The sequence below is a fragment of the Pseudarthrobacter sp. NPDC092419 genome (assembly GCF_044755045.1).
Taxonomy (GTDB): domain Bacteria; phylum Actinomycetota; class Actinomycetes; order Actinomycetales; family Micrococcaceae; genus Arthrobacter.
Window position 1 is genome coordinate 601472 of record NZ_JBIVQF010000001.1, and the last position, 115343, is coordinate 716814.

104 protein-coding genes, 1 tRNA gene and 2 riboswitches (2 of these 107 running past the window's edge) are annotated in these 115343 nt (G+C 66.6%); of the genes, 38 read left to right on the plus strand and 67 right to left on the minus strand.

All coding sequences use genetic code 11. The features are described 5' to 3' along the window. Positions 1-409: the 5' portion of a sugar phosphate isomerase/epimerase family protein gene (locus tag ACIQC0_RS02690; protein ID WP_400532464.1), read on the minus strand. The gene continues 389 nt to the left of window position 1, outside the view; the window shows 409 of its 798 coding nt (coding positions 1-409); its start codon is at positions 407-409; its stop codon lies off the left edge, out of view. Next, a complete protein-coding gene (locus ACIQC0_RS02695; RefSeq protein ID WP_377215060.1) occupies positions 406-1470 on the minus strand; it encodes a zinc-binding alcohol dehydrogenase in 1065 nt (354 codons plus the stop codon). Before ACIQC0_RS02695 ends, ACIQC0_RS02690 begins: the two co-directional genes overlap by 4 nt. Positions 1471-1591: 121 nt before the next feature. Between ACIQC0_RS02695 and ACIQC0_RS02700 the strand changes: the two genes are divergently transcribed. Beyond that, on the plus strand, positions 1592-2572 hold the full coding sequence (locus tag ACIQC0_RS02700; protein WP_400532465.1) for a Gfo/Idh/MocA family protein: 981 nt from the start codon (positions 1592-1594) through the stop codon (positions 2570-2572). Here ACIQC0_RS02700 and ACIQC0_RS02705 read toward each other — a convergent pair. Next, the gene (locus ACIQC0_RS02705) at positions 2569-3603 is read right to left on the minus strand and encodes a LacI family DNA-binding transcriptional regulator (protein WP_400532466.1); all 1035 of its coding nucleotides are present in this window, start codon (positions 3601-3603) and stop codon (positions 2569-2571) included. The genes ACIQC0_RS02700 and ACIQC0_RS02705 overlap by 4 nt on opposite strands. 81 nt (positions 3604-3684) lie before the next feature. Here ACIQC0_RS02705 and ACIQC0_RS02710 point away from each other — a divergent pair, with 81 nt between their 5' ends. After that, complete coding sequence (locus ACIQC0_RS02710; RefSeq protein WP_400532467.1) at positions 3685-4620, plus strand: ROK family protein; 936 nt, start codon at positions 3685-3687, stop codon at positions 4618-4620. Here the strand turns inward: ACIQC0_RS02710 and ACIQC0_RS02715 are convergent. Next, a complete protein-coding gene (locus ACIQC0_RS02715; protein WP_377215056.1) occupies positions 4587-6362 on the minus strand; it encodes a class I mannose-6-phosphate isomerase in 1776 nt (591 codons plus the stop codon). The genes ACIQC0_RS02710 and ACIQC0_RS02715 overlap by 34 nt on opposite strands. Before the next feature lie 89 nt (positions 6363-6451). Here ACIQC0_RS02715 and ACIQC0_RS02720 point away from each other — a divergent pair, with 89 nt between their 5' ends. Next, entirely contained in the window at positions 6452-7024 is a 573-nt protein-coding gene (locus tag ACIQC0_RS02720) for an SGNH/GDSL hydrolase family protein (protein WP_377215055.1), read from the plus strand. Here ACIQC0_RS02720 and ACIQC0_RS02725 read toward each other — a convergent pair. Genes ACIQC0_RS02725 through ACIQC0_RS02740 form a run of 4 tightly spaced genes read right to left on the minus strand, consistent with a single transcriptional unit; the run spans position 7005 to position 11537 of the window. Further along, positions 7005-8174 (minus strand): MGH1-like glycoside hydrolase domain-containing protein, encoded by a 1170-nt coding sequence (locus ACIQC0_RS02725; protein WP_400532468.1) that lies wholly within the window; start codon positions 8172-8174, stop codon positions 7005-7007. The two genes, ACIQC0_RS02720 and ACIQC0_RS02725, sit on opposite strands and share 20 nt — an antisense overlap. 23 nt (positions 8175-8197) lie before the next feature. After that, positions 8198-9121, minus strand: coding sequence for a carbohydrate ABC transporter permease (locus tag ACIQC0_RS02730; protein ID WP_377215053.1), 924 nt, complete (start codon positions 9119-9121; stop codon positions 8198-8200). Further along, positions 9121-10122: a carbohydrate ABC transporter permease gene (locus ACIQC0_RS02735; RefSeq protein WP_377215052.1), complete on the minus strand. Its 1002-nt coding sequence runs from the start codon at positions 10120-10122 to the stop codon at positions 9121-9123. The genes ACIQC0_RS02730 and ACIQC0_RS02735 overlap by 1 nt, the downstream gene beginning before the upstream one ends. After that, a complete protein-coding gene (locus ACIQC0_RS02740; RefSeq protein WP_400532469.1) occupies positions 10119-11537 on the minus strand; it encodes an ABC transporter substrate-binding protein in 1419 nt (472 codons plus the stop codon). Before ACIQC0_RS02740 ends, ACIQC0_RS02735 begins: the two co-directional genes overlap by 4 nt. Positions 11538-11827: 290 nt before the next feature. Here ACIQC0_RS02740 and ACIQC0_RS02745 point away from each other — a divergent pair, with 290 nt between their 5' ends. Both ACIQC0_RS02745 and ACIQC0_RS02750 read left to right on the plus strand, forming a co-directional pair. Continuing rightward, positions 11828-12976 (plus strand): ROK family protein, encoded by a 1149-nt coding sequence (locus tag ACIQC0_RS02745; protein WP_400532470.1) that lies wholly within the window; start codon positions 11828-11830, stop codon positions 12974-12976. Between the two features lie 118 nt (positions 12977-13094). Beyond that, positions 13095-13424 carry a DUF6457 domain-containing protein gene (locus ACIQC0_RS02750; RefSeq protein WP_377215049.1) on the plus strand — a complete coding sequence of 110 codons (330 nt, stop codon included), beginning with the start codon at positions 13095-13097 and terminating at the stop codon, positions 13422-13424. 126 nt (positions 13425-13550) lie between these two features. Here ACIQC0_RS02750 and ACIQC0_RS02755 read toward each other — a convergent pair whose 3' ends face one another. Beyond that, positions 13551-15848, minus strand: coding sequence for an FdhF/YdeP family oxidoreductase (locus ACIQC0_RS02755; protein WP_400532471.1), 2298 nt, complete (start codon positions 15846-15848; stop codon positions 13551-13553). A 220-nt stretch (positions 15849-16068) separates the two neighbouring features. On the opposite strand from ACIQC0_RS02755, the gene ACIQC0_RS02760 reads away from it, so the two are divergent. From ACIQC0_RS02760 to ACIQC0_RS02770, 3 genes are all read left to right on the plus strand, one after another. Then, positions 16069-17730, plus strand: coding sequence for a RecQ family ATP-dependent DNA helicase (locus ACIQC0_RS02760; RefSeq protein ID WP_400532472.1), 1662 nt, complete (start codon positions 16069-16071; stop codon positions 17728-17730). A 36-nt stretch (positions 17731-17766) separates the two neighbouring features. Beyond that, entirely contained in the window at positions 17767-18966 is a 1200-nt protein-coding gene (locus tag ACIQC0_RS02765; protein ID WP_377215046.1) for a TerC family protein, read from the plus strand. Between the two features lie 101 nt (positions 18967-19067). Next, positions 19068-22694 (plus strand): TM0106 family RecB-like putative nuclease, encoded by a 3627-nt coding sequence (locus ACIQC0_RS02770; protein ID WP_400532473.1) that lies wholly within the window; start codon positions 19068-19070, stop codon positions 22692-22694. Here the strand turns inward: ACIQC0_RS02770 and ACIQC0_RS02775 are convergent. The 3 genes from ACIQC0_RS02775 to ACIQC0_RS02785 all read right to left on the minus strand — a co-directional run bounded on the left by ACIQC0_RS02775 (position 22681) and on the right by ACIQC0_RS02785 (position 25284). Continuing rightward, positions 22681-22980: an acylphosphatase gene (locus tag ACIQC0_RS02775; RefSeq protein ID WP_400532474.1), complete on the minus strand. Its 300-nt coding sequence runs from the start codon at positions 22978-22980 to the stop codon at positions 22681-22683. The two genes, ACIQC0_RS02770 and ACIQC0_RS02775, sit on opposite strands and share 14 nt — an antisense overlap. A gap of 45 nt (positions 22981-23025) precedes the next feature. After that, positions 23026-23970 carry a glycosidase gene (locus tag ACIQC0_RS02780; protein WP_377215043.1) on the minus strand — a complete coding sequence of 315 codons (945 nt, stop codon included), beginning with the start codon at positions 23968-23970 and terminating at the stop codon, positions 23026-23028. 273 nt (positions 23971-24243) lie between these two features. Beyond that, entirely contained in the window at positions 24244-25284 is a 1041-nt protein-coding gene (locus ACIQC0_RS02785) for an adenosine deaminase (RefSeq protein WP_400532475.1), read from the minus strand. A 270-nt stretch (positions 25285-25554) separates the two neighbouring features. On the opposite strand from ACIQC0_RS02785, the gene ACIQC0_RS02790 reads away from it, so the two are divergent. Then, the gene (locus ACIQC0_RS02790) at positions 25555-26193 is read left to right on the plus strand and encodes a transglycosylase family protein (protein ID WP_400532476.1); all 639 of its coding nucleotides are present in this window, start codon (positions 25555-25557) and stop codon (positions 26191-26193) included. A gap of 195 nt (positions 26194-26388) precedes the next feature. Here the strand turns inward: ACIQC0_RS02790 and ACIQC0_RS02795 are convergent, their stop codons facing one another. Next, complete coding sequence (locus ACIQC0_RS02795) at positions 26389-26973, minus strand: hypothetical protein (protein ID WP_400532477.1); 585 nt, start codon at positions 26971-26973, stop codon at positions 26389-26391. A gap of 153 nt (positions 26974-27126) precedes the next feature. On the opposite strand from ACIQC0_RS02795, the gene ACIQC0_RS02800 reads away from it, so the two are divergent. Then, positions 27127-28029, plus strand: coding sequence for an MSMEG_6728 family protein (locus tag ACIQC0_RS02800; protein ID WP_377215039.1), 903 nt, complete (start codon positions 27127-27129; stop codon positions 28027-28029). A gap of 4 nt (positions 28030-28033) precedes the next feature. Next, positions 28034-28894: an SDR family oxidoreductase gene (locus ACIQC0_RS02805; RefSeq protein WP_400532478.1), complete on the plus strand. Its 861-nt coding sequence runs from the start codon at positions 28034-28036 to the stop codon at positions 28892-28894. Between the two features lie 150 nt (positions 28895-29044). Here the strand turns inward: ACIQC0_RS02805 and ACIQC0_RS02810 are convergent, their stop codons facing one another. Beyond that, positions 29045-29380 carry a hypothetical protein gene (locus ACIQC0_RS02810; RefSeq protein WP_400532479.1) on the minus strand — a complete coding sequence of 112 codons (336 nt, stop codon included), beginning with the start codon at positions 29378-29380 and terminating at the stop codon, positions 29045-29047. 63 nt (positions 29381-29443) lie between these two features. On the opposite strand from ACIQC0_RS02810, the gene ACIQC0_RS02815 reads away from it, so the two are divergent. Continuing rightward, positions 29444-30241, plus strand: a complete 798-nt coding sequence (locus ACIQC0_RS02815; RefSeq protein WP_377215035.1) for a ZIP family metal transporter — start codon at positions 29444-29446, stop codon at positions 30239-30241. A gap of 18 nt (positions 30242-30259) precedes the next feature. Here the strand turns inward: ACIQC0_RS02815 and ACIQC0_RS02820 are convergent, their stop codons facing one another. After that, positions 30260-32701, minus strand: a complete 2442-nt coding sequence (locus ACIQC0_RS02820) for a Tex family protein (RefSeq protein ID WP_400532480.1) — start codon at positions 32699-32701, stop codon at positions 30260-30262. Between the two features lie 100 nt (positions 32702-32801). Here ACIQC0_RS02820 and ACIQC0_RS02825 point away from each other — a divergent pair, with 100 nt between their 5' ends. Then, positions 32802-33119 (plus strand): hypothetical protein, encoded by a 318-nt coding sequence (locus ACIQC0_RS02825; RefSeq protein ID WP_400532600.1) that lies wholly within the window; start codon positions 32802-32804, stop codon positions 33117-33119. A gap of 18 nt (positions 33120-33137) precedes the next feature. On the opposite strand, the gene ACIQC0_RS02830 is transcribed toward ACIQC0_RS02825, so the two are convergent. The 3 genes from ACIQC0_RS02830 to ACIQC0_RS02840 form a co-directional block, all read right to left on the minus strand. Beyond that, entirely contained in the window at positions 33138-34208 is a 1071-nt protein-coding gene (locus ACIQC0_RS02830; RefSeq protein WP_400532481.1) for an alkene reductase, read from the minus strand. Between the two features lie 128 nt (positions 34209-34336). Continuing rightward, the gene (locus ACIQC0_RS02835; RefSeq protein ID WP_400532482.1) at positions 34337-35248 is read right to left on the minus strand and encodes a hypothetical protein; all 912 of its coding nucleotides are present in this window, start codon (positions 35246-35248) and stop codon (positions 34337-34339) included. 23 nt (positions 35249-35271) lie between these two features. Further along, complete coding sequence (locus ACIQC0_RS02840; protein WP_400532483.1) at positions 35272-35919, minus strand: DUF6318 family protein; 648 nt, start codon at positions 35917-35919, stop codon at positions 35272-35274. Positions 35920-36190: 271 nt separating this feature from the next. On the opposite strand from ACIQC0_RS02840, the gene bioB reads away from it, so the two are divergent. The 4 genes from bioB to ACIQC0_RS02860 all read left to right on the plus strand — a co-directional run bounded on the left by bioB (position 36191) and on the right by ACIQC0_RS02860 (position 39017). Continuing rightward, complete coding sequence (bioB, locus tag ACIQC0_RS02845; protein ID WP_400532484.1) at positions 36191-37210, plus strand: biotin synthase BioB; 1020 nt, start codon at positions 36191-36193, stop codon at positions 37208-37210. A 342-nt stretch (positions 37211-37552) separates the two neighbouring features. Continuing rightward, complete coding sequence (locus ACIQC0_RS02850) at positions 37553-37987, plus strand: pyridoxamine 5'-phosphate oxidase family protein (RefSeq protein ID WP_400532485.1); 435 nt, start codon at positions 37553-37555, stop codon at positions 37985-37987. Between the two features lie 19 nt (positions 37988-38006). Beyond that, positions 38007-38519, plus strand: coding sequence for a very short patch repair endonuclease (locus tag ACIQC0_RS02855; RefSeq protein WP_400532486.1), 513 nt, complete (start codon positions 38007-38009; stop codon positions 38517-38519). Positions 38520-38594: 75 nt separating this feature from the next. After that, positions 38595-39017, plus strand: a complete 423-nt coding sequence (locus ACIQC0_RS02860) for an Hpt domain-containing protein (protein ID WP_377215027.1) — start codon at positions 38595-38597, stop codon at positions 39015-39017. On the opposite strand, the gene ACIQC0_RS02865 is transcribed toward ACIQC0_RS02860, so the two are convergent. The 7 genes from ACIQC0_RS02865 to speB form a co-directional block, all read right to left on the minus strand. Further along, complete coding sequence (locus ACIQC0_RS02865; RefSeq protein ID WP_400532487.1) at positions 38978-39844, minus strand: response regulator transcription factor; 867 nt, start codon at positions 39842-39844, stop codon at positions 38978-38980. The genes ACIQC0_RS02860 and ACIQC0_RS02865 overlap by 40 nt on opposite strands. 9 nt (positions 39845-39853) lie before the next feature. Further along, positions 39854-41125 (minus strand): restriction endonuclease, encoded by a 1272-nt coding sequence (locus ACIQC0_RS02870; protein WP_400532488.1) that lies wholly within the window; start codon positions 41123-41125, stop codon positions 39854-39856. Further along, positions 41112-43343 (minus strand): McrB family protein, encoded by a 2232-nt coding sequence (locus tag ACIQC0_RS02875; RefSeq protein ID WP_377215024.1) that lies wholly within the window; start codon positions 43341-43343, stop codon positions 41112-41114. Before ACIQC0_RS02875 ends, ACIQC0_RS02870 begins: the two co-directional genes overlap by 14 nt. A gap of 66 nt (positions 43344-43409) precedes the next feature. Next, on the minus strand, positions 43410-43643 hold the full coding sequence (locus ACIQC0_RS02880) for a hypothetical protein (RefSeq protein ID WP_377215023.1): 234 nt from the start codon (positions 43641-43643) through the stop codon (positions 43410-43412). A 90-nt stretch (positions 43644-43733) separates the two neighbouring features. Continuing rightward, positions 43734-44150 (minus strand): acyl-CoA thioesterase, encoded by a 417-nt coding sequence (locus ACIQC0_RS02885; RefSeq protein ID WP_377215503.1) that lies wholly within the window; start codon positions 44148-44150, stop codon positions 43734-43736. 233 nt (positions 44151-44383) lie between these two features. Further along, positions 44384-46090 (minus strand): thiamine pyrophosphate-binding protein, encoded by a 1707-nt coding sequence (locus ACIQC0_RS02890; RefSeq protein ID WP_377215022.1) that lies wholly within the window; start codon positions 46088-46090, stop codon positions 44384-44386. 5 nt (positions 46091-46095) lie between these two features. After that, a complete protein-coding gene (speB, locus tag ACIQC0_RS02895) occupies positions 46096-47160 on the minus strand; it encodes an agmatinase (RefSeq protein WP_377215021.1) in 1065 nt (354 codons plus the stop codon). Between the two features lie 224 nt (positions 47161-47384). Here speB and ACIQC0_RS02900 point away from each other — a divergent pair, with 224 nt between their 5' ends. Then, the gene (locus ACIQC0_RS02900; protein ID WP_400532489.1) at positions 47385-48248 is read left to right on the plus strand and encodes a DUF559 domain-containing protein; all 864 of its coding nucleotides are present in this window, start codon (positions 47385-47387) and stop codon (positions 48246-48248) included. 124 nt (positions 48249-48372) lie between these two features. Here ACIQC0_RS02900 and ACIQC0_RS02905 read toward each other — a convergent pair whose 3' ends face one another. Continuing rightward, the gene (locus ACIQC0_RS02905; protein ID WP_400532490.1) at positions 48373-48948 is read right to left on the minus strand and encodes a helix-turn-helix domain-containing protein; all 576 of its coding nucleotides are present in this window, start codon (positions 48946-48948) and stop codon (positions 48373-48375) included. A gap of 185 nt (positions 48949-49133) precedes the next feature. Beyond that, complete coding sequence (locus ACIQC0_RS02910) at positions 49134-49358, minus strand: hypothetical protein (RefSeq protein ID WP_400532491.1); 225 nt, start codon at positions 49356-49358, stop codon at positions 49134-49136. A 302-nt stretch (positions 49359-49660) separates the two neighbouring features. Here ACIQC0_RS02910 and ACIQC0_RS02915 point away from each other — a divergent pair, with 302 nt between their 5' ends. Next, positions 49661-50797 carry a VIT1/CCC1 transporter family protein gene (locus ACIQC0_RS02915; RefSeq protein ID WP_400532602.1) on the plus strand — a complete coding sequence of 379 codons (1137 nt, stop codon included), beginning with the start codon at positions 49661-49663 and terminating at the stop codon, positions 50795-50797. A 132-nt stretch (positions 50798-50929) separates the two neighbouring features. Continuing rightward, entirely contained in the window at positions 50930-51829 is a 900-nt protein-coding gene (locus tag ACIQC0_RS02920) for a matrixin family metalloprotease (RefSeq protein ID WP_400532492.1), read from the plus strand. A gap of 28 nt (positions 51830-51857) precedes the next feature. Here ACIQC0_RS02920 and ACIQC0_RS02925 read toward each other — a convergent pair whose 3' ends face one another. After that, on the minus strand, positions 51858-52991 hold the full coding sequence (locus ACIQC0_RS02925; RefSeq protein WP_400532493.1) for an LOG family protein: 1134 nt from the start codon (positions 52989-52991) through the stop codon (positions 51858-51860). A 52-nt stretch (positions 52992-53043) separates the two neighbouring features. Beyond that, the gene (locus ACIQC0_RS02930) at positions 53044-54513 is read right to left on the minus strand and encodes a sugar porter family MFS transporter (RefSeq protein WP_377215015.1); all 1470 of its coding nucleotides are present in this window, start codon (positions 54511-54513) and stop codon (positions 53044-53046) included. Positions 54514-54764: 251 nt separating this feature from the next. Between ACIQC0_RS02930 and ACIQC0_RS02935 the strand changes: the two genes are divergently transcribed. The 3 genes from ACIQC0_RS02935 to ACIQC0_RS02945 are packed head-to-tail and all read left to right on the plus strand — an operon-like array spanning position 54765 to position 57473. Continuing rightward, entirely contained in the window at positions 54765-55505 is a 741-nt protein-coding gene (locus ACIQC0_RS02935) for a GntR family transcriptional regulator (protein ID WP_377215014.1), read from the plus strand. A gap of 17 nt (positions 55506-55522) precedes the next feature. Further along, the gene (iolB, locus tag ACIQC0_RS02940; RefSeq protein ID WP_377215013.1) at positions 55523-56416 is read left to right on the plus strand and encodes a 5-deoxy-glucuronate isomerase; all 894 of its coding nucleotides are present in this window, start codon (positions 55523-55525) and stop codon (positions 56414-56416) included. 37 nt (positions 56417-56453) lie between these two features. Beyond that, entirely contained in the window at positions 56454-57473 is a 1020-nt protein-coding gene (locus tag ACIQC0_RS02945) for a LacI family DNA-binding transcriptional regulator (protein ID WP_400532494.1), read from the plus strand. Here ACIQC0_RS02945 and ACIQC0_RS02950 read toward each other — a convergent pair. The 16 genes from ACIQC0_RS02950 to ACIQC0_RS03025 form a co-directional block, all read right to left on the minus strand. Then, positions 57442-58485 (minus strand): Gfo/Idh/MocA family oxidoreductase, encoded by a 1044-nt coding sequence (locus tag ACIQC0_RS02950; protein WP_400532495.1) that lies wholly within the window; start codon positions 58483-58485, stop codon positions 57442-57444. The genes ACIQC0_RS02945 and ACIQC0_RS02950 overlap by 32 nt on opposite strands. Next, complete coding sequence (locus ACIQC0_RS02955; protein ID WP_400532496.1) at positions 58482-59561, minus strand: Gfo/Idh/MocA family protein; 1080 nt, start codon at positions 59559-59561, stop codon at positions 58482-58484. Before ACIQC0_RS02955 ends, ACIQC0_RS02950 begins: the two co-directional genes overlap by 4 nt. After that, positions 59561-60556, minus strand: coding sequence for a Gfo/Idh/MocA family oxidoreductase (locus ACIQC0_RS02960; RefSeq protein WP_377215009.1), 996 nt, complete (start codon positions 60554-60556; stop codon positions 59561-59563). Before ACIQC0_RS02960 ends, ACIQC0_RS02955 begins: the two co-directional genes overlap by 1 nt. A 67-nt stretch (positions 60557-60623) precedes the next feature. Beyond that, a complete protein-coding gene (locus tag ACIQC0_RS02965) occupies positions 60624-61526 on the minus strand; it encodes an ATP-binding cassette domain-containing protein (RefSeq protein ID WP_377215008.1) in 903 nt (300 codons plus the stop codon). 12 nt (positions 61527-61538) lie between these two features. Beyond that, a complete protein-coding gene (locus ACIQC0_RS02970; RefSeq protein ID WP_377215007.1) occupies positions 61539-62588 on the minus strand; it encodes an ABC transporter permease in 1050 nt (349 codons plus the stop codon). Between the two features lie 55 nt (positions 62589-62643). Further along, positions 62644-63636, minus strand: a complete 993-nt coding sequence (locus ACIQC0_RS02975) for a substrate-binding domain-containing protein (protein WP_377215006.1) — start codon at positions 63634-63636, stop codon at positions 62644-62646. 224 nt (positions 63637-63860) lie between these two features. After that, entirely contained in the window at positions 63861-64736 is an 876-nt protein-coding gene (locus ACIQC0_RS02980) for a sugar phosphate isomerase/epimerase family protein (protein ID WP_400532497.1), read from the minus strand. A 37-nt stretch (positions 64737-64773) separates the two neighbouring features. Further along, positions 64774-65787 (minus strand): Gfo/Idh/MocA family protein, encoded by a 1014-nt coding sequence (locus ACIQC0_RS02985; protein ID WP_400532498.1) that lies wholly within the window; start codon positions 65785-65787, stop codon positions 64774-64776. A gap of 43 nt (positions 65788-65830) precedes the next feature. Continuing rightward, on the minus strand, positions 65831-66742 hold the full coding sequence (locus ACIQC0_RS02990; RefSeq protein WP_377215003.1) for a sugar phosphate isomerase/epimerase family protein: 912 nt from the start codon (positions 66740-66742) through the stop codon (positions 65831-65833). 20 nt (positions 66743-66762) lie between these two features. Then, a complete protein-coding gene (locus ACIQC0_RS02995; RefSeq protein WP_400532499.1) occupies positions 66763-68274 on the minus strand; it encodes a CoA-acylating methylmalonate-semialdehyde dehydrogenase in 1512 nt (503 codons plus the stop codon). 31 nt (positions 68275-68305) lie between these two features. Continuing rightward, positions 68306-70255, minus strand: coding sequence for a 3D-(3,5/4)-trihydroxycyclohexane-1,2-dione acylhydrolase (decyclizing) (gene iolD / locus ACIQC0_RS03000; protein WP_400532604.1), 1950 nt, complete (start codon positions 70253-70255; stop codon positions 68306-68308). A gap of 38 nt (positions 70256-70293) precedes the next feature. Next, on the minus strand, positions 70294-71217 hold the full coding sequence (locus ACIQC0_RS03005) for a deoxyribose-phosphate aldolase (protein ID WP_400532606.1): 924 nt from the start codon (positions 71215-71217) through the stop codon (positions 70294-70296). A gap of 47 nt (positions 71218-71264) precedes the next feature. Continuing rightward, a complete protein-coding gene (gene iolC, locus ACIQC0_RS03010; protein WP_377215001.1) occupies positions 71265-72266 on the minus strand; it encodes a 5-dehydro-2-deoxygluconokinase in 1002 nt (333 codons plus the stop codon). 182 nt (positions 72267-72448) lie between these two features. After that, positions 72449-72853: a tautomerase family protein gene (locus tag ACIQC0_RS03015; RefSeq protein WP_377215499.1), complete on the minus strand. Its 405-nt coding sequence runs from the start codon at positions 72851-72853 to the stop codon at positions 72449-72451. Between the two features lie 169 nt (positions 72854-73022). Continuing rightward, positions 73023-74231, minus strand: coding sequence for an alkaline phosphatase family protein (locus ACIQC0_RS03020; RefSeq protein WP_400532500.1), 1209 nt, complete (start codon positions 74229-74231; stop codon positions 73023-73025). 83 nt (positions 74232-74314) lie between these two features. Further along, entirely contained in the window at positions 74315-75964 is a 1650-nt protein-coding gene (locus ACIQC0_RS03025; protein WP_400532501.1) for an alkaline phosphatase D family protein, read from the minus strand. Positions 75965-76117: 153 nt separating this feature from the next. On the opposite strand from ACIQC0_RS03025, the gene ACIQC0_RS03030 reads away from it, so the two are divergent. Then, positions 76118-76483, plus strand: coding sequence for an ArsR/SmtB family transcription factor (locus ACIQC0_RS03030; protein WP_377214998.1), 366 nt, complete (start codon positions 76118-76120; stop codon positions 76481-76483). Beyond that, on the plus strand, positions 76483-76956 hold the full coding sequence (locus ACIQC0_RS03035; protein ID WP_377214997.1) for an SRPBCC family protein: 474 nt from the start codon (positions 76483-76485) through the stop codon (positions 76954-76956). The genes ACIQC0_RS03030 and ACIQC0_RS03035 overlap by 1 nt, the downstream gene beginning before the upstream one ends. 78 nt (positions 76957-77034) lie before the next feature. Here the strand turns inward: ACIQC0_RS03035 and sucD are convergent, their stop codons facing one another. The 4 genes from sucD to ACIQC0_RS03055 form a co-directional block, all read right to left on the minus strand. Beyond that, positions 77035-77937 carry a succinate--CoA ligase subunit alpha gene (gene sucD, locus ACIQC0_RS03040; protein WP_377214996.1) on the minus strand — a complete coding sequence of 301 codons (903 nt, stop codon included), beginning with the start codon at positions 77935-77937 and terminating at the stop codon, positions 77035-77037. 11 nt (positions 77938-77948) lie between these two features. Next, positions 77949-79118, minus strand: coding sequence for an ADP-forming succinate--CoA ligase subunit beta (gene sucC / locus ACIQC0_RS03045; RefSeq protein WP_377214995.1), 1170 nt, complete (start codon positions 79116-79118; stop codon positions 77949-77951). A 244-nt stretch (positions 79119-79362) separates the two neighbouring features. Next, a complete protein-coding gene (pcrA, locus tag ACIQC0_RS03050; protein ID WP_400532502.1) occupies positions 79363-81849 on the minus strand; it encodes a DNA helicase PcrA in 2487 nt (828 codons plus the stop codon). Between the two features lie 51 nt (positions 81850-81900). Continuing rightward, positions 81901-82731 (minus strand): inositol monophosphatase family protein, encoded by an 831-nt coding sequence (locus tag ACIQC0_RS03055; RefSeq protein WP_400532503.1) that lies wholly within the window; start codon positions 82729-82731, stop codon positions 81901-81903. A 31-nt stretch (positions 82732-82762) separates the two neighbouring features. On the opposite strand from ACIQC0_RS03055, the gene ACIQC0_RS03060 reads away from it, so the two are divergent. Next, entirely contained in the window at positions 82763-83392 is a 630-nt protein-coding gene (locus ACIQC0_RS03060) for a hypothetical protein (RefSeq protein WP_400532504.1), read from the plus strand. Positions 83393-83447: 55 nt separating this feature from the next. Here the strand turns inward: ACIQC0_RS03060 and ACIQC0_RS03065 are convergent, their stop codons facing one another. Then, on the minus strand, positions 83448-84206 hold the full coding sequence (locus ACIQC0_RS03065) for a DUF998 domain-containing protein (RefSeq protein WP_400532505.1): 759 nt from the start codon (positions 84204-84206) through the stop codon (positions 83448-83450). A gap of 83 nt (positions 84207-84289) precedes the next feature. Between ACIQC0_RS03065 and ACIQC0_RS03070 the strand changes: the two genes are divergently transcribed. From ACIQC0_RS03070 to ACIQC0_RS03080, 3 genes are all read left to right on the plus strand, one after another. Next, positions 84290-84362, plus strand: a tRNA-Arg gene (locus ACIQC0_RS03070). Position 84363: 1 nt separating this feature from the next. Next, the gene (locus ACIQC0_RS03075) at positions 84364-84834 is read left to right on the plus strand and encodes a DUF6314 family protein (protein ID WP_400532506.1); all 471 of its coding nucleotides are present in this window, start codon (positions 84364-84366) and stop codon (positions 84832-84834) included. Next, entirely contained in the window at positions 84831-85229 is a 399-nt protein-coding gene (locus tag ACIQC0_RS03080) for an NUDIX domain-containing protein (protein WP_400532507.1), read from the plus strand. The genes ACIQC0_RS03075 and ACIQC0_RS03080 overlap by 4 nt, the downstream gene beginning before the upstream one ends. Positions 85230-85241: 12 nt before the next feature. Here ACIQC0_RS03080 and ACIQC0_RS03085 read toward each other — a convergent pair whose 3' ends face one another. Together ACIQC0_RS03085 and abc-f are read right to left on the minus strand one after the other, a co-directional pair. Beyond that, positions 85242-87155 carry an ABC transporter ATP-binding protein gene (locus ACIQC0_RS03085; protein ID WP_400532508.1) on the minus strand — a complete coding sequence of 638 codons (1914 nt, stop codon included), beginning with the start codon at positions 87153-87155 and terminating at the stop codon, positions 85242-85244. Continuing rightward, positions 87152-88795 (minus strand): ribosomal protection-like ABC-F family protein, encoded by a 1644-nt coding sequence (gene abc-f / locus ACIQC0_RS03090; RefSeq protein WP_400532509.1) that lies wholly within the window; start codon positions 88793-88795, stop codon positions 87152-87154. Before abc-f ends, ACIQC0_RS03085 begins: the two co-directional genes overlap by 4 nt. Before the next feature lie 244 nt (positions 88796-89039). Between abc-f and ACIQC0_RS03095 the strand changes: the two genes are divergently transcribed. After that, complete coding sequence (locus ACIQC0_RS03095; RefSeq protein WP_377214986.1) at positions 89040-89801, plus strand: hypothetical protein; 762 nt, start codon at positions 89040-89042, stop codon at positions 89799-89801. Next, positions 89798-90532 carry a hypothetical protein gene (locus tag ACIQC0_RS03100; protein WP_400532510.1) on the plus strand — a complete coding sequence of 245 codons (735 nt, stop codon included), beginning with the start codon at positions 89798-89800 and terminating at the stop codon, positions 90530-90532. Before ACIQC0_RS03095 ends, ACIQC0_RS03100 begins: the two co-directional genes overlap by 4 nt. Positions 90533-90830: 298 nt before the next feature. Here the strand turns inward: ACIQC0_RS03100 and ACIQC0_RS03105 are convergent, their stop codons facing one another. From ACIQC0_RS03105 to ACIQC0_RS03150, 10 genes are all read right to left on the minus strand, one after another. Then, the gene (locus tag ACIQC0_RS03105) at positions 90831-93896 is read right to left on the minus strand and encodes an alpha-mannosidase (protein ID WP_400532511.1); all 3066 of its coding nucleotides are present in this window, start codon (positions 93894-93896) and stop codon (positions 90831-90833) included. Positions 93897-94040: 144 nt separating this feature from the next. Then, positions 94041-94919: a formate dehydrogenase accessory sulfurtransferase FdhD gene (gene fdhD / locus ACIQC0_RS03110; RefSeq protein ID WP_377214983.1), complete on the minus strand. Its 879-nt coding sequence runs from the start codon at positions 94917-94919 to the stop codon at positions 94041-94043. Between the two features lie 117 nt (positions 94920-95036). After that, complete coding sequence (locus tag ACIQC0_RS03115) at positions 95037-96413, minus strand: molybdopterin molybdotransferase MoeA (RefSeq protein WP_400532513.1); 1377 nt, start codon at positions 96411-96413, stop codon at positions 95037-95039. Further along, a complete protein-coding gene (locus tag ACIQC0_RS03120; RefSeq protein ID WP_400532515.1) occupies positions 96410-96703 on the minus strand; it encodes a DUF6457 domain-containing protein in 294 nt (97 codons plus the stop codon). Before ACIQC0_RS03120 ends, ACIQC0_RS03115 begins: the two co-directional genes overlap by 4 nt. Further along, a complete protein-coding gene (locus tag ACIQC0_RS03125) occupies positions 96700-97368 on the minus strand; it encodes a molybdenum cofactor guanylyltransferase (RefSeq protein WP_400532517.1) in 669 nt (222 codons plus the stop codon). Before ACIQC0_RS03125 ends, ACIQC0_RS03120 begins: the two co-directional genes overlap by 4 nt. Positions 97369-97410: 42 nt before the next feature. Continuing rightward, entirely contained in the window at positions 97411-97911 is a 501-nt protein-coding gene (locus ACIQC0_RS03130) for an HNH endonuclease (protein WP_377214979.1), read from the minus strand. A 212-nt stretch (positions 97912-98123) separates the two neighbouring features. Then, positions 98124-98882, minus strand: a complete 759-nt coding sequence (locus ACIQC0_RS03135; RefSeq protein ID WP_377214978.1) for an NlpC/P60 family protein — start codon at positions 98880-98882, stop codon at positions 98124-98126. 152 nt (positions 98883-99034) lie between these two features. After that, the gene (locus ACIQC0_RS03140; protein ID WP_377214977.1) at positions 99035-99691 is read right to left on the minus strand and encodes a C40 family peptidase; all 657 of its coding nucleotides are present in this window, start codon (positions 99689-99691) and stop codon (positions 99035-99037) included. A gap of 71 nt (positions 99692-99762) precedes the next feature. Continuing rightward, positions 99763-99961, minus strand: a riboswitch (cyclic di-AMP (ydaO/yuaA leader). Between the two features lie 114 nt (positions 99962-100075). After that, positions 100076-100897, minus strand: a complete 822-nt coding sequence (locus ACIQC0_RS03145; RefSeq protein WP_400532520.1) for a M23 family metallopeptidase — start codon at positions 100895-100897, stop codon at positions 100076-100078. Between the two features lie 12 nt (positions 100898-100909). Then, positions 100910-101147: riboswitch (cyclic di-AMP (ydaO/yuaA leader) on the minus strand. A 120-nt stretch (positions 101148-101267) separates the two neighbouring features. Then, on the minus strand, positions 101268-101978 hold the full coding sequence (locus ACIQC0_RS03150) for a metal-dependent transcriptional regulator (protein ID WP_377214976.1): 711 nt from the start codon (positions 101976-101978) through the stop codon (positions 101268-101270). 273 nt (positions 101979-102251) lie between these two features. Between ACIQC0_RS03150 and serC the strand changes: the two genes are divergently transcribed. Continuing rightward, on the plus strand, positions 102252-103382 hold the full coding sequence (gene serC / locus ACIQC0_RS03155) for a phosphoserine transaminase (protein WP_400532522.1): 1131 nt from the start codon (positions 102252-102254) through the stop codon (positions 103380-103382). A gap of 83 nt (positions 103383-103465) precedes the next feature. Here the strand turns inward: serC and ACIQC0_RS03160 are convergent, their stop codons facing one another. Both ACIQC0_RS03160 and ACIQC0_RS03165 read right to left on the minus strand, forming a co-directional pair. After that, positions 103466-103972 (minus strand): DUF3027 domain-containing protein, encoded by a 507-nt coding sequence (locus tag ACIQC0_RS03160; RefSeq protein WP_400532524.1) that lies wholly within the window; start codon positions 103970-103972, stop codon positions 103466-103468. A gap of 6 nt (positions 103973-103978) precedes the next feature. After that, positions 103979-104362, minus strand: coding sequence for a cold-shock protein (locus ACIQC0_RS03165; RefSeq protein ID WP_377214973.1), 384 nt, complete (start codon positions 104360-104362; stop codon positions 103979-103981). A gap of 207 nt (positions 104363-104569) precedes the next feature. On the opposite strand from ACIQC0_RS03165, the gene ACIQC0_RS03170 reads away from it, so the two are divergent. From ACIQC0_RS03170 to ACIQC0_RS03195, 6 genes are all read left to right on the plus strand, one after another. After that, positions 104570-104803, plus strand: coding sequence for a hypothetical protein (locus ACIQC0_RS03170; RefSeq protein ID WP_377214972.1), 234 nt, complete (start codon positions 104570-104572; stop codon positions 104801-104803). A 10-nt stretch (positions 104804-104813) separates the two neighbouring features. Continuing rightward, entirely contained in the window at positions 104814-107303 is a 2490-nt protein-coding gene (locus tag ACIQC0_RS03175) for a helicase-associated domain-containing protein (RefSeq protein WP_400532527.1), read from the plus strand. Between the two features lie 13 nt (positions 107304-107316). Beyond that, entirely contained in the window at positions 107317-108963 is a 1647-nt protein-coding gene (locus ACIQC0_RS03180; protein ID WP_400532529.1) for a DNA repair helicase XPB, read from the plus strand. Positions 108964-109016: 53 nt separating this feature from the next. Then, positions 109017-109727, plus strand: a complete 711-nt coding sequence (locus tag ACIQC0_RS03185; RefSeq protein WP_377214969.1) for a response regulator transcription factor — start codon at positions 109017-109019, stop codon at positions 109725-109727. Between the two features lie 2 nt (positions 109728-109729). Further along, entirely contained in the window at positions 109730-111172 is a 1443-nt protein-coding gene (locus tag ACIQC0_RS03190; RefSeq protein WP_377214968.1) for an ATP-binding protein, read from the plus strand. A gap of 112 nt (positions 111173-111284) precedes the next feature. Beyond that, the gene (locus ACIQC0_RS03195) at positions 111285-111572 is read left to right on the plus strand and encodes a WXG100 family type VII secretion target (protein WP_400532532.1); all 288 of its coding nucleotides are present in this window, start codon (positions 111285-111287) and stop codon (positions 111570-111572) included. Positions 111573-111614: 42 nt separating this feature from the next. On the opposite strand, the gene ACIQC0_RS03200 is transcribed toward ACIQC0_RS03195, so the two are convergent. The 3 genes from ACIQC0_RS03200 to ACIQC0_RS03210 form a co-directional block, all read right to left on the minus strand. Further along, positions 111615-112613 (minus strand): RNase H family protein, encoded by a 999-nt coding sequence (locus ACIQC0_RS03200; RefSeq protein WP_400532534.1) that lies wholly within the window; start codon positions 112611-112613, stop codon positions 111615-111617. Positions 112614-112798: 185 nt separating this feature from the next. Further along, the gene (gene groL / locus ACIQC0_RS03205) at positions 112799-114433 is read right to left on the minus strand and encodes a chaperonin GroEL (protein WP_015936112.1); all 1635 of its coding nucleotides are present in this window, start codon (positions 114431-114433) and stop codon (positions 112799-112801) included. Between the two features lie 283 nt (positions 114434-114716). Further along, positions 114717-115343, minus strand: the 3' portion of a protein-coding gene (locus tag ACIQC0_RS03210) for an ABC transporter substrate-binding protein (protein WP_400532536.1). 609 nt of this gene lie beyond the right edge of the window; the window shows 627 of its 1236 coding nt (coding positions 610-1236); the start codon falls outside the window, past its right edge; it ends in the stop codon at positions 114717-114719.

The window sequence follows — 115343 nt, forward strand, 5'->3', positions numbered from 1 at the left end:
CCCCCAGCGCGGTGAAGGCCTCCACCAGGACGGCGGTGTCCTCCTCGTCAGTGCGGGGCGGGACGAACGGCGGGAGGCGCTTGGAGAACATGCCGTAGGACGCGGGCGTCATCACGCCGCGGCCGCCGATTTCCGCCATGACGCTCAGCTGGGATTTGAGTTGGGCGACGGCGTCCTTCCGCAGCTCCGCATCGAACGCGCCGACGAAGTGGGTCATGTCCACGCAGGCGGTGGGCATGACAACCCCGACCTGGTGTGCGCGGCGCAGTTCCGGCAGGCGCGCCTGGAACTGCAGGTCTCCGGCGGAGCGGAGCTCGATCCCGTCAAAGCCCCAGGCCAGGGCCTGCTCGAATTTCTCTTCCAGGGTGCTGCCCGAAAGGTGCTGCTCCTGAACGGTGATGAGGGTCATGGGAACTCCAATACAACCTGGAGCGCGGACGCTGCGTCCGTATCCAGGAGTTCATAGGCCTTGGCTGCTTCAGCCAGGGGGAAGGTGTGGGTAACGAGCGACGGCGCGTCCACGAGGCCGCGGGCCAGGTAGTCCGCCACGGTCTGCTGCAGCCGGGGGACGGTCCAGCGGGAGCGGAGCCGGTTGGGGACGGAGCCGATCTGTGAGGCCAGGAGCTGGACCCGGTTGTGATGGAACTCTTCGCCGAAGCGAACGCCTGCAGCCTCGCCCTGGTAGAACCCGGCGGCGATGACGGTACCGTCAGCTCCCACGGCGCGGGTTGCCTCGTGCAGCGCCCTGTAGTTGCCGCTCAGCTCGATGGCCACGTCCACGCCCGCCCCTGCGGTGATCCGCCGGATTTCTCCCGCGAGCTGCGGAGTGGGTGCAAGCGCATGGCCGGCACCCCATTCCAGGGCCTTGTTGCGGCGCGCTTCGATGCCGTCCACGGCTATCACATTGGCGCCGTTGAGCACGGCAAAACGGGTGGCCAGCAGGCCAATGACGCCTTGGCCGAAGATGGCCACCGTGGACCCTGGTCCGAGGTCGGCCGCAAGCACAGCACTCAGTGCGATGGCGCCCACCCGGACGAACGCCCCGGCCATCGGGTCCACCCCGGGCGGCAGGACGTGGCCCCGCAACTGCTCTGCCGCAAGGACACCTTCATCCCGGTGGCCCCAGATGCCCCAGACCACATCGCCGGGCTGGACGGGCGGGTCCGCTTCGGCACCTTCACTTCCGGCACGCAGGGACGGGGCGACCTCCACCACTTCGCCCACTTCCGAGTAGCCCCACCCGTCCAGTGGATAACCCAGGGACTCCTGGCCAGGCTCGAACAGGCGGGACTTGGGGTCCCACACAGAGGTCAGGTACGGGTTGGTGCCGCGGTAGGCGGTCAGCTCGGTGCCGGCGGAGATGCCGGAATAGATGGTCCGCACGCGGACCTGGCCCGGCTCCAGCGGAACCGGCGGCTGATCGATGATGGCGACGCTGCGGGGCGCCGCAATGCGCAGGAATCGGGACACTGTGTGACGGTCCTTCGAGGTCGGGAAGAGTGGATGCACTCATGTGATGCAATCGACATTAGCACAAGAACTAGCCCACTTGTGTATAGAAATTATGCAAAATCTGCAGTACGTTTTTTACATGACTTCATCCCCTGCGGCAGGGCCGCCTGCAGCGAACCTTCCCCCGGTCCGGGTTGGCCTGGTCGGCGCTGGCCAGTGGGCTGCCACCATGCACGCGCCCCTCCATACGGCCGGAGCCGAAACAGAACTGGTGGGCATCTGGTCTGCCGGAGGCCGCAGCTCCGCCGCGCTCGCCGCACAGCACGGAGTGCGCGCCTTCGAGTCTTTTGACGAACTGCTGGCGTCCTGCGAGGCTGTCGACTTCGCAGCCCCGCCCACCGCCCAGGCGGAACTTGCCCCGCGCGCCGCCGATGCCGGCCTGGCGCTGCTCCTGGAAAAGCCGCTGGGCGGCTCACTGGAACAGGCATCCGCGGTGGCCGAAGCCGTCCGGCGCAACAGGACGCCGAACGCCGTCGTCCTTACCAAGCGGTACCACCCGAGGACCCGGTCCTTCCTGGCCGCCGCCGCCGAGCTCGGCGAGGAAGCGCCGGTCCTGGGCATCACCGGAACGTACCTGCACGGCGGGTTCCTGGCCGGCGGCTTCCTGAGCACGGGCCTGCCTGCGGGCCAGCGGAAGACGGGCTGGCGGGACGAATTCGGCGCGCTCTATGACCTGGGCCCGCACCTGTTGGACCTGATGGAGCTCGCGGCGGGGCCAATCGAAGCGGTCAGCGCACACGGCAGCCGGGAATACGTTGCCCTGACCACCTTTCATGCCGGCGGTGCCACCGGCCAGGCGTCATTGTCCGGGTCCGTCCAGCTGCCGTCGGTCCGGACCCGGCTCAGCGTCTACTCCCCCGCGGGCACCCTCGACTACACCACGGAGGGCATGGACCACGCGGAGTGCTGGCCCATCCTGCGCAGGGAGTTCGCCGACGCCGTCCGGCTGGGCAGCGCTGCCACCGTCGATGTCGAGCGGGCCCTGCAGATCCAGTCGATTGTTGAGGCCGCTGCCCTGTCCGCCCGGGAAGGGCGCCGGGTCACGCTAGAGAAGCCCTAGTAGTTGTGCACGGCATAGTTGTGCACAGCGACCGGAAGCTGGACCACGCGGGGCCCCGGCTCCGCCGCACCGTCCAGGCGTTCGAAGAGCATCGTGGCCGCCGCCGCGCCGAGCCGCCGCGGGTCGTGGGACATCACCGTCAGTGGAATGCCCAAAAGGTCGGCGAGCTCCACGTCGTCGAAGCTGGCCAGCGCCGGAACGCCGCGAGCGTCCATGCGGCCTTTCTCGCGCCACTCGCAAATGGCGCGCAGGGCCCCTACCGTGGTCCGGTTGTTGGCCGAAAAGAAGGCCGTTGGCGGATGGGGGCCTGCCAGTTGCCTGGACACAGCTGCTGCAGCCATCCCCGTATCCCTGACGGCGGCCAGGAGTCCTTCGTCGAAGTCCGCGCCGGCCTTTTCCAGTGCCTGCCGAAACCCCTCATAGCGCCGCTGCGCGGTGGACGTGCCCGCCAGGTCACCGAGAAACCCGATCCGCCGGTGTCCTTGCGCCAGCAGGGCGGCAGTTCCCGCCGCTGCCCCGTTGACGTCATCCACGAGGGCCGCGTCGAAGTCCGCGCCGCTGACCGTCCGCGTGGCCAGGACAATGGGCAGGGCGCCGGCGCCGGGCACGCTTTTGGACTTCTCCTCCCGGGCCGCAGGCACCAGGATGACGCCTTCCAGCTGGCGGTCCGCAAACTCTGCCATCAGCCGTTCTTCCCGGCTGGGATCACCGCCGCTGGTGCCCATGACGATCTGCCGGCCATGCGCGGCCGCAACCTCCTCGATGCCCAGGGCAAACTGTCCGTAGTACGGGTTGGCGAGATTGGTGACCGCCACCCCGATGAGGCCCGTGGGCTTCCGCAGGCGGGTGTTCCGGGCGTTCTGGTTGGGCCGGTAGCCGAGCTGTTCAACCGCTGCACGCACACGCTCCTGAACTTCGGGACGGACGTTGTGTCCACCGGCCATAGTGCGGGATACCGTCATCGGGCTGACGCCGGCCAGCGCCGCCACATCCCTGACGGTGGGGGCGGAGCTGGCCTTGGTGCCGGACATTTTTTCACCCCGAAGATTACTAGTGGACATGCGCCGCCGCGCCGGACGCTGCCCACGTTACCAAGACCCAGGAGACACCACGTGACCCATCCTCATTTGCCGACCCCCGTCCTGGAAATCGGCGGCACGCATGTCACCGCGGCCCTGGTCCACGGACCGGGCGGCACATGGCGGGTGGCGCCGGACAGCGTCGTCCGGCGCGGCCTCGATGCGCACGCGCCGGCCGCCGGGCTCCTGGATCGGATCGCGGAAGCCGCCTCGGGACTGGGCACCGGCCACAGCGGGACGTGGGGCGTGGCGCTGCCGGGGCCGTTCGATTACGCGGCCGGAGTGGCGCTGTATGAGCACGTGGGAAAGTTCGATGAGCTCAAGGGCGTGGATGTAGGTGCGGAGCTGGCCCGAAGGCTCGGCACGGCCGCCCGCAGCATCAGCTTCCTCAACGACGCCGACGCCTTCGGGATCGGCGAGGTCGCGCTGGGCGCTGCGGGCGGCAGCCACCGGGCGGCATGCATCACCCTGGGTACCGGCGTGGGTTCGTCTTTTCTGGCGGACGGCGTCCCCGTGAAGAGCGGCAGCGACGTACCGCCGGACGGCAGTTGCTACCTACTGGAGTACAACAGCCTCCCCCTCGAGGAGACCGTCTCACGGCGCGCGATCCGCCGGGCCTACGCGGACGCAGCCGGGGGAAACCACGACGACGCCGGCGCCCCGGACGTGCGCGAAATCGCCGGGGCCGCCCGGACCGGGGACCCGGTGGCGGCAGCGGTGCTGGACCATGCCTTCGGGGCGGCCGGGGCCGCGGCCGCGCCCTTCCTCAAGCGCTTCGGGGCAGAGGTGCTGGTGGTGGGCGGGTCCATGACCGGATCCTGGGACCTCGTGGAACCGGCGCTCCGGCGGGGCATCGCCTCGGTGGAGCCGGACCTGGCCCGGCTTCCCCTGCGCAAGGCCGAACGCTCGGAGGAAGCCGGGCTGGTAGGAGCCGCCTACTGGGCGATGGCCGCCGGCAGCGCCGTCTGAGTGCCCCGGACGTAGGCCTTCACGGTGCCCAGCTTCTGGCCCACGCCGCTGCCGTGCGGACGGATCGTGTAGGCACCCACCGACGCCGGGATGATGAACGTTTCGGCGTAGCTGACCACGAAGGGTTCAAACGCGCCGTCCGGGCTCTCGACAACCGCTTCGGACCCTTCCACCAGGTTCAGGACATTGACGGTGCCCTGGGTATGGTGCGGCACCGCGTCGGTGAACCAGTGCCTGCGGACCTCGATGAATTCGAGTTCGTGCAGGCCGGTTCGCTCCTCGCTCCAGCCGTCCCCCGAGCCAATCTGCTCCACCTGGTCCAACAGCTGCTCGCGGGCCCATTCGGTGTCCCGGTCCCACTGGATGTTGCGGCTGGCGTGCTCCACATGGATGGGCCTCGGGCGGCCATCGAGGCCCACCCGGTCCCAGTCCCACATCTTGAAGGTGAAGATGTAGGGCGTCGCGGAGATTTCCAGCACCATCGAATTGGCGCCCGAGCAATGGACAGTGCCGGCCGGAATGGAGAAGTGGTCGTGTTTCTTCGCCGGGAAGGCGTTGACGTATTCCTCCGCCGGGAAGTGCGTGTCGCCGTCGGACGCGTCCTTCAAAGCCTTCACCATGGCAGCCGGGTCGGTGCCCGACTTGAGTCCCAGGTACACCACCGCGTCGTCGTCACAGTCCAGGAGGTAGTAGCTCTCGTCCTGCGTGTAGTGCATGCCGAAGCGGTCCTGGATATAGTCCGTCAGCGGGTGCACCTGCAACGAGAGGTTCCCGCCTTCCATGGTGTCCAGGAAGTCGAAGCGGATGGGGAACTCGGCGCCGAACCGGGCATAGGTCTGCGGGCCGAGGAGCGCCTTGGGCTGGGTGAACACGACGTCGATGGACGGCAGTTCGATGACTGTCCCGCCGACGTCGAGCAGGATGCTGTTCTCCTCCGGCACGCAGTCGAAGCACCAGGCGTAGTTGTCCGCGTCGCTGTCCAGGCCGATGACGTGCTTCATCCACTGCCCGCCCCACACGCCGGGGTCGAAGAACGGCACCACGCGGAACGGCGCGGACGCGGCGGCGGCCATCCCGCGGTGGAACGTTTCGCCGCTGATGAGGACGGCTTCGTCGGTGCTGCGGTTGGTGTCCAAAACGTAGTCGAGCTGGCCGAACAGCTGCCGCTTGTGCCGGTCCGCCACGCGCCATTCCACGAAGAAACTCCGCTTGTACTTGCGCAGGTTGTCCTCGCCGCCGTTGTCGCAGCGCCAGTTCGGGGCACCGGCACGCTGGCGTTGCTGCAGTTCCCAGCGCGCCATGTCAGCCAGCACCAGGGTGCGTTCCGGCAGCGGCACCAGTGCCGCCCCCCAGCCCACCAGGACCACGGGAGCGTCCGACGACGACACGTCCGTCGCGAGCGCGGCAAGCCTTGGGGCGTCGTAGAAGTCGCGCAGGGTGTGGTGGCTCAGGACGCCGAAGACCCTGTCGTCGGTGAGGTTGGCCTCGATCAGGGCGTCGATCTCCTCGATGGGCCGGGCTGCCCGCTCCTCCACGTCGAGAAGGCGGTGGCCCGGGAGTGCCTCGGCGATGCACCGCTTGAGTTCCGGGAGGTCCGTGCCGGGGTAAGTGTCCACCACGATGGTCCGGGTACCCCGGGCGGCAATTTGCCGCCAGGCGTCGGCGCCCGACCAGGCGCGATGGTCTCCGGGAACGGTCACGGTGGGGAACTTGTCGTAGCGCCGGGGAGGATTGTGGCTCATAGTCTTCCGATCGGTTTGCTTGGTTTGATAACGTTACCAGAACTGTCCGGGACCTGCCGGAGGGATACAGCAGAAGGGCGGTTGCCGCGATGCGGCTGATGATTTCCTACGGGCATTCGTGGATCGACGGGGACGGGGCGTCCACAGCTGAAGCATGCCTCGCGGCACGGGCCGCCTCCGGCCTGGGGCTGGAGCTGGACAACCGCGGCGTCGGCGGCAGCAGCAGCACCGGGACGGCCGCCCTGGTCCTGGCCGACCCTCCCCCGCCGGCCACCCTCTACCTGCTGATGACGGGACTGAACGACCTGCGCCTGGCCGGGGATTCGGCGTCGGGCCTTGAAGGCTACGCCGCTTCGCTGCGTACCGTCCTTGGCGCGTTCCGGCAGGCAGCCCCGGAGGCTTTGGTGGTGGCCGTGGTCCAGCCACCCCTGCTGGACTTCAGCCTTTATGCACCGCACAACCTCGGCTCCAACGAACTGGTGGACATATACAACGAAGCACTGCGGCAGGCCATGGCCGGAGATCCCCGAGCCGTGCTGGCTGAGGCTCCCGACTGGGACGCAGCCACCATGCTTGACGAGGACACAGTGCATCCGAACGACGCGGGCCATGCCTGCCTGGCCCGCGCCGTCCTCCGCGTGGCTACTGCTGCATGGCAATGACCAGGCCCGCCCAGCTCTGGGGCACCGCGCCGAGGCCGCGCCCGTTCTCCGGGTTCCAGTATTCGGCCCAGCCGCTGGCCACGGCGCCCTTGGCGGTGAGCTCTGCCATGGCCTCGGCTTCCCGCGCCATGCCCTGGCCGAGGAAGGCCCGCTGGAACAGGTAGTTCAGTGGCGGCCAGGCCGGACCACGCCAGTAGGTGTCCGGATCGTAGGCCGGGTGCTCCCGGCCTACGTTCGCCGGTCCGAACGGAGCGCCGAACCTGGCCGGGTCCGCCAGCTGGTCCAGCGCAGCCCGGGCCTTCGCCGTGTCTGCCGTTACCAGGGCGCCCATCACGCCGTCGCTGATGGGAATGTGGACTGACGGTCCACCGCCCACCACGGCAAGGTCGGACCAAAGCTGTTCCTCCGCGTTCCACAGGTGCGCGTCCATCGCTGCCGCAATGGCGTCCGCCCGGTCCGCCAGCTCCCTGTCGCCGGTCACTGACGCCAGCTCGCGCATGTTGAACGCCGTGTAGGCGTTGAACGCCGCGGGGCACGCCACAAAGCTGGTGGACCAGTTGGCGGCACCGTCCTCGGAGAAGGTGACCTCGGTCATCCGTTCTTTGTTCCACGCGGTGCGGGCCGGGCGGCTGTAGCCCTCTTTGGTCCGGCCGGGGGCACCCCAGTCGTCCCAGCGCGGCGAGTGGTCGTTGCCCGCTTCCCAGGGATGGACCACGTAAATGAGGCCCTCGGGGGTGCGGCGGTTGTCCCACAGCCAGTCGAGCCCGGCCTTCGCCCTGGCCAGCGTTTCCGGAGCCAAGGCGATGCCGGCGTCCGCCAGCAGTTTGATCGTGTGGCCAAACATGGGCGGCTGGGTGAGGGAGGACGTCCGGGTGAGGGGGCCCAGCCAGGTGTCCGGGCCTTCTCCGCCATACCGCATGTGCGGGACCATCCCGTTGTCCAACTGCCCGGCCAGGACAGCATCGAGTTCCTTGACGGCGCGGGCATCCCCCAGCTTCGCCCAGATGATGGCGTGGAAGCAGGAGTCCCACAGCCACAGATGCGGATAGGTGCCGGGGTTCGGCACCGAGTAGCCGTGCTCCGGCCGCCAGTGCGCCTCGAGAAGGTTCCGCACCTCTTCGGTGAGCGCCGCCGTCGTGCTTTCCTGCATGTTTTCCTGTGCGTGCTTGCCCGTCACCCCTTCTCAGCTCCCGCTGTCAGGCCCTCGGTGAGAAGTCGTTCGGCGGCGAAGAAGATAATGATGATCGGCAGCGTGAGGATCACGGAACCGGCCATCAGGACCGTGGCAGGCACCTCAATACTGCCAGCCAGCTGGGACAGGCCCAGTGAGACCGTCCAGTTGGGGCGCGAGTTCACCAGGAACAGCAACGCGAACAGGAATTCGTTCCACGCGATCATGAAGACGAACAGGCCGTTGCTTACGATGGCCGGCATGGCCAGCGGCAGGCTGATCCTCCGCAGCACGCCCAGGCGGCTGCAGCCGTCCAGCGCGGCGGCTTCCTCAAGGCTGGTGGGGATGGTGTCGAAGTAGTTCCGCAGCATATAGATGGTCACCGGAATCACCTGCGCCACGTACACAATCAGCAGCGCCACCAGCTGGCCGCGGAGGCCGATTCTGGTGAAAAAGGTGAATAGGGGGATGGCCAGCAGGATGCTGGGGAACAGGTAGACCGCCAGGAACAGGCCGCTCACCTGGCGGCGGCCGAAGAAGTTCAGCCGGCTGATGGCGTAGGACCCCGGGATAGCTACCAACAGCGAGATCAGCACGGTCCCCAGCGCCACGATCGCACTGTTGCCCATGAACTTCAGGAAGCCATGACCGCCGTCCTCCTGCGTGGCCATGATGGACGTGTAGGCGCTCCAGTTCAGTTCCTGGAATGGAATCACCAGGGAGCCGGGGTCGCTCAAGAGCGATTCCAGCGGCCGGATGGACAGGATGAACATGTAATAGAACGGGAAGAGGGTCGCCAGCAGCAGGCCGACAATGACCACCCACCGCAGGACCCCGAATATCTTGGTCTCCACAACGTCGCGGGACACCCCGGAGCCCTCCGGCCTCCTGGAGGAAGTGCGCCTGGTCTCAACGGGTACCGCCATCAGGAGACCTCCTCTTTCCTGGTGAAGAACTTGATGTAGATGCCGACGAACAGGCCCAGGATCAGTGCCAGGACCAGCGCCTGCGCGGAGGCCGCACCGATGTCGCCGCGGGCCGTCAGGAAGTTGTAGACCGTCACGGCCACCACTTCCGTGCCGGCGCCGCCGCCGGTCAGCAGATAGATGTCATCGAAGCTGTTGAATGTCCAGATGAAGCGCAGCACGGACAGCATCGCAATGGTGGGCAGCAGCTGGGGAAGGATGATGTAGAAGAACCGCTGGATGGGCGTGGCGCCGTCCACGCGGGCGGCTTCCTCCAGGCTGTCCGGCACCGCGTGCAGGCGGGCGGTCAGGAAGAGGAAGGCAAAGGGGAACGAACGCCAGGCCTCGAAGAGGATGACCGCGATAAGGGCCGTCGGCACCTCGATTTGCAGGCCCAGGAAGCTTACTTCCCGGACGCGCTCGCTCAGGAAGGGAATGGACTCCTCCCAGCCGAACAGCCGTTTGCCCCAGTAGTTAACCACGCCGAACTGCGGGTCAAGCATGGTGGTCCAGGTAAACGTGACGGCCACGATGGGTGCAACATAGGGCAGCAGCATGGAGGCCCGGACCAGCGTCCTGCCCTTGAAGGGTTTGCGCAGCGCAAGCGAGGCGATCAGGCCGAGCAGGATGGCGCCGGTGGTGCCCAGGACGGAGTACGCCAGGGTAGTGCCCAGCGCCTGGAAGAAAGAGCCCGAAAAGACCTGGTCGAAGTTGGCCACCGTGTACGGGCCAAAGAGTCCCACCGAGCGGATGTTCAGGATCCGGACCTTCTGGAAGGCCAGCAGGATGGTCCAGAGAATCGGCAGGACCACCATGACCAGAACCAGGACAAGGGTGGGCGAGAGCAGCGTCAGGCCGGCCCGCTGTTCCTCCCTGGCCATGGGGGAACGCCGGGGCCGGCGCCCCGGCAGGGCGGCGGCTGATGCCGCCTGCCCTGCCGGAGCGTCCTTGTTCAGTTTCACTTCAATGAACCCTGGATGGAGCGGAGGGTCTCGGCGGCCTGCTTGGCTGCCTTCTCGGCATCGACGCCGCCGGAGGTGACGTCGCTGACGGCCTTGGCGACCGGGAGTTCACCCAGTGCCGCGCCCACCAAGTCGCCCTGGCCCTGGGTGATGCCCCAGCGCTTCAGCTCGTCCGGGCCCTTCTGGAGGATGGAGAGCACGTCCTCGGAGTAGAACTTGCCCAGCGGTTCCTTGCGGTCAACGCCGGCAGGCATGTCCTTCCACTTATCCGCGTACTCGGTGCCGTTGTCGGCGTTGCCGGCACGGACCGGGAGCCGGCCTTCAGGAGCGATGGACAGCCAGTCCGCGTAGCCCGTGCTCATGAAGTACTCCACGAACTTCTGGGCGGATTCAGTGGCTGAACCCTCCGTGATGGTCCAGGAGACTACCTCACCGAACTGGGCCGGCTGATCGCCATCCGGGCCCTGGATGCCGGTGACTACGCCGGTGTTTTTGGCCAGGAAGGCGGGGTCAGCCTTGCACTCGGGGCAGGTGGGCATGGCATCGTCGCGGAGGCCGGCCATTTCATCGAGGATGAAGGTGGACCAGATGGCCATGGCTGCCTTGCCGGAGAAGTAGGACGCACGGACGGTATCTACGTCCTGCGCACCCGGAACGGAGTAGTTCTTGAGCATGTCGCGATAGAACTCCAGGGCCTTCACGCATTCGGGGCTGTCGAAGGTAATTTCGCCCTGGTCATTGACCATTTCGCAGCCATTGCCCTGGGCGATGTGCTCGAAGGTCTGCTGGGTGAAGGCTTCACCCGGCTTGTTGGCGGCCACCAGGCCGGCCAGCTCCGGTGAATCCAGTTTCTCGGCCGCGGCCTTGATGTCGTCGTAGGTCTTCGGCGCCGTGATGCCAGCCTTGTCGAAGAGGTCCTTGCGGTAGTACAGCAGCTGCTGCCAGGACGAGTCCGGCACGCTCAGCTGCTCATCGCCGTCGCGCGTCAACTCCAGGGCACGCTTGGTGAAGGTATCCTCACCCAGGTTTTCCACCACCGTTTTGTTGGCCGCAGGGTCAACCAGGTCGTTTGCTGCGAGCGTGCGGACCTGGGCCAGCGAGATGGAACCGATAACGTCCGGAAGGTCACCGGCCGCCGCGGAGGAGGTGAGGACCTGGTTGAACTGGTCCTCCGGAACGCCGACGAGTTCGACCTCAACGCCGGTTTCCTCGGTGAACTTGGCGATAATTTCCTTGGTCTTGGCCACACGGTCCGGGAGGGTGTCCGCGGTCCACACGGTAATGGCCTCAGCGTTGCCGCCGTCGGTGGAACCGCCGTCGGAATCACCGCCCTGCGTGCAGCCTGCAAGCATTGCCACCGTCAACGACGCTGCGGCAAGCACGGCCAGTTTTGATCGGCCTCTGGTTATGGTCACTTGGATGCTCCTGTCTACGGCGGCACCGGCACCGGTGCCGCGGGATTCGCGCCTCAGCTTCCGCTCCTTCCGTCCGGACCGCGCCGGCCGGATTGGAATGACAGTTACTGGATAATTCCGGCAGTGAGCGCAGTCACAATCGGAACTTGTGCCTAAAGGCTATCCAAATGTTGCCTAGGTGTCTAGCATTAGCTGCAGAATGATTTAGCTTGTAGCCTATTGACTTCTGCGCTCCAGGGCGTCTGAACCCCTAAAATAGCAGGAATGCTTTGTGACAAAAGGAGCCACAAATGTACGTGGGACCCGGCGACGTCCTGCACCTGATCCGCTCCGGCCGAGCGCGGACCCGCGGTGACATCCAGGAAGAGACCGGCATGTCCCGCATGACGGTAGCCCAGCGGGTGGATGCGCTCCTCCGCGCCGAGCTGATCCGGGAAGCGGGCTCGGCCCGACCCTCCGGCGGCCGCCGGCCCACCGACCTCGCCTTTAACCTGCAGCACTCCTGCACTCTTTCGGCTTCCGTGGAAACGCGTTCCAGCCGGGTGGCATTGACTGACCTTGGCGGTGAGATCCTGGTGGACGAACACCTGGACATCGCCGTCCAGGAAGGCCCGGAGAAGGTGCTGAACGCCATCACGGCCGCCGGGCAGCGTCTGTTGAAACGCGCCAAGGTGCCCATGGCGAAGATTTCCGGCGTGGGTTTGTCCATCCCCGGTCCTGTGGACCCCCACACGCTTCGGCCCAGCCAGCCTCCCATCCTGCCGGGATGGGACGCCTACCCCATCGTGGAATTCATCCAGGAATCGTTCCCGGTTCCGGTCCTCGTGGAGAACGACGCCGATGCCATGGCTGTCGGTGAGTACAGCGCCGGGTTTGCCGGGGTCAGTTCGCTCTGCCTGGTCAAGGTATCCACCGGCATCGGCACCGGACTGGTCATTGACGGCCGCGTGTACCAGGGCGTGGACGGCGGCGCCGGGGACATCGGCCACGTCCGGCACCCTGCGTTTGCCGGGCTGGTGTGCCAGTGCGGTTCTCTCGGTTGCCTGGCGGCGGGAGCCAGCGGCGGGGCCGTTGCCCGCCAGATGACCGATCTTGGCATTCCCGCTGAGTCGGGCCGCGACGTGCGGAAGCACCTGCTGGCGGGAAACGTGGACACCATGCGCCTGACCCACGAGGCCGGCCAGCGGCTGGGCGAGGTCATGGCCACCGTGGTGTGCCTCCTGAATCCCGCCGTTCTGCTGATCGCCGGGGACCTCGCCTCGTCGTCGCTGATCGGCGGGATCCGCGAAACGCTCTATCCCATGTCACTGCCCCGCGCCACGCGCCACCTGGACGTGCGGCTGGCGTCCCTCGGCGAGGACGCAGCCATCCGCGGCATGTCGTCTCTGCTGGTGAACGAGGTCTTCTCGCCGGCGGCAGTCAACGCCAGGCTCGGCTGAGGTTTACGACGGATATCCTTCGGGGCGTCCGGTGACTTCTGTGCCGAAGCCTTGTAGTGTCGGCGTCAGTACGGCGGGCCCCAACACGGTCCGGACCCAGGCGTTGAAGGAGCGAAACATGGCTGTCAGTGAGCACGAAGCCCAGGTACTTGACCAGTGGAGCAACCGGCTGGCCCAGGCACTGCAGATCCTGGACCTCAAGGTGGACCAGGAACTGCTCCTCGACCTGGCCCGTGAGTCAGCGGATTCGGTGATCCACGCTGCAGCACCCGTCACCACGTTCCTGGTCGGGTATGCGGCCGGCCTCGAGGCAGGCACCGGCAGTGCAGGCTCGAAGGACGCGTCCGCGGCCTCCGTGGAAAAAGCCGCGCGCGTCGCCTTCCAACTCTGCAGCGACGGTGCCGACGGCGGCCCCGCCAGCCGCGGCTGGGCGGACACAGCTCAGTAAGTTAGTGCAAGACCGGCCCGCAACCGCACGAACGTTGGTTGCCGGGGCCGGCCATGCCGGCCATGGCCGGTTATGATGACGGGGATCCGGCTACGAGCCGGATCCCCGCACCACGCGGCGGAAGTGTCAGCCGACCGGTTCCAGTTTTACGATCACGGCCTTGGACGCCGGCGTCTGGCTTCCTTCGGCCACACTTTCCAGCGGCACCAGGACGTTGGCCTCCGGGTAGTAGGCGGCGGCACATCCGCGCGCGGACGGGTAAGAGACCACTCGGTAGTTCCGCAGGACGCGCTCCACGTTGTCCGGATAAACGCCGCGCACATCCACATGATCGCCGTCCGCGATGCCCAGTTCGGTCAGGTCCTCCGGGTTGACGAACACGACTTCGCGGCCCTTCTTGATGCCCCGGTACCGGTCGTTGTGGCCGTAGATGGTGGTGTTGAACTGGTCGTGCGAGCGCATGCTCTGCAGGATCAGCGTCCCCTCCGGCCGCTGCACGTGCTCCAGTTCGTTGACCGTCAGGATGGCCTTGCCGGTGGGGGTGTGGAACGTCCGCGAATCCCGGGGCCCGTTGGGCAGGATGAAGCCGCCGTCCTGCCGGATCTTGCGGTTGTAGTCTTCACAGCCGTTGACCACGTGGGAGATGTGCTCGCGGATGAGGTCGTAGTCCTTTTCGAAGCCCGCCCAGTCGGCGGTGGTCCGGCCGCCCACGGTGGCTTCGGCCATCCGGCAGACGATCGCGACCTCGGAGAGCAGGCCGGGGGCCACGGGTTCCACGGTGCCGTGGGAGGCGTGCACCGCGCACACGGTGTCCTCTACGGAGACGAACTGCGGGCCGGTCTCCTGCCGGTCGATCTCGGACCTGCCCAGCGTGGGCAGGATCAGGGCCTCGGCGCCCGTCACCGTGTGCGACCGGTTGAGCTTGGTGGAGATCTGGACGGACAATTCAGTTTTTTCCATGGCTGCCTCGGCCGCAGTCGTGTCCGAGATAGCCCCCACGAAGTTGCCTCCGAGGGCGATGAAGGCCTTGATGCTGCCATCAGCCATCCGGCGCACGGTTTCAACCGCGTCGTAGCCGTGGGTGCGGGGCGGTTCGAAATTGAATTCCTTGCCCAGGGCATCCATAAACGCCGGCGGCATCTGTTCCCAGATACCCATGGTGCGGTCACCCTGGACATTGCTGTGGCCGCGGATGGGCGATGCGCCGGCCCCGGGCTTGCCGATGTTGCCGCGCAGGAGCAGCAGGTTGATGATCTCCTTGATGGTGGCGACACCCTTCTTCTGCTGGGTGACGCCCATGGCCCACGTAATGATCACCTTGTCGGCGGCAAGATAGCGCGCGGCAAGTTCGTCGATCTCTTCGGCGCGGAGCCCGGTAGCCTCAAGGACCGCTGCGTCGTCCAGGTTGGCCAGATGCGCGCGCAGTTCCTCGAGGCCTTCGCAGTGTTCTTCCAGGAATGCGTGGTCCAGCACGGTGCCCGGGTTGGCGGTCTCGGCGTCCAGCACCCGCTTGGAGACGGCCTGCAGCAGCGCCATGTCCCCGCCGATCCGGATCTGCAGGAACTGGTCGGCCAGGTCCGTACCGCGCCCGATGATTCCCTTGACCTTCTGGGGGTTCTTGTAGCGCATCAGCCCGGCTTCCGGCAGCGGGTTCACGGCCACGATGCTGCAGCCGGCCTCCTTGGCTTCCTCCAGGGCGGTCAGCATCCGCGGGTGGTTGGTTCCCGGGTTCTGTCCCATGATGATGATGAGGTCGGCCTTGCCGAAGTCATCGTAGGACACGGTGGCCTTGCCGATGCCGATGGTCTGGCCCATGGCCCACCCGGAGGATTCGTGGCACATGTTGGAGCAGTCCGGCAGGTTGTTGGTCCCGTAGGCGCGGATGAAGAGCTGGTACAGGAACGCGGCCTCGTTGGACGTGCGGCCGCTGGTGTAGAAGGCGGCCTCGTCCGGGCTGGGAAGTGACTTCAGTTTGTCCGCCACGATGCGGAACGCTTCGTCCCAGCTGACGGGACGGTAGTGGTCCTCCCCTGCCTTCCGGTACACGGGTTCCGTGAGCCGGCCCTGCATGCCCAGCCAGTATTCGGACCGTTTCCGCAGTTCGCTGACGGGGTGTTCTGCCCAAAAATCGCTGCCGATAACCACCGGGGTGGCTTCCCAGGTGACGGCCTTGGCGCCGTTCTCACAGAACTCGAAGGTCTTGCGGTGCCCGGGGTCCGGCCACGCGCAGCTCATGCAGTCAAAGCCGTCCTTCTGGTTCAGCGCCAGGAGCGTCTTCCCCGCCCTGCCCACGCCCATATGCTTCAGCGCCGGCTGCATGGAGTGGTAGACACCGGGAACGCCGGCAGCCCAGGTTTTGGGATGCCCGCTGACTTCCAGCTCGGACTCGTCGGCTTCTTCGACCTTCGGGTTTTCACGCGTCACGCGACATGCTCCTTGGTTTGGGCCTGGCCCGGATACCGCGGCACTTGCCGGCGGACCAGATTCATCCAGACTTGTTCAGGGCGTCCTGTAAGTCAAGGAAGGCCCAGGGCGGGTTTGTCCACATAAAGGATTTTCATTGCGGTGCCGAGCCACGGCCCGCGTACGCTGGAGTCCGCGGCTGAAGCAAGCGGCCGCTGGAGCCACCGTGCGGAGAAACCAGATGCCGGACCACCAAAACCTCAGCGCCCTCGCGGCGTCAGCATTCAGCCTACCGTCCCTGCGCGAGGGCCAACTCGCCGGCATGGCGGCCCTGGCGGCGGGCCGCGACGTCCTCGCCGTCATGCCCACCGCCTACGGCAAGTCGGCCATCTACCAGGTGGCTGCCCTGTACCTGCACCGGGGCGGCAGCGGCGCCAAGGGCGGTCCCGCCGTCGTGGTTTCACCCCTGATCGCCCTGCAGGAGGACCAGGTGGACGGACTGCTCGAGGATCTCGGGCCGGACGCCGCTGTTGCCATCAACTCTTCCCACGGCGAGCCGGAGGTGGAAGCGGCATGGCGGGCCATGGAATCCGGAAAGGCGACGTTCCTTTTCCTGGCCCCGGAACAACTGGCCAAGGCCGCCACGGTGGATCGCATCGCCGCACTCGGCATTTCGCTGTTCGTTGTGGACGAGGCCCACTGTGTCTCGTCCTGGGGCCACGACTTCCGTCCCGACTACCTCAGCCTGGGTGAGGTGCGCAGGCAGCTGGGGAATCCTCCTGTTGCAGCCCTGACAGCCACGGCCTCACCGCCGGTGCGCGACGAAATCGTGGAACGGCTGGGCATGGCGGACCCGCTCATCTTGGTCCATGGGTTCGACCGGCCCAACATCAGCCTGGACGTGGTCCGCCACCACGAAGACAGGGCAAAGCGCCAGGCGGTCCTCAGCCAAGTGGCGGCGCTGGCAGGCGAAGGGCACGGCCTCCTGTACGCAGCAACACGTAAGGACACTGAAATTTACGCCGAGAGCCTTGCGGCTGACGGGCTGCGCGCCGAGGCCTATCACGCAGGCCGCCCGGCACGGGAGCGCGAACGGATCCACGATGACTTCCTGGCCGGCCGGCTGGACGTGGTGGTAGCAACCACCGCCTTTGGCATGGGGATCGACAAGCCGGACGTGCGCTTCGTGGTGCATGCCGACATTCCGGAATCGTTGGACGCCTATTACCAGGAGATCGGCAGGTCGGGGCGGGACGGCGAACCGGCGGCAGCAATCCTGCACTACCGCTCGGAGGATCTGGGGCTGCGCAAGTTCTTCACCACCCGTGCGCCGGACCCGGAAGCGCTGCTTGCAGTGCTGAAGGCGCTGAAGTCAGCGGGCGGGCCTGCGCCCCGAACCGCATTGGCGGAACAAACCAGCCTGTCGGCTCGGCGGATCACCGGACTGGTCAACCAGCTCGAGGAAGCCGGCGCCGTGGAAACGGATAAGCGCGGTGTCCGCCTGAGCTCAGCGGAGAAGCTGCCCGATGTGGTGCGCACCGCCGTCGAACGATCCGAAGCGAGGCAGACCATTGAGCAATCGCGCCTGGCCATGATGCGCGCCTACGCCGAAACCAATGGCTGCCGTCGGCAGTTCTTGCTCGGGTATTTTGGCGAGGACCTGCCGAAACCCTGCGGGAACTGTGACAACTGCAGGGGATCGGCAGCCGGGTTAACCGGGGCGGTGGATCTGGCAGCCGCGGAGGCGTTTCCCCTGCAGTCCTCCGTGGTGCACAAGGAATGGGGCCCGGGCCTGGTGATGCGGCATGAGGACGATGTAATCACTGTGCTCTTCGAACAGGAGGGCTACAAGACGCTTTCCAGCTCCGCTGTCATCGAGCACGAACTTCTCAAGCCTGCTTAGGTACGCTGGTGAGTACTCCAACGAAAGGTCCGCCGCGTGGAAGTACCCGCTTATGTATGGACGCTGACTGTCATCGGAATCGTGGCGCTCCTGGCGTTCGATTTCTTCTTCCACGTGCGAAAGGCCCACACGCCGTCGCTGAAGGAGGCGGCCATCTGGTCGTCCCTCTATGTGGGCATCGCGGTGCTTTTCGGTCTTGGGGTGCTGCTCTTCGGCGGCACCACGATGGGCGCTGAATACTTCGCCGGGTACATCACGGAGAAGGCCCTGTCCGTGGACAACCTTTTCGTGTTCCTCATCATCATTTCAAGCTTCCGCGTGCCCCGGGCCGACCAGCAAAAGGTGCTGCTGTTCGGCATCGTCTTTTCGCTGATCGCCCGGACGGCCTTCATCTTCCTGGGTGCTGCCCTGATCAACAGCTTCGCGTGGGTGTTCTATATCTTTGGCCTGATCTTGCTGATCACCGCCGGGAACCTCCTCCGCCCCAACGACCACGACGACGATGCCGAAGGCCTCGTGGTGCGGCTGGCGAAGAAGTTCCTGCCAGCGTCACAGCACTACGACGGCGACAAACTGTTCACCGTGGAAAACGGCAAACGCGTACTCACCCCGATGCTCCTGGTCATGGTCGCGATCGGCGGCACCGACATCCTGTTTGCGCTCGACTCGATTCCGGCCATCTTCGGCCTCACCCAAAACGTGTTCATCGTCTTCACGGCCACGGCGTTCTCGCTGATGGGGCTGCGCCAACTGTTCTTCCTGATCGACGGCCTGCTGGACCGACTCATCTTCCTCTCCTACGGCCTGGCGGCCATCCTGGGGTTCATCGGCGTCAAACTAATCCTGCATGCACTGCATGAAAACACGCTGCCGTTCATCAACGGCGGCCAGCACGTGGACGTCGTTGAGGTCAGCACCGGCGTATCCCTGACGACGATCCTCGGCGTACTGCTGGTCACCGTCTTGGCATCGATCTTTAGCCCGAAGGGCAAGGCCAAGAACGCCGTCTCCAACGCCCGCCGGCACGCCACGGATTACTTGGACCTCAACTACGAGACGGACATGGTGGAGCGGGACAAGATTTTTGCGCGCATGGTCCGGGAGGAAGAGCAGATCCGCAACCTGCCCGAAAAGTACAAGCGGCTCATCCGCAACGAGACAGAATTCATGGACCTGCTGCGCCGCGCACGGGTTGAGCACGACAAGGCCCAAGTGCGCGCCGCCAACGGCGGATAGCGGCGGCCCCCGGCGGGGACCACTTTGTCAGTGCCGGTTGCTAGGTTTGGTTCAGGGCCAGCGAAACCGTCCGCCGGCCCGGCTGTCAATGGGGAGGCCCAGTGTTTCTGCTCGAATCTGCCGGCAGCGGCAGCCCGGGGTCACCGCCGGATCTGGTGTTTTCCGCCAGCGACCTGGTGGCGGCCAGCGAATGCGAATACCGGACGCTGCGCATCCTGGATGAAAAGCTGGGCCGTGCGCCGAAGGCCGACTTCCCGGCCGACGAGATGCAGGAGCGCGCCGGCCGCCTGGGTGAGCGGCATGAACAGGAGGTCCTGGCCAGCCTGACTGCCAAATACGGTGGTTGGGACGCATCCCAGGGTACCGGCGTCTACTCGCTGGAGCGGGGGCCCAATACACGCGGGGACCTCCAGGCTAGGCACGCTGAAACGGAACTCGCGCTGCGGTCCGGGGCCGACGTGGTCTTCCAGGCAACGTTCTTCGACGGTGAGTTCCTGGGGTATGCCGACTTTCTGGTCAATGAGGCCGCGGGGTCCGGGACGCCGGGGCGTTATGAAGTCTGGGACACCAAGCTGGCGCGGCACGCCAAAGTGGGCGCGCTGCTGCAGTTGGCCGCATACGGTGACCAGCTCATCGGCATGGGTCTGGACCCCTCCCCCGTCGTCACACTGGTGCTGGGCACCCGCGTAGGCGACGACTGGCTGCGCAGCACACACTCACTTCCGGATCTGCTTCCGGTGTTCCGCGAACGACGGCGGCGCTTCCGCCAACTGACGGCCGGCCACCGGGAGAGCCCGGGGCCCGTGCAATGGCAACAGCCGGGTGTGGTCCACTGCGGCCGCTGCGACTATTGCGCGGAACAGGTCCAGGCGCACCGCGATCTGCTCATGGTGGCGGGGATGTCGGTGGTGCAGCGCCGGAAGCTGCACGCAGCAAGCATCACCACCATTGATGAACTGGCCGCGATGCCGGCTGCCGGCGTTCAGGGATCCGTCGCCCGGCTGCGGGCCCAGGCCCGCATGCAGTTGGGTTTGGATCCAGCGGCCGGATCGCGCACCTTCACCAAGGCCGGCCAGGAGCACACAGTTTCGTACACAGTGCTGCCCGGGAACAGCATCGATTCCCTGCCTGCCCCGAGCCCGGGCGACATCTTCTTCGACTTCGAAGGCGATCCGCTGTGGCAGGATCCGGCAACGGGACTGTGGGGCATCGAGTACCTGTTCGGTGTGGTCGAAGCCCCCGCGCCGTGGGCTGAGCAAGGCGCCGGCCGCGCCACTGAACCGGTCTTCCGGCCGTTCTGGGCCCACTCCCGCTCCGGTGAGCGCGGCGCGTTTCTCGCTTTCCTCGACTACGTGGAAGAGCGGCGGGCGGCCTACCCGGACATGCACGTCTACCACTACGCGCCGTATGAGAAGACAGCCCTGCGGAACCTCTCCCTGGTCCACCAGGCCGGCGAGGACACCGTGGACCAGTGGCTGCGGGACGGCCTGCTGGTGGACCTCTACGCGACGGTCCGCCATTCGCTGCGGATCTCCGAGGCTTCGTATTCCATCAAGAAGCTCGAGCCGCTCTACATGGGCGACAACCTCCGTTCGGGCGAGGTAAAGGACGCCGGTGCTTCCGTAGTGGCCTACGCGGCCTACTGCGCGGCACGGGACTCCGGGCGGCAGGAGGAGGCCGGGAGGATCCTCGCTTCCATCGCGGACTACAACCGGTACGACTGCCTGTCGACGCTGAGGCTGCGTGACTGGCTGCTGGAGGTGGGCAGGGCGGCGGCAGGCCAGGCCGGACCCGAGGTCCCGGCGGGAGCTTTCAACGGTCGAGCGGGCGGCTTCCCCAGCGAATCCAGCGGGGAATCCCGGCTGCGCCAGTACCTGTCCGGGCTCCCGGATGACCGCCCCTGGACCAACGATGAGCGTGCCATCGCCATGGTGGCCGCGGCCACGGGCTACCACCGGAGGGAGCGCAAGCAGTTCTGGTGGCAGCACTTCGACCGCGTCGAAGCGCCGCTGGAAAACTGGTCGGATCAGCGGAACGTCTTCGTTGTGTCGTCCGCGGACGTGGAGCAGGACTGGGCCTTGGCGAAACCTCGTGACCGGATGCGCACCAGGGTAGTGCGGCTCCGGGGCAGCATGACCGAGGGATCCGATTTCCGTGCCGGTTCCACGTGGTGCAGGCTGTACGACGCTCCCCCGCCCCCGGGCATGGCCGCACCGGATGCTGCCCCCGATGCCCGCGCGTATACCTTCGGCACCCGGATCAGCGGCCTGGCACCGGTGCCGGACGATCCCGCGCAGGTCATGGTCACGGTGGTAGAGCGTGAGACTGCCAAGGTTGCGGCGTACGCGGACTTTCCCGTGGCGCTGACGGAGGACCAGCCCATCCGAACCCCCAGCATTGAAGCAGCCCTCGCCGAGATCGCGGACAGCGTGGCCGCAGCCGTGCCGGACCTGCCCGCCCAGCCTGGCCTGGACATCATGCGCAAACGGCCGCCCCGGTTCCACACGCTCACGGCCCCGGTCCCCGTGCGGAACGGTCCGGACGGCACGGCCGACTACTCCACGGCCATCGCAGAGTCGCTGCTGGACCTGGACCGGTCGTACCTGGCCGTCCAGGGTCCGCCCGGTACCGGCAAGACCTTTGTGGGAGCGCATGTCATCGGCAGGCTCGTGGCCGAGGGATGGAAAATCGGCGTAGTGGGCCAGTCCCACAACGTGGTGGAAAACCTGCTCTGCCGGGCCATCGATACCGGCGGCGTCAGCCCCGCCGTCGTTGGCAAGAAACTGGCGGAGCGACGCGAGGTGCCGTGGAAACATACCCGGGAAGGCGACGTGGCAGCGCTTCTCGAGGCCCCCGGCGGATGCCTCGTGGGCGGAACTGCGTGGGTCATGACCGGCAAGGAGGTTCCCGCAGGTTCCCTGGACCTGCTGGTCATTGACGAAGCAGGGCAGTTCTCCCTGGCCAACACCCTGGCGGTGTCCGGGTCTGCCCGGCGCCTGCTGCTGCTGGGCGATCCCCAGCAGCTGCCGCAGGTCACGCAGGGAGCCCACCCTGAACCGGTGGACGAATCAGCACTGGGCTGGCTGGCCGCCGGGCATGCCACGCTGCCTCCCCGGCTGGGGTACTTCCTGGCCGGTTCATGGCGGATGCATCCCGAGCTCTGCGTCAAAGTGTCGCGGCTGAGCTACGACGGCCGGCTGCAGTCCGCCCCCGCGGCGTCCCTCCGGTCGCTGGAGGGACCACCGGCTGGGGTGGAAACCGTCTTCGTGGACCATGCGGGAAACGCCACCTCGTCCTCCGAGGAGGCCGGGGAAGTGGTCCGTCAGGTCCAGCGCCACCTTGGCCTGAAGTGGGTAGCTGGCTCCGAAGCGGAACCCCGCCCACTGGAGCAGCAGGACGTCCTGGTGGTGGCCGCCTACAACGCCCAGGTGCACCTGGTCCGAAAGGCCTTGTCCGACGCCGGGCTGCCGGAGGTACGTGTGGGGACTGTGGACAAATTCCAGGGACAGGAAGCACCGGTGGTGATCGTGTCCATGGCGTGTTCGGCGGTGTCGGAAGCGCCGCGCGGGGCCGAGTTCCTCCTGAACAGGAACCGGATCAACGTGGCGGTGTCACGCGGCCAGTGGCGTGCCGTGATCGTCCGCGCTCCGGAACTGACCAGCTACATGCCGCACAAACCGGCGGCTTTGGAAGAACTGGGCGCGTTCCTGGGACTCAGCGGGCGCTGAACTCCCCGAACGTCCCCTCTGCCGCGGTAAATGACGGGTCGACCCGTTCCACCCGTCCGGGCGCGTGGCTGGAACGCAGCCAGTCGAGCAGGCTGGAAACCTGCTCTTCCGGACCTTCCGCCACCACGGCGACCGAACCATCGGCGAGGTTCTCCACCACGCCGGTCAGACCCAGCTCTTCGGCTTTGCCCATGGTCCGGAACCGGAATCCAACACCCTGGACCACGCCGTAAACCCGCGCGCTCAACCGCACCGCGCTGTCTGTCGGACCGCTGTGCCTGCCCATGGTGCTCCCCTCCGGCTCCGGACCCCCGGCTGCCCGGGTGACCCGCTAGTTGATGGTGATGTCGCGGGTGCTGTGGTTGTAGCGGATGGTCACGTTGCCGCCGCTGTGGTGCAGTTCGTGGTTGGCGCCGTCGAATGCGCCAAACGCGCCATAGTTCTCGTCCCAGGACCGGTTAAGCGCGATCTTGAACGTGTAGTACCCGGCGGGCAGGTCGACGCTCTTCTTCCAGAGCTGTTCCAGGAAGTCGAATTCCATCTGCGCTTCGTCGTACTGCGGGGCCCAGTTTTCCGGGGCCCCCAGGATCGTGTTGAAGTCGCCGGCCACGGCTACAGCCTCGGGCTGCGGAAGGGTTTCGACGTCGGGACCCTCAAGCGGCTCAGCAGCCGCACCCGCAGCGGCTGCTTCGGCCGGCGTTGCCTTGCCCTTGCGCACCGCCTTCACCACGGGCTCGACGGCGTCCTCGATTGCCTTCGCAGCCTTGCCCACCGCGTCGGCGGCCTTCTTCGCCGGGGTCCGCTTGGCCGGCTTCTTAGCGGCACCCTTGTCAGCGGCCTTCGCCGTGTCCGCACCTGCCGCCGCGGCAGGTGCGGCGATTGGGGCGAAGCTGCGGACGAACCCTGCGGGAGCCTCGGGAACGGGAGTTCCGGCCGGAACCGGGGTGCCGGCGTCGAGCGCGGTGGCAAAGGAAACCGCGTCCGGGAAGGCGACCGTGGCCCGCATCCCGTCCTCAGTGATGGTCCAACCGGAGCGGCCCTTGACCAGCCAGCCGGCCTTGACCAGCTTGGCCGTAGCAGCGGTAAGGGTCTTGTGGCCGCGGGGAATGCCACCGCTGAGGAGCTCGGCCTCGTGCTCGTTGAACGGCACCCGGGCAGTGGCTTCGGCCAGGACCTGTCCGGCGTTCAGCGCATCGCCTGACCACACACCCTCGGTCAGGACATCCAGCACCGTCTTGAGTCGAAGGAAGGTGTTTTCTGCGGTGGACTTGGCCATGATTCCCCTTTTATAAGCGATCGGTCTTAGGCATCTTGCCAACTGCCGGTTAATTCGCGCGACTTGAAATGGTTAACTCTGCGTGTCATGACCGTCTATGAAGCGGGCAACGCAACAAGTGAGGCGGAGATATCGGTAGGGCTGACTGCACAACCCGCAGACATGGGTGCCGCCCTGCACTCTCCAGACACGCCTGCGGGAAACAGTTTAGCGGCACCCGGCACCGGTTGTTGCGTAGGACACAGGACAGGGCGGCGGTTGTTACACCGTTCCCTATAAACCGTTCAGCTCGTCCAGCAGCTGAGCCTTCCGCTCCTCGCTGGCGAAGGACGAGTGGACGGAATTGGCGGCAAGCCGTGCCCGGTCAAAGTCGGAGAGTTCGAAAACAGCCTGGAGCTGGGCGAAGTTGTCGTCCACATAGCCGCCGAAATATGCAGGATCGTCCGAGTTGACTGAGACGTTCAGGCCTGCAGCGAGCATGGCCGGCAACGGGTGGTCCGCGAGGGTGTCCACGGTGCGGAGCCGGACGTTGGACAGCGGGCAAACCGTCAGCGGCGTCCGGGCATCGACCAGGCGTTCCACCAGGCCGGGATCCTCCATGCAGCGGATGCCGTGGTCGATCCTCTCCACGCCCAGCACGTCCAGCGCCTCGATAATGTACGACGGCGGACCCTCCTCCCCCGCGTGTGCCGTCAGCCGCAGGCCTGCTTCACGCGCCCGCGCAAAGACCCGCTCGAATTTGGCCGGCGGGTTACCCACTTCTGCCGAGTCCAGGCCCACTGCACCGATGGGGGCTCCCATGGCCAGCAGGGCTTCCAGGACTTCCAGCGCGGAGTCCTCCGGCAGGTCCCTCAGAAAAGCAGCGATCAGGATGGTGGAGATCCCGTAGTCCTCCACGGAGGTGGCCAGGACTGAGGCCACGCCGTTGACGCAGGTCTCCAACGGAATGCCGCGGGAGACGTGCGCCTGCGGGTCCATCATGATCTCCGCATGCCGGACACCGGCCAGGGCAGCCCGTTCCAGGTACGCACGGGTCATGTCCGCGAAGTCCTGCTCTGTCTGCAGCACGGCCATGTTGGCGTAATAAAGGTCCAGGAAAGATTGGAGGTCCGTGAATTGGTACCGTCGGCGCAGCTCGTCCAGGCCCGGATACGGCAGATCGATGCCATTGCGTTCGGCCAGGGCAAAGATCAGTTCCGGTTCGAGGGTGCCCTCGATGTGCAGGTGGAGTTCGGCCACGGGGAGCAGTTTGGCGGGGGCGGCCGCCTGGTCCGGGAGCTCTGACACGACCGGGCCTTCCACAATGTTTTCCATCCGGTCAGGATAGTGCGCGACGGCCGATCGCGCCTCGTCCAGCCAGCCACCAGCTTCCGTTCAGGTTTGATCTCGATTTGATAACGGCCACGTCATGTCCTAGCGTGAAATGCATGCCCGCACGGCGGGCGCACGAATGCCCGGCGCTGCCTCCACCCAACTGCCCAGCGGCAGCAGCCGAAGTTGACCTCTATTCGTCAGGGGCGGGCAGTGGCGCGATCATCTTCGGGGACGGAGCCAGCGCTGGTGGCCTTCAGGAGCATCACCATCATGAAAAACACCACTTTCCGTACTGCCGCGCGCCGCGGAATGACCGTAGCAGCCGTCTCCGCCGCAGGCCTGGCACTCTCCGCCACGGCGGCCAACGCCACCACCAGCACGTCAACTTGGGATGCCCTGGCCGAATGCGAAAGCGGAGGCAACTGGTCGATCGACACCGGCAACGGCTTCAGCGGCGGCCTGCAGTTCACCGACTCCACCTGGTCCGCCTTCGGCGGCACCGGCTCGGCATCCGATGCCACGCGCGAAGAGCAGATCGCCGTTGCAGAGCAGGTCCAGGCGTCGCAGGGCTGGGGGGCCTGGCCGTCCTGCTCCGCCCAGCTGGGCCTGAGCGGCGACGCGACGGGCACGGTCCAGGCGGCACCGGTTGAAGCCGCTCCCGTCCAGTCAGCCCCGGTTGAGAGCGTGCCGGTACAGAACGCCCCGGTGGGCACCCCTGGCGCCGCGCACGCAGCCGAGGTGGCACTGAGTGGCGAGACCCACACCCTCGCCGCCGGCGAAACGCTGAGCATCGTGGCTGAAAAGCTGGGCATCGAAGGCGGCTGGCAGCACTTGGCCGACGCGAACGCGGACACCATTGCTGACCCGGACCTCGTCTTCGAAGGCCAGGTCCTGCAGCTCCCCGCATAATTCAGCACCCGCGGCTGCGCCAGCAGTTGCACCGCCCGCCCAGGGCGACCCAATATCGGGCCGGCGATAGACAAATTCCGTTGGCCACAAAGCACGGCGCCGGCACCCCCACACGGAGGTGCCGGCGTCGTGCTTTACGTCTCGGCGATCCGAAGCGGGACGGTGGGCTGCGAACGGCCGGGGTCAGTCAGCGCGTCAGCTGGACGCCGGCAGCTCCCGGACGATGCGCACCTTCCACGCAGCGTCGTCGCTGGTGTCCAGCAGGGCCACCGTGCCATGCGCCAGGTTGAGCGCGACGCGCTTGACGGCGAGCAGTTCGAGGTAGAGCTGCTCGTTCATCCGACTGGGAGTGTCGATCATGTACTTCACGGCGTCCCGCACCTTGCGGTAGTTGGCACTGCGCTCGCGGTGCATGTGCAGCTCAAGCGCCGAGCGCTGGCGGATCCTGGGCTCGTGCCGGTTGATGAGGGTGACCGCCACATGCACGCCGACCACCAGGGCCAGCGAAACGCCGTAGATCCACCAGCCACTCGAGAGCAGGAAGAGCGGCAGGTTGCCGATGGCGATGATCGCCACGACCACGCGGAGCGCAGCGATCCTGCGCACGGTCCGGGCGACGGCGGCCACGCCGTCGCGGAACCGGTGCTGCTCGTGGAGCGCGGCGGCGGGGTCCAAGGTGAACTCGTCAAGGACCAGGATGCCGTTGGCCTCCGGGGCGAGCATCTGGCCGTAGCGGGGCAACGGGGCTTTTTCAGGGGAGACTTGGGATGAAATAGTCATGGGTAGCTTCCAAAACGCTGGGCTGGTTGCGGAGATCTTAGTGCACCCGAATGGCCACCGTATGCAGGCGTCCGTTATTTGGACACGCTGCCGGCGGATGTGGGCAGCGGCACTGCAATTGGAACATCCGCCTGTAGCCGTCAGACTGAATGGATGCAAACCTTCCTCCCGTACCCTGATTTCCGGCAAAGCGCCGCCGCCCTGGACACCGCCCGGCTCGGAAAGCAGCGCGTAGAGGCCCTCCAGGTCCTGCGCGCCCTGGTCATTCCGGAATACGGCTGGCAGACTCACCCGGCCGTGCGGATGTGGATGGGACACGTGCCAGCGCTCACCATGTACGGGCTGGCCATGGTTGACGAGTGGGAACAGCGCGGACATCCGGACAACACCCGCGCCAACATCACCGAGTTCGCGCCGCAGGCCGGCCACCCGGACTACGCTTCGAAAATCCCGCTGCCGCCCTGGTTGGGCGACCCTGATTTCCACCTGAGCCACCGCTCGCGACTGCTGCGCAAGGAACCTGCGTTCTACGGCTCCGTTTTTACCGATGCCTCACCCGACCTGGACTACGTCTGGCCAGAACCGCGGCACGAGTTCCTGCCGCAGGAGCCGGAAGGCGAGATCCTCTGGATTCTTCGTTCCCCGCACGACGACGTCGACCCGGCCACGCTGGACACGGTCGCCTTGCCGTTCGTGAACCGCAGCGCTGCTGCCGCGGCTGAGGAGTATTCCCCCGTTTACATCGAGGACGGCTCGCGCCGGCCCTCGAAACAACCCAAGAAGGCCGCGCCCAAGCCCAAGCTGAAGAAGCCCACACGTAAGCGGCAGGCGCAGGAGGACGCGTTCGCCACCCTTCCGGGCAAGACGCCGGTGGCTGTGCCGTTCGAAAACGGCGCGAAGTTCGCCGTGGGCCAGGTGGTGGGACGGCCCATCACCCTGGAGGACGGCCGGTTCGGACGGAACTTCACCGTCACCGAGATCATCGACCGCTCGGCCTTCACCTACCCGGCGTTGCTGCAGGACCCGCGGGTGTTCTTCCCGGTGGAGGCGCCGTAATAGCATGACAATCCTCCTAGCCGGCTGCGGCGACCTGGGCACCGAGGCAGGGCTGCGGTTCGCCGCGGCCGGACACCGCGTTGTCGGGTGGCGGCGCAGCCCCGCGAAACTGCCGCCAGCCATCGAAGGCGTGGCGGCTGACTTGAGTGCCGCCGATCTGCCGCCTGTCCCGGCGGATACCACCGCCGTCGTTATAGCCGTGGCCGCTGATTCCCCCACAGAGGCGGCCTACCGGGCGGCTTACCTGGGCGCCGTGAACCACGTGCTGGATGCCCTGGTGCGTGACCGCATCACGCCGAAGCGGGTTTTGTTCGTCTCGTCGACCGCGGTTTATGGTGATGCGGACGGCGGCTGGGTGGACGAGAGCACCATGCCTAACGCCGGTGGGTTTTCGGGCAGGATCCTAGTGGAGGCGGAAGACCTGTTGCGGTCCCGCCTGGCGGGCACCGGGACGGCGGCGGTGTCTTTGCGGCTGGGCGGCATCTACGGGCCGGGGCGCACCCGGCTGATCGACCAGGTGAAGACCGGATCCGCCGTCATCCCCCGGGATGTCCGCTACACGAACCGGATCCACCGGGACGACGCCGCTGCCGCGATCGTACAGTTGTGCACCATGCCGCAGGACCCCGCGCCGGTCTATGTGGGGGTGGATGACGATCCTGCAGACCTGGGTTCCGTGCTGCGGTTCCTGGCCGGCGAACTTGGACTCGCCGAGCCGCCCGTGGGCGATGCGGGGCCCGCCCGCGGCGGCAACAAGCGCTGCCGGAATACCCTGCTGCGGAGCGCCGGCGCGGACTTCGTGTTTCCCACCTTCCGTGAGGGCTACCGGAGTGTTGTGGCGGGGCACGGAACCAGGCACCCGTAACGCCGTCGCACTGCCTGGGGTATCACCATGCGCAACGGCATCCCGTGGTTTACCCCGCCGGGCCACGTCGACCCCCGGCGAGCTCCTCAGAGGAACAGGTATTTCAACCCGCCGCCGTTGCCCAAATCCGCGTAGGTCTTAGCTGGGCAGCTACTGGTCAGCTGCCGCTTCGTCCTGCCAACCGATGCCTTCACGGAAAGTGGCCACCAAGGTTCCTACTCCTGCCTGCAGGGAATTGGACGGATCAACGTAGAGGGCCCCCGCCGTGGCGCGGCTGTGCCCGAGAAGCTGCTCGGCTTCGAGTTTGGCCTCGGGAACTGTCGCACCGATGATGCCGGTCCGGGCAGGCAGTTCGGGTGCATGGACGTGTTCGGCACGGGTTTCCGACAACGGGATGGTCGTGTCGGAGTTGATCTCATCATGGGGGAACTCAAACTCATCGGCACCGACAGGGGCAGGGACTGTGTATTCCAGGAAATAGGTCATACGCCCACCATTGCAGAAAAACCAGCACTGCCGAAAGCCGGGCCCCGATCCTATACTTGCGGCATGTTGATGTCGCTATGGTTCGGCGTCATTGCATCCAGCTCCCTATTGCTGGGTGCCCTCATCGGTGTGCGTTTCGAGCTTCCTAAACGTCTGTTGGCCATGCTCCTGGCTTTCGCCGCCGGTGCGCTGATTACGGCCTTGGCGTTCGAGCTTTTCCACGACGCCTACGAACGGGGCGGCATCATCCGGGCCGCCGTAGGCCTGCTCCTGGGTGCCGCGGTGTTCACCGCGCTCAGCGCCTTCCTTGACCGGTGGGCCCAGCCGGGGCCCCTGGAAGAAGCAGTCCCAGCGGACGAGGTGCGTGGAAGCGCGAAGCTGGACACTGGCGCCGCGGTGCAGGAGAAACCGGCAACCGCAGCCTCCACACGGGGCGCCGCCGGGCTGGCATTGCTGGCAGCCGTAACCCTCGACGGAGTTCCGGAGAACATCGCGCTCGGTGTCTCCTTGGGCGAAGGAACGGGCGGGCTGGCGCTGCTGGCGGCCATTTTCGTTTCGAACCTTCCCGAGGCGTTAGTCGGCTCGGCATCGATGCGCAGCCAGGGCCGCTCAGCCAGAAGCATTATCGGGCTCTGGGTGGCGTGCGGCGTCCTGCTTGTGGCAGCCGTTGTTATTGGTGCTGGCCCCTTGAGTGGAACAGACCCCGAAGCAATCTCACTGCCGTTGGCATTTGCCGCCGGCGCCGTCATCGCATCGCTCGCCGACACCCTGATGCCCGAAGCCTACGAACATGGAGGTCCGGCAGTAGCACTCAGCACCGCTGCCGGCTTCGTCCTCGCGTTCGTGCTGTCCCTGGCCTGACACATTGCCCCAACGGCGCTACTTACCGAGACCCGCCCTGCGCAGCGCCTCGGCCATAGCAGTGTTGGCCGGGCTTGCTGCCTGAACTGCTTTGCCTGTCGCTTTTCCTGGACGCTTGATCGGAGTCTTTGCATGACTCGCAGCGGGGCTTTCCCCGGAATCCTGCCGTCCCTGCTGCCGGCCCGGGGAGTTTCCACGCTGCCGGGAGGAACTGCCGCCTGCCGAGGGTTCATCGTCGAGCCTCAAGGTCAGCGAGATCCGCTTCCGGTCAGGATCAGCTTCCAAAACTTTGACGCGGACAACCTGGCCGGACTTGACCACTTCGCGGGGGTCGGCGACGAACCGGTTGGCCAGTGCCGACACGTGTACCAGCCCGTCCTGGTGCACCCCGACGTCCACGAAGGCGCCGAAAGCCGCCACGTTGGTCACCGTTCCTTCGAGCACCATTCCCGGCTTGAGGTCCGAGATCTTTTCGATGCCTTCGGAGAACGTGGCCGCAGCAAAGGCCGGCCGTGGATCGCGCCCTGGCTTGTCGAGTTCGGCCTGGATGTCCCGGACGGTAGGCAGCCCAAACGTGTTGTCCACGAATGCGGCAGGATCCAGCGATGCGGCAGGGGCTGAGCCGGCAGCTGCACGGATCCGCCGCGCCACAGCGTATGCCTCGGGGTGCACACTGGAAGCGTCCAGGGGCTCGGCTCCCCCCGTGATGCGCAGGAAGCCGGCACACTGTTCAAACGCCTTCGCACCGAGCCGGGGCACCTTCTTGAGATCTGCACGTTTAGCGAAGGGTCCGTGCTCGTTGCGGTAGGCCACGATGTTCTCGCTGAGGAGCGGCCCGACGCCGGCCACCCGGCTCAGCAGCGCCGGCGACGCGGTGTTCACGTCAACGCCAACGGCATTCACGCAGTCCTCGACCACCGCGTCGAGGCTGCGGTCCAGCTTCGCGGCCGTGACGTCATGCTGGTACTGGCCCACGCCAATGGATTTCGGATCGATCTTGACCAGCTCTGCCAGGGGATCCTGCAGGCGTCGGGCAATTGACACGGCACCGCGCAAGGAAACGTCCATACCGGGAAGTTCCGCGGCAGCGAGCGCCGAGGCCGAGTAGACGGAGGCTCCGGCTTCGGACACCACGAGCTTTTGGGGTTTCCGGTCCACGTCCGGCAGCAGCTTGATGAGTTCGACGGCCAGCTTGTCCGTTTCGCGGGAGGCGGTTCCGTTGCCGATGGCGATCAGTTCCACCTCGTGCTGCCGGGCAAGCCGGGACAGCGTTGCGAGCGCCTCATCCCACTTCCTGGCAGGTGCATGCGGGTAAACAGTGTCCGTGGCCACCACCTTTCCAGTTCCGTCCACGACGGCGACCTTCACGCCCGTGCGCAGACCCGGATCCAGACCCAGGGTTGCACGGTTGCCGGCCGGGGCCGCGAGCAGGACATCGCGGAGGTTCGCGGCGAAAACGCGGACGGCCTCGTCTTCGGCAGCAGCAAACATCCGGCCGCGCAGGTCAGCAGTAAGGCGGGCGAGGACGCGGGACCGCCAGGCCAGCTGTGCGGTCTGCATCAGCCAGGCGTCGGCTGGCCGGCCGCGGTCGGCGACCCCGAGGACCCTGGCCACCGCTGACTCGTAGCGGGTGCGGGCGGCGGCCAGGGCGCCGTCGTCCGCGGGATCTGCTTCGGCGAGGTCGAGGTCGAGGACCCCATCCTTTTCACCACGCAGCAGTGCCAGCACGCGGTGTGAAGGCATGGCGGCGGGAGCCTGGGCGAACTCGAAGTAGTCGGCGAATTTTTGGCCTTCAGATTCCTTGCCCTTCTTCACCCGGGAGACGAGCCTCCCCTGCGTCCACAGCCGTTCGCGGAGCGTTTCTGCAAGATCTGCGTCCTGGGCGGCGCGCTCCACGAGGATGGAACGGGCGCCGGCCAGGGCGGCCGCGGCATCCGCGATGGAGTGCTCCGGGCTGCGGTACTTGGCTGCCTCGCGCTCGGGGTCCAAGTCCGGATGCTTGACCAAGGCATCCGCGAGCGGTTCGAGCCCCGCTTCGCGCGCGGCCTGTGCCTTGGTCCGGCGCTTGGACTTGAACGGCAGGTAGATGTCCTCCAGCCGGGACTTGGTGTCCGCGGCGAGGACCGCCTTCTTAAGCTCGGGGGTCAGCTGTCCCTGCGCGTAAATCGCCTCGAGGACAGTACGACGGCGGTCCGCCAACTCCCTGAGGTAGCGGAGGCGTTCGTCGAGCTCGCGGAGCTGACCGTCGTCCAAGGTCCCGGTCGCTTCCTTGCGGTAGCGGGCGATGAACGGGACGGTCGAGCCGCCGTCGAGCAACTCGACCGCCGCTTTGACCTGCCACGGCTTGACGCCGAGCTCAACGGCAAGTTGGGCGTGGATTTCCCCGTCAGGGCGGGCTGTTGACGGCGAAGCGGGTGCGGGGACGTGCGGCAGTTGGGTCACCCGAACATTTTGCCGCATGCATCTTGCCTGCTCCACTGAGCTTCGGCTCTCCCACCGCCCTGTGCTGTTCCACTGCGGCAGCAAAAGTGCTGTGATGGAACTGCCGACACCGGCTCCGCTGCTCGAGGAAGAGGCACCCATGAGGGAACTGCTGGTCGTTTTTCAGGAGGGATTCGAGGACGCCAACATCACTTTGACGGTCAATGGCAAGCAGGCGCGGCGGGATCTCGGGATCTCAACGAACCCCATTCTGGGCATCGCCGCGGAGGTCTCCGTGGAGCTCCCGGCTAAAGGCGCACAGGTGGGGGTGGAAGTCACCAACCGGGGACTGAAGGCCATCAAGAAAGTCACCGGCAAGCCAAGGAGTGTGCTGGTTTCCGTCGAGGACGGAAAGCTCGTGATGAGGGAAGGGACCGGCCGGGAAGCGTTTCTTTAGGACTTCCCGGCCGGCAGCTCAGCCTTGGTAAGCCGGGTAATCCGTGTAGCCCACGGCACCCGATGCGTAGAAAGTGGCAGCATCAGGCTCATTCAGCGGGAGGCTCTCCTTCCAACGGCGGGCGAGGTCCGGGTTGGCGAGGGCCGGCCTGCCCACCACCACGGCATCCGCGTGTCCGGCTGAAACCAGCCCTGCGGCTTCGTCTCGTGAGGTGACTACGCCGAAACCGGTGTTCACCAGGAAGGTGCCGCCGAAGCGCGCGCGGAGGCCCTGCACCAGCTCATCTGCCGGTTCGTGATGCAGAACGCTGAGGTAGGCGATGTTCAGCGGAGCGATGCTGTCCACTAGCACTTCGTACGTGGCGCGGACGTCTTCGCGGTCCGTCTCGGCGATCCCTTGGACGTTGTGCTCCGGCGAGATGCGGATCCCTACCCGGTTGGCGCCCAATGCCGCAACGACAGCGTTGACCGTTTCTATGACGAACCTGGCCCTATTTTCCGGGGATCCGCCGTAGCTGTCGGTCCGGACGTTCGAGTTGGGCGCAAGGAATTCATGCAGGAGGTAGCCGTTGGCGGAGTGCAGCTCCACGCCGTCGAACCCTGCCTCAACAGCGTTAAGCGAGGCGGCGACGATTTCCTGGATGAGCACCGGAAGCTCGTCCGTGGTGAGCGCGTGCGGCACCGGGTATGTCTGCTTGCCTGAGGGTGTGCGGACTTCACCCTCGATGGCCACGGGGCTGGGGGCGACAATGTCCCGGCCGCTTGTCAGCTCCGGATGCGAGACCCTGCCGCCGTGCATGATCTGGGCGAACATGCGCCCGCCCTCCGCGTGCACGGCATCCGTGACCTTCTTCCAGCCGGCGATCTGTTCTTCGGTAGCGATCCCGGGCTGTCCGGCGTAGGAGCGGCCGCCGATGGTTGGGTAGATTCCTTCGCTGACGATCAGGCCCAGCGAAGCACGCTGGCGATAGTGCTCGGCGACAAGCGGCCCCGGAACGCCTGCTTCACCGGCACGGAGCCGGGTGAGCGGAGCCATCACGAGCCGGTTGGGAAGTTCGAGTTCGCCTAGGGTCAGAGGGGAAAACAGCATGCGCGGTTCCTTTCAGGGGCAGAAGCGGTACTGCTAGTGCCAACCTCACGGACCGGGCTGCTATTCCGGGTGGGACAGGGGTCACAGGGTCGGGCGGGGCCAGAACAAGGACCAGGCGCCGGCAGCTCCTACGAACCGAGACAACCCTGTCCGTTTGGATTCACGTTGCAGTCGTCTGCGTAGTTGCGTGTGATGGAACGCCAAACACTGATCGTTTCCGGGGCGGTGCTGAAATGGCCTTCCCCAGGAATTGGCAGCGGAGGCCCCTCGTTGACCGAATACGTCCCCCGGAAGCTGGTGGTCAGGACAACCTCAAAGTCACCCGTAGCTCCGTAGGCATGGCTGGTCCTCGTTTTCTCGCCCCAGCGGTCCTGCGGCAGCGGTCCACCCATGGACGGTTGCGGCCCGAAGACCGTTCCATCGCCGTAATTCCATGTGTACTGCACCGGCGTGGCCACAACATGAACCTTCTGGCCGAACATGGTGATGTCGAACTGCTGCTCTTTGGCATCAGCGTAGAAGTTGGTTTCCGCTCCCCGGAGCGTGTGCGGGCTTGGCTGCGCAACGACGGCACCCGCGTCTACGGGAAGATTTTCGAATCGTTTCTGGATGGCCGCGGCGATCCGTGGAAGAACATCTTCCGGGTTTGGGTCGTAAAGGCACATTGGACCCGAGTGACGAGCCCAGACTGCGCCCGGAACCCCGCGGGGCTTCGACAGCCACACCACGGGGATTCCGTCCTCGCCGTTGGGGCCGTTGGTACATTTCAGTTGACTGCGGAGGCACACCGAGTCAAAATCCCCGGCGCCTAAATGGCACTGCAACTCATACTTGTAGTCGTTGGGGTCCGTTGAAGCCTGATTCTTGGGGATCCGTACTACGGCCCCAGTCTTGGGATCCAAGCCCCAGCCCACACTTCCAACCTCCACACCAGTGTCGACGAATCCGACTGCTTCGTCGGTTTTCGCAGTGGCAGCGGCAATGGGGAGGGACACCATTAGAACTTGCACGAAGACCAGACAAAGGACGGGAGCGGACATCCGGCGAATGAGGCTGCCCATGGCTATCGTATTAGACCTAGTTCAGTCACCGTCCATCCATCACGGCCGAATGTGGCCACTACCTGACTTCCGACGTTAATTGCTTTGGTGGGGTCCTGCGTTAGGGTTCCATCAGGATTATGAATACTTATCTCATCTTGCATTACCTGAACGGTTGCCTGCCACGGCTCATTTTCTAGCGCTCGTCCCGTCACGGCTGGCGTCTTGACCCGACCTCCCGATATCCACTTATCGTCTTTCCAAGCGTTACTGACGTTCTTGACAAGACCGTTACAAAAGGCGCAGTCGGGGCCGGACACCCCTTTCAAGAGTTCGACGTCTCCAGTCTCATACGCATAACTGAGGACGGCAAACCAATACTTGGTAAACGCCTCCAGCCCCTCTTTCGTCTCAGTCTTCGCCACCGCCGGGAGGACAGGTAAGGGTACGTTCTGGGCCGGCCCTTTTGCGCTGGCTGGCTTGTAGGCGGGCATTGCCGTTGCAGTAGCCGTCGGCGAAACGGAAACGCTTGTTGTCCCAGACTGCGTCGTATCAGGGCTGGCTGCCGGCTCCGGTGCTGCCCCGGCGCAGCCCCCGAGCAGTAGCGCCGCTCCCGCAACCACTGCGATACGGCCTAAGAATGCAGGTTTAGAGATGACGTGCGATGCCATGGACCGCTACTCCCCCAATGTCGTGTGATGACGCTCTCCGGACGTTGCTCCAAGGGTAGCCCAGCACACAAATCGACGACGATAGTTATCCACAGCTACCCCGCACGGGTTTACCATCACTGCGGCGCCGAAAAAAGTCACACCCGCCTGGCAACCACTCCCCACAAACCCGCCCCCGTCCCCTTGTGGCCGTTCCACAAAAACAGCCAGCCTGCCCCGAACTACGGTCAAGGAGAGAGACCCACCCGCACGGACCAGCCAAGGAAACTCAATGACGATGCCCCTGCAGCAACGCACCCATCCGATCCTCGAAACAGCCCGGCAGCAGGTGCTCGAAAACGGCGACGGCCTTAACGAAGGGCAGCTCGTCGAGATCCTCCGTCTTCCGGATGAAGCGCTCCCGGCCGCCCTCCAACTCGCCCATGAAGTACGCCTGAAGCATTGCGGCGAGGATGTCGAAGTCGAGGGCATCATCTCGATCAAAACCGGGGGCTGCCCCGAAGACTGCCACTTCTGCAGCCAGTCCGGCGTGTTCGACAGTCCGGTACGGGGCGTCTGGCTGGACATCCCCGAACTCGTCAAAGCCGCCAAGGAAACCGCCTCCACCGGAGCCACCGAGTTCTGTATCGTCGCCGCTGTCCGCGGACCGGACATCAAGCTGATGAACCAGATCAAGTTCGCCATCGACCGCATCAACGAGGAAGTGGACATCAACATCGCATGCTCCCTGGGCATGCTCACCCAGCGCCAGGTGGACCAGCTCAGGGAATGGGGCGTGCACCGCTACAACCACAACCTCGAAACGGCACGCAGCTACTTCCCCAAAGTCGTCACCACCCACACCTACGAGGAACGCCTGGACACCTGCAACATGGTCAAGGACGCCGGCATGGAGCTCTGCTGCGGAGCCCTGATTGGCATGGGCGAAACACTCGAGCAGCGGGCCGAACTCGCCGCCCAGCTCGCAGCCCTCGAACCCCACGAAGTCCCGCTCAACTTCCTCAATCCCCGCCCCGGCACTCCGCTGGAGAACCAGGAGATCATGGACGGCAAGGACGCCCTGCGCGCCATCGCTGCCTTCCGCCTCGCCATGCCGCGCACTGTCCTGCGCTATGCCGGCGGCCGTGAACTCACCCTCGGCGACCTCGGCACCCGCGAAGGTCTCCTCGGCGGCATCAACGCGGTCATCGTCGGCAACTACCTCACCACCTTGGGTCGCCCCGCAAACGCCGATCTCAATCTCCTCGTGGATCTCAACATGCCCATTAAGGAGCTCCAGAAGACTCTATGAAGCACTCCACAACCAGCCCCACAGCGCGCTATTGCGGGCACTGTGGCGGGGAATTGCAGGGGCAAGCGTACGACGGCGGCGCCCTCCCGCCGTCGTACGCCCGCCATGGCGGAACGCGGCAAGGAAACGCGGCCCAGGCAGGTGCCCACCACGAGTGCACGAGGCGCCTCGAGATGGAACCGCCGCGCTACTGTTCCGAATGCTGCCGACGCCTGAAAGTCCAAGTCTCACCGCTCGGCTGGCGTACGGAGTGCAGCCGGCACGGCGCCACCGTCGCTTGACGGACGAAAGAAGGGACTTCCGGCACTGGCGCGCTTCTACCGCACGTAGAAGAATGGTTCCATGATGTTCAACCATGCAGACGCAAACCCCGTACTGGAACTCAGCGACGAGCAGTCCTGGAAGCTGCTGGAAGGCACAAAGCACGGTCGGCTGGTGGTCTCCGTGGCAGGCGAACCTGACATCTTCCCCGTCAACTACCTCGTCTCCAACCGCAAGCTGTACCTCCGCACCGCGCCGGGAAACAAGCTCGCCCAGCTGACCATCAACGCGAAGGTGCTCTTCGAAACGGACGGGATCCTCTCCGAAGAGGCCTGGTCCGTCGTCCTTCGGGGTACGGCCCGGGTGCTGACCAATTCGAGCGAACTGGCCGCCGTGGAGGAACTGGGCCTGAAGACCTGGGTGCCCACCCTCAAGGACTTCTACGTGGAAATCGAGCCGAGCTCCATCAGCGGACGTCATTTCGTTTTCGGCGAGCAGCCCGAACGGGAAATCTGAACCCTCCTAGACTTGAAGCATGGCGGATAGGCTCACCCCTGAGCAGCGCAGCTGGAACATGTCCCGGATCCGGGGCAAGGACACCAAACCGGAACTGCTGGTGCGGCGGCTGCTCCACGCCAAGGGCTACCGTTACCGCCTCCATGGCCGGTCCGGGAGCAGCCGCCTGCCCGGCAACCCCGATCTGGTCTTCGCCGCACGTCGCAAGGTCGTCTTCGTCAACGGCTGTTTCTGGCACTTCCACGATTGCCGGGTCGGCCTGCACGCGCCGAAAGCGAACGCCGCATTCTGGGAGGAGAAGCGCACCCGCACGCGCGAGCGCGACGCCCGCCAGCGCAGCGAACTCGAGGCCGCGGGATGGGAGGTCCTGACGGTGTGGGAGTGCCAGTTGAAGGACAGACCGGCGCTGGAGGACCAACTCATACAGTTCCTGGACCGCCAACTCAACATCAGCCCGCAATTCCCATCAAGAAACCCACAATTCTCTGCCCGCCCGGCGCCAGAACCCGGGATCGGCCCTACCCTGAAGTGAAGTGGATAGCCTCCGCTGACCGTTTTGTTCCCCGGCTGGTCTCGCCGCAGGACACCCGGAGCCGAAAGGACCGTCGTGGGCGCAGCTGATGATGCTTCCAGGCCTTTGGTGGACCAGTCCGTACTGGACCGGTTGCGCGAGGAACTGGAAGATGACGAAGGATACTGCAGGATGTTCGTGGCCGACTTCGTCCAATGCCTCCCCCAACGCATAGGCCGGCTCCGGCTTGCCTTGACCACTGGCGACCTGGACGGTTCAGTGGATGCGGTCCTGAGCCTAAAGACCTCGAGCCAGATGGTGGGCGCCGAGCGGCTGGCCGGACTGGCCTACGAACTGGAAGGCGAGATCCGCGGAGGAGCCCGCGAATCCGACGTCGCCGTTGTCCTGCCCAGGCTCGCCGCCGCATACCTCCGGCCTATCAGCCAGTGCAGCCGGCAGACGACGCACCGGCTCCAGGCTCAGTGCTCGACAGGCGGCCCGCCTGGGGCCAGGCGGTAACCCACGCCGCGGACCGTCTGCAACCAACGGGGGCGCTGCACCGAATCGCCCAGCTTCTTCCGGAGGTTCCCCATATGGACCTCCACCGAGCGTTCATCTGCCTCGCTGATATAGCTTCCGACGTCGTAGTCCTCCTCGCGGAGACGCCGCACCAGATCTGCTTTGGTGCGGACAGTCCGGCCGGCTTCCAGGATGGCGTGGAGGAGTTCGAATTCGGTGCGGGTCAGGTGCATCTCTTCCCCGTCAACGGTGACCGTGCGGGAGGCATAGCTCAGTTCGAGGCCGTTGTGGCTGTAATACCGGTCGCCGTTCTCGGCGCTGGGGGCAGTAACCGTTACGCCGGCCGTTGCCGCGGCAGTTCCGGCGGTCGGGGCTCCGGCGTTCGCGGCGCCGGAGGTGGAATGCCCGACGGCGGCCTCCCCGGCGGGCGCGGCACCGGCCGGGACGGGTGCGGCAGCGCGGGGTCGGCGCATCATCGCGGCCACGCGCGCCCGCAGTTCCCGCGGACGGAAGGGCTTGGTGAGGTAGTCGTCCGCGCCGGATTCCAGCCCGATCAGGGTGTCCAGCTCTTCGGCCCGGGCGGTGAGCATCACGATGTAGGCATCGGAGAACTCGCGGATCTGGCGGGCAACCTCGAACCCGTCGATATCCGGCAGCCCGAGGTCCAGGGTGATGACGTCGGGGTTCAGCCTGCGGGCAGCGGCCACGCCTTCGTAGCCGGATGCCGCGACAGTCACCTCGAACCCGGCCTGGGTCAGCACCGTCCGGACCAGTTCCCGGATGTCCTGGTCGTCCTCAATGACAAGTCCCACTCGTGCGTCACCCATAGCGTCCCCTCACAAGCCAACGTCAGCAGTATAACTGTCACCTGCCCCGCTGTTCCGTGCTTGCCGCACCACTTCTCCCCAAGATTGTTGCGCCAGTTCGGCGATGGCTGCCAGGATTTCCGCCGGTGGCCGGGACAGATCCAGCGGAAACTCCACGACGTCGATGTCTGTGTTGAGGATCCGGCGCAGCTTGACCTCCCCCGCACCGGCGTAGACGAGCCAGGCGGTGGGCACCGCGAGCGCCGTGCAGTGTGCCAGCATCTGGTAGTGGTCGGCGGTCAGGGAGGCGCCCATGTCCGTGGCTGCCTTGTACTTGGCGTTGTATGCGACCACCGGCCGGCCGCCCAGCAGGTGCACCGCGTCCGGCCGCACTGACAACCGGTCCGCGTCCCGAACGGCTTCGCTGAGCAGCGCGTTGTACTTGAGCCGCAGCTCCCCCGGAAACGCGGCCATCGCCTGGCGGAGCGCGGCACCGACGAAGTCCTGGAATACCTCTGCCATGTCCACCACGAAAGACGCGGTCTGTTGTTTTCCTTCTCCCGATTCTGCGGAGGAATTTCGCAGGATCAGTTCGGCCAGCCGGAGAACCGCGTGGTACCGCAGGTTCATTCGGGTCGGTTTCCACGGCGGCAGCGGGGCGCCGGCTGGAAGGCGGGTAACGGCGTCGAGCTTTCCCTTGAGCTGGCGCAGCCGGCTCAGCACCTCCGGACGGACCCGCGGCACCTGGCTCATCCGTTCCAGCGCCGCACGGAGGATGCGGTTCTCCGCGATGTCCTCGGTGAACTCGTCGTAGGACACTTCCAGGGGCACCAGCATCCCCGGGCGGCGGGAGATCTGGTCCGAAATCCGGATCCGTCCCTTCACGGTCCGGAGAGATTCGTCCACCGTGAGGTATCCCTGCAGCACGCCGCGGCCCAGTGCCCGTTCGGCCAGCTGGGCCAGCGATTCAGCCAGTGCGCTCCACAGCTCGCGGTCCTCCACCGCTGCCACGGTGTCTGGTCGGAAGCCCTGGTCCTCGGCATAGCTGAGGAGGAACAAGAGCCGGCTCAGCCCCAGCCGGTCCTTGGGCCGGACGTCCAGCTGGACCGTGGGCGTGCGGACCGAGCCCACCTTGCCTACCGGTTCGATCCGGTAGAGCCCCATCCCCATGGGCGACGCCTTGGCCAGGCCGCTGGCGTTCAAGAACGAGGCGCTGGCGGGGTCCAGCCGCTCCACGATGCCGCGGGAAAGTTCATCCAGCACCAGGTGGCGGACGGATCCGCCGGATTTAACCGGTTGCAAGGCGCCCCAGCAGCTGTTCCAGCCCGAAGCGCTCCTCCAGCTGCGCCCGGGTGAGCTGTCCGTGATAGTGCTCCTCAAGCAGCGGCATGAGCTCGTACTTCCAGATCCGGCGCAGCCCGGCCGGGGTCTGGGCCGCCGGCTTCATGAAGTAGGACGGGCCGATCATCAGGTCCCGGTCCCACTCGTCGATGGCCGCGTTGAGGGCGTCCAGCAGCAAGGCGGGTGTGAGGTCCAGCTTCCGTGCCTGGAGGAAGCGCAGCAGCGATCCCTTGACCGGCTCCGTCTGGGGGTGCAGCTCGATGAAAGAAAAGCGCCGGCGGATGGCGGCGTCCATCATGGCGATGGACCGGTCCGCGGTGTTCATGGTGCCGATGATGTAGAGATTGTCCGGCAGCGTGAACGGCTCGTTCGGGCTGTACTGCAGGTAGATCCGGTCGTCCCGGTACTCCAGCAGGAAATACAGCTCGCCGAACACCTTGGCCAGGTTGGCGCGGTTCATCTCGTCGATGATCAGGAAGTACGGTTTGTTCTCATTCCCCGGCTTGGCGGCTTCCTCCGCCAGGCGGCGCAGCGGTCCTGCCACGAGTTTGAAGGAGACCTGGCCTTCGTCGGTCTTGTCGGGGCGGTAGCCCTCGAAGAAGTCCTCGTAGGCGTAGGACGGGTGGAACTGCACCAACTTGACCCGTTCGTCCGTGGAGTCGTTGGCCAGTTCCGCGGCAAGGTGCTTTGCCAAGTATGTCTTTCCAGTGCCCGGCGGACCGTACAGGACCAGTTGCCGGTTCTCCTCCAGCAGCTCCGCGATCTCCTGGAGCGGTTCGAGTTCCATGTGCAGCGATTCGGCGAACTCCGGAGTCAACGGCCGGAAGCCCTCCTGCACCACGGGGATGAGGCCGGTGCTTGCGGCGTCCTCATCCGGTTCCGTTTCGGCTTCAGCCGGCACCAGGGCCTGCAGCGCCTGGACCACCCGCGTCACGTCCACCACGATCCCCGGGGTGGCCAGCTGCCGCTGCACATGGCGGGGCAGGTCAGTGGTGGTGTGCCCTTCATCGAACCAGCGCACCTTCCGGCGCAGGCGGCGGTTGTCATCGTTGTGCTCCGGCTCGCCGAGCACCACGCCCAGCCGCACGACGCCCGAGTGCTGGTACAGCGCCAGATCGCCCGGCTTCATCACCGTCAGGAAAGCGAAGACGGCCGTCTTGGTGTCCTCGCGCTCCACGTAGCCAAGATGTTTGTAGTCTTCGTCGACGGCGTGTTGCACCACCCCGGCCGTCACGCCCGGGTCAAGCAGGCGGAGATGTTCGACGTCGAGGGTGACCTTCTCCTCGCCCTGCCAGGCCGTGAGCAGTTCAGTGTTGTCGCTGTGCGTGCGCAGCAGCCACGCCCGGCGTCCGGGGTCCCCCACCTTGCGCCACTGGCTGACCAGCTGCCGGGAGTACCAGTCGATGCGCTGGCCCGCCTGCTCATCGAGGTGCCGGCGGATGCGGTGGATGTCCGCGGTGATGTCTTCCTCGGCGTCGCCCTTGGCACCACCCACCAGCGAGGCGAAGGCGTCCCGGATCTCCTGGCGCTCCACGTCCGCCACTACGGGCTCGAAGTAGCTGGGCCAGGTAAGGAACTCGATGCTGCGGCGGATCGCCGGCTGGTCGTCCGGCGTAGCCGCGGCCAGCCGGTGGAAGGCCAGAGGGTCCTGCAGCGCCGCGGTGATTGCATGCGTGGGCTGCTGGTCCACGTGCTGCACGAAGCGGCACAGCCACTTCAGGTGGTCCCAGATGGTCCAGTTGAACTCTGCCGTCCGGTCCCGGATGACACCGTGGTCCGTCATGCCCTGGTACAGCTCCTCGGGCAGCTCCAGCGGCGGCTCAAGCCAGGACGCAGCCTCTGCAACGCGGGCGCGCTTGACCTTCAGTGACTTCACTTCGTGCGCCAGCGGCAGCGACTGCAGGAAGAGCAGCTCAACGGCGAGCTGCTTGGCCTCACGCGAGGCGCCTTCAAGGTTGTGCCGGAGGTTGGTCATCATGGGAGCCTTGGGGTCCGGAGTGCCCCGCTCCAGCCGTTCCAGCAGTTCCCCGGCGGCGTCCGCAGTCCAGGTCAGGGTCCGGCCATCCAGCGCGGATGGTTTGCCCAGCATTCCCGGGCCCAGCACAAACCATGCTGCGTCCTCAATCTCGCGTGAGATACCTGGGGCACGTGTCATGGCAGCAGTTGAGGCGGGGGTCATACTTCAAATTTACAGGGTGAAACTGAACGGCTGCTCACAACGGGTGCCGGTACCCGGCAGGGAGCCTCAGACCCGGGGAGCGGGCCGCTTGCGCCCCAGGACGAAGTAGCCCATCGGGCCCACGAAGTTAATGAACGAGGCAGCCCGCCACGCAGCCTTGGGCCCGTTGATCAGTTCTGCGGGCCGGCGCGAGATGTCCCGCTGGGCCGCGAGCAGCAGCGAAACCTGCGCTATCCCCACCAGGATGAAGCCGGCGCGCGCCGAAGGTGACATCTCTTTCCAAGTCTTCTTCCGTGCCATCTCCGTGCTCCTTCATTCTCAGGTTATGGGCGCTTTCGGCTGATGCCTATTGTCCGACACTACGTGGTCCCCGCACAGTGCCGTCCGGCCCTAATGCACGAACGGCGCCAGCCGTTCTTTTTGCTCCGGCGTGAGCCGCTGGACCCGGCCCGTGGTTTCATCCACGAACGCCAGGTGGCTGCTTGCCTTGACACATTCCTGCCCCGTGGCGGGATCCTTGATGACGTAGTGGATGTCGAAGCTGGCCCCCTTCACGGCGCCGATCCAGACCTCCACCAAGGCGGGAATGTTGCGGTAGTCCAAAGTGCGTACGTAGCGGATCTTATGGTCCACCACCAGTGCCATGGTGCCCTCCGGCACGTCATTGAACAGTGAGACGTGCGGTTCCACTCCGGGGAGCCCGGCGCCACGGGGCGGCCCGAAGGCACCGATGCGTGCCTCCTCCAGCATGCGGACGATCTGCACGTTGTTGATGTGGCCGTAGGCGTCCATGTCCCCCCACCGCATGGGAACCAGGACCTCGATCCGCCGGGGGTCGGATCCCGCGGGGTCCTCCGTGCCTGCCTGCACGTCCTCCCCTGCCTCCGCTTCACTGGCGGAGGGCCGGTAGCCCATCTCCTCCAGAGGCCCGCCCTGTTTCACGCTGCTGCCGTTCTCCATGACCAGAATCGTATCGGCATTGCAGGACGCAAAAGACCCCGGCTCCTTGTGGGAGCCGGGGTCCGCGGTGATGCTGCAGGTTAGTCGCCCAGGTGGGTGGGGGCGAACATCTTCAGGAGCGTTTCAACCACGACGACGTTGGGTCCGTCTGCGGCGAATCCCGCCTTCAGGGCGTCCCCGACGTCCTCCGGCGCCACCCGGGTTGCCGGGACGCCGAACGATTCAGCAAGCTTGACGAAGTCCGGGCGCGCCAGTTCGGTGGCCGTGGCCTTCCCGAACGCGCCCACCATGTACTCGCGCAGGATGCCGTAGCCGCCGTCGTCCACGATCAGCCACGTGACCGGGACGTTGTGCTGCCTGGCCGTTGCGAGCTCGGAAATGGAGTACATGGACGAGCCGTCGCCGGACACTGCCAGCACGCGGCCGGGCTTTCCCACGGTTTCCAGGCCCACAGCGGCACCGATCGCCGCCGGGAAGCCGTAACCAAGCCCGCCGGCGCCTTGGGCGGAGTGGAACTCCCCCTCACGGGCATCCCAGCAGCTCCAGCCCCAGTACGCGGCGATGGTCATGTCCCAGAACGTCTGCATGTCCGCCGGAACGGCCTCGCGGATGTCCGCCATAAACTTCAGTTCCTTGGCCAGGTCCTGCCCTTCCAGTCGGGCGCGGACCTTGGCCAGCGAGTCCTTGACCAGCTGTTCCGGGGAAGTGCCGTGCCAGTCCGGCTGGGCGTGGCGGTCCCGCTGCAGCGCTTCATCGAGGGCACCGTCCAGGGCAGCCAGTGCCTGCCCGGCATCCGCCCGAATGCCCAGGCCCGGCCGGTTGGATTCGAGGACGCGCGGCTCGGCGTCGATCTGGATGATGCGGCCCCGGGGTTCGAACGTGAAGTAGTTGGAGGTGACCTCGCCCAGGGAAGAACCGATCACCACAAGGACGTCGGCGTCTTCCAGCAGCTCCGTCATGTAGCGGTCCTCCATCCAGGACTGCAGCGACAGCTCGTGGTTCCAGGGAAAGGCCCCGTTTCCCCCGGGTGTGCAAATGACTGGGGCACGGAGCTTTTCCGCGATGGACAGCAGGGACTTTTCGGCCCGCCCCCGGCGCGTACCTCCGCCGGCGATGATTGCCGGGCGCTTGGCCGCGGCGAGCCATTTCACGGCCTCGCGAACCAGTTCCACGCGCGGCGGGTTGTCCGCGGCTTCTGCGAGTGCGTCTTCCACTGGCGGGACCATGATGGGGTCAAGCAGCACGTTCTGCGGGATTTCGATCCACACCGGGCCCTGAGGGGACGAGATGGCTTCCGTCCAGGCGTCCTGGATGGCGGATGGTATGCCGGAGGCATGCTGTATCAGCCGCTGGCTCTTGGTGACGTTGGCGGCGGAAGCCTTCTGGTCATCCAACTGGTGGAGCATGCCCTTGCGCCGGGCGCCGAGTCCCTCGAGCGGGATCTGGCTTGCCACCACCACCATGGGCACGCCGGTGGCGTAGGCCTCCTGCAGCCCGGCCAGTGAGGTCAGCGCACCGGGCCCGGTGGAGAGGAACAGCACGCCTACTTCACCGGTGGCGCGGGAGTAGCCGTCGGCGGCGAAGGCTGAGTTGTTTTCAACACGCGACGAGACGAACTGCAGATTGCCGCGGCCCATGGCATCGAACAGGCCGAGTGCGTGCTGGCCGGGAATGCCGAAGACGGTCTTGGCACCGAGCGCTTCAAGGGTTTCGACGACGAGGTCCCCGCCGTTGCGGGCATCGGTACCCCTGGTGGGGGCTGCTGTGCCGGGATCGAAATCGATCATGGTGGCTACTCCTTCATTCCAGCGGCGAAACCGGCAGGCTGCCGGACTTCCCGGCCGAGGGCCTGGGCGGCATACCCGGTGGCCGCGCCGAAGCGGTTGCCTTCAACCGCATTGTCTGCCATGAGGGTGACCAGTTCATAGGCCACGTGGCTGGCTGCCACACCGGTGATTTCTGCATGGTCGTAAGCCGGGGCCACTTCAACGACGTCGGCACCCACCAGGTTCATCCCGCGGAAGCCGCGGATGATTTCCAGCAGCTCGCGGCTGGTGATGCCGCCGGCTTCCGGGGTTCCGGTACCGGGCGCGTGGGCAGGGTCCAGGACGTCGATGTCCACGGAGATGTACAGCGGACGGTTGCCGATCCGGTCCCGGACCTTGGCCACGGTTTCCAGGACGCCCTGGTAGTAGACATCCGCGGAGGTGACGATGCCGAAGCCGAAGCGGTGGTCGTCGTCGAGATCCTTCTTGCCGTACAGGGGGCCGCGGGTACCGATGTGGCTGATCGCCTCCGTGTCCAGGATGCCTTCCTCCACGGCGCGGCGGAACGGCGTGCCGTGGGTGTATTCGGCCCCGAAGTAGGTGTCCCACGTGTCCAGGTGGGCGTCAAAATGCAGCATGGCGATCGGTCCGCCGGCGCGCTCGGCGGCGGCGCGGAGCAGCGGGAGGGCAATGGTGTGGTCGCCGCCCAGGGTGACGAGTTTGCTGCCACCGGCCGTCAGGTCCCGGGCGTTCTGCTGGATGGTCTCGATGGCCTCGTTGATGTTGAACGGGTTGACGGCCATGTCCCCCGCGTCTGCTACCTGGACGTTCTCGAACGGGCTGACATCCCAAGCCGGGTTGTAGGGGCGCAGCAGGCGGCTGGACTCCCGGATGTGGTTGGCGCCGAAACGGGCGCCGGGCCGGTAGGAAACGCCGGAGTCGAACGGCACACCCACCACGGTGATGTCCGCCTTGGGCACCTGGTCCAGGCGCGGCAGCCGGGCGTAGGTGGCGGCACCGGCGTACCGGGGAATCCGTGATGAATCAATGGGGCCAAGGTTGCCGTTGGTTTCGATGCGGAGCTCTTCCACTGAAGGCCTCTCTGCGAAGTGGGTGGTGTGACTGCCATCATACACCTCTGTTTCCCACTAGGCATCACCTGTTTACCCAGGGATGCAGCCTCCCTTGCTGCCCGGTTTGTGCCACGAGTGACCGACGTGACTGTGGCGCGGGCGCCGAACCTGCGGGCAGAACTCTTCCTCAACCGGACCAAACCGGGCGGGAACGCACGGCTGGCTTATCCACATAGTCTCCGATGGGCATTTCCCTGGAACGCCCATCGGTCTGGGATGGTGGGATGCAGGCACTCGAATATCTCCGCCAAAACGGCGGTGCGGTCCGGACTGGACAACTGCTGGGGGCCGGATTCTCACGGCGGGCCATCAGGGAGCTGATGGATCAGGGCGCCCAGCAACCCAAGCGTGGCGTGTTCTTGTTGCCTGGCTGTGATCCAGGCGTCGCCACGGCCATTGTGCAGAACGGGCGGCTCACGTGCGCCAGCGCCGCCGCGCATTATGGCCTGTGGCTTCGACACCCGTCGCCACGGCATCATCTCGCGTGCAATCACGGCCATGGGCACGGCTTCATCCGGCACCGGTCGGTACACTTTCCAGGCCATCCCCTGCTGCCATTGGCGGCGGTGGAGGACGTGGCCCTGCATGCCATGGGGTGTCTCCCACCCCCATCGTCAACGGCCTTGGCAACCTCAGCCATCCGGCTGCATGGCGTGCCCGTGGAACTATTGAAGGACCAGCTGCGTGGTGACCGCTCCCGGCCTGTCCTGCGAGCGCTGCGGGAATTGGATATGCGGGCGGAATCCATTGTGGAAGTGGACGCCCAGCATCTCTTCCGCGCCAACGGCATCAGCTACGACGCACAGGTATTCCTGCCGGGCATCGGCCGGGTCGACTTCCTACTGCAGGGCTTCCTCATTGTGGAGATTGACGGGTTTGAATTCCACTCAAAACGGGCGGACATGCGCCGGGACAGATTGCGGAACAATGCCTCCGCGGTCAACGGGTTCGCGGTTCTCCGGTACATGCCCGAACACATCTGGTTCGAGCCAGATCGTGTCCTGGCCGACATCCGGGCGGTGCTCTGTTCGCGGGAGGCAGGGTGAGTGCGATCCCGCCCAGTTTGTCTGCCCGGCGCCTCCAGGATGCGGCGACGGTTCACCGCCGGCCGGGAGCACCCCGGCAGATAACGGGGACAAACCGGGCGGGAACGTCCGCCGCGGAAGGGGATTACCGGCTGGCGGCGGGCACCAGGACCCAGAGCACCTCGACGGGTTGGTCCGTGGGGTTGACCCAAGTGTGGGGCTCGCGCCCCGGAAAGGTGACGGTGTCGCCGGCGCTGAGGTCGAATTCCTCGTTGGTCAGGATGAGCCGAAACTTGCCTTTGATCACGTGCAGCACATCGACGTCGCAGTCCACTGCGTACAGCTCGGACTCACCACGGCCGTGCGGTTCGATCACGGCCTGGATGATCTGCACCCGCCGTTCGGACCGGGCCGTCAGCAACCGTTCCACGATCCCGTGGCCGCCCAGGGAAATACGCGGTCCGTCATTGCGCTTAGTGAGGTGGGTTTCCGGAGCGGCGAACAGTTCGCCGATGGAGATGGACAGCACCTGGCACAGCGTCACCAGCGAGGCCACCGACGGCGACGTCAAGTCGCGCTCCACCCGGCTCAGGAACCCCTTGGTCAGCCCCGTGGCGTCCGCAACCTGTTCAATCGTGAGCCGTTGCGACTGCCGGGCGGCGCGGATCCGGGAGCCGATGGCCACCGGAATATTGCTCGGCTCAACTGGCAGTGCCTTCATGTACGAACCTTTCATCGCAGGCTCACCGGCCCGCTCTGGAGCAATACTAATGGGCTGCCCCGGCTATGACGCGATCATGGCGGATCCCCGCCGCGCCGGCAGATTCATGGCGCACGACGGCGGCACCTCCTTCCGCATTCAGCGCAAGGAGGTGCCGCCGTCGTGCGTTGTATTCGGCTTCGCGTCTATTCGGCTTCGCGCACTCCGTCATCATCGAGCGGGACCACCCGGTCCTCGGCATCGACCACGACAGGCGGTGCCTGGACTACTGGCTCTTCCTCGTCCAGGAACTCGTCCTCCGTGTCCCACTCGTCCTGGTCGACCGGTGCGTCTTCGGCGTAGTCGTATGCCGGATCCGCTTCTACGGCGTCCAGGTGCGGCATGTCCGGGTGCTGTCCGGTGGTGCTCATCTTCCTACCTCCGATGGTTCGCCTGACGTGCTCTTTCAGTGGGGCGCGGATGCGCCACACGTTCATCTCAACACCGGGCCGCAAGCGGGGTCAAGAGCGGCCGGTGCAGGCAGCTGGAGTGCCGCGCAGTGCCGCGGAATTAAGGTTTACCGAAACCGCCAACGCTGGTTTACCGGCCAGAAATCCCCGGAAATCCGCAGTAAGCTGGCACTGCAACGGGGCCGAAACCATGCCCTTCCAGTCCAGGAGCTCCCGTGTCCAACCCCTCAGAACCGTTCCGTCCGGCAGAGCCGGACCACTCCCTGGACACTGGACCCCGGCGCGCCGAAAGCGCCGGCACGGAGCCCAAAAGCACCCGGCAGCCCTCCACCGCGGACATCAGGCGCTGGCGCCAGTACCTGGCGGACGAACGCGCCGAGGCTGCCGTGTACCGCGACCTGGCGCAGAACCGGCAGGGCGAAGAACGGGCCATCCTTCTGGCGCTGGCCGAAGCCGAGGGCCGGCACGAGGCCCACTGGCTTGCCCTGCTGGGGCCGCACGCCGGAAAACCCCGCCGGGCCTCGGTCCGCAGCCGGCTGCTGGGCTTCCTGGCCCGTAATTTCGGTTCGGTGTTTGTCCTGGCCCTGGCACAGCGCGCCGAAGCCCGCTCACCGTATGCCAAGGACCCCAATGCCACGGACGCCATGGCGGCAGACGAGCAGATCCACGAGGAAGTAGTCCGGGGCCTGGCCACGCGCGGCCGGAACCGCCTGGCCGGCACCTTCCGCGCCGCAGTCTTCGGCGCAAATGACGGCCTGGTCAGCAACCTGTCCCTGGTGATGGGCATGGCCGCATCGGGCGTCGCCAGCAGCGTGGTCCTGCTCAGCGGCATCGCGGGTTTGCTGGCTGGTGCGATGTCCATGGGTGCCGGCGAGTTCATCTCGGTCCGGTCCCAGCGGGAACTTCTGGCGGCCACCCGGCCCACGCAGGTGACCCTGGCAGCTGCCCCCAAGCTGGACCTGGAACACAATGAACTGCTGCTGGTGTACCTGGCCCGCGGGATGACCCAGGAGGCGGCACAGCACCGCGTGGCCGAACGCATGGGCCTGCTCTCCTGCGACTGCGACCCCAGCCTGTCCCTCCAGCCGGACCTTCCCCACGCCGGCGACGAGCACGAGGCCGTCGGCACCGCATGGGGTGCGGCGCTGTCCAGTTTCTGCTTCTTCGCATCCGGCGCCATCGTCCCCGTCCTGCCGTTCCTGTTCGGAATGACCGGGGTGGCCGCGCTGGTGACGGCCGGCGTGCTGGTGGGTATCGCCCTTCTGGCCACCGGTGGTGCGGTGGGCCTGCTCTCCGGCACCTCGCCGTTGACCCGCGGCCTGCGCCAACTGGGCATCGGCATGGGCGCAGCATTGGTCACCTACCTGCTGGGCCTGGCCTTCGGCACAGTTGTCGGATAACCGGCGGTTCCCGGTTAACCGGCCGCAGCTTAACAGTTTCCACAGGTGGCGCCCCTCCCATAGGCGTGCAGGCCCGGCAATGGTAGCTTGGCCGTGGCTGCCCCGAGTGGCTGACCCACTGGAGGTGCTGTGATGGAGACCCGGCCGCCGCGGCATGCCGACGCCAATGCTCGCAGGCGCAGTTCCGCCGCTGCGGTGCGCCTGCTCCTAGCTGGTTTCCTGTGCGCGGCCGCCGTCTTTGGCGGTGCAGCGGCCCTGGATGATCCCCGCATCCGCGACCTGCTGGACATCAGGATCGGCCCTTCGGGAATGGCCGTGGGGGTGGCCGGGAACGACGGCGCGCAGCCCGCGACCGCCGCACCGGCTACGCCCCCGCCGGGCTTCGAGGAGGCGGACGCGCCGCTCTCCACCCCGGTCCGGCCAGCCGCTGCCAGCGATTCCTATCGTTTCCTGGCGGTCAACACCGACGGCAGCCCCGTCGGTTACTCCCCCTGCCGTCCTCTGCATTACGTCATCAACACCGCGCTGGCGCCCGACGGCGCAGAGCACCTCGTCCCGGACGCGATCGGCACCATTTCGGCCGCCACGGGCATCAGGTTTGTCTATGACGGCACCACCGCCGAGCAGCCCTCGCCCCAGCGTCGGCCGTACCAGCCGGAGGCCTACGGCGACCGCTGGGCGCCCCTCCTGATTGCCTGGACCACCCCGGAAACCGCACCGCAGCTGAAGGGCAAGGTCATCGGCACCGGCGGCAGCACGCATTTCGGGTACGAAGGCGGGCCGAAGACTTTCGTGACCGGCGGCCTGGACCTGGACGCCCCGCAGATCGCCAACGAGCTGCGGCACCCCGACGGGCCGATGTATGCCACGGCCGTCATCCTCCACGAGCTGAGCCACGTCATGGGCCTTGACCATGTGGACGACCACACCCAGCTGATGTACCCGGAGATCGGCCTGCCGGAAGGGCTCTCCACCGGCGACCTCAACGGACTGTACGAACTCAGCAAGGTCCCCTGCCGCAAAGACCTCTAGTCTTCCGGCCGGTCAGCCGATGGACCGGTCAGCCGTGCAGGACCTCTACGGCTTCCTCCACGGTGTCCACCAGGAAGATGCTGTCCGCCATCGCCCGCCCCTCGGCCAGGCTGCGGAGCATGGGCCATGCCGGGTAGCGGTTTTCCCAGTGTTCCCTGCCCACCAAAACCATGGGCGTGACCTTCTCGCGGGCGCCATAGTAGTTTTCGCAGGCGTCCTGGAAGATTTCCTGGACGGTCCCGGCGGCACCCGGCAGGAAGACGATCCCGCCCCGGCACAGCTCCAGGAGGATGGCCTCCCGGATGGCGTTGGCGAAGTACTTCGCGAGGTGTGTGGCGAAGTAGTTTGGCGGTTCGTGCCCGAAGAACCAGGTGGGGATCCCCAGCGACGGGGTGCCGTCCGGATGGCCTTCGACGACGGCAGCCGCCGCGCGCGCCCACGCTGACACCGAGGGACGGAACCCCGGGACGGCGGCGAGGGTGTCCAGCGCTGCCTGGACATCGCCGTCGGTCGCTTTGCTGAGGTAGGCACCCAGGTTGGCCGCCTCCATGGCGCCGGGCCCGCCGCCGGTGGCCACCAGGCGCCCCGACTGTGCCAGAAGCCGGCCCAGCCGGGCCGCCTGGGCGAAGTCCCTGCTGCCGCGCTGCGCCGAGTGCCCGCCCATCACGCCCACTATCTGGAGCCCGGACCATGCGCCGGTTCCGGTCAGTTCGTCGAGGGCGTCGCCGATGGCGTGGTCGTGGAGGGCCGATGCGAGCGTGGCGTCAACCCGGTGTCGCTGGCCTGGCCGGATGCTCCACTGATAGATGCGGGCGTCCGGCAGGTCCTCATAGGGGGCGTCCGCGAGGCCTGCGTACAGTTCCTGCGGAGTGTAGAGCGCTGCACGGTAGGGGTTGAACGGCACGCCGTCCAGGCGCGGGAAGATCAGGGCGCCGCGGCGGCGCAGGGCGTCCTCCATCCCGTCGTCGAACGTGCAGCCCAGGAAGATGGCGCCCTCCACCTGGAGCCGTTCGAGGTCCGCCGACCGGCCGCGGAGGTCCAGCGATTGTGCATGCCAGCCGTGCAGGTCCGTGGACCCGGCTGCCACCAGCCGGTCGAAGCTGGCGAGGTCCTCCACCTCGAGGTTATGCGGGTGGGGGCCGAGGTTCCCTGAGAGATTCATGGGCGCCGCCTTCTGCTGGTCATTTTCCCAGCGTAGGCCACCTGCCCAAGTGTTAGTTGGTGGCCTGGACGGTGATCGGGGCGGGAGCCGCAGCCTGCGCGTCGCCGCGGAAGTGCGCCTCCAGTTCTTCCAGTGAGCGTCCCTTGGTTTCGGGCACGAACCGGGCGACGAACGCCAGGGAGGCGAGGTTCACCAGGACGAACAGTCCGAAGGTGCCGGTCGAGCCGAGCGCTTCCACCACGATCGGGAACAGGAAGGAGATGGCGGCGTTGACGGTCCACAGCGCGAAGACTGCGATACCCATGGCGAAGCCGCGGATGGCCAGCGGGAACATCTCGGACAGCAGCAGCCAGACGCAGGTGCCGATAAAGCACTGCACGAAGGCGACGAACAGCATCATGGCCGCCAGGATGGTGTAGCTGGCCAGGTCCGACTGCGGCAGCAGGAACACCACGGCCAGCAGCGCCTGCGAACCCACGACGCCGGAGAATCCGATGATCAGCATCCGGCGCCGTCCCACGAAGCCCAGCAGCCAGATGCCCAGGATGGTCATGAGCACAGAGGTAACGCCGACGCCGATGGTCGCCACCAGCGATGCGCTCGCTCCCAGCCCGCTCTTTTCGAGGATGGTGGGGGCGTAGTAATTCACCGTGTTGATGCCGGTGGCCTGCTGGACCGCGGCCAGTCCGATACCGATCCACAGCAGCCGTCGCATCCACGGATTGGTCCGCAGGTCCCGCCACGCGTGGCCGCGTTCACCCTTGGCCGTCCGGGCCGCGCGGGCGATTTCCTCGTACTCGGCCGCTGCTTCCCGGGGGCTGCGGCTGAGGTCCAGGACGCGGCGGCTGTCTTCCAGCCGGCCGCGGATGGCATACCAGCGGGGGGACTCGGGAAGGAGGAGCATGCCGGTGAGCAGTGCCACTGCAGGAACAGAGGCGATGCCCAGCATGGCGCGCCACACCTCGGGGTCCTGGATCAAGGCGTCGAGCAGGGCGTTCATGGCGAACGCGAGCATCTGGCCGGTGACGATCATGAGTTCGTTGATGGTCACCATGCGGCCGCGCAGGTGGGCCGGTGCCATTTCCGCGAGGTACAGCGGGCAGGTCACTGCCGCCGCACCCACGCCCAGGCCCAGCAGGATCCGCGCCCCGATCATGAACGTGACGGTGGGGGCGATGGCACAGCCGATGGCGCCAAGGAGGAAGAGCAGCGCGCAGACCAGCAGGGATCCGCGGCGGCCCAGCCGGTCCGCGAGGCGTCCGCCCGTCAGTGCACCGAGGGCGGCGCCGGGGAAGAGCAGGGCGCTCACGACGCCGGCCTCTTCCACCGGGGTCATGTTGAGGGAGTCGTTCATAGAGAGCAGGGCGCCGGAGATCACGCCGGTGTCGTAACCGAAGAGCAGGCCGCCGAGCGTGGAGATGGCCGTGAGGCGGCCCAGGTAGCCTCGGCGCCCCGTCCCATGCGCAGCCGTGCCCCGGATTGTCGTCCCCGGCGTGGTGGAGTCTGATTTTTGCAACAGCATCGTTGCCTCTCAAATTCTCTCGGGACCGGAACCCGGCCGTTGATGTGATGTCCGCCACCCACATTAGAGCGCTCTAACGCCTGACGTCAAAATAAAGTCCTAATGTCAGCACATTTGCGCCCTTGACCAGCGCCGTCATCCTGCTACGATCAAGTACGAAAGTATGTCCTATCAAGAGAACATATGATGGCAAAGCAGCCAGGCGCCCGACCGGGTCCAGCTGGAGCCGCAACCTAGAACAGGAAAAGAACGTGGCGAACAACCTGGGTCTCAGCATCGACCGCTCCTCCCCCGTACCCCTTTACCACCAGGTGGTGCAGGGAATCGAAGCGGCCATCTACAGCGGCGTACTCGAGCCGGGCAGCAGGCTGGACAACGAAATCGACCTCGCAGCCCAGCTGAACCTCTCCCGGCCCACCATGCGCAAGGCCATGGACGAGTTGGTCCGGTCCGGGCTGCTGGTCCGCAAGCGCGGGGTAGGCACGCAGGTGGTTTCCAGCCAGGTCCGCCGTCCCCTGGAACTGTCCAGCCTCTTCGACGATCTCACCAACAACGGCAAGAAACCCACCACCGAGGTCCTCAGCTTCGCGCACGTGGAAGCTGACGAACCCACGTTGGCCACCCTCCAGCTGCCTGCCGGCTCCAAGGTCTACCACTTCACCCGGCTCCGCAAAGTGGGCGGCAAGCCGCTGGCGCTGATGGAGAACTGGGTGCGCGATGACATCGCAGCGATGGACGAAGCCATGCTCGCGGCCGAAGGCCTGTACGCGATCCTCCGGCGCGGCGGCGTCAACTTCCGTCTGGCCAACCAGCGGATCGGTGCCATGATCGCCAATGACTACCAGGCGCCCCTCCTGGACGCGGCTCCCGGGTCCGCCCTGGTCACCATGGAGCGCACGGCCGTGGACGATACCGGCCGCCGTGTGGAAACCGGGCACCATGTCTACCGGGCGGACTCCTACAGCTTTGAAATGACACTCGTACAGCGCTAATCCAAGGAGCCAACTCCATGACCAACTGGGTCTATCCCCTCGGCACCGCCACCGACGGAACATGGGACGTTTCCATCGGCACCTCCGACTCCGCCCTCGCGGTGGAGGGGTGGGCACACACGGGACTGAAGATGGCCACCCTTGCCGCCGGCGCCGCCGTCGTACTCCCCGCCGCCGCTGAGGAACGCATCGTGGTGCCGCTCAACGGCGCCTTCACCGTCACCGTGGACGGCACGGACTACGCCCTCGGCGGACGCCCCTCAGTCTTCGCCGGCCCCAGCGACGTCCTGTACTCCGGCACCGGGCGCGAGGTCACCATCAGCTCTCCCGACGGCGGCCGCGTCGCCGTCGCCACGGCGCCCGCCGGGGTCTCGTACCCCACCCGCCTGGTCACCGCTGCCGAAACACCGGTGGAGCTCCGCGGGGCGGGGAACTGCTCCCGCCAGGTGCACAATTTCGGCACTCCCGCCGCACTGGAAGCCGACCGCTTCATCGTCTGCGAGGTCCTGACCCCGGCCGGCAACTGGTCGTCCTACCCGCCTCACAAGCACGACGAGGAAAAGGACGGCGAGACCCAGCTTGAGGAGATCTACTACTTCGAGACGCAGGTGGCCGCCGGGTCCGGCGCTCCGGCTGACGCGGATGCCATCGGCTACCAGCGCGTCTACGCCTCGGACGAGCGGCCCATCGATGTGTCCGCGGAGGTCCGCACGGGCGATGTCGTCCTGGTTCCTTACGGCTGGCACGGCCCTGCGATGGCTGCTCCCGGCTACGACATGTACTACCTCAACGTGATGGCCGGGCCGGGACCGGTGCGCGAATGGCTGATCAGCGACGACCCGCACCATGGCTGGGTCCGGCAGGGCTGGGAGGCCCAGGACATCGACCCCCGGCTGCCGTTTGGATCCTGAGGCCGGCCGCGGCCTGCAACTGGCATAGTTGGCTTCCGTGAACAGTTCCCCGCGCACCGTCACCATGGAGGATGTGGCACGGCGGGCCGGCGTCAGCCGCGCGCTTGTGTCCCTGGTCATGCGGGATTCGCCCAAGGTTTCGCCGGCCAAGCGTGCGGCGGTGCTGGAGAGCGCCGCCGCCCTGGGTTACTCCCCCAACCGGCTCGCCAGCCGCCTGGCCAGCCACCGCACCCGCACGCTGGGCGTGCTCATCATCGACATGCACAACCCGGTGTTCGCCGACACCTACGACGGCATCACCGAGGGCATTGCCGGCAGCGGCAACCAGCTGCTCGTGGCCGTGGGCGCGGCCGATTCCCGCACCGAGCTCGAGGCGGTCCGCTCCTTCGTGGACCTTCGCGTGGACGGCGTGATCCTGGCCGGCTACACCGGCACCGCCGAGGAGCTGGCGTCCGCGCTGCGCGGCACGCCCGCCGTCGTCATCACCCGGGAAATAGCGGCCGACGGCGTCGATTCCGTTTTGACGGACGACTTCCGTTCGGGTGTGCTCGCCGTGGAGCACCTACACGCTGCGGCGCACCGGCGGATTGCCCACGTGGACATCCCCTCGCGGCTTCCGTACACGGCCCGCCGCGCCGGGTACCTGCACGCGATGGCCGGGTTCGGGCTCGAACCGCTGCTTGTGCACAGCGACATGACCGAGCGGGGCGGCCGGGCCGTGATGGAGCAGTTCCTGGCGTCCGGCGCGCCCCTGCCCACGGCCGTTTTTGCACATAATGACGTCACCGCAATCGGCATCATGGAGGCGCTGGCGGGGCACGGCCTGCGCGTGCCGGAGGACATGGCCATCGTGGGGTGCGACAACATCACGATTGCGGCCTCGCCGCTGATCGGGTTGACCTCCATCGACCAGCACGCCGCGGAGCTGGGCAGGCTCGCCGCGAAGGTCATGCTGGACCGGCTGGAAGGGGCCGGCAGACGGGAGGCGCCCCCCGTCGTCGAAAAGCTCGAACCCGTGCTGAAGGTCAGGAGCTCAACAGCCCCGCCCCGGACCTGACCGCCACCGGGACGCCCGTGGCAAGGGATTCCTGGGCCGCGTCGGCTACGCGGGAGGCAACCACAGCGTCCTCGGGGGTGCACGGGTTTTCCCGCAGTCCGAGCACCAGTTCAACAAACGCATGCAGTTCCGACCGGTAGGCCTGGTCGAAGCGCTCGGCGAAGGTCTGGTGCGGGGTACCGCCAGGAAAACTGACGCCCGCTTCCGCCGACCGCAGCGCGGCCTTCTCATCCAGTCCCACCATCAGCGAGCCCGCCGAGCCCTGGATCTCCAGCCGTACGTCGTGCCCCGCCCCGTTGTAGCGGCTTGCCGACACGCTGCCCACCGTGCCGTCGTCGAACGCCACCACGGCGAGCGCGGTATCCACATCCCCCACCGCGCCGATGGCGGGGTCCCCGTTGTTGGAGCCGGTAGCGTAAACGGAGACGATCTCGCGGCCGGTCAGCCAGCGGAGGATGTCGAAATCGTGTACCGAGCAGTCGCGGAACAGCCCTCCGGAGGTGGCGATGAACTCGACGGGCGGCGGCGCCATGTCGCAGGTGACTGCCCGGAGCGAGTGGATCCAGCCCAGTTCCCCGGCCTGGAAGGCGCGGCGGGCTTCGAGGTAGCCGGCATCGAAACGGCGCTGGTGGCCGATCTGCACCACGCCGTTCCGGGCGCGGATGTAGTCCAGGACAGGCAGGGCATCCTCCACGTTCATGGCCACCGGCTTCTCGCAGAACACCGGGATCCCGGCGTCCACGCCGGCACGGATCAGGTCCGGATGCGTCGCCGTCCCGGTGGCGATCACCAGGCCGTCGATGCCGGATCCGATCAGCTCCTCCACGGTGGGCAGGAACTCCGCCCCCAGCCCGGCGGCCACGGAGCGGGCGTGCTCCTGCGCCACGTCGGTCAGCCGGAGCCGGACATTGATGCCAGCCGGGTTCAGGTCGGTGTTCAGGGCCGTGATGTTGTTGGCGTGCATGACGCCGATGCGTCCTACGCCGACCAGTCCGAGGACTACGTCTTTCATGCTTGTTCCTCCGTTGCAGGGGTGGTTGGTGGGGCTGCCTCGCAGGGGAAGGCAATGGCTAGCTGGCGGCGGATTTCGTCCGCGACGGCGAGGGTGCGGACGGAAGCTTCAAGGGGCCTTTCAGAGACTTCGGTCCGCCCAGCCGCGATGGCCCGGGCGACGGCAGCGGCCTCATAGTGGAGGCCTTCCAGGTGCCCCGCAGCCGGTTCCTCGTAGCGGAGTGTGGTTCCGTCCGGGAACCGCACCTCGAAGCCGCCCGGCATGTTGAAGGGCCCGTCGATCACCAGGGTGGCTTCCGTCCCCACGATGGTCGCCACGGTGGGGGTGAAGTTGTGCAGGTGGGTGTTGGCCACCGCCTGGGCCCCGTCCGGAAACTGCATCACGGCGGACAGCTGGGCGTTGACGCCTGATTCGTGCTGCTGCCCTACCGCGTGCAGGACGCCGGGCGCGCCCAGGATTTCGGTAATCAGCGCCAGCGGGTAGGTGCCCAGGTCAAGGAGCGGACCGCCAGCCAGGTCAGGGTCGAAGATGCGGTGGCTGCGGTCAAAGTGCTCGCCGTATTCGGCCAGGACTGTTGTGACGGTTCCCAGCGTTCCCGAAGTGAGGATCTGGCGGATCACGTCGAACTTGGGCAGGAAGAAGGTCCACATCGCCTCGGCGGCAAGAACACCCGCCGTCCGGGCCTGCCGCGCGATGTCCCGGGCCTGGTCTGCGTTGATGGCCAGGGGCTTTTCCACCAGGACGTGTTTTCCGGCAGCGATGGCCAGCAGAGCGGCCTGGTGGTGGAAGTTATGGGGTGTGCAGACGTACACAATATCGACATCCGGCGCAGCCGCCAGTTCCTCGTAACTGCCATAGGCGGCCGGGACCCCGTACCGTTCCGCGAAGTCCTTCGAGCGGTCCAATGAGCGAGAGCCGACGGCGGCAATCACCTGCCGCGTGGACGCCTGCAAGGACTCGGTGAACTTCCCGGCGATCCAACCCGGTCCCATAATCCCCCATCGCAGCGGGGGCGCATCGCGGGAGTCCGGAATACGGGAGGCTGGCAGGGAGCCGGGATGGGTTGCGCCCGCCATCAGTAGACCACCTTGGTGAAGGCGCCGTCGCTGTGCAGTGAACGGGTCATGGCCTGAGCCAGCTGGGCTGCCCGAAGGCCGTCGGCGCCGGTGGCCAGTGGAGCCGGCTCACCCTCTTGGAGCGCGGTGATCCAGGCCTGCAGCTGCAGCCGGTAGGCGTCGGCGAACCGGGGCCGCCAGTCCGCCGGGATCCCGCGGCCCATCTGCCCGGCCTCGCGGGTAACCAGCGCCGCCGGTTCGGGCAGCCGGGTCGTGCCCAGTTCGGAGACCACCTCGCATCCGGTGGTGTAGCCATACCGGGCGTTGAGGAACAGTTCGAGTGTTGCCAGCGTGCCGTCAGCGGTGCGGAGCAGCATGAAGGCCGGGTCTGACAGGCCGTCCGCGCTGTTCCGGGACCTCCGCCCGGCCTGCCAGGACACCTCCGTGATGGGCGAGCCCAGCAGCCACGGGATGATGTCCAGCTCGTGGATCGCGGAGTTGGTGATGGCGGACTCGGCAGTGGTGCCCGGCCCTGCGGCAGCGGTCCTGCTGGTGCAGTGCACCATCAGCGGCTCGCCCTGGGCGCGGGATGCCACGGCCGTCCGCAATGCCACGTACCCGGGGTCGAAGCGCCGCATGAACCCGAGGGACAGCAGCGAGGCGCCGGTGGCCGCGATGATGTCCGCGTCGGCGGCCACCACCTCGATGCTTTCCAGCAGCGTGGGCGCCAGCGGTTTTTCGCACAGCACCGGCGTCATGGCCTCGAAACACTCCAGCACAAGGCCGGCGTGCGTCGAGTCGTGCGACGCGACCACGACGGCGTCCACCTCGCTGGAGTGGATCAGCTCGCTGGGGTCGGTGGTAACCCGGGCGGAAGGCGGCGCCGCCGCCTGGGCCCGGCCGGCGTCGAGATCCGCCACATAGGTGACCTCCGCGCCGTGGACGCTGGTGGAAAGATTCCTGATGTGGTCCGCGCCCATGACTCCGGCGCCAATGACGCCAACCCGGATCGGCATGCTCGTTTCCTGTCTGATGGATTTTTTCGTGGCGGGCGTCAGTTGGCCCCGCGGGGCCAAACGGGCGTCAGCGGGTATCGCTGACCTCCGCCACTTCGGCCTGAACTTCCTTGAGGGCCTCGCTGTGCCCGCCGAGCTGCTCGAGTTCATGGGCAAGTTCGGCAAGTTCGGCGCCGCCGGCCATTTGGGCCGTGAGCTCGTCCAGGGTGATGTCCTTCTTGTCGTAGTAGCCGATGGACTTACCGCGCTTGAGCAACAGGAACCGGTCCCCCACGGGGAAGGCGTGGTGCGGATTGTGGGTGATAAAGATGACCCCAAGGCCGCGGTCGCGCGCCTGCAGGATGTACCGCAGAACCACGCCCGATTGCTTCACGCCGAGGGCCGCCGTCGGCTCATCCAGGATCAGGACCTTGGCGCCGAAGTACACCGCGCGGGCGATCGCCACACACTGCCGCTCGCCGCCGGACAGCTGGCCGATGGGCTGCTCCACGTCGCGGAGGTCGATGCCCATGTCCGCGAGTTCCTTCTTGGTGATGTCCTTCATCTTCTGGACATCAAGGCTCTTGAACGGGCCGAACCCGGTGGTCAGCTCGGAGCCCAGGAAGAAGTTCCGCCAGATGGGCATCAGTGGGACTACCGCAAGGTCCTGGTAGACCGTGGCAATACCGACATCGAGTGCGTCGCGGGGGGAACCGAACTTCCGCTCCTCACCCATGATGTTCAGCGTGCCTTCATCGTGCTGGTGCAGGCCGGCGATGATCTTGATCAGCGTGGACTTGCCGGCGCCGTTGTCGCCCAGGACGCAGGTCACGCGGCCATTGTCCACCGCCATCGTGACATCCCGCAGGGCCACGATGTTGCCGTAGTGCTTGCCAACGTTGTTAAGGGAAAGCAGGTGCACCGGCGTGTGCGTGAGCGGATCTTTTTCGCCCCTGAGCAGGGTCTGCTGGTCAATTTGTTTGGCGTTCATTGGTCCGTTCCTTTACTTAAGCTCTGCGCGGCGCTTGACGATCAGGTTCACGATGGTGGCCAGCAGCAGCATCAGGCCAAGGAAGAACTTGAACCAGTCCGGGTTCCACTGCGCGTACACAATGCCCTTGTTGGCCATGCCGAAGATGAAGGCACCGATCGCACCACCGACGGCTGAACCGTAGCCACCGGTCAGGAGGCAGCCGCCGATGACCGCGGCAATGATGTAGAGGAACTCATTGCCCACGCCTTCACCGGACTGCACCGCGTCGAAGGCGAAAAGGTTGTGCATGCCCAGGATCCAGCCACAGAAGCCCACGGCCATGAACAGTCCGATTTTGGTGGCCTTCACTGGAACACCCACGGCGCGGGCCGCGTTCGCGTCACCGCCCACCGCGAAGATCCAGTTGCCAACCTTCGTGCGCAGCAGCACCCACGACGCCAGTGCAACGAGGGCGATCCAGATGAAGACGGTGTTGTTGACATCCACGCCCCCGATGTTTACCGAGGAAGCAAAAATGGCGCGCGCGGCCTGGTAGCCGTCCATGTCGGATATGGACGGGGAGGATACCCCTCCGCCGATCATGCGGGTCAGGCCCAGGTTCAGGCCGGTCAGCATCAGGAACGTTGCGAGCGTGACGATAAAACTGGGCAGCTTCGTCTTCATCAGAATCCAGCCGTTGATATACCCGATGCCGAGCGAGACCATGAGGGCCAGGATCACGCCCACCCAGACGTTCATGCTGAAATACCAGCTGAACATCGACGCGGTGAGGGCGGAACTGATGACTGCAACGCCGGTGGAGAGGTCGAACTCGCCGCCGATCATCAGCAGGGACACGCCCACCGCCATGATTCCGATGGTGGAACTGCCGTACAGCACGGTAGCGAAGGCATTTGGCTGGATGAATGTCTGGGACACCGAGGCGAAGAAGACGAAGAGGACGATCGCACCCACCAGGGCGCCAACTTCCGGGCGGCCGAGCAGCTTCTGCAGAGGGCTTCGTTTTGCAACACGCTCATCTGCCACAGCTGGTTTTGTAATCGTTGGGGTCATGGTCATGATGGTTCTCCTTGCTTCCGGGGACCGGCGTCGGCCGGCCCCCGGCTGGCGGGTGTTAGCGGACGCCTTCCTTGGCGAACTCGAGAACGTCGGCGGCCGCGGCCTGGTCGACGATGGAGGGGCCGGTCAGTACGGGCTGCCCGCCGCCGATCCTGAACCCACCGCGCTTGGCCTGCCACAGGGCGTCGATTGATCCGTAGCCCTGCAGCCACGGCTGCTGGTCAACCGTGAAGATGACATCTCCGTCAGCAATCTTCTGGGCGAGCTCGGGGTTCATGTCGAACGAGGCGACCTTGGCCTTGCTGCCGGCGCCAGTCACGGCCTTCAGGATGGTCAAGGTGTACGGCGCGCCCAGGCCAATGATGACGTCGGCGTCAGCCGTAGCCTGCAGCTTGGCGGTAACGGTTGAGGAAACCTGGGCCATGTCAGTTCCGGGGACATACAGGATCTCCGTTCCGGCCACCTTTTCCTTGACGCCTGCGCACCGGGCTTCCAGGCCGACGTGCCCCTGCTCCTGGATCACGCAGATGGGGTGTTTCAGGCCCAGTTCGCTGAGCTTCGTTCCAACTGCGGCACCAGCGAGCTTTTCGTTGGATCCGAAGTGGGTGAAAGCGCCCAGTTGGGCAGAGACCGATTCGCCCGCATTGAGGCTGACGACGGGAATACCGGCGTCCGCGGCCTTCTTGAGGGAATCCTTCAGGGCATCGGGCTTGGCCAGCGTCACGGCAATCCCGTCAACCTTCTGGTCAATAGCCTGCTGGATAAGCTGCGCCTGGCGTCCGCCTTCGGGATCCGAGGTGTAGAGCAGTTCCACGTTGTCCTTTGCAGCGGCCTCCTCGGCCCCCTTGCGGACGATGTCCCAAAAGGTGTCTCCGGGAGCAGCATGGGTGATCAGGGCGACCTTCATGCGGTCGGTGGCGGCCACCTGGCCACCCCCGGAACCGCCAGCCGGCTCGGTCCGGCCGCCGGTGCTGGAGCAGGCGCTGAGCGCCATCATCGGCACGACGGCCGCCACCAGGGCCGCCTTCCGCCAGGAAAACTTCTTCACGATACATCTCCTTTGATCCGGGCTGACCCGGCGCCTCATTACGCCGGTTTCGTTCTTGCCTTCCCAATGATCATGGTGATCCAATTCACTAATGTCAAGACTTTGTTCTGACATTAGGATGTTATGACGTTCTGACGGGCTGAATGGCGGCAGGACGACGACCAAACAACGACGACGGGGCCCCAGCCAATGGCTTGGGGCCCCGTCAACGCGGTGTCTTTATGCTACTTGGTCACCTTCTGGACGTACTGCTTCATCGTCTCCAGCTGGTAGCGGGAGACTTCCTGGGCGTTCTCGTCCTCCGCGAAGACGCTGGAGACCATGACGGTGTCCTCGCGGTCCAGGAAGCCGATCTCCTGGAGCCCGCCAAAGAACTCGTCCCAGTTGACGTCGCCGTCGCCGATCTTGAGGTGCTGGTGCACGCGCACGGGGTTCCCGGGCGGGTTGGTGATGTAGCGCAGGCCGTGAGAGGCATGGTGGTTCATGGTGTCGGCCACGTGAACCAGGCGCAGCTTGTCCCCCGCAGCCCGCATGATGTCCAGCGGGTCATTCTGCATGTGGAAGCTGTGCGAGGCCACATACACCATGCCCACGTTCTTTGAATTCAGGCCACGGATCACGCGGATGGCAGCCAGCCCCTCCTCCACGAAGTCATCAGGGTGCGGATCGATCAGCAGGTCGATCCCTTCCCGTTCGATGATGGGCAGCAACTCCTCCATGGAGCGGTAGAACGCGCGTTCAGACTCCTCGGCCTTTTCCGGTCGGCCACTGAACTCGGTATTCATTGTCTTCACGCCCAGGTCCACGGTGATCTGGATAGCGCGTTTCCAGTAGCGGACGGCGGCCTCGCGGGCGTCCTCGTCCGGTCCGGACCAGCGCAGCACCGGCAACACCGAGGCGATTTCGATCCCCGCGTCCCGGCATGCCTTGTTCAGCTTGCCCACCAGTTCGTCATCCGCCTTGGGGTGGTTGTAGAACGGGATGAAGTCCGCGTGCGGGGTCATCTGCATGTACTTGTAGCCCAGGTCCGCCACTACCTTCGGGAACTCCAGGAGGCTCTGCGAGTGGTGGAACGGCGTGGGGTCAAGGGCGATTTTCACGTAAACACTCCATGAGGGATCAGGGCCGCTGGCTCGGTCAGTTGTAGAGGTCCGGCTTGGCTGCCAGCTTCACGGCTACCTTTTCGCCGTTCTTCTGGGCTTCGACGCCGGCCTCGCAGCACGCGGCGGTGGCGTACCCGTCCCAGGCGGAGGGGCCGCCTATGTCGCCCCTAAGTGCCGCGTCCACCCATGACTGGATTTCGACGTCGTACGCCGCGCCAAAACGCTCCTCGAACCCGGGCGTGACCTTGCCGCCCCAGCGGCCTGCGCTGCGGGTGTAGGGGCCCTTGTCGCCGCCGATGCTGATGATGCCGTCCTCGAAGGAGGCCTGCGTGGCCACCTCGTAGCCAAACTTGGCGTTGACGAAGATTTCGACGTCGGCCAGGACACCGGATTCGGTTTCCAGCAGGACATGCTGGGGGTCGTGCTGGCCGTTCGGGGCGTTTCGCGTGGCCTTGCCCAGACGGACCTGGACGCTGGTGATTTCCTCGCCGGTGAAGTACCGGACAGCGTCGAACTCGTGGACCACTGAGTCGTTGATGAGCATCTCGTTGGTGAAGCCCTCGGGCGTGGTGGGGTTGCGGTGCTGGTGGTGCAGCATCAGCAGCTCGCCCAGTTCGTTGTCCCGGATGATCCGGCCCAGGGCCGCGTATTCGGCATCGAACCGGCGCATGAAGCCCACCTGGATGCGCTTGCGGCCGAGCTCCACCTCGGCCTGGACGATCTTCCACGAGGATTCGGCGTCCGGGGTCAGCGGCTTCTCGCAGAGGATGGGGATGTCCTTGGCGATGGCCTTGAGCAGGATGTCCTCGTGCAGGAAGCCCGGGGTGGCGATCAGGACCGCGTTGACGTCGCCGTTGGTGAGCGCCTCCTCGGCATCGGCCAGGGCCACCGCACCCGGGATACCTTCGATGGCGGCCTGAGCGCGGGCCAGGTCAACGTCCACGACGGCGGCCACCTCGGCGCCATGGATGCGCGTGTTCAGGCGCTGGATGTGGTCGGCGCCCATGCGGCCGGCACCGATGACGGCCACGCGGAGGGTTTCAGTCATTGTTCTGTCCTTTTGGTGTGTATGGGTGGGTGTCAGCAGGCCGTCAGGCGACGGCGGTGCGGGAGCCGCAGGACAGCAGATAGTTGCGGGTCCGCTTGGCGATGGGCATGGGTACGTCGAAGGCTACCGGGTACATGTCCTGTTCCACGATGCCGAACATGGGCCGGTCCAGCGCCTCGACGGCTTCGATGACGGCGCGCAGGTCCGGCAGGCCGTTCGGCGGTTCGGTCATGACGCCGGCCAGGTTGGCTGCAGCCCAGGTCATGTTTTCCTCGTTGACCTTCTTGAGGATCTCCGGATTGATCTGCTTCAGGTGCAGGTAGCCGATCCGGTCCGGGTAGTTCTTGATCAGGTCCAGGCTGGACGCGCCGCAGTATTCGGCGTGGCCGGTGTCCAGGCAGAGGTTCAGGTACGTCGGGTCCGTGGCGCCGAGGAGGGTTTCGATGTCCTCCTGCGCGCCGACGTGGGAGTCAGCGTGCGAGTGGAACTGCTGCTGCAGGCCGAAGTCCTCGAGCAGGGTCTTGCCCAGGCGGTTGTGGCCGGCGAACAGGTCATCCCAGGCCTTTTCGCTCAGGGTGCCGCTTTCCACTGCCTCGCCGGTAACGTCGTCACGCCACATGGCGGGGATAACCACAATGTGTTCACCGCCCATGGCTGCCGTCAGTTCAGCCACCTTCCGGGCGGGCTCCCAGGCGGTTTCCCACTGGTCCAGCCCGCGGTGGAAGGCGGTGAAGACGGTGCCGGCAGTAACCTTGAGGTCGCGCTGCTTGAGTTCCTCGGCGAGGCGGGCGGGGTCGTTGGGAAGGTAACCGTACGGGCCCAGTTCAATCCACTTGTAACCGGACTCGGCCACTTCATCCAGGAAGCGCTCCCACGGGGTCTGCTTGGGATCGTCCGCGAACCAGACACCCCAGGAGTCCGGCGCGGTGCCGATGATCAGTTTGTTCTCAGTCATGACAGCGTTGCCTCTCGGGGTCAGTTGGAGGGGAAGTTGTAGGAGGCGCCGGAGGCGTGGTGGGTTTCGGGCCAGCGTGAGGTGATGACCTTGCCGCGGGTGTAGAAGCTGACGCCTTCGGGACCGTAGATGTGCTTGTCGCCGAAGAGCGAGGCCTTCCAGCCGCCGAAGGAGTGGTGCGCCACGGGGACGGGCAGGGGCACGTTGATGCCGATCATGCCGACGGTGACGGAGCGCTGGAACTTCCGGGCGGCGGCGCCGGAGGAGGTGAAGATGGCTGTGCCGTTGCCATAGGGGTTGGCGTTGATGAGCCGGATGCCGTCTTCGAGGGTGTCCACCCGTACCACCACCAGGACGGGTCCGAAGATCTCTTCCTGGTAGGCAGTCATTTCGGTCTTGACGTGGTCGATGACGGTGGGGCCCACCCAGAAGCCGTCTTCGTGGCCGGGAACCACCAGGTCGCGGCCGTCCACCACCATGGCAGCGCCTGCTGCCTCTGCCTCGCTCACGATCCGGACGATGCGCTCCTTGGAGGCCGGGGTGATAACCGGGCCCATTTCGGCATCGGGCGCGGTGCCGTTGTTGACCTTCACGGCCAGGGCGCGTTCTTCGACCTTCTTGACCAGCAGGTCAGCGGCTTCACCGACGGCGACGGCGACGGAGATGGCCATGCAGCGTTCGCCGGCGGAGCCGAACGCGGCGGCGGCGAGGTGGTCGGCGGCGTTGTCCAGGTCGGCGTCGGGCAGGACGATGGCGTGGTTCTTCGCCCCGCCGAGGGCCTGGACGCGCTTGCCGTGCTTGGTCGCGGTCTCGTGGACGTACTGGGCGATCGGGGTGGAGCCAACGAAGCTGATGCCATCCACGTCCGGGTGGGTCAGCAGCCCGTCGACGGTTTCCTTGTCGCCGTGCAGGACCTGGAACACACCGTCCGGCAGGCCGGCTTCCTTCCAGAGCTTGGCCAGCAGCAGCGAGGCCGAGGGGTCCCGCTCGGAGGGCTTAAGGATGAAGGCATTGCCGGTGGCGATCGCCATGGGCGCCATCCAGAGCGGCACCATCACGGGGAAGTTGAACGGGGTGATGCCCGCCACCACGCCGAGGGGCTCGCGGAAGGAGAACACGTCGATGCCGGTGGACACCTGGTCCGAGTAGTCGCCCTTGAGCAGGGTCGGGATGCCGCACGCGTATTCGATGACCTCCAGGCCGCGGCCGATTTCGCCCTTGGCGTCGGAGATGACCTTGCCGTGCTCGGCGGTGACCAGCTGCGCGAGCTCTTCAACGTGGGCGGCGACGAGTTCGCGGAACTTGAACAGGACGGCAGTGCGCTTGGCCAGGGACACATCGCCCCAGGAGTCCGCGGCGGTGCGGGCGGCGGCGACGGCGGTGTCCAGGTCCGCGCGGTTGGCCAGCCGGAGCTGGGCGGAGACCTTGCCGGTGGCCGGGTTATAGACGGGGGTGGTGCGGTCACCTTCGCCGGCGGTTTCGGCGCCGTTGATGAAGTGGTTGATGACGGTTTCGGTGGTGATGGCAGTCATGGGACTCTTCCTTGAGTAGTAAAAAGTGTGCTTAGCCGAGCAGCTTGCGCTGGCGTGATTTATGGTCGACGTAGGTGTGGAAGGCCTGCTTCGTGGAGTCCAGCTCGGAGACTTCGGAAACCGGCACGTCCCACCAGGACTCGGAGGACGGGGCGTCCAGCAGCGGGTCGGATTCGACGTGGATCAGGATCGGACCACCCCGTTCGGGTGCCGCCTTGGCGTCGCGGATGGCCTGCTCGAGCTCGGCGATGGCCTTCTCCCCCGGTTCGATCCGGATGACCTTCACGCCCAGGGACTCGGCGTTCAGGGCCAGGTCCACGGGCAGGGTTTCGCCTTCGTCGAAGCTGTGCTGTTCCTCGTTCAGCGCCCGGTACTGGGTGCCGAACCGCTGGGAACCGAGCATCTCGGAGAGCGAGCCGATGGAAGCATAGCCGTGGTTCTGGATCAGGACGACGATCAGTTTGATGCGTTCGGCGACGGCGGTGACGAGTTCGGTATGCATCATCAGGTAGGAGCCGTCACCGACCATCACGACGACGTCGCGCGGCTCTGCGCGTTCCCCGCCTCCCGCCGTCGTGCCTGCCGCTTCGGCCAGCGCCGCCCGCTTGACGCCGAGGCCGCCGGGGATTTCGTAGCCCATGCAGGAGTACGCGTATTCCACGTGGTAGCCGAACGGGTCGCGGACGCGCCACATCTTGTGCAGGTCACCGGGGAGCGATCCGGCGGCGCAGATGACGACGTCGCGGGCGTCCATGGCGCGGGAGGTAGCACCGATGATCTCGTTCTGCGCCGGCAGCGGCGTGTGGCGCGTATCGAAAGCTTCGTCCACGGTAGCGTCCCAGCGCTGCTTCTCTGCCGCGACTTTCTGCTCCAGGTCCGCACCCACCCGGTACCCGCCCAGGGCGGCGTTGAGCTTGACCAGCGTCTTGCGGGCGTCTGCGACGATCGGCAGCGTGGTGCCGTGCTTGTACGCGTCGATCGGGGCCACGTTGATGTTGATGAACTTCACGTCCGGGTTCCGGAACGCGGTCCGCGAAGCGGTGGTGAAGTCCTCGTAGCGCGTGCCGATCCCGATGATCAGGTCCGCCTCTGCAGCAATGGCGTTCGCCGCCGTCGTGCCCGTCGAACCGATGGCGCCCAGCGAGAACTTGTGGTCCCACGGCAGCACACCGACGCCTGCCTGCGTGTTGCCCACCGGGATGCCGGTCAGTTCCACGAGCTTGGCCAGTTCGTCGTTGGCGTAGGCGTAGAGGACACCGCCGCCGGCGATGATCAGCGGCCGCTTGGCGGCACGGATAGCTGCGGCGGCGCGGGCGATATCGGCGTCGTCCGCATCCGGGCGGCGGATCCGCCACTCCCGCTCGGCCAGGAACTCGACCGGAACGTCGAAGGCCTCGGCCTGGACGTCCTGCGGCAGCGAAATGGTCACCGCGCCGGTTTCCGCCGGGTCGGTGAGCACGCGCAGGCCGTGGTGGAATGCGGAGAACAGCTGCTCGGGGCGGGAGACGCGGTCGAAGAACTTGGACAGCGGGCGGAACGCGTCGTTGACGGTGAGGTCGTACGCGTAGGGCTGTTCGAGCTGCTGCAGCACCGGGTCCGCGGCGCGGGTGGCGAAGGTGTCCGAGGGCAGTAGCAGCACCGGCAGGCGGTTGGTCGTGGCCAGGGCGGCACCGGTCAGCAGGTTCGAAGAACCCGGCCCGATCGAGGTGCTGATCGCGAAGGTCTGCCGCCGGCGGGTGTGCCGGGCATACCCAACGGCCTGGTGCACCTGGGCCTGCTCGTTGCGGCCCTGGTAGTACGGCATGATCGCCGGATCCAGCTGCTGGTACTGCTTCAGCGCCTGGCCTACGCCGGCCACGTTGCCGTGCCCGAAGATGCCGAACGTGCCCGGAATCAGCCGTTCGCGGTACTCAACACCGCCCACTGTATCGACGGTGTACTGCTTGGAGAGGTATTCGACGACGGCCTGGGCCACCGTCATGCGGCGGGTGGCGGTTCCTGATGTTGTTCCCATGGCGGCTACTCCGATGCTTCCGGGGCGGTGGCTGGTGCGGTGTGGTGAAGGAGGGACGCAGCCGTGGCGACGGCGCCGGCAACGTCCCCGTCCGAGGGGTACAGCAGCGTGCGGCCCACGGTCAGGCCCTGAACACCGGGCAAGGCCAGGGCAGCCTGCCAGGTGGCGAACACCTCGTCCTGCGGGCCCGCCGGGTCCCCGCCCAGGAGCACGGTGGGCATGGTGGTCGCCGCCATGACGCGGTCCATGCCGGCCACCACGGGAAGCTTCATCCACGTGTAGGCGCTGGTGGACCCGAGCCCTTCGGCAATGGCGATCGACTTGATGACGGCATCGGTGGACAGGTCGTTCCGGACGCGGCCGTTTTCACGGACCGACAGGAACGGCTCCACCATGGCGATCAGCTTCCGCTCCGCGAGGGAATCGATCGCCTTCGCAGTGGCCTCCAGGGTCACCACGGTGTCGGGATCGCCCAGGCAGATCCGGGTGAGCATCTTGCCGCCGTCCGCGCCGAGCGCTTCCAGGGCGGCGGCGGTGTGGCCGGTGAACCGGTCGTCGAATTCATTGACCAGGCCGGAGAGTCCGCCGCGGTTCATCGATCCGAAGACCAGCTTGCCGTCCAGGGCGCCGAGGAGCAGCAGGTCATCCATGATGTCCGGGGACGCCAGGATGCCGTCCACGGCCGGGTTGGCCAGGGCGATCTGCAGGCGGTCCAAAAGCTGGCGGCGGTCCGCCATGGCCACCGGATCATTGCCGACGGCAAGCGCACCGCGGGCCGGGTGGTCTGCGGCCACAATGAAGTTCTGCCGGCCCGACTTCACGCCGGGGTGGCGGCGGCGGGCCTTCGCCGCGCGGGCCACGGCTTCCGGATCCTCCAGGCGGATGGTGCTCAGGTGCTCGTAGCGGCGGGGATCGTCGTCCACGTCCACGCCGAAGGATCCTGCGCCAGCCGTGCGTCCGCTGGAAATATTGATGGTCACAGTGCTGCTCCTTCGGTGACAAGCTGCGGAACGGGCCGGCCCCGTTCGGCCAGCAGCGAGGTGACCTCTGCCGGCGTCGGCATCGCGTCTGCGCAGGAGAGGCGCGAGGCAACGATCGCCCCCGCGGCGTTGGCATAATCCAGGACCTGGGCCAGCGGCCAGCCGGACAGCAACCCGTGGCAGAAGGCGCCCCCGAAGGAGTCACCGGCACCCAGCCCGTTCACGGTTTCCACCGGTACCGGCGCAGAGACCACGCGTTCCGTGCGGGTTTTGGCCATGACGCCTTCAGCGCCAAGCTTGACGACGGCGATCTCCACTCCCGCGGCCAGCAGGCGGTCTGCCTGCTCGTCCGGAGTTCCCTCGCCGACGGCGACGGCGCATTCCTTGTCGTTGCCGATCGCGACGGTCACGTGCGGCAGGATTTTTGCCACCTGGGCGCGGGCTTCTTCTTCCGAAGCCCAGAACATGGGCCGGTAATCCAGGTCGAGGACCGTGAACTGGCCGATGCGCAGCTTGTCCCGGTCCCGCGCCTCGTGCGCCTTGATGTGCGCTTCGCGGCTGGGCTCCTGGCACAGGCCGGTGACGGTGGACCAGAAGATCCCGGCGTTTCGGATGGCGTCCAGGTCCAGCTCTTCGGCCTTGATCTGGAGGTCGGGGGCCGTGGGAAAGCGGCCGTAGAAGTAGAGCGGGAACTCGTCCGTTGCCGGTTTGATCGCGCAGAAGGTGACGGCGGTCGGGTATTCGCGCACTGCGATCACAAAGGAGTCGTCCACGTTGAATTTGCGCAGTTCCCGGTGGAGGTACTTGCCGAACGCGTCATCCCCGGTCCGGGTGATGACGCCGGCGCGCCGGCCGTGCCGGGCAGCGGCCACTGCCACGTTGGACGGGGAACCGCCGAGGTATTTCCCGAAGGACGTGACATCCTCCAGGTCCACCCCAATGTCGTTCGGGTAGATATCAACGCTGATGCGCCCGATCGTAAGAAGCTCGTGGGTCACGGTGATCGTGGACCTTTCTGGTGTGGAACCCTGGACCTTTCGGACAGGAACTCCGGCTCTGGCTGCGGTGGCGTGGGCCACACGCACTACTTTGCCGTAGATCGGTTGTCCTGTCAAAGGTTTGTACTGACATACTTACAACAAACTTTTAAGACGCCGCCCGCTTCTCGCGGGAGGTTCGATCACTTTCGGGGAACAGCCAGTTCCCCCGTGACGTACTGGGCGCGGCCAAAGCCGAAGGACCAGTCGCCTGCAGTGTTTTCCACATAGCCAATGAAGACGTCCTCACCCGCCACGCCCGCTCCTGCAAGCTTTTCGGCCATTGCGGCAAACAGGCGCTGCTTCGCCTCCTGCGAGCGCCCGCCCTGAGTAAAGATCTGGATCATGACCACCCCGCGCGTCCGCTCGAAACCCAAGCCGGCATCCTGGGCAAAGATCTGGCCCCCCGGATGCTCGGTAAGGATGTGGAAGTAGTCCCGCTCCGGAATTCCGTACTCAGCCAGGATCGCGTCATGGATACCCCGGCTCAGCAGCCGCAGTTCCTCCGGGCTGCGTCCTTCGTTTACGTCAATGCGCACCAGCGGCATGCGTATCTCCTTGTTAGTTTGTCCTGTCATACTAACAATATGCCAATCGCCCCCACAAGCCCCTCTGCCGTCCCTTAAAAAGCAACGCGGCGTCACGCCCGGCCCAATCCAGAGGGATTACTGGGCCGGGGGTGACCCCGCGTTGCTCTTGGGGAGCCGGAAACTGGCGTTACAGGTTGAGAGCCGAAGTCCGGGCCGAACCGTCATAACCGCCCGCAGGCGGCTTGAGTCCATAAATCCTGCCGAGGGTCGGCGCCACATCCACCGTCCGGGCGGGTTCCGAAGACGTTGCCCCTGCTACCACCAGCGGACTGCCGCCTGAGATGAAGAAGGGAATAGGTTCCGTGGCCGGATGTCCGTGGTTGCCCGGGATCGGGTTGGACGCCACATACGGGTCCGCGAAGCGCCAGCCGGCCCGGCAATAGGCCACCAGGTCCCCCGCCTCGGGCCCCAGCCGCAGGTTTGCCGGTGCACTCACGGACAGAACCCCAGGGTGGGCCGCCACCAGTTCCCGGACGGCAGCCACGCCGGCGGCGCGTTCCGCTTCCGGCCCGGTCCAGTAGAGCAGGTCCGCCCCGCCGTTTTGCGCTATCACCATATTGGCCTGGAGTTCAGGGCGGGACTGCAGGATCAGGTTGACGGAAACAACATTGGTGGGGATGGACCAGTCCATCGAGTGGTCGGCCAGTACCGCCACGACACTGGACTCCCATTTGCCGGCATCCTTGAGGTGCGCCACGAAACGCCCCACCTGCAGGTCCGTCGCAGCCAGGGCGGCCTCGCGGGCGGCGCGCAGCGAGGTGCCCGAAAGGTCCGAGTGCCCAACCCTGTCAATATCCCCCAGGTTGGCGAAAACCACGTCGGGGTCCGGCCCGCCGACCATGGCCAGCAGGGCGTCCATGGTCGCTGCATCAGGGGCATGCCCCGTGACCGGCAGCAGCGGCTGCGGCTCCCAGCGGTATGTAGCGCGTTCCCCAAAGATCCCGAACAGGTATTCCTTGCTCAGCACCGAACCGGTGGTGAGCCCGCGTTCCCGCAGCCGCTCCAGCAGGGTTGGAAAACGCAGGTCCGCAGGCCGGTCCAGGTCACGGACCACACCCTCGGCACGGTCAAACACCGAGTTGGCCGGAACGCCCGACCGGTCCGGCCGCACACCGGTCATCATCATGACGTGGTTCGGGATCGTTTCCATCACCGGCAGCGAGCGCGCGGCAGGGAAATTCGTCCCGGCGCCCCGGAGCGCCGCAAGGTTTGGCGTCAGCGCCGGCGTGATTTCGTCCGGCCGGCAGCCGTCCACCACCAGCACGTAGCTGCGGGTGCGGCCGGCCGTGCGGGTTTCCGGTGCAGCCCAGGCGGCACCATGCGCAGAGGAAAGCACGACGGCGGCACCCCCTGCCGCGGCTAGCTTCAGGAATTGCCGGCGCCCCGCCGTCGTGCTCGCATGGGTTGCCTTTCCACCTATCACAGCGCACCGCCCGCGGGAACTGCCTTGCCGGTGCCGGTACCCACGTTGAAGGATCTCGACAGTGCTGCAGCGGATCCCGCCGACGTCCGGTCAGCGAGAACGTACCAGTCCATGCGGACCCCTGCGGGGGTGACGTCCAGGACGGAGTAGCCGTGGGAATCGAAATCGAGGTACTTCACGTGCGGGTTTGCCCCCCTGATGGCCGCTTCGACGCTGAGCGATCCCGTGCGCGGCGGAACGTCGAGGATGTCGTCCAGATTGTCACTGGTGACGGAAGTGCACACCAGCTCGGCGGCCACGGAATCCCCGGTGGCCGGGTAGGTTGCCGGGTCGGCCGGGATGTCGCATGCCCAGCCGGAGTGGATATCTCCGGTAAGGAAAACGGTGTCCTTGACTGCGTTGTCCCGCAGGTGCCGCACCACCCTGCTGCGGTCCGCCTCATAGCCGTCCCACTGGTCCACGTTGTAGGGGACGCCGTCAAGGGTGGTGCCGCCCATCAGCTTTTGGACGCCCGCGAGCTCAGCGGTGCTCAGCGTGGACGGGACCTTGACGGGCGTGATCATGACCGGGTTGCCCACGAGCTTCCACTGCGGGCCGGTGGAGGTGAGATTGCCGAGCAGCCACTCCATCTGCGCGGTCCCCGTAATGGTACGCGCGGTGCTGTCCACCGCGGGGTCCAGGCCGTTGGATGCCTGCAGGTCCCGGTACGAGCGCAGGTCCAGCATGGAGAGGCTGGCCAGGGAGCCGAAGTCCAGCCGGCGGTAGAGCTGTCCGCCAGGCTCGTAGCGTACCGGCATCCACTCGGCGTATGCCTGCTTGGCAGCGGCCACCCGGTCCCGCCAGGCACCCTCCGCACCCTCGGCGTGGTTTTCGGCTCCGTCCTTCCACGCGTCGTTGGCGGACTCGTGATCGTCCCAGGTAACGATGAAGGGCGCAGCAGCATGGACTGCCTGGAGGTCGGGATCAGTCTTGTACTGGGCGTGGCGGCGGCGGTAGTCCTGCAGCACGGTCATTTCCCGGGCAGGATCGTGGGGCCGTACCACCACGTCGCGTGCCTGGTACTCGCCGGGCGCGTATTCGTAGAGGTAGTCGCCCAGGTGCAGGACAGCGTCCAGGTCCGTGCGCGCCGCCAGGTGCCGATAGGACGAGAAGTAGCCGGCCTGCCAGTTGGCGCAGGACACCACTCCAAACTTCAGCCGGTCAACTGAAGCTCCGGCGGCGGGGGCTGTCCGGGTCCTGCCAACCGCCGATACCGCCTGGCCCAGCTTGAAGCGGTACCAGTAGGTGGTGGCTGGCGACAACCGGTCCGCGACGGCCTTGACCGTGTGGTCCCGCCCGGGACCGGTGGGCGAGGAACCCCTGGAAACGATCCGACGGAAGCTGCTGTCCGCTGCCACTTCCCAGGCCACTGTTAGGTCCGGCCCGCGGCCGCTGCCCGGCGTCGCATCCACCGTCGGGGTGACGCGGGTCCACAACAGCACGCTCCCGGGCAGCGGATCCCCGGAGGCAACGCCGTGGGAAAAGGCCGTTCCATCCCCTCCCTCCAAGGCACGGGCGGGGGATCCGGCGGCTGCCGCACCGGCAGCTCCGGCGGCGACCACAACACCGGCAGAGCGCAGAACTTGACGACGAGTAAAGTTGTTCATCAATCCAGTATCCGGACGGCCCGAGGTGGGAACCGCCCATTTCGACTGCTGTTCGCTGGCCGTTCACCAAGTGTTCCTCCGGGCCTTCCCTCCCAGCGGCGGCGGGGATACACTTAGACAACCCCTAGGTTGATAAACAAGTTGGTTGAATACATGACCCGTACGCACCCCGGGCAGAATGGGCTCGATGAAGCGTTTCTGGCCCTTGCGGATCCCGTGAGGCGAAGCATCATCGCCCGGCTGAGCCGGGGCCCGGCCACCGTAAATGAACTGGCGGAACCTTTCGAAATTTCCAAACAGGCAGTTTCGAAGCACATCCAGGTCCTCGAACAGGCGCAACTGGTCACCCGCACCCGGGAGGCCCAGCGCAGGCCCGTCCACCTGAACCCCGCACGGCTGGAAGCACTCACCGCCTGGATCGACCAGTACCGGTTGGTCCGCGAGGAGCAGTTCCGCGGCCTCGATGCCGTGCTTCAGTCCGGCGCCCGACATGGCGGCGCCAAGGAAAAGGAAATCTGATGAGCAATCCCTTAAAGCTCACCGTCCCGGAAGGCCAGCCCTTCATCGACTACGAGCGCGAGTTCGACTTCCCGGTCGCGGACGTGTTCCGGGCCCATAAAGAACCGGACCTGATTGTGCAGTGGCTTGGTCCGCGGGGCTACACAATGGACGTCGACCACTACGATTTCCGGACCGGCGGCAGCTACCGCTACCTGCACACCGGACCCGAGGGTGTGCCTTATGAGTTCAAGGGCATCTTCCACACCGTCCGCGAGAATGACTTCGCCATCCAGACCTTTGAGTTCGGCGGCTACCCTGACGTGGTCAGCCTGGAGTTCATGACATTCGAGGACCTCGGCGACGGCCGGACACGGCTGCGCGGACATTCTGTTTACCCCACGCTGGAGGCACGGGACGGAATGGTGCAGTCCGGCATGGAGCGCGGCATGAGTGAGGGCTACGAGCGCCTGGACGAACTGCTGACGTCATAAACAGCAACGCGGGGCCACCCCCGGCCGATCCCGAGGGATTTTCGGCCGGATGTGACCCCGCGTCGGAGGTTCGGGCTGCTAGAGCGCTGCGTAAACCTCGCGCAGGAGCTTGGCGGTCTCGGACGGCGTCTTGCCGACCTTCACGCCGGCGGCCTCGAGGGCTTCTTTCTTGGCCTGGGCGGTACCGGCAGAACCGGACACGATGGCGCCTGCGTGGCCCATCGTCTTGCCTTCCGGAGCGGTGAAGCCTGCCACGTAGCCGACAACCGGCTTGGTGACGTTGGCCTTGATGAAGTCCGCGGCACGCTCTTCGGCGTCACCGCCGATTTCGCCGATCATGACGATCGCCTTCGTCTCCGGGTCAGCCTCGAACGCAGCCAAGGCGTCGATATGTGTGGTGCCGATGATGGGGTCGCCGCCGATGCCGATGGCGGTGGAGAAGCCAAGGTCGCGCAGTTCGTACATCATCTGGTAGGTCAGGGTGCCGGACTTGGAAACCAGTCCGATGGGTCCCTTGCCCGTGATGTTGGCCGGGGTGATGCCCACCAACGCCTCGCCCGGGGTGATGATGCCGGGGCAGTTCGGGCCGATGATGCGGGTGACCTGGTTGCCCTCGGCGTCGACCTTGGACTGTGCCAGCGCCCAGAACTCAGCGGAGTCCTGGACCGGAACGCCTTCGGTGATGACGACGACCAGGCCAATGCCGGCCTCGATGGCTTCGACAACGGCAGCCTTGGTGAATGCCGGCGGTACGAAGACGATGGAGACGTCGGCGCCGGTTTCGGCCATGGCTTCCTTGACGGTGCCGTAAACGGTGATTTCGTTGTCGCCGTGGAGGACGGTGGTGCCGGCCTTACGGGCGTTGACGCCGCCCACAATGTTGGTTCCGGCCTTCAGCATCAGGGCGGTGTGCTTGGTGCCTTCGCCGCCGGTGATGCCCTGGACGATGACCTTGGAGTCCTTGTTCAGATAAATAGACATGGTGCGTCCCTTTACTTAGCTGCGTTGGCGAGCTCGGCGGCCTTGTCGGCGCCCTCGTCCATGGTGGCGGCCAGCGTAACCAGCGGGTGGTTGGCCTCGTTCAGGATGCGGCGGCCTTCCTCGACGTTGTTTCCGTCAAGGCGGACGACCAGCGGCTTGTTCGCGGTGTGTCCGAGCTCGGCCAGTGCGCCGACGATGCCCTTGGCGACGGCGTCGCAGGCGGTGATGCCGCCGAAGACGTTGACGAACACGGACTTGACCTGCTCGTCACCGAGGATAACGTCCAGGCCGGCAGCCATGACCTCGGCGGATGCTCCGCCGCCGATGTCCAGGAAGTTGGCGGGCTTGACGTTGCCGTGGTTCTCGCCTGCGTAGGCAACGACATCCAGGGTGGACATGACCAGGCCGGCGCCGTTGCCGATAATGCCTACTTCGCCGTCCAGCTTGACGTAGTTCAGGTCCTGCGCCTTGGCCTTGGCCTCGAGCGGGTCGGCGGCGTCCTTGTCCTCAAGGAGCGCGTGCTTGGCGTGGCGGAACTCGGCGTTCTCGTCGAGGGAGACCTTGCCGTCCAGCGCAACGATCTCGCCGGCGCCGGTCTTGACCAGCGGGTTGACCTCCACGAGGGTGGCGTCTTCCTTCTTGAAAACGTCCCAGAGCTTGAGGATGACGTCGGCCACCTTGCCGCGCAGTTCCTCGGCGAAGCCTGCTGCTGCGACGATTTCGTCAGCTTTGGCCTGGTCGATGCCCACGGCGGGATCGATGGCGATCTTTGCCAGCGCTTCAGGACGCTCGACGGCGAGCTGCTCGATTTCCATCCCGCCCTCAACCGAGCACATGGCCAGGTAGTTGCGGTTGGCCCGGTCCAGGAGGACCGAGAAGTAGTATTCCTCGGCGATGTCCGCACCCTGGGCGATCATCACCTTTTTGACGGTGTGGCCCTTGATGTCCATGCCCAGGATATTGGTGGAGTGCTCAAGTGCCTCGTCGGCGGACTTTGCAACCTTGACGCCGCCGGCCTTGCCGCGGCCGCCTACCTTGACCTGTGCCTTAACGACAGTAACGCCGCCGATCTTCTCGGCAGCTGCCTTTGCTTCTTCTGGGGTGTACGCCACGATGCCGGCAAGCACGGGTACACCGTGCGCCTCGAACATATCGCGCGCCTGGTATTCAAACAGGTCCACGGTTTAGTGTCCTTCTACGTCGAAGTAGTTTCTATACAGTCGGACACCATCGCTGACGATGACCGGGCTGCGGAATGCATGCGCCGGAGGCCTGTTGGAAACGAGCCACGCGGCGTATTGCTCCATGGGGAACTCTAGTCCTTTATGGGGACCGGCCCGTCCCAGAGTACCCCTTATGTGAGTAAGGACACTATTCTATGAGCGGTAGAAAAACCGCGTATTTCCGCGGTTTTTGACCGCTTTCTCAGGCGTCGAGCTTGGTCAGCGGGGCGTAGCGCAACAGAAGCCGTTTTTCGCCGACGCTGAACTTAACCTTCGCCACCGTCTTGTCACCGGAGCCCTCCACCGCGAGCACGGTACCGTTCCCGAAGCTGTTGTGGTTGACCTTGTCGCCCACGCTGACGGCCACGATTTCCTTCTGCGGCTGGACCCGGGTTCGGGCCACAACGGCAGGGACGTCGGCATTGAATCCGGCGGACGAATCGGCGGCAACCCCCCTGGCGCTGCCTGCACCCCAGAACGAGCCGCTGTACCGGCCCGACCCGATGGAGCCGCTGTTGCCCCAGGCCGGCTGCCGTGATGTTCCCTCGCGCTTCCAGTCGAGGAGCTCGGCCGGGATTTCCTCCAAGAACTGGCTGGCAGGGTTGTACTGGCTCTGACCCCACAGGCTGCGCACCTCCGAGCGGGTGACGTAGAGCCGCTTGCGGGCACGGGTCAGCCCCACGTAGGCCAGGCGACGCTCTTCGGCAAGTTCCTTCGGGTCCGTTGCCGAGCGCTGGTGCGGGAACAGCCCGTGCTCCATGCCGGTGAGGAACACGACCGGAAATTCCAGGCCCTTGGCGGTATGCAGGGTCATCAGCGTCACCACGCCCAGCCGCTTGGCTTCTGCCACGGCGGCGTCGATGTCCGCGCCGGGGGCGTCGGGGATCTGGTCGGCATCCGCCACGAGAGACACCTGCTCCAGGAACGCCGCCAGGGACCCGTCGGGGTTGTCACGTTCGTATTCGCGGACGACGGCGACCAGTTCCGCCAGGTTTTCGACGCGCGACTCATCCTGTGGATCTGTACTGGAACGCAAGGCGGCCAGGTAGCCGGTCTGTTCCAGCACGGCCTCCAGCGCGGCAGCAGCTCCGGAGCCTTCGGCTACCTCGGCGAGGTCATCGAGCAACTTCACGAACCCCAGCACGGCGTTCACGGACCGGGTGGCCATACCGGGGGCTTGGTCCGCGCGGCGCGCCGCCGCCATGAAGGAGGTCCGCTCACGTTCGGCAAGGGCCGCTACTGCGCCCTCGGCGCGGTCACCGATGCCACGCTTTGGTTCGTTGACCACACGCCGGAGGTTGACGTCGTCGTCCGGGTTAACCAGCACGCGCAGGTAGGCGAGGGCGTCCTTGATCTCCTTGCGCTCGTAGAAGCGCGTGCCGCCCACTACCTTGTACGGCAGGCCGACGCGGACCAGCACATCCTCGATGGAGCGGGACTGGGCGTTGGTGCGGTAGAAGATGGCGACGTCGCCGGGCCGCAGGTTGTCCTCGTCTTGGAGCCGGTCGATTTCCTTGGCGATGAACTGTGCTTCGTCGTGCTCGTTCTCGCCGACATAGCCGACGATCTTGTGCCCCTCGCCCTCGGCCGTCCACAGCCGCTTTTCCGGCCGGTTGGGGTTGCGGGAGATGACAGAGTTCGCGGCGCTGAGGATGTTCTGCGTGGAGCGGTAGTTCTGCTCCAGCTTGATGGTGCGGGCCTCCGGGTAGTCCTTCTCGAACTCCACGATGTTGCGGATGTCCGCGCCGCGGAACGCGTAGATGGACTGGTCCGAGTCGCCCACCACGGTCAGCTCCGATGCCCCGGGGCCCTCCCCCACGATTTCGCGGACCAGGGCGTACTGCGCGTGGTTGGTGTCCTGGTATTCGTCCACAAGGACGTGCCGGAAGCGCCGTCGGTAGGACTCGGCGAGCGCCGGGAAGGCGCGGAACATGTACACGGTCTCGGCGATGAGGTCGTCGAAGTCCATGGCGTTGGCTTGGCGCAGCCGCTGGGTGTAGCCCTTGTAGACCTCGGCCACGGCCTGCTCGAACGGATCGTTGTAGTTGGCGGCGGAGGCGTAGGAGTCCGCGTCAATGAGTTCGTTCTTGAGCGCTGAAATCTTGTGCTGGATGGCCTTGGGGGCGAACCGCTTCGGATCCAGGTCCAGGGCCTTTGCCACCTGGGTGACCAGGCGGAGGGAATCCGCGCCATCGTAGATGGAGAAGTTGGACTTCAGCCCCACGTTGGCAGCTTCCTGGCGCAGGATCCGCACGCAGGAGGAGTGGAACGTCGAAATCCACATGATTTTCGCGCGCCCGCCCACCAGGGCCTCGATGCGCTCGCGCATCTCAGCGGCCGCTTTATTGGTGAAGGTAATGGCCAGGATTTCGCCGTGGTGGGCGCGGCCGGTCGCGATCAGGTAGGCGATCCGATTACTGAGGACGCGGGTCTTGCCGGATCCGGCGCCGGCCACGATCAAAAGCGCGGAACCGGCATGTTTGACCGCTTCCTCCTGCTGCGGATTCAGGCCTTCCAGGAGCTGCGCGGCGTCCGGCCGCGGGGATCCACGGTGCGGCGATCCATGGTGCTCCGACCCGCCGGGTCCTGCCGCCGTGGCCACCCCTTCGGTGCTTGCTGCAGCGCGGGCAGCCGCTGCGGGAGCGGCCTTAAACGGTCCGTCAGAGTACGGGTCAAACAACATATCCATGGTGCCTACAAGTCTAGGCGTTGGGAACGACAGCCGGCCCCGGCCTGTGGATTACTGCACCGAAGCGGACTCCAGGGCGGCACGCAGGCCGCGCACCGCCGTCGTTCCACCTGCCATGAACCACTCCAGGCCGTTCACCGTGACGGTGTCCACCGCGCCTCCGGCCGCCCGGACGATAGCCTTGCCCGGCAGCCAGTCCCATTCCGGGCAGCTGTGCTGGAACCAGCACCCCAGCTGCCCGTCCGCAACGCGGCCCAGGTCGCAGGAGCCGGAACCCAGCATCCGGAGCGCCGCAGCAGATGTTGCCGCTGAATGCCATGGCATGGCGCACAGCGGGTTCATCAGCCAGGTGGGGTGGATGTAGGTGGCCGCGCCAAGGTCCGCGAGGGGTGCGGCGTTGCGTTCTCCCCCGTTGTCGCGGAAGGCGGTGATCTTCTCGCCGTTGAGGGAAGAAGGGTGCCCCTGGCCGCCCAGCCACAGCTTGTCTTCCTCCGGCTGGTAGATGGCACCGAGCAGCACGTCGGAGGTGTCCTTGAGGGCAATTGCGGAACACCAGTAGGTGGCTCCGTGCAGGAAGTTGTACGTGCCGTCCACCGGATCGATCACCCAGGTGCGGCCGCTGGTCCCGGCCACCGAGGCGCCCTCTTCGCCGACGATGCCATCATCCGGCCGGCAACGCTGCAGCTGCTCCAGCACATAGGCCTCGGCGGCGTGGTCCGCCGCGGTCACAACATCCGACACGGAGGTCTTCTGCTGCGACTGCAGGCCCGCCATCCGCATCAGGAGCGCCAGCTGTCCGGCCTCGCGGACCAGGGCCGCGGCCAGCTGGTAGTCGTCCAGGGAAGGGTCAAGTTGAACAGCGCTGTGCCTGCCAATGGTCATGGCTTCAGTTTAGGGGCGCGATAATGGTGCCATGGCAAAAACCCCTGCCCAGCGCATCAAGAAGCACGGCTCCAAGGCAGCTGTTCCACAGCACCACCTGCCCCCGGTGATCAATCCCACCACGGCCCGCACGCCGGAGAAGGCGCAGAACAACAGCAACCTGATCCTGATCGCCGGGGTGGTGGCCAGCCTGTTCCTGTTCTGGTACCTGCACCTGCTCACATTGAACCAGCTCACGGATCTGTCCGGCGGACTGGCCATGCCCGATTCGCAGGTGGGTGGCTTCGACCCGGCCTACATCTCGCAGCTGCAGGGTGCCATGGACGGCGACGCCCGTGGCCAGCTCAACTACGTCCACAAGACCGCAGGCACGCTTTTCCCGCTGATCTTCGGCTTCACGTGGCTGCTCCTGATCGGCACCAGCGTGACCCGCAAGGCCCTACGCTGGGCGCTGTGGGCGGTTCCGCTGCTGTTTGTGGTGGCCCGGCTCTGGGGCAATGCCGCCATCGACGCGATGATGGCCTCGGCGGCGCCGGACGCCGGCCAGGTGGCTTTGGCCTCAGGCCTGACGGTTGCCGGCTGGGTGCTGCTGGTGCTGAGCCTGCTGGCCGGGGGCGTGGCAGCAGTGCTGAGCAGGAGTACGAAGAAGGCAATCCGCTGACCGGACCCACCATCGAGTGCTCCGTAATGGTCCTTTTGAGCAGCCTGAACGACCCTTAGGCAGCAATTGATGCGGCCCGGAGTTCCTTCCGGTGGCGGTGCACCCGGCGGGCGATGACCAGGCCCGCCGTGGCCATGCCCACGGTCACGGGGTAGCCCATCAGCCGTTCCAGCGTGCCCGGCTCAGGGACCGCCATTCCGGTGAGCCCGCCGGTGGCCAGCGCGGCCAGGGACACGGCACCGCAGGCCAGGATGAACCAGGCCATGGGCGTCTTGCGCAGCCACAGAAGCCCCAGGACCACCAGGGCCGCAGCACCCGCAAGGAAGTACATGACCGCGCCCGCCAAGTGCCAGCCGGATCCCGCATCCTCCGGGACCAGGCCGACGATCACCGTTCCCGCCCCTGCCAGTCCGGTCAGCAGCCGGACCCACAGCGCCGCCAGCCACGGCTTCCGGGTGCCGGGACGGATGCGAAGGTCTGACCGCGCAGCCACGCACAGCAGGGCCGAGCTGAGCAGGAGGGCGCCCACCACCATGCCCAGGCCCTGGACCACGAACGAGGCGTTCATCAACCAGTTGAGCGGCGAGCAGACCTCGCGCCCGTCGAAGATCCCGCAGTGCAGCGCACCCAGGTCGCTGATGTAGCCCGTCCTCAGGTCGTAGGGTCCGGGCCCTGCCCAGGCGCCGATTGCCGCCGCTTCGGCCGCGAAGTACTGGAGCACGCTCAGCACGGCCCAGCCGCCGATGTATTGGCGGGTTGATGCAGTATCGGGAATCAGTACCACCGCGGAGGTGGCCTGGGGGGCTGGACTCATGCCTTGAGCGTAGTACGTGCCCATACCTTGTATGCTTGTATCCGTGTCCGCCCGGACCGGCCCCGCCGATCCTTCGGACGCCCGCCCTCGTAGCTCAGTGGATAGAGCACGGCTCTCCTAAAGCCGGTGTCGTTGGTTCGATTCCAATCGAGGGCACTTGAACCTTCCCTCCCCGGAGTTTGACCTCCGCGCCTACCTGCTGGGCCCCGGCGATCCCGGCCCCGGCACGTGGAGCGTGGACCGGGACCTGCTGGACCGCTCGCTGGGCACCCGCGGAACCTTCTCCGGCGTCGTCCGCTTTGTTTCCACGGCCGACGGCGGCCTCTCCCTGCGCGAGGAAGGCACCGTGCGCTGGCCTTCTTTCGCAGGGCCCGCCTTCCGCGAGTATCTTCTGCGCCCGTCCGGGCGCCCGGACGCACTGGACGTGTTCTTTCCGGACGGCCGCCCCTTCCACCGGATGAGCTTCTCCGCGGAGGCCAATCTGGACCGGCACTGGTGCGATCCCGACACATACCGTGTGACGTATATCTTCGAGGGCGGCCACAGATTCAGCTACCGCTGGGATGTGACGGGTCCGCGGAAGGACCTGCTGCTCACGTCCCGCCTCACCCGAACGGAAGACGCGTGAAGGATCGGATCGTAGTCTCCGCCGTCTGCGTCTTCGACGACGCCGGCCGGCTGCTGACCGTCCGCAAACGCGGGACCGGGATGTTCATGCACCCCGGCGGCAAGCCTGAAGCCGGGGAGTCGGCAGCCCAGGCCGCAGCACGGGAGCTGGCAGAGGAGGTGGGGATCGTCCTGGACCCTGCAGCTTTGGACCTGCTGGGCGTATGGATCGCAGACGCCGCCAACGAGGCCGCAACGGACATCGAGGCTACGGTCTTCAGGGCCCCGGGAACCTGGACGGCCCACCCGTCGGCCGAGATCGAGGAGATCCGCTGGCTGGACCCGGCAGCCCCGCCCACGCAGGATCTGGCGCCGCTGCTCACGGACCATATCCTGCCCGGGCTCAGTAAACCGTAGGCCGCCCGTCCCCTACAGCTCCGGCACCGCTTCCTCCGCCACTGCGGCGGCCTCGGCGAACTGCGTCCGGTACAGCTCCGCATAGCGTCCGTCCGCGGCGAGGAGTTCGGTGTGCGTGCCCTGCTCTACGATCCTGCCGTCCTCCACCACCAGGATGGCGTCGGCTGCCCGCACCGTGGACAGCCGGTGGGCAATCACCAGCGCCGTCCGTCCTTCCAGCGCAGCACCGAGGGCGGCCTGCACGGCGGCCTCGTTCGTGGAGTCCAGGGCTGCCGTTGCCTCGTCCAGGATGACCACGCGCGGCTGGGCCACCAGCAGCCGGGCAATCGTGAGCCGCTGCCGCTCGCCGCCGGAGAGCCGGTAGCCGCGCTCCCCCACCACGGTTTCCAGCCCGTCCGGCAGGGACCGGATCATGGTTTCCAGGCGGGCCTGCCGGATGGCCTCCCACATGTCCTCCTCCGTGGCGTCCGGCCGGGCCAGGCGCAGGTTGGAGGCGATGGTTTCGTGGAACAGGTGCCCGTCCTGTGTCACCATGCCCAGGGTGTCGCGCAGGGAATCGAAGGTAGTGTCCCGGAGGTCCAGGCCCGTTCCCGGCACGGACCCGCCCAGGCGCACGGCCCCCGAATCCACGTCGTAGAGGCGGGCGAGCAGCTGCGCGATGGTGGACTTGCCCGCCCCGGAGGAACCCACGAGGGCGACGGTCTGGCCCGGTTCCACCCGGAAGCTGATGCCGTGCAGCACTTCCTCGCCGCCGCGGGTATCCAGGGTGGATACTTCCTCGAGGGAGGCCAGCGAGACCTTGTCCGCGGAGGGGTAGGCGAACCGGACGTCGTCGAACTCCACGGAGACGGGTCCGGCTGGGACCGCCACGGCGTCCGGCTTCTGCTGGATCAGCGGCTTGAGGTCCAGGATTTCGAAGACCCGTTCAAAGCTGACCAGGGCGCTCATGATTTCCACCCGGGCGTTGGACAGCGCGGTGAGCGGGGCATACAGGCGGGTCAGCAGGAGCGCGAGGACCACCACGTCGCCAGCCGCCAGCTGGCCAGTGATCGCATACCAGCCGCCCAGCCCATACACCAGGGCCAGGGCCAGCGCAGACACCAGGGTCAGGGCGGTGACGAACGTGAACTGCAGCATCGCGGTGCGGACGCCGATGTCGCGGACCCGGCCGGCCCGCACCGCGAACTCGCGGGATTCGTCCGCTGGCCGGCCAAACAGCTTGACCAGGGTGGCGCCGGGGGCGGAGAACCGTTCGGTCATCTGGGTGCCCATGGTGGCGTTGTGCTCGGCGGCCTCGCGGCGCAGGTCCGCCAGCCGGGACCCCATCCGGCGCGCCGGAACAAGGAACACGGGCAGCAGGACCATGGCCAGCACGGTCACCTGCCAGGACGTTCCCAGCATGACCACCAGGGTGAGGACCAGTGCCACCACATTGCTCACCACGCCGGAGAGCGTGCCGGCAAACGCCGACTGGGCGCCGATGACGTCGTTGTTCAGGCGGCTGACCAGCGCCCCGGTGCGGGTTCGCGTGAAGAACGCGATGGGCATCTTCTGGACGTGGTCGAACACCCGGGTCCGCAGGTCCACGATGACGCCCTCGCCGATGGTGGAGGACAGCCAGCGGCTCACCAGGCCCAGCCCGGCCTCGGCGACGGCCACGACGGCGATCAGCACGGCCAGGCGGACCACCTCGCCGGCCGGGGCCTTGGCCACGATTGCGTCCACCACCTGTCCGGCGAGCACCGGGGTGGCCACGGCGAGAAACGCCATGACCACGGAGAGGGCGACGAAGGCGAGCAGCTTGCCGCGGTGCGGCCGGGCGAAACCGAGGACGCGCTTGAGTGTTGCCTTCGAGAACGGCCGGGAGCGGCTCTTCGCGGTGCTGATGTTGTAAAGCGAATGCCAGGCGACGCGGTCCATGCTCATTGCTGCTGCTCCGTTACTTGTCCGTTGTCCACTGCCCAACGTACATCCAGGCGGACGTTCTCCAGCAGGCGGCGGTCGTGCGTCACCAGCAGGAGCGCGCCATCATAGCTTTCCAGCGCCTCCTCGAGCTGTTCGATGGCGGGCAGGTCAAGGTGGTTGGTGGGTTCGTCCAGGACCAGCAGGTTGACCCCGCGGGCCTGCAGCAAGGCCAGTGCGGCCCGGGTCCGCTCGCCGGGCGAGAGCGAGTCCACCGCCCGTTCCGTGTGGTCCGCCTTGAGTCCGAATTTGGCCAGCAGTGTGCGGACTTCCGCGGGTGTCAGGTCCACCAGGACATTTCCGACGGCGTCCGCAAGCCTTTCGTCGCCGGCCAACAGGTTTCGTGCCTGGTCGATTTCGCCGATGGCCACCGACGCTCCCATGGCTGCGCTGCCCGAATCGGGTGCAGTCGCGCCCAGGAGCAGCCGGAGCAGGGTGGACTTGCCGGCCCCATTGGGACCGGTGATGCCGATCCGGTCGCCAGCATTCAACTGCAGGTTGACCGGGCCCAGGGTGAAGCCGCCCTGCCGCACCACGGCATCGCGGAGTGTTGCCACCACGGAGCTGGACCGGGGCGCCTGGCCGATGGAGAACTGAAGCTGCCATTCCTTGCGGGGCTCTTCCACCGCGTCGAGGCGGGCGATGCGGGACTCCATCTGCCGGACCTTCTGGGCCTGCTTCTCCGAGGACTCGGTGCTGGCGGCCCGGCGGATTTTATCGTTGTCCGGGTTTTTCTTCATCGCGTTCCGGACGCCCTGGGAGCTCCATTCGCGCTGGGTCCTGGCACGCGAGACCAGGTCCGCCTTGGTGGCGGCGAACTCCTCATATTTTTCGCGTGCGTGCCGACGCGCCACGGCGCGCTCTTCGAGGAAGGCGTCGTAGCCGCCGTCGTAAACTCCCACGGCATTCTGGGCGAGGTCCAACTCCACCACGGTGGTGACGCAGCGGGCCAGGAATTCACGGTCGTGGCTAACCAACACCACGCCTCCGCGGAGTCCCTTGACGAAGTCCTCCAGTTTGGCCAGCCCCGCCAGGTCAAGATCGTTGGTGGGCTCGTCGAGCAGCACCACGTCGAACCGGCTGAGCAGGAGTGCCGCGAGCGCCACACGCGCGGCCTGCCCGCCCGAAAGCCCCGTCATCTCTGCATCGGCGCCGGTGTCAAGGCCAAGGTCCGCCAGGACGGCGGGTATCCGCTCCTCCAGGTCGGCGGCGCCGGAGGCCATCCAGCGGTCAAACGCGCGGGAGTAATCATCGTCTGCGCCCGGTGCCCCGCTGCCCAGCGCCTCGGCGGTGGTTTCCATCTCCACCGTGGCCTGCGCGCAGCCGGTGCGCCGGGCGATGTAGCCGGTCACTGTCTCGCCCGCGGTCCGTTCGTGTTCCTGCGGAAGCCAGCCCACGAAGGCATCCGAGGGCGCCAGGCTGACGGTTCCAGCCTGGGGCTGGTCCACACCCGCGAGGATGCGCAGCAGGGTTGATTTCCCGGCGCCGTTGGCGCCCACCACACCCACGACGTCCCCAGGCGCAACCGTCAGGGAAAGGTTCGAAAACAGCTGCCGGTGGTCATGCCCGCCGGAGATGTCCTTGGCTACGAGCGTCGCTGTCATGGGTCTGTTCCTTCATTGATGTCGTCCGGCCGGGTCCGCGGGACAGTGCCGGGCAAGGGGTGCTCGCAGCGGGGAGCGGACGTCCGGGCCGCAGACGTGAAAGAGCCCGCTGGTCCGGACTTGGGGGGTGTACGGACCAACGGGCTCAGCAATTAAGAATAGTCGAAACACCCGTGGGGGTAAAATCGTCGAAGCCGTGACGCGGTAAAATCATTGCACCCACCAGTCGTCCAGGAAGCCCTCCATGCCCGTACCCGCCAAGGCCTTCCAGCGCTGGCTGCAGGGCATTGCCCCCGATACGAGCACGGCGGACATCTGCCGGGTTTCCGGGATCAAACGGACCACCCTCGCCCAGCAGCTGGTGCGCGGCAAGGTGGCGGAGACAACCGTCGTGGCCATCAGTCGCGCCTATGGCCTGAATCCCGTGGCGGCGCTGGCCGGGTTTGACGCCTACCGCAGCCTGGCCGGGCCGCCGCAGCCGCCGACGCACGGTGAGCTGGTCAGCCAGGTCTCCACTCCTGACCTCCTTCGCGCCGTGCTGGCCCGCACCGCAGAGACCACGGCGGAGAACACCGCGCAGGCCGCCGGCCCGCACGGTTCGGCGGGACCACCGTCGCTCACGCCCGCCCCGCACGCCACCTCGGTGCGGAACTGGGTGGATGCCATTGACGACGGCGAATTACGGCACCGCGTGTCCGCCGCCACGGGCGTCGCGCCCCAGAACTTTTCCGCCCAGCTCACCGCGAACCGGCTGTCGCCGGAACTGGCCGTTGCCACGTCCCTGGCAGCGGGGGTGGGACCGGCCGGCGGGCTGGTGGCGACCGGCCTGGTAACGGAGGCCGAGGCGGGCTGGCCGCCGGATGCCCGGCAGGCGGCCGTGGACGCGATGTCCGACGGCGACCTCACCGCCCTCGCCGGGGAACGGCTGCAGGCACTCGGCAAGGTCCTGCGCCGGCAGGAGCATGACACCGCGCAGACGGAACAGATATGGGAGAACCTGGGATGATCGAATTCATTCAGTGGGCAACACTGGCCACGTGCGGCATGGTCGCCGCCGCACGCATGCCCAGCGCGCTCCGCGGGCAGAACCGTTCGCTGTTCTATATCTTCTTCCTGATGACGCTGGCCACCCTGCTGAGCATCCATGACCCGTACGTAGCCATCGACCAGGCCCTCGGCGGCATGAACTACAGCAACCTGCTGCTGCGCTTCATCATCTTCGCGGCCATCTACTTCGTGGGAATCCGGGTGACCCGGGGCTTCGGGGCCCAGGATGCCTACCGGTTGATTACCGGGCGCGTGGGCATGCTGGTCCTCCTGGCGGTTTCGCTGGTGCTGGTGGCGGTGTTCCTCCTGATGGACACGGCGGGATCCTCCGCCGGAATGGTGGCGCAGGCCCACAAGGATCAACGCAACGCCGTGCTGGTGGAGTATTACGGCGCTGCCGGCCGGGCGTACCCCGCCTACGTATCCCTGGTGCTGTTGCCTGCCATGGTGCGCGCCGTCCGTAGCCGCCTGCCCGTCCTGGTCCGGGTCGCTGCCTTCCTGCTGGGCACCGGAGGGGTAGCCATCGCCCTGACCCTGCTGTTCCCGGTGGTGCCGCCGGAACTCAGCCAGCTCAAATACCTGGTGAACTACACCGCGGTGCTTTGCTACGTGGTGGGGCTCGCTTTGATCTGGGTGGCGAAGGTCCTGAACACGCGCCAAGCCGTGGCCAGGAAATCTACTGAAAAGTAACCCCAAGCACTTTCACAAAATCATTAGAATGTGATTCAATCATGAATGTGTGAAAGCGGGGCAAATGGCGTCTTGCGAACGGGGAGAAATTCTTGGACGCCGGGGTGGCCCCGCATGCTTTCGCACAATTGGGGGGATGAGTGGTGGCGGCCGTTGGGGACCGCCCCCACTCAGCCTTTTTTAACGGCAGGATTCACGGCCTCCCCCGAATCAGAGGTTGTTCGCAGATCCGGACCTTGACGGCACGTACCTGCGAACAAGCCTCTGTTCTCAGGCGGATCCTCTTTCTTGGCTTCGGTTACCGCGCAAAGCGCAGCGTCACCAGCTGGAACGGTCGCACCGTCAGGTCCGCCGCCACCGCTCCGCCGGCGATACTCCCCAGTGCGCCGGCACCTTCCAGCACCTCCATGCCGGGCACCGCGATGTCCCGCTCCAGCAGGTCCACCGTCCGGACTCCCCGGGCCGGGAAGTTTGCCGTGACAGTGCCCCGGGCGCGCCCGCCCAACGATTCGTAGAGCCGGACGATGACGTCCCCTGACCCGTCCTCGGCCAGCTTGACCGCTTCAACCACCAGCGCCGGGCTGGACACGGCAACAAGCGGTTCCACGGGCGCCGCACCCCGCACCAGCCGTCGCGCCAGGTTGGTGCGGTAGCCCTCCTGGACCGCATCGGCGATGCCGGCCCCCGGACGGATGGTGACGGTGAGCTCATGCTGTCCGCGGTCGGCCCCCGGGTCCGGGAACTTGGGAGCACGCAACAGCGAGAGGCGCACGTTGGTGGTGGTGCCGCCGTCGTGCTCCCTGATGGCCCTGGTGACGTCGTGGCCGTACGTGGAATTATTGGAAATGGCCACGCCGTAGCCCGGCTCGCCCACGTGGATCCAGCGGTGGGCGCAGATTTCGAACTTCGCTGCTTCCCACGAGGTATTGGTGTGCGTGGGGCGCAGGACGTGGCCGAACTGCGTTTCCGCAGCCGACCGGTCCGCCCGGACGTCCAGCGGGAAGCCGAGTTTGAGCAATTTTTCCCGTTCGTGCCAGTCGACCGAAGTGGTGATGGCCAGGGAGGGACTGCCCGGTGCCAGCGTGATCAGCTGGGTGATGGCCGATGCTCCCACGGTCCGGACCACCCGCACGGATGACCCGTCCTCCGCCACGCTGACGGACTCTGCGGCGACCAGCGCCGTGACGTTGCGGCGGTAGAACTCGTCGATGTCCCAGGCGTCCCATTCGTTGGGGGTATCCCGGTGCAGTTCCAGCAGGTTGCCGCGCTCCCGCGGCGCGATGGCTTCGCGGCCGCTGGCGTAGTCCGTCAGGGACACCAGCAGGCCGTCGGCATCGATCACGGCCCGGATCACGCCATTGTCCAGGACATAGCCGCCCAGCTGGGGGGCGGCGGCCGCGCTGACCGTGGCCGCTGCTGCCGCCGTGGCAGGCACCGCGGCGCCCAGCGCGGCAACGCCGTCGCGGGCATGCGGGGCCGCGTTCAGCAGGAATGTAGTGTTGCCGGGCCCCAGCATCGCAGCCACGGCTTGGCCAATCAGGGCCTCGAGGTCCGCGGCGATGGCCTGGTAGTTGCGTTCGGCGTCGCGGTGCACCCAGGCGATGGAGCTGCCCGGCAGGATGTCGTGGAACTGGTGGAGGAGGACCAGTTGCCAGAGCCGCTTCAGCTCGGCTGCAGGATAGGCAAAGCCAGCGCGGACGGCCGCCGTGGCACACCACAGTTCGGCCTCGCGCAGCAGGTGTTCGCCGCGCCGGTTGCCCTGCTTGGTGCGCGCCTGGCTGGTGTAGGTGCCGCGGTGGAGCTCAAGGTACATTTCGCCCACCCAGACGGGCAGCACCTGGTAGTCCTCCTCCGCCTGGCGAAAGAAGCTCTCGGCCGAACCGATCCGCACCTTTGGAGAGCCTTCAAGGCCTGCACTGCGCCGTGCGGCGGCGAGCATTTCGCGCGTGGGTCCGCCGCCGCCGTCGCCATAGCCGAACGGCACGAGCGACACGCTGCCATGGCCGTGGTCCCGGTAGTTACGTTCGGCGTGCGCCAACTCGCGGGCGCTGAGTTCGGCGTTGTACGTGTCCACGGGCGGGAAGTGCGTGAAGAGCCGGGTGCCGTCGATGCCCTCCCAGTTGAACGTGTGGTGCGGCATCCGGTTGGTTTGGTTCCACGAGATCTTTTGCGTGAGGAACCAGCGGCTGCCGGCGGATTTCACGATCTGCGGCAGCGCCCCGGAGTAGCCGAAGGAATCCGGCAGCCAGGCCTCCCGGCACTCAATGCCGAATTCGGACAGGAAGAAACCCTTGCCCTCCACGAACTGGCGCGCCATCGCCTCCCCACCGGGCATGTTGGTGTCCGATTCCACCCACATGCCGCCGACGGGCACGAACTGGCCCGAGCGGACCTTTTCACGGATTCGCGTGAACAGCTCCGGGTAGTACTCCTTGATCCATGCAAACTGCTGGGCTGACGAGCAGGAAAACACGAAGTCCGGGTCCTCGTCCATCAGAGCCACCACGTTGGAGAACGTCCGGGCGCATTTGCGGATGGTTTCGCGGACCGGCCAAAGCCAGGCAGAGTCGATGTGGGCGTGCCCGGTGGCCACCAGCTGATGCGCGGACGCGTAGGCCGGGCTGGCCAGGACATCCGCGAGCTCCTCCCGCCCTGCGGCGGCAGTGCCGGCGACATCGTCGGGGTCCATGATGTCCATCATGCGTTCCAGGGCGCGGAGGATCTGGTGCCGCCGGGGCAGCTCCAGCGGCAGCTGCTTCATCAGTCCCGCGAGGGTCCACACATCCTGCTGGAGTTCCCACACGGTCTTGTCCAGCTCGGCGATGCCGATCCTCCCGAACCGGTATTGCGGCGCGGTTCCGGCGGTTGCCTTGTCCCCGTAGGGGGTTGCGGCGAAGGTCCAGCCCCCGGCCACGTCCGGGTTGGCCGCCGCCTCAACGTAGAAGTCCACGGCCATCCCGCTGCCAAGCAGCTTCAGGGGGATGTACTGGTTCCGGGGCGAGATCGCCTTGATGATGGTGCCGTCCGCACGCCAGGCGATGCCTTCGCACTGGAATCCCGGCGCTTCCAGGGTGAAGCCCAAGTCCACCACGACCTCAACGGCGGTGTCCGCGCGGCTGCCCCAGGATTCTGGCACCTCGCCTTGGAGCCGGAGCCACGTGGTGCTCCACGGCCTGCCCCACGGAGCACCGTGTTCCTGCGGGCGGAATTCCTGCCGCATGGCCTCCAGAGCGGGGACAGGTTCCCCGGGGGCCTCCCAGCTGCTCAGTTCCAGCGGCACCATCCGCGTGTAGACCGCAGGGTTGATCCGTTCGCGGACGAACCGCTCCAGCCGGACTTCCGTGATCCGTCGGTCGTCATGCAATAGGGGCCTCTTTAGACTTGGGTGGGACCGCGATGTCCATTCGATGGAAAAATCTACCGGCTGGCCGGAGGATAACCAAGCACCAGCACCCCTGCCCGGCGCGGATCCGCGGATCCCCGGATTCAAGAGTGTTGCCGATGGGGATTACGACGGCGGCGCACCGGCAGGTGCCAATCGCACCCGGGCGTCCCCGGAGTAGACATTGAGGCTGGTGCCCCGGCTGAAGCCTGCCAGCGTCATGCCACTGGCTTCGGCCAGCTCCACGGCAAGGCTGGACGGGGCGCTGACCGCGGAGAGGACCGGGATCCCGGCGAGGGCCGCCTTCTGCACCAGCTCGAAGGATGCCCGCCCGGACACCTGCAGCACGGTCCCGCGCAGCGGGAGCAGCCCTTCCCGGAGGGCCCAGCCCACCACCTTGTCCACCGCGTTGTGGCGCCCCACGTCCTCGCGGAGGCACAAAAGCTGCGCGCCGCCGTCGTCCGTTATCCGGAAAAGTCCGGCAGCGTGCACTCCGCCCGTGTTGTCGAAGAGGCGCTGGGACTTGCGGAGCAGGGCGGGGAGGGACGCCAGGACGTCCGCGCCGATGCTGAGCGGATCCGCTTCCGGACTGTAGTGCGAGGATTTCCGGACCGCGTCCACGGAGTCCGTGCCGCAAATGCCGCAGGCGCTGGAGGTGTAGACGTTCCGTCCGGTGGCCGGCCGCGGCACGTCCGGCCGGAGCTGGGCCTCCACCACGTTGAAGGTCTGCATCCCGTTTTCGTCTTCGCCGGCACAGAAGCGGAGGGAGACGAGTTGTTCCGGCTCCCAGATGATGCCCTCGGCCACCAGGAAGCCGGCCACGAGGTCGAAATCGTCTCCCGGGGTGCGCATGGTCACGGAGTAGGAGAGGCTGTCCAGGCGCATCTCCAGCGGCTCTTCGACAGCCAGCACATCTTCGCGGTGCCGGACCGGGAACTCCAGGGCTTGGGGGCTGCCGTCCAAGACGTATTTATGCACCTTGCGGCGCTGCGTCACGCGTCCCATGGCCAGTTTCTTCCGTTCATGCCTCCATCATGGCAACGGCAGGGCCCGCGGTCCAAGCGCCGTCCAGCCGGCAAACGCCCGGCAGCCGGCGAGCCGCCGTCACCCGGTAAGCACTGCTCAGCCAAGGAGGGCGCTCCAGTCCACGGGGCCGGCGGGTTTGGCGTCCTTGCCGGTGCCGTCCTTCGCCGTCCTGGCTTTCGGGATCCTGGTCTTCGATTTGGCGTCCGGGTCAGGTGCCGCCGGAATGGGCGGGCCCCAGGGCAGCGCGAAGGCCGGCACCATCTCGCCCAGCTGCACCCCGTGCGGGGGCACCACCATGACGCCGTCCGCCGCGGCGAGGCCCCGCATCATCCCCGGCCCGGTGTGCTGGGCCGGGGACGCCATGCCGTAGAGCAGGCGGTAGGGCATCAGCCTGGTCCGGCCAGGCTCGGGGTCGATCAGCGTGCCGCAGGGAACTTCCTGGACCTCCGGCAGCGTGCCGTGTCCCAAGGCTGCCAGCAGCGGCGCGCCCACGGTGGACAGCGCCATCATGGCGGCGAGGGGGTTGCCGGGAAGGCCAATCACAAACCGGCCGTCCTGCAGCTCCGCCAGCACGGCCGGGTGTCCCGGCCGCATCGCAACGCCGTCAATGACCAGGCGGCCACCAAGCTCGGCTACGGCCCGGCGGAGGTGGTCGGTGCCGGAGCGGCCGGTGCCGCCAGTGGTGATGACGACGTCGGCCGGCAGCCCGGGCGCGCCCGGCGCCTCCGGGACAACGTCCTCCAGGGCGGCCAGCCACTCCTCATACGAGTCGCCGATCCGCTGCCGTCCGCCCGGGATGCCGCCGAGCATCTCCACCACGGCAGGGAGCTGGGGGCCGAAAGTGTCGCGGACCGTGCCCGGCTCGGGAACGCCGTGCTCCACCACCTCTGAACCGGTGAGGATGAGCCGGACCACGGGTTTGCCCTGGACCTGCAGTTCGTCATAGCCGGCCAGGGCGGCCAGTGCCAGGTGGGCCGGGTTCAGGACCACGCCGGCTTTGACCAGGACGTCCCCTTCCTGGGCTTCCTCGCCGGCCTTGCGGACGTGCTGGCCGGTCCGCGGCTCCCCCGGCCGGGCGCTGCCGCCGGTGGTAAGGATGGGCAGACCGTCCTCGTCCTTGGCCAGGACCGCGCTTTCGGTGCGGAGCACGGCCTTGGCGCCGGGCGGGATGAGCCCGCCCGTGGCGATGGGGCTGGCCTGGTGAGGAGCCAGCCGGGTGCCCGGCTCGGTGGTGATCCAAGGTCCGGTGCCGTTGACTGCCCAGCCGTCCATGGCGGATGACGCGTAGTGGGGCATGTCCTGCAGCGCCACGACGTCCCGGTCCAGCCGCCGGCCCAGCGCCAGTTCAAGCGCGACGGGTCCTGCGGGGATGGGCCCGGCCGCGTCGAAGGCGGCCTGCCGCGCTTCGGCCCATGTGTGTGCCGCGTGGTGGTGTCCGTAGTCCGCCGTTTCCCCCTGGGTTTCCCCGGTCATTCTCCGGGAGTCTCCGGCGCTTCGGCATCGTAGGCGCCTGCCAGCTTCTTGGCCACGGACAGGGCGGATTCCATCGCGGCGGCATCTACGGTGCGGCCCTCGCTGGTGGAGAGGCCCGCGGCCAGTCCGGCGATGAATGTGGTGAGGGGCGCTGCCGGGCGCACCACCGAGTGGGCCGCGACTCCGGCAAGGCTCAGGATGGCGTTGATGTCCACCTGGACATCCTCCAGTTCATAGGCCTGGAGCAGGGACCTGCACCATTCCTCGAGGGTTTCTTCCTGGCTTTTCACGGACTGCCTCCCAAGTTGTCTGCTGCCGCGCCGGTCCCGGGCTGTGGGCCGGGACCGGCGGCAATTCCTAGTGCGGCGGCATCATCCCAGGTGTCCACATCAGTGGTGGACCCGGCGGGGACGGTGACAAGCTGCAGGTCCAGACTAGCAAGCAGCGAGCGCACCGACGCGTTGGTTAGCGCCCCTTCGGCCGACAGGGCGTCCACCGCGTTTTGTAGCGCAGCCGTGCGATAAAAACCTGCCAAGGGCTGCATCCTGCCGTCCCTGGTGGCGGCGACCACGCCGTCGGGGACCTCCGCCGGCGCGGCAAGTTCCGCGAGAAGGCACACGACGGCGGCTTCAGCGCGCGGCATGTCGCAGGCGAGGACCAGGGTAAAGGCCGCCGGCGCCAGGGCCGGGTCATCGGCAAGGGCCGCCAATCCAGCCCCGATCGCGGCCGCCGGACCTGCGAAGGGAGGATCTTCGCGGCAGCACAGGACGCCGGGCGGCAGCATCCCCGGGTCCGGGCCCACCACTGCCCTGCGCGAAGCCCCTGCCGCAGCCTGCAGCGCGCGCTCAAGGAGGGTGCCGCCGTCGTAAACCAACGATTGCTTGGGCGTCCCATCCAGCCGGGAGGAGCGCCCGCCGGCCAGGATAACGGCATCGAAGGCGTGCTGGTTGTCCACTCCCCTACCCTAGCTAATGGCAGCACGGCGGTGCCGAAAGTGTCAGGCAGCGCGTTCGGGAAGGAGGAAGGGATCCCAGTCGGGCGCAGGCTTCTCGAGTTCCTTAATCTGCCAGATGGTCCCATGGGGGGGCTCGGGAACGAACCGCAGCTTCCACCCCATCTCCGCGGGGGTGTGGTCCCCCTTGGCGTTGTTGCAGCGCAGGCACGCAGCCACCAGGTTCTCCCAGGAATCGGCGCCGCCGCGTGACTTGGGCTGAACGTGGTCGATGGTGTGGGCCGCCTTGCCGCAGTACGCGCAACGGTGGCCGTCCCGGCGCAGCACTCCGCGCCGGCTGACGGCGGTGGACTGGTTATACCGGGGCCGGATGTAGCGGTTGAGGAGGATCACGGACGGGCGGCCCAGGATTTCCTGCGGCCCCACGACGGGGTCGTCCCCCTCGGCCACCACGCTTGCCTTGCCTGTGAGCACAAGCACCAGCGCCCGGCGGAAAGTGATAACCGCCAGCGGTTCATATCCAGCATTCAGAACGAGAGTGCGCATGCACGTACCTCTTCACGGCCGCACCCGTCAGGGGCACGAGGGCCGGCTGCCCTCGGCATGTCCGGGCTATGGATCGACACCACCAGAGTAAACAAAGATTTGCGTCATCAGCTAATCCGGCACGGAAATGCGGGCACGCAAAAGCCCTCCCCCGTGAGGAGGAGGGCTTCTGGTGAGCTGTCGGCTGCCGGTGTCGCCGGCCGAGGCCGATGCTAGTCGACGCGGATGAAGACGGGGCCGGAGCCAACGTTCGCGCTGAAGACCACGGTCTGGTTGCCGTTGTAGCCGCCGTGCACTGCCTGGCCGTTGCCGGCGTAAACAGCGATGTGGGCTACGCCCGCGCCGCCGTCGGCGTAGTAAATGAGGTCACCGGGCTGCGCTTCGGCTGCGCTGACCGTGCGGCCCAGGGAGAGGTAGCCGGCAGGCCAGTCATGGAAGTTGATGCCCACGGCGGCCAGGGAGTTGGTCACCAGCATGGTGCAGTCCTGGCTAACACCAAGCTGGGCGTATGCAGCGGAGAGGATGGCTGCACCCTTGCCGCTGGCGGAAGCCTTCGGGGCCGCCGGCGCGGAAGCCGTCACCGTGGCCGTCACCGGCGCTGCTGCCTCGGGCTCGGGAGCCGGCTCGGCTTCCTGCACCTCGACAACGGGCTCTTCCTCCACAACGGGAGCAGCTTCGGTGGTGATGGCCGGCTTTTCGAAGCTGATGGAGATGGTGGACGCCGCCGAAATGGGCGCATCCACAGCGGACTCGACTGTCAGGGCCGAAGCCGGGGCCGAATCGCGCTGGACGTTGGAGTCCGCAGCGTTGGCTGCGACGCCGCTGGTCAGGACAAGGCCGGAGGCGGCAGCGATGACTGCGGCCTGGCGGCCCATGCCGCCGGCATTGTCGCCCACGGTCTTGGCAATGACAGCAAGCGAGTTGGTCTTGGTGACCTCGGCGCGGTGCCGTGCGGTAGCACGAGTAGTCATGTTCTCTCTTTCGATTTCCTCAAGACCGCTATTAACAGCCCAGGGGCTTGGCGTGCCGGGATCTTGGGGGTACCCCGGCACCTCCCAAACGGGGATGTGCTGATTGGCGAAATACGTGTTTGAACCGGGCCTGCGGGCAGGCCCTCCTGAAACTACGGGTTGAGCGTGTAGTACACCGAGGAGCCGGTGGCGGCCACGGCGTGCAACAGGGTGCCCTGGCTGGGGTTCAGTGCGCTGACCATCATGCCGTTGCCAACGTAGATGCCCACGTGGGCACCACCGTTCTGCACCACCAGATCGCCCGGCTTGGGGGCGGCAGTGGGGGTCATGATGGACCATGCGTTGACGCGGGGGATGCTGATGCCGGCCTGGGCGTAGACCCACTGCGTGAAGCCCGAGCAGTCCCAGCCATTGGGAGAGGTGCCGCCCCAGACGTACGGGCGGCCAATGCCGGTGTAGGCGATACCGGCGATGCCGGAGGTGGAAGCGCCGGCAACTGCGCTTGATGCAGTCTCAGCGGCGGAGTCCGTGGTGGACTCCTCTTCCTCGGAGGTGGACTGCACCTGGACCGGCTCGATCTCCGGAGCAGCGGTGGTCTTGACCACCGGACGCTCGAAGGAAACCGTGGCGGTGGGGGCGGCCATGACGGCGGCGTTCTGCGCTCCGGACTCGGTGGAGGCCGAAATACCAGCGGTGGTGTCCGCTGCCGTGGCCGGCAGGCCCATGGTCAGAATGAGGCCCGAAGCTGCTGCTACGACTGCGGCCTGGCGGCCCATGGTCCCCGCATTGGCGCTAACGGCCTTGGACACGGAGCCCAATGGGTTGGTGCGCACCGTTTGCGCACGGTGGCGCGCAGAATTATGACGTGAAGACACGAAGGATAGCCTCTCCCAGTGCCTGCGAGGTGAGCTGTCGGATTCGGATGGGAGTCACCCGGCCGCGCGCTTCCTAGGAAGCTTTTACGGCTTAACCCCAAGGCCTTCCCACAAACAGAAGGCCAAAATTGGTTCCCCCGCCCCTGCCAGACGATGAAATGCGAACGGACCTTGAGCGGTGGCAGAGTTAGGCAATCCACTCAAGAGCGTCAACTTCGGAAAAGTTGACGCGTGTACGACGGTACAGGAATTAATAACCAATGTCACATTAAGGTCACGGGGCCTCAGCGTGTTGCGAGAGTAAACCCTCAGTTCCGGCTAAAGCCAGCCGGTGGGATCGACAACCTCGCCGTTGACCTGCACCTCGAAGTGGAGGTGGCAGCCGGTGGAGGCGCCGGTGGTTCCGCTGTAGGCGATGACATCGCCACGGCCCACAGTCTGCCCCTCTTGGGCGTTGAAGCCGGAGAGGTGGTTGTAGGTCGTCTCAAGTCCGTTTCCGTGGTCAATGACGACGCGGTTGCCGCCCCCGAAGTCGTGCCAGCCCACGAAGGTCACGGTACCGGTGGCGGCCGCCAGCACAGAGGTGCCGCACTGGGCCGCGAAGTCTTCGCCGCGGTGGAAGTCGCCGTAGCCTCCGGTGATGGGGCTCACGCGGTAACCGAACGGGGAGACCATGGTCAGGCTGGCCAAGGGTGCCCCCAGGCTGCCGACAGAGGCGGCGCGGGAGACGGCGCCGGCAGACTGGGCGCTCAGGAGCTGTTTCAGCTTGCCGTCCGGGTCCGCCTTGGTCACCACGGCGGAGCGGCTGAAGTCGATGCGGGCTCCCGCTTCGGCGGAGATTTCCGGCTGCTGCGCAGGCTGGGCGGCAACGGCGGGCACTACGTCCGGGGTACTGGTAGCCATCACGGGGCTGGTGGACGGGACAGTCACGGTGAGGACGAGGCCGGTGGCCGCCAGGGCGATTCCGGCTTTCTGCCCGATACCGCTCGCCGATGCGAACTCCGTGATCTGCCGGAAGGGGCCGCGCCGGCGGCGGGCTTCACGGTGGGGATCGCGGGGGCGCTCCGCGGAGATGACTTCCACAACCCGGGGGGTCGGTGAGGGGCCCGCAGCGCGGCGCCGGCCCCTGGAGGTCTGCATGCTCAAAAGAAGGTTTCCTCTCTGGAAAGCCTGCGAAGTTAGCTGTCGGATTCGGGTCAGAGAGTTCAAAGACCCGGTCCGCCGTAAGCAAACTTCTGCACAGAGCTATCCCGGGAGGATTTGCTGGAGAGGCTTGCTGCTGACGGACTTCACCCCAAGGCAGCCCCCGCTGCCGGTTGTGGTTCCCCCGCCTCTGCCAGTAAATGACTCGTGCACCTGATCCGCTGGCAGAGCTCGGCTCCGGATCAGGTAACGCTTGTGTATCAACGCTCGGGTTTTAACTATAGGGGCTTAAGCCCGTCAGTAACAATTCCGTTATAACCGTGTGGGCCGGGCCACGGCGGGGTACTAAGCGACTCGCGCAGTGCCACTAAACCACGGTGACGAAGACGTGCGCGGCCACCTCGGGCGGCAGTTCGAGTGCGCCCTCAATCCCCGGTACCCGTACCGAGATGTAGTCCCCTACCCGTTCCAGCGATACCTTGGCGCCGGGCCGGATTCCGCCCTCATCGAGCTGAAGGAGGAGTTCGGGCTCCACCTGGATGGGTTCGGCAAGCCGGCTGACGACCACGGCGGAAGCGGGCTGGTAGCCCTTCATCGCTTCGAGCAGGCTCACGGCGCCGTCAGGGGCTACCGGGCCGCTGCCGGCGGCCGCCGGCTGGTCGCCGAGGGCGTCGAGGCCCGGAATAGGGTTGCCGTACGGGGACTCCGTGGGGTGGTTGAGCAGTTCGTAGATCCGCCGCTCCACCCGCTCGCTCATGACGTGCTCCCAACGGCACGCTTCGTCGTGGACGTACGCCCAGTCCAGGCCGATGACGTCTGCCAGGAGCCGTTCGGCCAGCCGGTGCTTGCGCATGACTTCGGTGGCCCGCTTGCGGCCGGTCTCGGTGAGTTCAAGGTGCCGGTCACCGGAGACCACCACAAGTCCGTCGCGTTCCATCCTGCCGATGGTCTGCGATACCGTGGGGCCCGAGTGGCGCAGGCGCTCCGCGATCCGGGCACGGAGGGCGACGATGTTCTCTTCCTCAAGCTCCAGGATGGTGCGAAGGTACATCTCCGTAGTGTCGATCAGATCCGTCATCAAGCTCAGCTCCTCGAGCGCAGTACCTTGCGTTGTCCCACCGTAACGCCTTCAGCCGGGCGTGGTCCGGTGAAAAGCTTAGCCTATTTTGAATTTGTCCGAATAGTCGCCCGGGGGCTGCCGGCTGCCTGTCTCACTTGCTGGACTATGACGCACGCGGTTCCTGCCGGAACTCCCGTTCAGGCAGAATAAGGAGGGCCTGAGCCACCGCAGCCGGCCGCAGGCCAATCATCCGCCCGGACCATGCGCGTCCATGCCGAAACTGGAGCACCTGTGAGCGACAACAGCATCACTATTCCCGCCGACCTCCTGCCCGCGGACGGACGGTTCGGCGCCGGTCCTTCCAAGGTCCGCCAGGAACAGATCGATGCATTGTCCGCGGCTTCGAAGTCCATCCTTGGCACCTCGCACCGGCAGGCCCCGGTGAAGAACCTCGTAGGCTCCGTCCGGGAAGGCCTCAGCAGCTTCTTCCGCGCACCGGAGGGCTATGAAGTGGTTCTCGGCGTCGGCGGTTCCACCGCGTTCTGGGACGTCGCCACGTTCGGCCTGGTGGAACAGAAGGCCCAGCACCTCTCCTTCGGCGAGTTCGGCTCCAAATTCGCGGCCGCCACCAACAAGGCTCCGTTCCTGGACGCCTCATCCATCATCAAGTCCGAGCCCGGCACCCGCCCGGCGCCGCAGGCCGAAGCGGGCGTGGACGCGTACGCCTGGCCGCAGAACGAGACCTCCACCGGCGTCTACGCACCGGTTAAGCGCGTCGCAGGCGCCGACGAAGGCGCCCTGGTCCTGGTGGACGCCACCTCCGCCGCCGGAGGCCTGGACGTGGACGTGACCGAAAGCGACGTCTACTACTTCGCCCCGCAGAAGAACTTCGCCTCCGACGGCGGCCTCTGGCTGGGTCTCTTCTCCCCCGCCGCCATCGAGCGCGCGGCCCGCGTGAAGGCAAGCGGCCGCTGGATCCCCGACTTCCTGGATCTGCAGACGGCCATCGACAACTCGCGCCTGAACCAGACCTACAACACCCCGTCGCTGTCCACGCTGGTGACGCTGGACTCGCAGGTGCAGTGGCTCAACGCCAACGGCGGCCTTGACTTCGCCGCCTCGCGCACCGCGGATTCAGCGGGACGGATCTACAGGTGGGCCGAGGCTTCGGACTTCGCCACGCCGTTCGTCGTCAACCCGGACGAGCGTTCCAACGTCATCGCCACCATCGACTTCGACGATTCGGTGGATGCCGCCCAGGTGGCGAAGATCCTGCGCGCCAACGGCGTCGTGGACACCGAGCCATACCGCAAGCTGGGCCGCAACCAGCTGCGCCTCGCCACGTTCGTGGCCATCGAGCCCGCGGACGTCACCGCGCTGCTGGCCAGCATCGACTATGTAGTGGAGCGCCTGCGCAAGTAGCAGCGCAAGCGTTTAAGTACGACGGCGGCGCCCGGGTTCATCCCGGGCGCCGCCTTTGTCGTGATGCCGGAAGGTCGTAGCCGCTACGGTGCAGCAGCCCCGCCCTCCGGTGCGTCGTCGTCGTCCGCGTCAGCTCCGGCGGCCGGCGCGGAAGGTTCCTCCGCCGCCTCCTGCGGCTGTGATTCCTGTGGCTCCTGCTCCTGCGCGTCCTCGGGGCGGACACGTTCAGCCCACGGCACCCACTCTGGGGCGAGGATGGAGTCCTCGGACGGCAGCAGGCCCAACTCGTTCACAGTCACCGCCTTGGAACGCGAATTCCGGGTGAGCACGGCGTACCACTGCCAGCCGGCGTATCCGGGGAGCTTCGACTCGAACAGGTGGGTGACCAGCCGGTCGCCCTCGCTCTTGGCGGCGAGGTGCTCGCCGATAGTCCGGGCGTCCGTAATGCCCTCGATGGCCGTCCTGGCAGTGTCCACGGCAGCGGCCAGGAAGGCGTCCGGCTTGCCGGTACGCCACACCGGGACGCCGGCGCGGCGCTTGGCAGCGGCCTTCGCCGGCGCCGCCTGGGGCTGTTCAGCTTCCGGGTTCATCTGGGCCTAGACGTCCAGCTCGTCGGCAACCTTACGCAGGGCGGCAGCGATGGCCTTGCCCTTGTTGCCTTCCGGGTACTTGCCCTTCGAGAGGGTGCCGGACAGGTTGTCCAGCACGGACACCAGGTCCTGGACCAGGGGTGCAAGGTCCCGTGCGCTGGGCCGCTTGGCCTTGGCGATGGACGGCGTCTTGTCCAGCACGCGCAGGCCGAGCGCCTGGGCGCCCTTCCGGCCGTCCGCGACGCCGAACTCCACGCGGGTGCCGGCCTTCAGCTCAGTAACGCCCTCAGGGAGCGACGATTTGGGCAGGAAGACTTCCTGGCCGTCTTCGCCGGCGAGGAAGCCGAAGCCCTTTTCCTTGTCATACCACTTGACCTTGCCGGTAGGCACGTAATCAACCTTCTTCGTTCTGCGTTCTCGGGACACGGCCGGCCGTCACCGCATCCGCAGCGTTGTGCGGGTTTAAGGTATGGCGGCTGCGGACCGTGTTGGTCTGTATCCTCCAAGGTTATCCTGCCCGGTGCCCTAATCCCGCTTTCCTCCGGCGCGGGCGAGGGCGTTCACGGCCGCCCCTTCCTCCGCTGTAGCGTTACCTGCATGACACCCTCGCGCTACCGGCGTCCGTTGATGATCCTGGCCGGCGTTATCGCCGTGCTGTCCCTTGCCGCCGTGGCCGCCGTCATGGCTTTTGCTTTCGCCGGCTCCGCTTCCCCTGCGTGGATCACGTATACGGCGTTGTATGGGCTGCCGGCCGCGTTCCTGGTGATGCTGTTCCTGGTTCTGGACAGCGTGGCCGCCCGCCGCCGGGCGGGAAAGCCCGGCCAGCGGTAACGTTGGACTGATGTCCCTTATTCGCGCGCTCAGCAAGGACCTTGCGGGCCGCAGCGACGACGCGCTGCGGGCCCTGTTCACCGCGCGGCCGGACCTCATCTCCCCACCCGTCCCCGACTTCGCCGCCCTCGCCGCCCGCGCGAGTGCGCGTGTCAGCGTGCAGCGCGCCCTCGAGCGGCTCAGCCGGCCTCAGATGCAGGTGCTGGAAACGCTGCATCTGTGCACCAACACCGATACCGGGCACAGCGCGTGCGCCGCAGGGCTCCGTAAACTGATCGCCGGGTCCACGGTGGCCGTGGTGGAGCAGATCCTGGGCTCGCTGCAGGACCTGGCGCTGGTGCACCGGGCAGAGCCGCCGCACGGCGTTCCAGTCCCGTCGGCGCGGCAGCGGTTCTACCTTCCGGTGGGCAGCCTGAAGGACGTGGTGGGCATCTACCCTGCAGGCCTGGGCCGGAGCTACACGGAACTGGTCCGGCTCCAGCCGGCCTTTGCGCAGCGTGCCGTCCAGCTGGTCTCGGAGCTGCACCGCAGTGGCGTTGCCATCCAGGAAGCCACCACACCCATGGACGCGGCGCTCGCGTTGCAGCACTGGACGTCATCGCCGGCGGCGCTCCAGGACATCCTCGCCAGCGCGCCGGAACGCACGACGGCGTTGCTCGCCAAATTCCGGAACTGGGCCATGGGTGCGGTCCCCCAGGCGCAACGGAAAGCGTCCGTGCTCACCGAGCCCGCCGACGTCGGGCCCGTGGACTGGCTGCTGGCGCGCGGACTGTTGGTGCCGCTGGACGCGGCGCACGTGGAACTGCCGCACAGCGTCGGGGTGTCGCTGCGGGGCGGGGCCATCATTGACGACTTCACCCTCGCACCTCCGGTTCCCCGCCTTGGGACGACCACCGCGGCGCTGCGCCGGAACGCGGCCCTGGGCGCCATAGCAGAGACCCTGCGGCTGGCAAGTGAGCTGCTCCAGGCAGTCCGGGACCAGCCACTGGCCACGCTGCGCAGCGGCGGCGTGGGGGTCCGTGAACTGCGCAGGCTGGCCGAGCAGCTCCGGGTGGACCAGCCGCGGGCAGGCGTGCTGCTGGAGCTGTGCGGGCTGGCCGGACTGATCCGGCTGGACGTGGATTCCTCGTCGTGGGTCCAGCCTCCGGAGCTGGAGTGGCTGGCCTTGCCCCGGCAGGAACAGTGGCTGTGGCTGGTCAATGCGTGGCTGGCCAGCGAGCGCGTCCCCTCGCTGGTGGGGCAGCCGATCAGCGGGCCGGGTGCCGCGCAGCGGACAGCGTCCGGGAGCAGCATCGTGGCCCTGTCCGCCGAAGCTCAGCGGCCGGACGCCCCCGTGGTCCGCAAGCGCATCCTGGAAATCCTCCATGAGCTCACCACCGAGGCAGCCGGATCGGATTCCGGAGGCGGGGCCGCGCCGGTGCTCGACGCCGCCGCGGTGCTGCAGCGGGCAGAGTGGTCCCAACCCCGGATGGCCCGCCGCTTCAGTTCGCTGATCCGCGGGGTCCTGGTCGAGGCCGAGCTGCTGGGGCTGGTGGGTTCCGGCGCCCTGAGCCAGCTGGGCAGCGCGCTGGCGCAGGACGACCCGGATGCAGCGCTGGCGATCCTGGGCGAGCATCTGCCGGCGGAGCTGAACCACGTGCTCCTGCAGGCGGACCTCACCGCCGTGGCGCCGGGCTACCTGTCTCCCGCGCTGGCGGGCAAGCTCCAGGTGATGGCCGACGCCGAGGGGCAGGGTCCCGCCACCATCTACCGGTTCTCCGTGGATTCGGTCCGCCGGGCCCTGGATTCGGGTTACGACGCGGCAGGGCTGCTGGGGTTCCTGCGCGAGCATTCCGCCACAGCGGTCCCGCAGCCGCTCCAGTACCTGGTGGAGGATACTGCCGCCCGCCACGGAAGGCTGCGGGTGGGCCAGGCCGCCAGCTTCATCCAGAGCGAGGACGAGGCCGCGCTCGAGGAACTGCTGGCCGGGCCCAAGGCGGCGGCGCTCGGCCTGGTCCGGATCGCGCCCACCGTGCTGCTGTCCATGGCCGCACCCCGTGACACTGCCCATGCCCTGCGCAGTCTGGGCCTGTCCCCCGCGGTGGACGGCATGGAGGACCCCACGCTGCGCCTGCGCAAGGCTCCCGCTCATCAGCACGGCGCCCGCCCGGTCTATACGGCCCCCGGCATGGCTCCCCCGGCTGAGGACGTGGACGCCCAACTGGCCGTGCTGCGCCAGGCCGGTTCCGTCGTCGTCGGTCCTTCCTGGAACGGAATGCGGGCCGGCGGCGAGGCCGCCACCCAGCTGGGGCTGGAGACGCTGCAGCGCGCCATCCGGCTCAAGCAGCGGATCAGCATGAACGTGGTGGACAGCCTGGGGAATGCCAGCCTGGAAATTGTTGTTCCGCTATCACTGAGCGGCGGACGCGTCCGGGTGTTCGATCCTGCCAAGGAAACCGAGCGCGTACTGTCCGTCCACCGGATCATCGACGTTGAAGCCGCAGGGGAACTGCGGCAGTGAAGGACCTGCCCGCGTGAATGACGGACCCCTGATCGTCCAAAGCGACAAGACCATCCTGCTCGAAGTGGACCATGAGCTGGCCACCGAGGCCCGGCACGCCATCGCGCCGTTCGCCGAACTGGAACGGGCGCCCGAGCACATGCACAGCTACCGGCTGACCCCGCTGGGCCTATGGAACGCCCGGGCGGCTGGACTGGACGCCGAAAAAGTGCTGGACACCCTCCTGAAGTACTCCCGTTTTCCGGTGCCCCACTCGCTCCTGGTGGATGTCGCCGAAACAATGTCCCGCTACGGGCGGCTGCGGCTGGAAAAGGACCCCCAGCACGGTCTGGTGATGCGCACCGATGATTACCCCGTCCTGGAGGAAGTGGTCCGGGCCAAGAAGATCCAGCCGCTGCTGGGGCCCCGGATCGATGGCGAAACCGTGGTGGTCCACGCGTCGCAGCGGGGCCAGCTCAAGCAGCTGTTGCTGAAGATCGGCTGGCCGGCGGAGGACCTGGCCGGGTACGTGGACGGCACACCGCACCTGATCTCCCTGACCGAGGACGGCTGGAACCTGCGGCCCTACCAGCGGCTGGCCAGCGAAAACTTCTGGTCCGGCGGCAGCGGCGTGGTGGTCTTGCCCTGCGGCGCCGGAAAGACGCTGGTGGGCGCGGCCGCCATGGCCACCGGCTGCACCACCACCCTGATCCTGGTCACCAACACGGTGGCGGCGCGGCAGTGGAAGGACGAACTGCTCAAACGCACCACTCTTACCGAGGGTGAAATCGGTGAGTATTCCGGTGCCGTCAAGGAAGTCCGGCCCGTAACCATCGCCACCTACCAGGTGCTCACCACCCGGCGCGGCGGCGTGTACCCGCACCTGGAACTGGTGGACGGGCACGACTGGGGCCTGATCATCTATGACGAGGTGCACCTCCTGCCGGCCCCCATTTTCCGGATGACGGCGGACCTGCAGGCCCGGCGCCGGCTTGGCCTGACCGCAACCCTGGTCCGGGAGGACGGCCGCGAAGGCGAGGTGTTCAGCCTGATCGGTCCCAAACGGTATGACGCGCCGTGGAAGGACATCGAGTCGCAGGGCTACATTGCGCCTGCGGACTGCGTGGAGGTCCGGGTGGACCTGCCGCGGGACGAGCGGGTTGCCTACGCCATGGCGGACGACGCCGACAAATACCGGCTCTGTTCCACTTCAGAGTCCAAGACGGCCGTGGTGGAGCAGCTGGTGGCCCGGCATGCGGGCGAGCAGCTGCTGGTCATCGGGCAGTACATCGACCAGCTGGACGAGCTCGGCGAGCGCCTGGGCGCGCCCGTGATCAAGGGTGACACCCCGGTCAAGGTGCGGCAGAGGCTCTTCGACGCCTTCCGCGCCGGGGAAATGCAGACTCTGGTGGTGTCCAAGGTGGCCAACTTCTCGATCGACCTGCCGGAGGCTTCGGTGGCCATCCAGGTGTCCGGGTCCTTCGGGTCCCGGCAGGAGGAGGCCCAGCGGCTGGGCCGGCTGCTACGGCCCAAGAAGGACGGCCGGGCAGCCCGCTTCTACTCGCTGGTGGCCCGCGACACCCTGGACCAGGAATTCGCCGCCAAGCGCCAGCGATTCCTGGCCGAGCAGGGATACGCGTACCGGATCATGGACGCGAAGGACGTGCAGCTGCCTGGATAGTTCTCCCATGGAGCATCCAGAAAACTCCCAGAGTCTGGGAGCATGATGGGAGCATGAACAAGAACGGGCCCGAGGCGAAGCTCCTCGTTGTTGATGACGAACCCAACATCCGTGAGCTGCTGTCCACCTCCCTGCGCTTCGCGGGGTTCGAGGTGGTCTCCGCTGCGAACGGCCGCGATGCCTTGGCCGCGGCTGAAACGCACGCCCCCGACCTGGCGGTGCTGGACGTCATGCTGCCGGACATGGACGGTTTTACCGTGACCCGCCGACTCCGGGCCGCCGGAAAGCACTTCCCCGTCCTGTTCCTGACCGCCAAGGACGACACCGAGGACAAGGTCACCGGCCTCACCGTGGGCGGTGATGACTACGTCACCAAGCCCTTCAGCCTGGATGAGGTGGTGGCGCGGATCCGGGCCGTCCTCCGCCGCACCCAGCCGCGGATCGAGGACGATGCTGTCATCCGGGTGGATGACCTGGAGCTCGACGACGACGCCCACGAGGTGCGCCGTGGCGGCACCGTGATTGAGCTGTCCCCCACCGAGTTCAAGCTGCTGCGCTACCTGATGCTGAACCCCAACCGGGTGCTCTCCAAGTCCCAGATCCTGGACCACGTCTGGGAATACAACTTCAACGGCGACGCCTCCATCGTGGAGTCCTACATCTCCTACCTGCGCCGGAAGGTGGACATCGACCCCGCCGCCCCGGCATTGATCCAGACCAAGCGCGGCGTAGGCTACGTGCTGCGGACGGCAGAAAAGCGCTGACGTTGCTGGACCGCTGGAAGTCGGCCTCGCTGCGGACGCAGCTGGTGGCCATGATTATGGCCCTGCTCATTGTCGCGCTGACCGCGACCGGAGCGGGCACGCTGGCCCTGCTGCACAGTTACCTGCAGGCGCAGGTGGACGAGAAGCTGTACGCCGCAGTCGACCTGGCCCGAAAGCAGCGCTCCTTCACCCCGCTGCAGACGCCCAATCCGATGGTGCCCACGGACTACTCGCTGATCCTCTTCGCGCCCGGGGAGGACCCCTACCCGTTCGGCGGTGATGAGGAGAGCCGGCCGGACATCGACGCCATCACCGTTGAGCAGGCCCAGGCCCGGGGCGCTGTCCCCTACCAGGTGCGGGGTACGGACGGGCAGAACTGGCGCGTTGTCGCGGTCCCGGTCCAGAACGGCCAAACGACGGCGGTGGTTGCCATCGGGCTGCCGCTGCGGAGCGTGGACGATGTGCTCCAGCACGCCAGTCTGGTGGTTACGGGCGTGGGCCTGGTGACGCTGCTGCTGGCATCCCTGATTGCCAGCTGGACCGTGACCCGTGCCTTTCGGCCGTTGGCGCGCGTGGAGAAGACCGCCGCTGCTATTGCCGCCGGGGATCTCTCCCGCCGCGTGGACATGGAAAACCCGGGAACCGAGCTGGGCCGGTTAAGCAGTTCCCTCAACGCGATGCTGGCGCACATCGAGACGGCGTTCGCCGCCCGCACCGCATCGGAGGCAAGGATGCGACGGTTCGCGGCCGACGCATCGCACGAGCTGCGCACCCCACTGGTAACCATCCGGGGCTTCTCCGAGCTGTACCGGCACGGGGCGCTGGCCACCGACGAGGACGTGGCCACCGCCATGGGCCGGATCGAGAGCGAGGCCAAGCGCATGGGGTCCATGGTGGAGGACCTCCTGCTCCTGGCCCGCCTGGATGAACAGCGGCCGCTGCAGGAGAAGCCCGTGGACCTCCAGCTGCTGGCGCACGACGCCGTGGTGGACACCCAGGCCAGCGACCGGACGCGCGCCATTTCACTGACAGGGCTCGACGGCGGCCCGGCGGCTCCCGCTCCCGTGCTGGGTGACGAGGCGAAGCTTCGCCAGGTGGTGGGGAACCTGGTGGGCAACGCGCTGCGGTACACACCGGAGGGCAGCCCCATCGAGCTGGCGGTAGGCGTCCGGGAAGAGTCCGACGGCGGGCGCAGCTCAGTCATCGAGGTGCGGGACCACGGGCCGGGCATTTCAGGCGAGGACGCGGCGCGCGTCTTTGAACGCTTCTACCGGGCGGACACCTCGCGGACACGGGAAACCGGCGGCAGCGGCCTTGGACTGGCCATTGTGGCGGCGATCGTCGGGTCCCACGGCGGCACGGTGCGCGTGGAGGATACGCCGGGCGGCGGCGCCACCTTGGTGGTGTGCCTGCCGTTCAGCGAATCGCAGGTTATCCACATATAGGTTTTTGCCCTGGTGGGCCGGTGCGCCGCCTTCCTAGGCTCGTTGCAGCGGCCGGGAACCCCTCCGTGCCGCGCAGCGCAGGCTGCACCATACAGCGAAAGGGCAATGCGCCGTGAGCATCATTTCGGTGGACACCGAACTTCTCCAGCTGAAATCCGCCAACGTGCAGGCCACCATGGACAGGATCAGCGCTGATGTCCAGGCCATGAAGTACGGCCTGGACGAGCTCCAGGGCTCGTGGCGCGGTTCAGCGGCCACCAACTTCCAGGCGCTCATCACGGAATGGACCATCACCCAGGGACGCGTCGAGGCGTCCCTGGCCTCGATCAACGCCGCCCTGGTGTCCGCAGCCCATACCTACGCGCAGGCTGAAATGGGCAACACGCAGCGCTTCAGCTGACCCCCGCGGAGCCGGCCGACTGCCGACCGCAGGCTGCCGGCTCTAGGCCTCGGGCGTCCCCTGGTGGAAACGCAGCCGCCAGCGGTCGCCGTCCAGCACCCACAGGGACGTCCGCAGGGTGGTGCCCGACCGGGCAAAGCTTCGGTACGTCAGCAGGACAGCGCTGGTGCCGATGCGGTCCGAAGACAGCACTTCGATCTCCGTCCGCTCCCCGGGGTCGTCCTCCAGCGCCATCATCATCGCATCCCGGGCCCACACACGGCCCGAGCTGCCAATCTCCATGAAATCGGGATGCAGCAAAACAGCCGTACGGCCCATGTCGCCGCGCACCAGCGGGCCCAGCAGTTCCCGCTCCAGTTCCTCCACGAGGGCCTCGGGCGCTGCATGGGCCGGCTGCCCCGCGCCGGCCCCGAGCTCATCGTCCTCAAGCTGGCTGAAAAGGTCCGGAACATTGTAGTCCGCTGCACCTCGGGGCAGCGGCGTCGTGGACGCAGATGCGGGCGTAGCCGCCGGTGCGGGAGCGGTCGCAGAAGCAGGCGCGGTCGCCGACGCCGGCTGCGCCGCCTGCGGGTGGGCGCCCGGGAAGCCGGGGCCGGACCGGGCCGCGACGCCCTGCTGGTATGCGGTGGCGGCGGCACGGGCGCGCTCGTCGGCAGCTTCATTGAGGTCGTGCCCGGCGTGCCCCTTGACCCATTCGAAAGTGTATTTCCGGCCTGCCAGTTCCCGGTCGAGCTCCTTGAGCAGTTCGACGTTCAGCACGGGCTTGCCGTCAGCCTTCCGCCAGCCCTTGCGCTTCCAGCCCGGCATCCACTTGGTGATCGAGTTGATGACGTACTGGCTGTCACAGAGGATCCGCAGGTCTTCCCCGGGAACATGTGCCGTGGCCCGGAGCAGGTCCAGGACAGCCATCAGTTCGCCCTGGTTGTTGGTCCCGTGCGGCCAGCCACCGGCGCGCCAGCAGTCGTCATTCACATACCAGGCCCATCCGGCCGGGCCGGGATTTCCCAAGGCCGAACCGTCAGCCGCTGCAGTAATCGTCACTGCACTATCCTGCCAGACTCCGGTGACTGGCCATGGACACCCGCCCGCCTCTGATGCTCTATCAGTTCCCGTTGCCAACAGGCCCGCGAAGGGACCATAAGTGATAGAGCAAGGCGGCTTAAACGCCCGCGGCGGCCCCCACCGTTTGGTGAGGACCGCCGTCGTGCGTCGTGGGGAAACGGAGGCTAGAAGCCGCCCATGCCGCCCATGCCACCCATGTCGTCGCCGCCGGCAGGAGCAGCGTTCTTCTCCGGCTTGTCGGCAACTACTGCCTCGGTGGTGAGGAAGAGGCCAGCAATGGAGGCCGCGTTCTGCAGGGCAGAGCGGGTCACCTTGACGGGGTCGTTGACGCCGGCAGCCAGCAGGTCAACGTATTCGCCGGTAGCTGCGTTCAGGCCGTGGCCTGCGGGCAGGCCGCGGACCTTGTCCACCACAACGCCCGGCTCCAGGCCGGCGTTGAAGGCGATCTGCTTCAGCGGAGCGTCGATGGCAACGCGGACGATGTTGGCGCCCGTTGCTTCGTCGCCGGAGAGCTGCAGGTTGGCGAATGCCTTGGCGCCGGCCTGGATGAGGGCCACGCCGCCACCGGCGACGATGCCTTCTTCAACGGCTGCCTTGGCGTTGCGCACTGCGTCTTCGATGCGGTGCTTGCGCTCCTTGAGCTCAACCTCGGTGGCTGCACCGGCCTTGATGACTGCAACGCCGCCGGCCAGCTTGGCCAGGCGCTCCTGCAGCTTCTCGCGGTCGTAGTCGGAGTCGGAGTTCTCGATCTCGGCGCGGATCTGGGATACGCGGCCGGCGATCTGGTCTGCGTCGCCTGCACCTTCAACGATGGTGGTCTCGTCCTTGGTGACGACAACCTTGCGTGCCTGGCCCAGGAGTTCCAGGCCCGCGGTCTCCAGCTTGAGGCCAACCTCTTCGGAGATGACCTGGCCGCCGGTGAGGACGGCGATGTCGGCCAGCTGCGCCTTGCGGCGGTCGCCGAAGCCCGGAGCCTTGACGGCGACGGACTTGAAGGTGCCACGGATCTTGTTGACGATCAGCGTGGCCAGGGCCTCGCCCTCGATGTCCTCGGCGATGATCAGCAGCGGCTTGTTGGACTGCATGACCTTCTCCAGGACAGCAACCAGTTCCTTGACGTTGGAGATCTTGGAGTTGACGATCAGGATGTACGGGTCCTCGAGGACCGTTTCCTGGCGCTCAGCATCGGTGACGAAGTAAGCGGAGATGTAGCCCTTGTCGAAGCGCATGCCTTCGGTGAGCTCGAGTTCCAGGCCGAAGGTGTTGGACTCCTCGACCGTGATGACGCCTTCCTTGCCCACCTTGTCCAGGGCTTCGGCGATCAGGGCGCCGATTTCGTCGTCACCTGCGGAGATGGAGGCGGTGGCCGCGATCTCTTCCTTGGTTTCGATTTCCTTGGCGGAGTTCAGCAGTTCGGCGGTGACGGCGTCAACGGCCTTTTCGATGCCGCGCTTGAGGGACAGCGGGTCGGCGCCGGCGGCAACATTGCGCAGGCCTTCCTTGACCAGTGCCTGGGCCAGCACGGTGGCGGTGGTGGTACCGTCGCCGGCGACGTCGTCCGTCTTCTTGGCAACTTCCTTGACCAGCTCGGCGCCGATCTTCTCGTAAGGATCGTCCAGCTCGATCTCCTTGGCGATGGAAACGCCATCGTTGGTGATCGTGGGGGCGCCCCACTTCTTTTCGAGGACGACGTTGCGTCCACGCGGGCCGAGGGTGACCTTAACGGCGTCGGCGAGGGTGTTCAGGCCCCGCTCAAGGCCGCGGCGTGCCTCTTCATCAAATGCAATGATCTTGGCCATAACGGCAGTAGTCCTTTCGGGACAGTCGTTAAGAATGAACCTTCGCTGCAGTGCCCGCGACGGACGGTTCGTACCGGCGGCCTCTGTATGCCTCCGGAAACGGACCTCACTCCAGTTAGGTGTTTCTCGCTCCCCGCCCGGTGCCGCGCCGCCGGCCAGGCCGGCATTGCTTTAGCAGTCGGTACGTCAGAGTGCTAAGTCAATAATTAGCACTCCCCCGGTGAGAGTGCAAGCGAATGGCGCCGCGAAGCACGTCCCGTGGAGCGTTCTTCGCGGAGAGCGATCAGCTGCCTGCCTTGCCCGCCGTCTCAGTCCCGGTGGGCGCCGGGTTGTTGTCCGCGCCATAGGTGAAAACCATGAAGGAGGCGGAGGTGATGTCCCCGTTGGCGTCGAAGGCAACTGGGCCGGATTCGCCGTCGTAATTGATCTCTCCGCCGCCGGAAAGGCCGGCGAGGCATTCCTTGTACGCCGTGCACGCCGCTTCGGATCCGCCGGAGACAGCGATCAGGTTCGCGGCGATGGACCGGCCGGCGTCGTCCTGCGCACGGGCGGCGGCGAGCGCGGCAAGGGTCACGGCGTCGTAGGTTTCCACGGCGAAGGACATGTCCCGCAAGCCTTTGTCCACCTCAAGGATGCGGCCCTGGAAGCCTGCGGACGCCAGCCTTCCGGGGACCACCGCCCGTGCTCCGTCCAGCGCCGCGGCGGCCAGGCCCTGGCCGTACCGGGCGAAGGCACCGTCGCTGAGGATGATCCGGGAACCGTCCACCCCGGCGTTGTTCAGCTCTGCCAGGGCGCCCTGCGCCCCGTCGCGGGCCACGAGGATGACCGCACCGTCGGCGTCGCCGGCCTCGGCTGCGGCGGCTCCGGCGTCGCCCGCTTTGAAGGATGCGGTGGCTCCCACTTCCAGTCC

Coding starts and splice junctions, on each gene's coding strand:
- ACIQC0_RS02840 (WP_400532483.1), bottom strand. CDS start 35,919: ATGGCATCGCACGTCATCTCTAAACCTGCATTCTTAGGCCGTATCGCA.
- ACIQC0_RS02830 (WP_400532481.1), bottom strand. CDS start 34,208: ATGCTGTTTTCCCCTCTGACCCTAGGCGAACTCGAACTTCCCAACCGG.
- ACIQC0_RS02720 (WP_377215055.1), top strand. CDS start 6,452: ATGCGGCTGATGATTTCCTACGGGCATTCGTGGATCGACGGGGACGGG.
- ACIQC0_RS02995 (WP_400532499.1), bottom strand. CDS start 68,274: ATGACTGCCATCACCACCGAAACCGTCATCAACCACTTCATCAACGGC.
- ACIQC0_RS02775 (WP_400532474.1), bottom strand. CDS start 22,980: ATGGGCAGGCACAGCGGTCCGACAGACAGCGCGGTGCGGTTGAGCGCG.
- ACIQC0_RS03060 (WP_400532504.1), top strand. CDS start 82,763: ATGGCAAAAACCCCTGCCCAGCGCATCAAGAAGCACGGCTCCAAGGCA.
- ACIQC0_RS02965 (WP_377215008.1), bottom strand. CDS start 61,526: ATGAACGCCAAACAAATTGACCAGCAGACCCTGCTCAGGGGCGAAAAA.
- ACIQC0_RS03130 (WP_377214979.1), bottom strand. CDS start 97,911: ATGCGCACTCTCGTTCTGAATGCTGGATATGAACCGCTGGCGGTTATC.
- abc-f (WP_400532509.1), bottom strand. CDS start 88,795: ATGACAGCGACGCTCGTAGCCAAGGACATCTCCGGCGGGCATGACCAC.
- ACIQC0_RS03055 (WP_400532503.1), bottom strand. CDS start 82,731: ATGACCATTGGCAGGCACAGCGCTGTTCAACTTGACCCTTCCCTGGAC.
- ACIQC0_RS02885 (WP_377215503.1), bottom strand. CDS start 44,150: ATGCGGTGGGGGGACATGGACGCCTACGGCCACATCAACAACGTGCAG.
- ACIQC0_RS02815 (WP_377215035.1), top strand. CDS start 29,444: ATGTTGATGTCGCTATGGTTCGGCGTCATTGCATCCAGCTCCCTATTG.
- ACIQC0_RS03160 (WP_400532524.1), bottom strand. CDS start 103,972: ATGAACCCGGAAGCTGAACAGCCCCAGGCGGCGCCGGCGAAGGCCGCT.
- ACIQC0_RS03095 (WP_377214986.1), top strand. CDS start 89,040: ATGCCCGTACCCGCCAAGGCCTTCCAGCGCTGGCTGCAGGGCATTGCC.
- bioB (WP_400532484.1), top strand. CDS start 36,191: ATGACGATGCCCCTGCAGCAACGCACCCATCCGATCCTCGAAACAGCC.
- ACIQC0_RS03030 (WP_377214998.1), top strand. CDS start 76,118: ATGACCCGTACGCACCCCGGGCAGAATGGGCTCGATGAAGCGTTTCTG.
- ACIQC0_RS02925 (WP_400532493.1), bottom strand. CDS start 52,991: ATGAATCTCTCAGGGAACCTCGGCCCCCACCCGCATAACCTCGAGGTG.
- ACIQC0_RS03065 (WP_400532505.1), bottom strand. CDS start 84,206: ATGAGTCCAGCCCCCCAGGCCACCTCCGCGGTGGTACTGATTCCCGAT.
- ACIQC0_RS03170 (WP_377214972.1), top strand. CDS start 104,570: ATGACACCCTCGCGCTACCGGCGTCCGTTGATGATCCTGGCCGGCGTT.
- ACIQC0_RS02745 (WP_400532470.1), top strand. CDS start 11,828: ATGTACGTGGGACCCGGCGACGTCCTGCACCTGATCCGCTCCGGCCGA.
- ACIQC0_RS02910 (WP_400532491.1), bottom strand. CDS start 49,358: ATGAGCACCACCGGACAGCACCCGGACATGCCGCACCTGGACGCCGTA.
- ACIQC0_RS02750 (WP_377215049.1), top strand. CDS start 13,095: ATGGCTGTCAGTGAGCACGAAGCCCAGGTACTTGACCAGTGGAGCAAC.
- ACIQC0_RS02855 (WP_400532486.1), top strand. CDS start 38,007: ATGGCGGATAGGCTCACCCCTGAGCAGCGCAGCTGGAACATGTCCCGG.
- ACIQC0_RS02820 (WP_400532480.1), bottom strand. CDS start 32,701: ATGCGGCAAAATGTTCGGGTGACCCAACTGCCGCACGTCCCCGCACCC.
- ACIQC0_RS02725 (WP_400532468.1), bottom strand. CDS start 8,174: ATGCAGGAAAGCACGACGGCGGCGCTCACCGAAGAGGTGCGGAACCTT.
- ACIQC0_RS03145 (WP_400532520.1), bottom strand. CDS start 100,897: ATGCAGACCTCCAGGGGCCGGCGCCGCGCTGCGGGCCCCTCACCGACC.
- ACIQC0_RS02955 (WP_400532496.1), bottom strand. CDS start 59,561: ATGGCGGGCGCAACCCATCCCGGCTCCCTGCCAGCCTCCCGTATTCCG.
- ACIQC0_RS02930 (WP_377215015.1), bottom strand. CDS start 54,513: ATGCTGTTGCAAAAATCAGACTCCACCACGCCGGGGACGACAATCCGG.
- ACIQC0_RS02805 (WP_400532478.1), top strand. CDS start 28,034: ATGACAATCCTCCTAGCCGGCTGCGGCGACCTGGGCACCGAGGCAGGG.
- sucD (WP_377214996.1), bottom strand. CDS start 77,937: ATGTCTATTTATCTGAACAAGGACTCCAAGGTCATCGTCCAGGGCATC.
- iolD (WP_400532604.1), bottom strand. CDS start 70,255: ATGACGGTGGCCCAGGCCGTCGTCGAATACCTCTCCAAGCAGTACACC.
- iolB (WP_377215013.1), top strand. CDS start 55,523: ATGACCAACTGGGTCTATCCCCTCGGCACCGCCACCGACGGAACATGG.
- ACIQC0_RS02950 (WP_400532495.1), bottom strand. CDS start 58,485: ATGAAAGACGTAGTCCTCGGACTGGTCGGCGTAGGACGCATCGGCGTC.
- ACIQC0_RS02785 (WP_400532475.1), bottom strand. CDS start 25,284: ATGGAAAACATTGTGGAAGGCCCGGTCGTGTCAGAGCTCCCGGACCAG.
- ACIQC0_RS03035 (WP_377214997.1), top strand. CDS start 76,483: ATGAGCAATCCCTTAAAGCTCACCGTCCCGGAAGGCCAGCCCTTCATC.
- ACIQC0_RS02920 (WP_400532492.1), top strand. CDS start 50,930: ATGGAGACCCGGCCGCCGCGGCATGCCGACGCCAATGCTCGCAGGCGC.
- ACIQC0_RS02850 (WP_400532485.1), top strand. CDS start 37,553: ATGATGTTCAACCATGCAGACGCAAACCCCGTACTGGAACTCAGCGAC.
- ACIQC0_RS03100 (WP_400532510.1), top strand. CDS start 89,798: ATGATCGAATTCATTCAGTGGGCAACACTGGCCACGTGCGGCATGGTC.
- ACIQC0_RS02810 (WP_400532479.1), bottom strand. CDS start 29,380: ATGACCTATTTCCTGGAATACACAGTCCCTGCCCCTGTCGGTGCCGAT.
- ACIQC0_RS02780 (WP_377215043.1), bottom strand. CDS start 23,970: ATGGCCAAGTCCACCGCAGAAAACACCTTCCTTCGACTCAAGACGGTG.
- ACIQC0_RS02715 (WP_377215056.1), bottom strand. CDS start 6,362: ATGAGCCACAATCCTCCCCGGCGCTACGACAAGTTCCCCACCGTGACC.
- ACIQC0_RS02730 (WP_377215053.1), bottom strand. CDS start 9,121: ATGGCGGTACCCGTTGAGACCAGGCGCACTTCCTCCAGGAGGCCGGAG.
- ACIQC0_RS03115 (WP_400532513.1), bottom strand. CDS start 96,413: ATGACCGGGGAAACCCAGGGGGAAACGGCGGACTACGGACACCACCAC.
- ACIQC0_RS02795 (WP_400532477.1), bottom strand. CDS start 26,973: ATGACTATTTCATCCCAAGTCTCCCCTGAAAAAGCCCCGTTGCCCCGC.
- ACIQC0_RS02700 (WP_400532465.1), top strand. CDS start 1,592: ATGACTTCATCCCCTGCGGCAGGGCCGCCTGCAGCGAACCTTCCCCCG.
- groL (WP_015936112.1), bottom strand. CDS start 114,433: ATGGCCAAGATCATTGCATTTGATGAAGAGGCACGCCGCGGCCTTGAG.
- pcrA (WP_400532502.1), bottom strand. CDS start 81,849: ATGGATATGTTGTTTGACCCGTACTCTGACGGACCGTTTAAGGCCGCT.
- ACIQC0_RS02985 (WP_400532498.1), bottom strand. CDS start 65,787: ATGACTGAAACCCTCCGCGTGGCCGTCATCGGTGCCGGCCGCATGGGC.
- ACIQC0_RS02800 (WP_377215039.1), top strand. CDS start 27,127: ATGCAAACCTTCCTCCCGTACCCTGATTTCCGGCAAAGCGCCGCCGCC.
- ACIQC0_RS03185 (WP_377214969.1), top strand. CDS start 109,017: ATGAACAAGAACGGGCCCGAGGCGAAGCTCCTCGTTGTTGATGACGAA.
- ACIQC0_RS02760 (WP_400532472.1), top strand. CDS start 16,069: ATGCCGGACCACCAAAACCTCAGCGCCCTCGCGGCGTCAGCATTCAGC.
- ACIQC0_RS02970 (WP_377215007.1), bottom strand. CDS start 62,588: ATGACCATGACCCCAACGATTACAAAACCAGCTGTGGCAGATGAGCGT.
- ACIQC0_RS02790 (WP_400532476.1), top strand. CDS start 25,555: ATGAAAAACACCACTTTCCGTACTGCCGCGCGCCGCGGAATGACCGTA.
- ACIQC0_RS03085 (WP_400532508.1), bottom strand. CDS start 87,155: ATGAGCATGGACCGCGTCGCCTGGCATTCGCTTTACAACATCAGCACC.
- ACIQC0_RS02905 (WP_400532490.1), bottom strand. CDS start 48,948: ATGAAGGCACTGCCAGTTGAGCCGAGCAATATTCCGGTGGCCATCGGC.
- ACIQC0_RS02960 (WP_377215009.1), bottom strand. CDS start 60,556: ATGCCGATCCGGGTTGGCGTCATTGGCGCCGGAGTCATGGGCGCGGAC.
- ACIQC0_RS02900 (WP_400532489.1), top strand. CDS start 47,385: ATGGGCATTTCCCTGGAACGCCCATCGGTCTGGGATGGTGGGATGCAG.
- ACIQC0_RS03015 (WP_377215499.1), bottom strand. CDS start 72,853: ATGCCGCTGGTGCGCATTGACGTAAACGAAGGACGCAGCCCGGAGGAA.
- ACIQC0_RS02990 (WP_377215003.1), bottom strand. CDS start 66,742: ATGACTGAGAACAAACTGATCATCGGCACCGCGCCGGACTCCTGGGGT.
- ACIQC0_RS02865 (WP_400532487.1), bottom strand. CDS start 39,844: ATGGGTGACGCACGAGTGGGACTTGTCATTGAGGACGACCAGGACATC.
- ACIQC0_RS03025 (WP_400532501.1), bottom strand. CDS start 75,964: ATGAACAACTTTACTCGTCGTCAAGTTCTGCGCTCTGCCGGTGTTGTG.
- ACIQC0_RS02705 (WP_400532466.1), bottom strand. CDS start 3,603: ATGTCCGGCACCAAGGCCAGCTCCGCCCCCACCGTCAGGGATGTGGCG.
- ACIQC0_RS03135 (WP_377214978.1), bottom strand. CDS start 98,882: ATGACTACTCGTGCTACCGCACGGCACCGCGCCGAGGTCACCAAGACC.
- ACIQC0_RS02890 (WP_377215022.1), bottom strand. CDS start 46,090: ATGATCGATTTCGATCCCGGCACAGCAGCCCCCACCAGGGGTACCGAT.
- ACIQC0_RS03175 (WP_400532527.1), top strand. CDS start 104,814: ATGTCCCTTATTCGCGCGCTCAGCAAGGACCTTGCGGGCCGCAGCGAC.
- ACIQC0_RS03150 (WP_377214976.1), bottom strand. CDS start 101,978: ATGACGGATCTGATCGACACTACGGAGATGTACCTTCGCACCATCCTG.
- ACIQC0_RS02875 (WP_377215024.1), bottom strand. CDS start 43,343: ATGACCCCCGCCTCAACTGCTGCCATGACACGTGCCCCAGGTATCTCA.
- ACIQC0_RS02835 (WP_400532482.1), bottom strand. CDS start 35,248: ATGTCCGCTCCCGTCCTTTGTCTGGTCTTCGTGCAAGTTCTAATGGTG.
- ACIQC0_RS02880 (WP_377215023.1), bottom strand. CDS start 43,643: ATGGCACGGAAGAAGACTTGGAAAGAGATGTCACCTTCGGCGCGCGCC.
- fdhD (WP_377214983.1), bottom strand. CDS start 94,919: ATGGGACGCGTGACGCAGCGCCGCAAGGTGCATAAATACGTCTTGGAC.